The following is a 109758-nucleotide window of genomic DNA, read 5'->3' as shown; positions in this document are numbered from 1 at the left end:
GCCCGCCCGCACCCAGGCGTCCGAGTGCTGCATGGCCAGCACCCGCTGCTCGGCCGCCTCCCGGACGGTCTCGGCGGGCGCGTCGTACACGTAGGAGTAGAGCGCAACGAGCGACTCGACCAGTGGCGCGCCGTCGCCCGCCGCGTCGTACTGCTGCTGGCGGTGCCGGTGCCACCAGGCGACCTCGCGTCGTGACGCCTCCTCGGGATCCAGTCGGAGGTCACCGCTGTCGCGCAGCATGAGTGCGTAGAAGCGCCGCATGTAGGCACGTGCGGCATCGGGGTCGTTGCCGGGGTTCGGAGCCCACTTCTGGTTGGCCCGCAGGACGAGGTACGCGCCGCGCACCGAGCGTGGCCATCCCATCCCGAAGCCCTCGTGGACCATCGTGACCGCGGCCTCGAGGAACGACCACCACTCGCGCCGGTAGTACGACGCCCACGCCCGGGTCTCGGCGTTCCCGATCACGTCCGGGTCGAAGCTCCTCGGTCCCCTGGTGCTGCTCACCAGCCCACTATGGCCGCTCGAAGGAGCTCGTGGCTCTCGTTGCTCGCGAGTCATTCGCCCGCTGTTCTCCTCGCGGACCTCTCGGCGCAGCCGAGCCTCCCTAGCCTCGTCTCGGTCCCAGGGAAAGGAACTCTCATGCAGCGGACCCCGGCCGCTCGGGCGCACGGGATCACCAAGTACTACGGCGAGGTCGTCGCCCTCGACGGTGTCGACCTCGACGTCGAGCCGGGACAGGTCCACGGGCTGGTCGGTCCCAACGGAGCGGGGAAGACGACGCTCCTCGGCCTGCTGCTCGGGGTCGCGACCGCCGATGCGGGCACCCTGGAGATCTTCGGACGGCCGGTGGGCCGGTCGCTGGTCGTGGCCGACGGCGTCGCCGGCTTCGTCGACGGCCCCGGTCTCTACCCCTCGCTCACGGCGCGGCAGAACCTGGCTGCCCTCGCCGCGCTGCGCGGCGGACGCTCCGGGCGTGGCGCGGAGGTCGACGGTGCTCTCGGGAAGGCCGGTCTGGGCGAGGTCGCCGACGTCCGCGTTCGCGGCTTCTCGCTGGGAATGCGTCAGCGGCTCGGTCTTGCCGCAGCGCTGCTCACCCACCCGCGCCTGCTGATCCTCGACGAACCCGCCAACGGCCTCGATCCCGCGGGGAAGCGGCACGTGGAGCGGGTGATCGGCGACCTCGCCGACGACGGAGTCGCGGTCGTCCTCTCCAGCCACCGGATGGACGACCTGTCCTCCCTGTGCTCGGAGGTGACGCTCCTGGCCACCGGACGCGTGGTCTTCTCAGGTCCGCTCGACAAGCTCGCCGTCGAGAGCGGCGAGCTCGACCACCGGTTGCTCACCTCCGACCCTGCCCGGGCGCGCGCGATCGCCGCCGGCTTGCCGGACCTCCGTGTCGACCGATCCGCAAGCGGCAGGCGTTCGACCGAGGCGCTCGTCGTGAGCGGTTCCGTGGACACAATGGATGCCCTGGTGGCGCGCCTCGCCGGCGCCGGCGTCGCCGTGCGCGAGCTGGCCCCAGTCGTCACGCCCCTCGAGGCTGCCTTCCTCGCGCTGACCGGTGGCGACACCGAGGCGGGCGGCGCCGCGTGAGCACCGCACTCGCACCGGCGTACGACGAGGTCCGGCCCGCACCGCTCCTGCCCGGCTACCGCTTCGAGCTGGCCAAGCTGCTCACCCAGTGGCGGATCCGGCTCGTGCTCGTCGCCTGTGTCGTCGCACCCGCCGTGTTCGTCGCGGTCGTGAGTGCGCAGGCGTCTCTCCCGACCGACACGGTCTTCGGCCGCTGGATGCACGCGACCGGGTGGGCGGGTTCGCTGGTCGTGCTGGCCTTCGCGTGCAGCTGGGGGCTCCCCTTGCTGACCTCGCTCGTGGCGGGGGACGTCTTCGCGGCCGAGGACCGGCTGGGCACCTGGCGGCACCTCCTGGTCGCGGTCAGGTCTCCGCGCCGGATCTTCGTGGCGAAGGCGCTCGCCAGCCTCACCGTGATCGTGCTCATGGTCACTGCGCTGTGCGCCTCGAGCGTCGTCGGAGGACTGAGCGCCGTCGGGAGCCACCCCCTCGTCGGCCTCGACGGTCACCTGCTGGGACCCGGCGCCGCGGCTCGAGCGGTGCTCCTCGCCTGGCTGTCCGTGCTGCCGCCGACCCTCGCGTTCTCGGCCGTCGGCCTGCTCGGCTCGGTGGTGCTCGGCCGCTCGCCGATGGGGCTGCTCGTCCCGGCCGTGCTCGCACTCGTCATGGACCTGGTGCTCGTGCTGCCGGTCCCGGTCGCCGTCCGGCTGTCGTTGCCGAGCAACACCTTCCTCGCCTGGCGCGGCCTGTTCACGGAGCCCGCGCAGACCGGGCCGCTCCTCGCCGGGATCGCGGTCAGCCTCGCGTGGACAGCGGCGGCGACCGGGCTGGCGTACCTCCTCTTCGTCCGCCGCGACTTCACCGACCTCGCCTACGACGGCGCCGGCCGCCGTGCGCTGGCTGCGGCCGTGCTGCCGCTGGCGGCACTGACCGGTCTCACCGCGCTTCTCGTCGCGGCGCTCGTGCCGAACGCCGACTCCGGCATCGACAGGCGAAAGCTCGAGGCGTCGCTGTCGACGGCGTACGCACATCTCTACCGGCTGCAGACCGACGAGCTGCACCGGCCGGCCGTCACCGAGGCCGAGCTGCACGCCAGGGCCGACTGCGACAAGGGCGGAGACCGGGTCGCGGACCGGGGCCCGGGCAACGACTGGCGGTGCGTCGTCTCCTGGCGACTGCCCGGGTCGACCGCGGAGGGATCCGCCATCTACCAGCTCGACGTCGCCGCCGAAGGGCGCTACGTCGCGGACGGGGACGGGCCGAAGGAGGTGAACGGAAGCTTCCAGGTGCACACGCCGTCCGGTGACGCACCGAACCCGCTGTGGCAGTTCGACGGCTACGTCGACCTGCTCTGACCACCGTCTCCGATCCATCGTCTTCTGAGAAGGGAACCACCCACCATGCACGTCGTGCGCCAGCGCAAGCGCGTCGCGGGGGACCGATCCGGGCTCCTCGGGCAACGCAAGCTCAGACTCGTCATCGCCGGAACGGCCGCGCTCGCTGTCGTCGGCACCGGCACCGCCTACGGCACCACCACGATCTTCGGGCAGAACAAGGTCGGCACGGAGTACGCGAACGGACTGCAGGTCTCCTCGGACCAGATCCTCAAGCCGCTCGGCGACCGGCTGTCGACGCCGTACGGCAAGTTCATGGGGACCACCGTCAGTCCCGACGGCCGCTTCCTCGCCGCGACCTCCAGCGACCGCTCGATCTCGCTGCAGATCTTCGACCTCTCGACCTACCAGCTCGTCTTCCGGGCCGGCACCGCCGCCGGCGCCAACCTCAAGCCCTCCGACAACACCGTCGGCCAGGAGGGCCCGGTCTACTCACCGGACGGCAAGCTCCTCTTCATGCCGAACGCCACCGGCATCACCCGGTTCCCGGTCAATCCCGACGGCACGCTCGCAGCCGGCACCAAGATCGCGATCCCGACCGTCGACGGCAAGCAGGCGCTGACCGCCGGGATGAGCTTCTCCGCCGACGGCAAGACCCTGTACGCCGCGGTCAACGGGCAGAACACCGTCGTCGCGATCGACCCGGTCGCCGGCACCATCACCCGCACGTGGGACGTCGGCATCGCCCCGCGGCAGGTGAAGCTCGTCGATGGCAGGCTCTACGTCAGCAACGAGGGCGGCCGGCCGGCGAACCCGGGCGACACGACGATGGACTCCTACGGCACCGCGGTCCCGGCCGACCCCTACCTCGGCACGTCGACCAACGGTACGCTGAGCGTCATCGACCCAGCGGACGCGGGCACCGATGTCGGCACGGTGAAGGTCGGACTGCACCCCACCGCGATGTACGCCGACGGATCGGCGCTCTACGTGGCCAACTCCAACGACGACACGGTCTCGGTCGTGGACACCACTCACGACCACGTCGTCCAGACCATCGCGACCCAGCCCTGGCGCGGTTCGTCGATCGGCTACGCACCGGACGGGCTCACGGTGCAGGACGGCCGGCTCCTGGTCAGCCTGGGTCGCGCCAACGCGATCGCGGTCTACAGGCTCGGCAAGGGCGCGCTGGACCCGGTCAGCTACGTCGGCCTGGTCCCGACGGACTACTACCCCGAGGACGTCTTCTCCGTCGGCGGCAGGACGGTCGTGGCCAACCGCCGCGGCATCGACGCCCGCGGGCAGAAGATCACCTCGAACCAGGGCTTCGGCACGACGCCCGCCACCGCGTGGGGCACCCACGGGACGACCGCCTCGCTGACTCGGTTCACCCTGCCGTCGGACGGGGCCGTCCGGGACACCTACACACCACAGGTGTTCGCCCAGAACGGCTGGGGTCCCGCCGACACCGACGTGAAGCAGGCCAGCGGCAACCGGCACGTGCCGGCCGTGCCGGTTCCCACGCGCATCGGCGACCCGTCGACGATCAAGCACGTCTTCCTGCTCGTGAAGGAGAACCGCACCTACGACCAGGTCTACGGCGACATGCCCGAGGGCAACGGTGACGCGACCCTCGCGCAGTTCGGCCAGCAGGTCACGCCGAACCAGCACGCGCTCGCGCGGCAGTTCGGCCTGTACGACAACACCTACGACGTCGGCACCAACTCGGCCGAAGGTCACAACTGGCTGATGCAGGGCGACGACCCGGAGTACACCGAGTCGAGCGTCGGCGAGTACACCCGCTCCTACGACACCGAGGAGGACGTGCTCGGACACCAGCGCTCCGGGTTCCTGTGGACCGCGATCCAGTCCGCGCACCGCTCCGCCCGCAACTACGGCGAGTTCGAGTACACCGAGGGCAAGCCGTCGGGCAGCTGGCAGCAGTACTACTGCACGGTCAAGAGCGTCGAGGGTGGCGGCGATCCCGCCCAGCTCACGGCTCCGGAGCTGAAGGGTGACTACGGATCGGTGATCCCGTCGCTGAACGCGATCAGCGACCCGCTCTCGCCGCCGTTCGACCTGTCGATCCCGGACATGTACCGCTACCAGGTCTGGAAGCAGGACTTCGAGCAGAAGGGTCCGGCTGACTTCCAGATGCTGTGGCTCTCCAGCGACCACACCGGAGGGCCGTCGACACCGCGCGCGGCCGTGGCCGACGGCGACCTCGCCGTGGGCAAGGTCGTCGACGAGATCTCGCACAGCAAGTACTGGAAGGACTCGGCGATCTTCGTGGTCGAGGACGACAGCCAGGCCGGTGTCGACCACGTCGACGGCCACCGGGCGCCGATCCAGGTGATCAGCCCGTGGGCGGCGCACGGCAGGACGATCTCGACGTACTACTCGCAGATCTCGATGGTCCGCACGATCGAGCAGATCCTCGGCGCGGAGCCGTTGAACCAGAAGGTCGCCGCGGCGACCCCGATGTTCGACGCGTTCCAGTCCCGTGCCGACGACACACCGTTCAACGCGGTGGCGAACCAGATCCCCCTGACCGAGAACGTCAACCCGGTGCCCGCCTGCGGTCCGGACGCGCCTGCCGGCGCGCCTCCGGCTCCCGTGGTCGCGGCCCAGGACGCACCGACCGCGGCGGCGTGGGGCGCGTGGGCCCAGAAGCAGCACTTCACCGGGGCCCAGGCGAAGGCCGACTACGCCCACCCGGCACAGATGAACCGCTACACGTGGTACCAGACGCACGACTGGAAGGTCCCCTACCCGGGCGACTCGAAGGTCTACCTGCCCAACGAGGTGCCGGGCGCCTACATCCCGTCACCGGAGACCGACTGAGACAGGCGGCGACCAGCCGCGCATCGTCAGGAGCGAAGGCCCCGGGTCCGCCCGGGGCCTTCGTCCGCGCGTGGCGGGAGCGCGCGTGAGAGGTGAACTTTTCGGCCCGTGGTCGCCGTGAGGACCGAGGAGGGGGATACTGGAGGGGATGAGCACTCCAGCACGGCCACGGCGACACCTGGCCAGCAGTCCGTTCAAGCCCGATCCGGAGCCGACGATCGAGGTGTTCGAGGTGGGTGACCGGATCTCCCACGACTCCCACGGGATGGGCCGCGTCGTCCACGTGGAGGCGGCCGCGGTGACCGTCGAGTTCCGCGCGCAGACGCTGCGGATCACGAGCCCGTTCGCCAAGATGTCGAAGCTCTAGCCGGTCAGGGCAGCCGATGTCGGGAACGCAGTTCACGGTGCACACGACCATGTCGCCGGCCCAGGTGCTCGAGCTGTTCACCGACTTCGGCGCGGACCGGCCGAAGCGCTGGCCCAACATCGACGAGGCCCACTTCCAGGTCCACGACCAGGGCCCCGACTGGGCCGAGGTCACCGAGGGCACCGCGATGGGCTGGGAGCGTGAGCGCTACACCTGGGACGCGGCGGCCGGCACGGTCGCGATCGACACCCTGGAGTCGAACCTGTGGGCACCGGGCAGCGGCTGGCGCTACCAGCTGGTCCCGGCGGACGCCGGCACCGATGTGCACGTCTCCCTGACCCGGGTGGGCAAGGGTCTTCGCGGCAAGCTCATCGGCGCACTGATCCCGGTCGCCGGGGCGCGCGCGCTCGGCAAGCAGTTCCAGTCGGTCCTGCGGAAGGCAGAGGCTCACTGATCCGGGGCGGTTGACGGCCCGTCAGGTCGCAGCCGCTGACCGGCGATGCCCAGGGCGGTCCCGCAGACCGCGCCGACCAGGCCGAGCACGGCGAAGGGCGGCAGTCGCGACCCGAGCGGCTCGCTTCCGTCGTACCCGGTCGTCATGAAGGTGAAGGCGAGCGCGAAGCCGAAGACGCCCCCGCCCGCGGCGGCCAGACGCCGTGATCGGCAGAACCAGCCGAGCGCAAGGCCGGCGATCGCCCACGGCACCAGGCTCAGGCCCGAGCCCACGAGGACGACACGTGCCCCCAGGAAGCCGAGGAGGGCGCCGACGGCGGTGGCCGTCGGCAGGACGAGTTCCGGGTGCGCTGTCTCTTGTGTCACGCGCCGAACATACCTAGACTGCCTAGGTATGGGAAGAGAACGGGTGAAGGGGCACCTCGACCTGCTGATCCTCTCGGTGCTCCGGCACGGGGAGGCGCACGGCTACGAGGTGATCGCCGAGCTCCGGCGTCGCAGCGAAGGTGAGTTCGACCTGCCGGAAGGCACCGTCTACCCGGCCCTGCACCGTCTCGAGCGCGAGGGCCTGCTGAGCAGCGACTGGGCAACCCTCGACGGCCGCCGACGCCGCGTCTACCGGCTGACCGCGCCCGGCCTGGACGCCCTCACAGAGCAGTCCCGGCAGTGGCGACGCTTCTCGGCGAGCATGAGCACCGTCCTCGGGACGGCGTGATGGACGCCATCGACAGCTACCTCGACGAGCTGGCCGTGCGCCTGCGGGTCGGTCCGGCTCGCGCGCGCCGGCTGCTCGCGGAGGCGGAAGAGCACCTGCGGGAGACGACCGCGCGCGAGCCGGACGCGGGCGCCGACGACGCGCTCGCGCAGGAGCGGGCGATCCAGCGGTTCGGCACGGCGCGACAGGTCGCCGCGGCCGCGAACGACCCGGTCGTCTCCCGGCTCGCGCCGCTCGTCCTCGGGGCCGCCCACCTGACGGCCGTCGGCTCGGTGGCGGTCCTGGCCGGCACGCTGCTCGCACAGGTGGTCGCCGCAGCCTCCTCGAGGGCCACCGCGTTCGGGCTGCCGCACGGCTACCTGCCCTCCCACGCGCAGGTGGCGCACTGGGTCGCGGTGCAGCCCGGCGCGGCCGGCTGGCGGAGCGCTGCAGCGGCGGAGAACGCCGACGACACCCTCGTCCTGCGCGGCGTCCTCGCGCTCCTGGTCCTCCTCGCCAGCCTGCTCGTGCTGCGGGTGGGCCGTCGGCGCACGAGCCAGCCCGCCGACGGCGTCGTCCCGGCGATCGGCATGACCGCCTTCGGCGGCGCCGCGGTCGTGCTGCTGGCAGCCGCGGTCGCCGACACCTACACGCCCCTCGAGTGGGGGCGCGGGCTGTTGTTCTCCGACGGCGCGGTCGCGCTCGTCGCCGCGGCGGCGTACGGCGTCGTGCTGGTCCGCCGGGTCCAGACGGCCTGATCCGGCCGACGGGCCGGGTCAGCTCGACGGCGTGACCAGTCCGCGCTCCAGGGCGTAGAGGCTCGCCCCGACCCGGTTGGTCGCGCCGATCTTCGCGTAGGTCCGTTCGACATGGTTGCGGACGGTCTTCTCGCTGAGCACCAACCGGGTGGCGATCTCCCGGTTCGAGAGACCACGGGCGACGAGGCCGAGGACCTCCGTCTCGCGCGGCGTGAGCGTGTCGTCGCGACGCACCTTCGTCCTTGCGTGTCCGGCCACCGCCAGGACGGCCTCCACGCTGTCCGCGTCGAGGGCGCCGCGGGTCACACGGCTCTTCAGCCGAGCCGCGGCTTCTTCGGGTGTGCACGGCTCGCGGTAGGGCCGCGGCTCGAGCGCTGACTGGTAGGCGACGGTGGCGGCGAGGAGGCGCTCGGGCTGGCCGAGGGCCGTGCCGGAGAGGCCCAGGGGATAGCCCGATCCGTCGAGGTGCTCGTGGTGGGCACGGGCGATGACGGAGACCCGGGCGAGCCCCGGGATCCGGGTCAGCACGCGATCGGTCAGGTAGGGGTGCATCCGCACGCGCTCCCACTCCGAGCCGGTCAGCTCGCCGGGCTTCGACCAGACCTGGTTCGACACACCGATCCGACCGACGTCGTGCAGGTGGCCGGCCCGGCGTACGGCGGTCGCATCCTCGGGCGAGAGGCCCAGCTGCACCGCCGCCCGCTCCGCGAGGTCCGCCACGCTGCGGGAGTGGCCGAGCGCAAAGGGGCACTTGAGGTCGACGAAGTCGCCGATGGCGGTCAACAGGGCGTCCAGGCGGGTCTCGTCGAGCCGGGTCTCCGAGTCCGGGGCGATCGAGAGTGCCCTGACCCAGGGGTCATCCCCGGGAGCGGGAAACAGAGAGGCCGCGTCGGCGGTGAACGCGTCGACCACGGCCGGGTCCAGGTGGCCGCCGCGACGGCTCCGCGCCATGGCGACCGCTCCGGGTACGCCGTACATCCGCTCGTGCACCTCGGCCACGTCCGCGAGCTGGGCGATCCGCATCTCGATCGGGATCCGGTCACCGGAGGCGCCTGCGGGGAGCCCGCCGCCGTCGTACCGCTCGAAGGCGAAGGTGAGAGTCCGCTCGACCGCAGGGCCGAGGTCGATGTGCCGGGCGAGCGCGGCGGCCGAGCTGCAGTGGGAGTGGATCAGCTGGGCGAGCTGGCCGCGGGCGTCACGCATCAAGGTGGTCATCACGCGCAGGCGCTGGGCGAGCGGCTCTCCACGCGCGATGTTGCCGGCGAGGAAGCGGAGGTACGGCACGCCGGACCAGTCCACGAGGTACGCGTCGCGACGGACGGCGATGTCGTCGCCGAACCAGCGTGCGTACTCCTGCGAGTCCGCATGACAGCCGATCCACATCAGCAGCGTCGTGTAGTACGCGGTGGCCTTCTGCTCGCGGCTGAGTCCGAGCCGGTCCGCCAGTCCGCAGGCGACCACCGCCGACCGCAGCATGTGCTCGGCCGGTTGCCCGAGCCCCAGGTCGATCGCCACCGAGAGTCCGGCGAGCACCTCGACCCGGCGTGGCAGCGGATCAGGTGCGGTCATCGAGCCATTCTGGTGCCTGCGGGAGCTCCGACGGCCTCGATCGGGTCGACCGGGGGAGTGAACCGGGCCCGACCCGCGAAGAAGACGCCGCGTTGGGGGAGCCAGAAGTCACCGAGCCTGACCTGGTGGTCCAGAGGTGCGAGCGCCCCGAGGTCCTCGCCGCGCCAGGAGGCAGTGCCGCCGACCACGCGCCAGATCTTCAACGGCGCGGCCCTGAACCGCGGGCCGTTCGGGGTGGCGCCGCGCAGCTGGATCCGGCCGCTGCGGAGCATCGTGCGGGCCATCGGGCCCATGGCGCCCAGCACGGCGCCGCTGTTCCACCCCGCCTCGGGAAGCATGCCGCCCATGGCGGTCATGACCCGGGTCGCGGGCGTCCGGGCCAGCTCGATGCGCCAGCTCAGGTCGTCAGCCAGGGAGACCTCGAGGACCTGGTCGTCGCGCCACGACACGTCGAGGCTCGGTGCGTGCGCGGCCGCGGCGACCGAGCCGAAGTACCGCGGACAGGTCAGCGCGGGGTCTCCGGTCGTGTGGATCGTCCAGTGCCCGGCGGGGTCGCGGTGCCAGATCGCCCGGTACGCCGGACCTACGGAGCTGGCCACCATGTCCCGCAGCGCCAGGTAGTGGCCGCTGGCGAAGGGCAGCCCCATCACGCCGTACCCGGTGAAGCGCTCGTCGTGGCCCTCGACCAGCCGCGGGTCGGCAACCAGGGCCGCAACGGTCTCTCGTGGTGTCGTCGTCATGGGCCCAGCGTCCCCGTGGATCCGCGGTGGGTCGTGAGGCATCTGCCTCAACTCCCGGCCGGCGGTGGCCGGGCGCCGGATCCCCGTGTGCCACGCGGGAACTGGGATGCGAGGATGGGCACTGCCTGCGAGGCTGGGTCGAGCAGGCACGGGTGGGAGTGATCACGATGACCTTGGGTCCGTCAGGACAACCGGTCGCCGCGAGGCCCGACGAGGCCGTGTCGTCGAGCGCAGCGGCCGCCTTGCTGCGCCAGGCCGAGCTCGTCGCCGACCAGCTGCGCGCGGACGCGGAGGCGGAGGCGCGTGCCCTCACCGAGAGCCTGCGCACCGACGCCGCGGACACGCACCGCTTCCGCGAGGAAGCCGCCCGGGTCCTCCGGGTGGCCGAGCGACAGCTGGACGAGGCGTCCCAGGAGGCCAAGCAGGTCGTCGCCGACGCCGGTGAGCAGGCGTCGGTGCTCATCCGCACCGCTGGGCGTGAGGCCGACCGCCTGCGTGAGGAGTCCGAGCAGCGCGCGGCGGCGATGCTGGCGGAGGCCGAGCAGCGTCTGGTCGAGGCGCGCCGCGATGCCGAGCGGATCCAGCACGAGTCGAAGTCCACCGCCGAGGCCCTCCTCCACGACGCGCTTCGCAAGGTCGAGGAGCGAGAGTCAGCCAGCGCGGAGGCGATCGAGGAGCGCGAGCGGCTTGCCGCCCTCCGCGCCGAGGAGCTCGTCGCCGCAGCGTCCGCCGAGGCAGCCTCGCTGCGCACGGCGGCCGAGGGGGAGGCCGAGCGCACGCGTGCGGAGGCTTCCGCGGTGCTCGACGAGGCCCGGGCGCGGGCCCTCGAAGCCGTGCAGCTCGCGCAGGCCGAGGCCGAGGGAATCGGCCTGGCGGCCCAGGAGTCCGCCACTCGCGAGCTGGCAGCGGCAGCCGAGCAGATGAGCTGGGCGAAGTCGACCGTCGCCGAGCTGCTCGGCACGGCCGAGCTCGAGGTGGCCCGCATGGAGCAGCGCGCGCACCTGGGCGCGGCCAGCAGGCTCCGCGCCGGACGCCAGGCCATCGGGAGGGTTGCCGCCGGCGTGCGCACCCGCCTTGCCGAGCAGTCGGCCGAGGCGGAGAGGGCCGCCGCGCTGCTCGCCCAGGCTGCGCACGACCAGCGACGCACCGCGGACGAGGACGCCGCCAGGATCCGGGCCGGCGCCGAGGACGACGCCCAACGCCTGCGCAGCGAGGCAGAGGAGTACTACAACCAGGTCGAGGCGCGAGCCCAGCGGCGGCTGGAGCAGGCAGAGTCCGGCGCCAAGCTGCTGCGCGACCAGACGGCCGAGGAGGTCATGCGCACCCAGCGCGAGGCCAAGGACGAGGCGCGCGGACTGCGTGAGGAGGCTGCCGCCTTCCTCGCCTCTGCGCGGGCAGAGGCCGATGCCCTCCGCGCACAGGCCAAGGAGCGCCTCCACGACGCCCGCGACGAGGTCGCCGCACTCGCGCGCAGGCGCGATGCCATCGAGGAGGAGCTGCGACCGCTCTCCGGGGTGATCGAGGCCCTTGCCGTGCCGTCGTCGGCGCCCGATGCGAACCACCACGAGTCAGTACGTCGAGAAGAGGGACAGGGACAGTGACGATGAACGACCCCGGCAGCAGCACCTTCGAATTGGTCAGGCGCGGCTACGAGCCGGCCCAGGTCAACCGCCGCCTCGAGGAGCTCACCGCGGCCGTGGCGCAGGCCAACGCCCAGCGCGACGCCCTGGCTGCGCGCCTCGAGGCAGCCCAGGAGGCAGCTGAGCGCGACCGGCCCGAGCCGGCGCCCGCGGTCGTCGAGCCGGCCACGTTCGAGAACCTCGGTGCCCGGGTCGGACAGATCCTCACCCTGGCCAACGACGAGGCCGACGAGCTGCGGCGCACGGCGTACGCCGAGGTCTCTGAGGCGCGCCAGCAACTCGAGGAGGAGACGAAGCGAGTCCGCGAGGACGCCGATCGGTACGCCGCGGACACGCGCAGCACTGCAGAGACCGAGGCGACCCGCATCGTCGAGGACGCCCGTCGAGCGGCGGACGAGCGCCTCGACAACGCCGAGCGAGACGCGGCCGCGCGGATCCAGGAGGCCGAGGCGATCTACGAGGAGCAGCGCGCCAAGGCGGTCCAGTCGGCGGCCGACTTCGAGACCACGCTGGCGGAGCGCCGCAAGGTCGCCGAGGAGGAGTTCCAGCGGCAGATGGAGCAGGTCGAGCGGCGGCTCGACGAGGCCACCCAGACCCTCGAGACGGCTCGCACCGAGGCCCAGCAGACCGAGGCGGCGGCCAAGGTGGAGGCGGGCAACCTGGTCCGAGCGGCGGAGGAGCAGGCGACCTCGATCGTCGACGACGCCCGCACCCGGGCCACCCGCATGCGGGCCGAGTCCGACCGCGAGCTCTCGGCGGCGACCCAGCGGCGCGACGCCATCAACGCCCAGCTCGCCAACGTCCGGCAGATGCTGGCCACGCTCACCGGCTCGGTCACGGCGCCCGACCCGTTCGCCGCCGACGAGCGGGCCGCGACGCAGACCGGGGATCAGGACGGCGGCGAGCCGGTAGCTGACGACGCAGCGCCCGAGGTGGACGCAGAGCCTGCCGAGGAGGCCTCGCCGGTCGAGGCGCGCTAGAAGTCGGTCGTCGGCGCGACGAGAGGCGGTCACTTCACCGGTTCCGGCCCGCGATCGCCCGGTCGTCGTTAGATTCTCCGTGCGTGCTCGCGCACGGTGACTTCCACGACCGAGGACGACGTGATGAGCAACCAGGGACCCGGGCCCGAGCCGACGATCGAGCAGTTCGAGATCGTGGGACCCCCGCGCGCAGCCCGTCCCGGCCGCAGCCGCAGGTACGTCGCGGTCCTGGGCGTTGCCGCCGTGGTCGCGGCCGTGGTCGGCGGGGGTCTCTGGGCGTGGCAGTCCTGGACGGCCCAGGGGGACCAGCCGGCCAAGGCGCTGCCCGCCGACACCCTCGCGTACGCCGCACTCGACCTCGACCCGCCGGGTCAGCAGAAGGTGGCGGCCTTCCGCACGCTGCGGAAGTTCCCGACGCTGAAGAAGGCGCTCGGCCTCGACAGCGCCGACGACCTCTCCCAGTCGGTCGTGGAGAAGATCACCGCGCAGAGCAGCTGTGACCTGGACTTCTCCGACATCAAGCCCTGGATCGGCGACCGGGTCGCGTTCGCGGTGGTGGCCCAGGACAAGCCGGAGCCGGTGGTCGTCCTCCAGGTCAAGGACGCCGACCGGGCCCGCGCCGGGCTGAAGGCTGCCGGACGCGGATGCGACACGAAGGACTTCGGCTACGCGGTCGACGGTGACTGGGCCGTCCTCGCCAGGAACGACGCGGTCGCCGCTCGGGTCGGCCGCGACGCCGGGCGCCACAGCCTGGACCAGGACGGCGACTTCCGCACCCTCACGAAGGCCGCGGGCGACCCCGGGCTGGTCACCCTGTACGCCGCCCCGGCCGCCGGCAAGGCGCTTCTCGACGAGATCGACCGGAGTCCCTGGACCGGCTGGTCCGTCCTGGAGGCGCTCGACGGTGCGACCGACCCGATCCTGACGATCATCACCGGGTTCGCGGCGACGAGCGTGGTCCGCACGTCCTACGACGAGGGTGCCGACTCCGTCCCGGAGCCCCCCGACGTCTCCCCGCGGCTCATGAAGGCGGAGGAGAGGTTGCAGCGCCGGTTCCAGCACTTCGAGGAGCTCACCGAGCAGGAGCAGAACCGCCTGCTCGAGCAGCAGGCCCGGCTGATGCGGCAGATGTACGGCAACGAGTCGCCGGACGGGATGACCACGCAGAACGACGTACCGGACGGTGCGACTGCGGGCTACGACTCGGTCGGTGAGATCCCCGCCCCCCACATCGACCCGACGCTGCGGACCTCGTTGCAGGGCTTCACCGGGCTCGGCGGTGTCGCCCGCTTCACCGACGGTGCGTTGGAGCTCGTCGTCACCGGCGATGCCCTCGTGGGCACCTCCGCGGACGCGTACGCCGGCAGCGCGGGCGGCGAGCTGGTGTCCCGGCTGCCGGCCGACACGGCGGTCGCCTTCGGAGCCGGTCTCGCCGACGAGTGGGTGGACGCGCTGATCAGCCGCCTCGCGGACGCGTACCCCTTCTCCGACGGCTCGAAGGACAAGACGATCGCCGCCTTCGAGAAGGCAACCGGGCTCGACGTGCCCGGTGACGTCCAGGCGCTGGGCGGCGACGGCATCAGCATCGTCGCCGGCAACGGGTTCTCGCCCGACGACATCACCGGCGATGACTTCGCGCACCTGCCGGTCGCCGCGCGGATCAGGGGCGACGCCGCCCGGATCGAGTCGGCCCTCGACAAGCTGCGCGATGGCGTCGGCACCGATGCGGCGTCGCGGCTGCTCTCCCGGCGTGCGGGCGACGACGTCGTCGTCGGCCCCGACGCCGACTACCTGGACCAGCTCGCCAAGGGTGGTGCCGGCCTCGGGGACTCGGACCGGTTCAAGGAGGTCGCACCCCAGGCGGGTGACGCGACCTCGGTGTTCTACCTCGACTTCGACTCGGGCGACTGGCTGGCGAAGACTGCGGCGACCGGCGATCGCGCGGACGCCGAGCCGCTCGACGCCTTCGGCATGACGGTCACGAAGCACGACGGTCACCAGCGGATCGTGCTCCGCGTCAGCTTCGACGACTGAACCGGTCAGGAATCGAGAAGCACCGCGGCGGCTGCCGCCCTAGCGTCTTCGGCATGACCTCCATCGAATCCGTGACCCTCGAGGTGGCCGACCTGACGGCCGCCCAGCACTTCTACTCCGCCGCGTTCGGCCTCGGCCCGCAGCTGAGGCTGCGGGCCTCGGACGCGCCGACAAGTGGCTTCCGCGGCGTCACCCTCTCCCTCGTCGTCTCCCAGCCCGCGACCGTGAGGCGCCTCGTGGCCGCAGCGCTGGACGCCGGTGCGACGTCGCTGAAGCCCGTCTCCAGGTCCCTGTGGGGCGTGGGCGGCGTCATCCAGGCTCCCGACGGGACCATCTGGAAGATGGCGACCTCGAACAAGAAGGACTCCGGCCCCGACACGGGCGAGATCGACTCGTTCGTCGTGCTCATCGGCGTCGAGGACGTCGCCGCGACCAAGCGCTTCTACGTGGAGCGGGGCCTCACCGTGGGGAAGAGCTACGGCAGCAAGTACGTCGAGTTCGAGAGCGGCTCCGAGCCGGTGAGGCTCGCGCTCTACAAGCGGCGCGCGCTGGCCAAGGACGCCGGCGTCGCGCCCGAGGGCAGCGGTTCCCACCGGCTGGTCATCGGCAGTGACCTGGAGCCGTTCACCGACCCGGACGGCTTCGCCTGGGAGAAGGTCACCCAGGAGGCCCGCTCGGCGGAGGCCTGACCCCGCGGGCCCAGGGGGTTTGCCCGAGGCCAGGTCGGGGTACGGGGGTGGATGACCTCTGACCTCCACGACGACCTCACCGTCCAGATCGCGCAGGAGCTGCAGCGCGAGGGCACCTGCGTCCGGGTGGTCAGGTCGATCCCTCGACAGCGGGTCGTCGACGTGAGCTGGGCGGCGAGGCGCGCGGGCCGGCTGATCGGTGAGCGCGTGCACACGTCGGTCACCCCGCTCTCCCCGCGATCCGACGGTGAGGTGGCGATCGTGGTGGTCGTGGACACCGACCCGGTCCCGGCCCCGCACCACGCCCCTCCGCGGGTGCCGCAGCAACGGTCCTGATCAGTCCAGCAGCGCGCTGACCTCGGGCGAGACGTAGAAGGGCTCGAGCCGCGCCCGGACCACGCGCTCCAGGTCCCCGCTCTCGCGCAGGGCGTCGACGAGCGGTGGCGCCATCCGCACCAGGTCGGCGACGAGCTCGTCGCGGCCCAGCTCGAGCGCGTCGACCAGCTCGGTGGGGGTGTAGCCGCCGAACCGGTCGAAGAACGCGTCGACGACAGCCTTCCCGAGGCGCGCGACCTGTTCGGTGGACAGCGCACCGACCGCCAGCTCGTGGATCGCGTCGACCACGCCGGCGAGCTCCTCGCGGCTCGCAAACCGGTCGAGGCCTTCGACCCGCTCCTCGGCGAGGAGGTCCCAGGCCTGCAGGACGGCCTCGCGGGTCGTCGGGTCGCGCAGTGTCTCCACGACGATCCGGTTGAGGCGGCGTACGGCGAACGCGCTGCCCTTGCCGACGGTGTCGCCGATCAACCCCTCGAACTGCCGGTCTGCCGCACCCATCACCTTCGACGCGGCACTGGTCCCGAACGACATCAGTGATCCGAGGCCCGGCACCCGATCGGCCACTGCCTTGTTGGCCTGGAGCACCTCGCCCACGATGCGGCCCATGAACCGGGAGGCCGCGGTGCCGACGAGCGGGCTGGCGACGAGCCGCTCCAGGACGCGCTCGACCACCGGGACGAGCGCCAGCAGCGAGTCCAGCAGCGCCTCGACCCGCTCGCGGTCGATCAGCTCGCCGACGGGGAACGGTTCCTCGGGTCCGTCGTACGCGACGGAGGCGGCCATCTCGACGATGCCGCCGACGGCCGCACTGCCAGGGACGGTCCCGAGCACCCGGACCACGATCGCCTTCACCTGCTCACGGTCGACGAGGTCCTCGATCGGGTGCTTCCCTGTCGCCGCGAGCAGGTCGTCGGCCAACCCGGAGACCGTCGCCGCGAGCGCGTCGCCGGTCAGCTGGTCGAGGTGGTGGCGCACCTGTGCGTCGAGCAGACGCTGGGCGAGGGACTCGGTCGGCGCGCTGTTCGGAGACACGAGGGAAGGATGGCACGATGCGTGCCATGACGATCATCGCGGCCGCCGACGGCTCGGCTCTCGGGAACCCGGGTCCCGCCGGCTGGGGCTGGTACGTCGACGAGGACTGCTGGGCCGCGGGCGGCTGGGCCCACGGGACCAACAACATGGCCGAGCTGACCGCCGTCCTCGACCTGCTGCAGCAGACGGCACACCTCGACGAGGACCTGCTGGTGATCTGCGACAGCACCTACGTCATCAAGTCGGTCACCACGTGGATGGCCGGCTGGAAGCGACGTGGCTGGCGCAAGGGTGACGGGAAGCCCGTCCTCAACCTCGAGATCATGAAGGCGCTCGACCTGGCGATGGTCGATCGGCGGGTCGCGTTCGAGTGGGTCAAGGGGCACACCGGCCACCCGCTGAACGAGGCCGCCGACCGGCTGGCCAACGGCGCCGCCCTGTCGTGGAAGGGCCAGGTCGCGCCGCTCCCCGGCCCCGGCTTCGCCGGCTCTGTCGTGCACCCCGTCGTGGTCTCCACCCCGGTCGTCCACGAGGAGCCCGCGCTCTTCTCCCTCCCCGAGGGCTGACGAGGCGCGCTCCCGGCGCAGGTTCAGCGGCCGGTCGTCCCGTCGAGCAGCTCGCGCAGGATGTCGGCGTGCCCGGCGTGCCGGGCCGTCTCGCTGGTGACGTGCGCCAACACCCAGCCGAGCGTCTTCGGCCGGTCGTCCACCGGATTCCTGGTGAGTGCCTCCAGACCACCGGCCGTCGCGATGTGTGCGTCGCTCTCGGCGATCGCAGCGCGGTAGTCGGCGATGACGGCGGTGGCACTTCGGTCGGGCGGCACGACCATGCTGAAGTCGACATCGGCGTACGCCGGGTCGCCGGCGAGCGTGTGCCCGAACCAGTAGCGCTCCCCGTCGGCCAGGTGCTGGACCAGGCCGAGCAGGGTCGTGTCGGAGACCACGAAGCGCCGCCGCAGCTGCTCGTCGCCGAGACCGTCGACCTTCTTCAGCACGCAGGAGCGCGCGAAGGACAGGAAGGCGAGCGCGGTGTCGAGCGGGCCGTCGTCGTTGCGGGGCACTGCTTCACGCTGGGACTCGAGCATGTCCCGAGACTAGGACGAGCGACCTTCGAGGACTCACGTCTTATGAGCGGGCATCAGTTGCCATATACCCATGGGGGGTATAGTATCGAGACATGAGCGAGCACCAGCACTCCTACATCGCCAACAACACCAAGGCCGACTACCTCAAGCGGCTCCGTCGCATCGAGGGTCAGGCCCGTGGACTGCAGCGGATGGTCGAGGAGGAGCAGTACTGCATCGACATCCTCACCCAGGTCTCGGCGATGACGAAGGCGCTCCAGGCCGTCTCGCTCAGCCTGCTCGACGAGCACATGAGCCACTGCGTGCTCGACGCGGCCAGGTCCGGCGGACCGGAGGCCGAGATCAAGCTGAAGGAAGCCTCGGACGCCATCGCGCGGCTCGTGCGCTCCTGACCACCCACTCACCGGAAGGAAGTCCAGCCATGTCTGACACCTACACGTTCTCCGGCACCGTGACCGGGATGACCTGCGGCCACTGCGTCTCCTCGGTGACCGAGGAGGTCCAGGAGATCCCCGGTGTTGAGAAGGTCGACGTGACCCTCGAGACCGGAGCGCTCACCGTCACCAGCGCCGAGCCCCTCGACGATGCGACCGTGCGGTCTGCCGTCGAGGAGGCCGGCTACCAGCTCGCATGAGCACGCCGGTGAAGGTCGCCGCGTTCGTCGCGGGCCTGGCCGCAGTCTTCGCCGCGGCGTTCGGCCTCGGCGCGCTCACCGACCCGGACACCGAGCCGGCGGCGGACCACGGTGCGTCCGGGCACGACTCCGCTCATGACTCCGGTCACGACGCGGCCGCCGCTGTCTCCGTGCACCTGGCGCTGTCGGAGCGGAGCTATGCCGCCGGGCGGGACGTTCCGGTCTCCTTCCAGCTCCAGACGGCCGACGGCACGCCCGTCACGGCGTACGACGTCGAGCACGAGAAGCAGCTGCACCTCATCGTGCTCGGCACCCGTGAGCTGACCGACTTCCAGCACGTGCACCCCACGCTGGCGCCCGACGGCACCTGGAGCGTGGCGCTGCGCCTGGAGCCCGGCTCGGCGTACCGGATGTACGCCGACGGCAGCACCGGAGGCGAAGGCTTCCTGGCGACCGCCGACTTCTCCACGACGGGTGGCCACCCGGCTCCGGGACCGGTGCCCGAGCCGGCCACGACGGACCGGGTCGACGGGTTCACCGTGCAGCTCGACCAGGCTGACGGTGCGGCGACCCTGCGCGTCACCAGGGCAGGGCAACCCGTCGCGCTCGAGCCCTACCTCGGCGCCCTCGGCCACCTCGTGGTGATCCGCGTAGACGACCTGGCGTACCTGCACGCACACCCTGCCGAAGGCCCGACGCCGGTGTTCGCCGTGTCCGGGCTGGCGCCCGGGCGGTACCGCTACTTCTTCGACTTCCAGGTCGGCGGCGTCGTCCGCACGGCCGCGTTCACCGTCGATGTCGACAAGATGCCCTCGTCCGGCATGTCGATGGGCTCGGAGGACTCCCACGACGGAGGGGACCATGGCTGAGCTGCAGGACGTGGAGCTGGCGATCACCGGGATGACCTGCGCCTCGTGCGCCAACCGGATCGAGCGCAAGCTGAACAAGCTCGACGGCGTCACCGCCACGGTGAACTTCGCCACCGAGAAGGCGAAGGTCACCTTCCCCGGCACGATCACACCCGACCAGCTGCTCGAGACCGTCGGCCAGGCGGGGTACGCCGCCGCGCTGCCCGCCGGGCCCGCGTCGCCGGACGACACCGCCGGGCCCGACGAGGACGACCCGAGCCGGCCGTGGCGCGACCGGCTCGTCGTCTCGGCCGTGCTCACGGTCCCGGTGATCCTCCTCGCGATGGTGTCTCCCTGGCAGTTCGACAACTGGCAGTGGCTGTCGCTGACGCTCGCCTCACCGGTGGTCGTCTGGGGCGCCTGGCCGTTCCACAAGGCCGCGTGGACCAACCTCCGCCACGGCGCCTCGACGATGGACACGCTGATCTCGCTGGGTACGCTCGCGGCCTTCGGCTGGTCGGTCTACGCGCTCTTCTGGGGCACCGCGGGGATGACCGGCATGAAGCACCCGTTCGAGCTGACCGTCGAGCGCGGCAGCGGCGAGGGCAACATCTACCTCGAGGCGGCCGCCGGGGTGACGACGTTCATCCTGGCGGGGCGCTACTTCGAGGTGCGCGCCAAGCGGCGGGCCGGTGCGGCGCTGCGCGCGCTGCTCCACCTCGGCGCGAAGGACGTGGCGGTGGTGCGTGACGGGGCAGAGGTGCGCATCCCCGTGTCCCAGCTCGCCGTGGGCGACAGCTTCGTCGTCCGTCCCGGGGAGAAGATCGCCACCGACGGCGTGATCGAGGAGGGCAGCTCGGCGGTCGACGCCTCGATGCTCACCGGCGAGTCCGTGCCGGTGGAGGTCGGTGTCGGTGACGCGGTCGTCGGCGCCACCGTCAACGCGGGCGGACGGCTCGTGGTCCGGGCAACCCGGGTCGGCGCGGACACGCAGCTCGCCCAGATGGCCCGGCTCGTCGAGGACGCCCAGAACGGCAAGGCACAGGCCCAGCGGCTGGCCGACCGGATCTCCGGGATCTTCGTGCCGATCGTGATCGCGCTCTCCGTGGGGACGCTCGGCTTCTGGCTGGGAGCGGCGGAGGGAGGCTCTGCCGCGTTCACCGCTGCCGTGGCGGTGCTGATCATCGCCTGCCCGTGCGCGCTCGGCCTGGCCACGCCGACGGCGCTCATGGTCGGCACCGGCCGCGGTGCCCAGCTCGGGATCCTGATCAAGGGACCCGAGGTGCTCGAGTCGACGCGCGACGTCGACACCATCGTCCTGGACAAGACCGGCACCGTGACGACCGGCCGGATGGCGCTCGTGGAGGTGATCGCCGCGACCGGCGAGGACCGCGACGAGGTCCTCCGCCTGGCCGGCGCGCTCGAGGACGCGTCCGAGCACCCGATCGCCCAGGCGATCGCCTCCGGAGCACGCGAACGCGGTGCCCTGCCCGCGGTCGAGGACTTCGCGAACCTCGAGGGCCTCGGTGTCCAGGGCATCGTCGACGGCCACGCCGTGCTCGTCGGCCGGCCCCGGTTGCTGGCCGAGTGGTCGCAGCACCTGCCCGCGGATCTCGAGGGCGCACTCGCACGGGCGCAGGCCGATGGCGGCACGGCCGTGGCGGTCGGCTGGGACGGCGCGGCACGCGGCGTCGTGGTCGTCGCCGACGCGCCGAAGCCGACCTCGGCGGCGGCGATCGCCGGCCTGCGTGGCCTCGGGCTGCGGCCGATCCTGCTCACCGGCGACAATGCCACCGTCGCGCGTGCGGTAGCCGCTCGGGTGGGCATCGACGATGACGACGTGATCGCCGACGTGCTGCCCGCCGACAAGGTCGACGTGGTCAAGCGGCTGCAGTCGGAGGGCCGGGTCGTCGCGATGGTGGGCGACGGCGTCAACGACGCCGCGGCGCTCGCGCAGGCCGACCTCGGCCTGGCGATGGGCACCGGCACCGACGTCGCGATCGAGGCCAGCGACCTCACCCTGGTCCGGGGCGACCTGCGGGTCGCGGTCGACGCGATCCGGTTGAGCCGGCGTACCCTCGCCACGATCAAGGGCAACCTCTTCTGGGCGTTCGCCTACAACGTCGCAGCCCTGCCGCTCGCTGCCGCGGGCCTGCTCAACCCGATGCTCGCCGGAGCAGCGATGGCGTTCAGCTCGGTGTTCGTGGTGAGCAACAGCCTGCGGCTGCGGAGGTTCAGGGCCGCCTGAACGATGGCTGCCGCCGTGCCAGGACGAGACCCGCAGTCCATCCGGGCGCACGGCCCCCTCGGGGTGGGGCGATCGCGTCCAGGTCGTGACCCGTGCTCGCCAGCGCCCAGGCGACCACGGAGTTCGAGTTCCACATCTGGCCGGTGCCCAGCTCGTCCCTTCCCCAGGTGAGCACGGGAATCTCGCCGAACATCTCGAGCAGGGCGGCAACCCTCGCGGGGTCGGAGGTGGTCCGCACCGGGCTCTCGACGGCCTCGGCAACATCGGGAATGCGACCCCCAGGCCAGCAACGAACCTCATAGCGAAAGGCGCGGAACCGGCCGAGCCGCTTCGACCCGACCGGGCCTTCGGCGACCACGCCACGGTCCGGATCACGCACGTTCCACACGGGTCCCATCTCGACCGCGTAGGTGACGCCATCGCTGCACACCATCAGTCCGGAGTGGTAGAGGTCTGCGGGAGGCCGATGCTCTCGCCGCGAGGACCACCACTCGTACAGGCGACCGTTCCACCGGACCACGTGGCCGCCTGCCCCGAGCGGCAGCCAGTACAGGTCGACCCACGCCGCGCCGGGCTCGTCCTTCATCGCCGTCACCCCTCTTCCACCAAACAACCAGCGCGTCGACGTGATCAGGGCCGAAGGTCACCCTCTGCCTCGCGCCTCAGGTCGGAACGTCACCCGCAGCGGCTCCGGATGGTGCACGATCGCAGCATGCATGTGGGGCTGAAGGCCGTCACGACGCTGCACACCCTGGCGCTGGTCTGGCTGGCGAACGTCCTCGGTGCAGCGGTGCTGCTCGTCGAGTACCTGGTGGTGCTGCCCTTCCCCGATCGCTACTCCACGTCGGCGATCGTGCGCGACAACGTGGTCGTCGGCCTCGTCTGCATCGCGCTGAGCTGGGTCGTGCTCGGCGCGGTCGGTGCTCCGCGGACCCGGCGGACGCTGGCCTGGACCGTCCACGGGACGGTGCCGACGGCGGCCGAGCGCGACCTCACGCTCAACCTGCCGTGGTGGCTGTTCTGGTTGCAGGCGCTCACCTGGCTCGCGTCGTGCGCAGTCTTCTTCGTGGCGAACCTCGATGTCAGCACCACCTTCGCCGTGCAGATGGCCGCAGCGGTGTTCGTCGGCGGGAGCGCCACCGTCGCCACGTCGTACCTGCTGACGATGCGGCTCTTCCGGCCGGCGACCGCCCGAGTGCTGGAGGTGGCACCGCCGGAGCGCGGCTGGGCCGCAGGTGTGGGGGAGAAGGCCGTGTTCACGTGGCTGCTCACCACCGGGGTGCCGATGCTCGGGCTGATCCTGATGGTCGCGTTCGCGGGTGAGAAGGGTGTGCCGCTGGACAAGCTGGTCCTGAGCGGCATCGTGGTCGGCGGCGGGGCGCTCGTGACCGGGTTCTTCGCGACCGTGCTGTTCGCGAAGTCGGTCGGGGAGCCGCTCTGCGAGCTCACCGACGCCCTGGCCGACGTCGAGGGCGGTGACCTCTCGGTCGCGGTCACCGTCGACGACGCCGGCGAGATCGGGCAGCTCCAGGTCGGGCTCAACAGCATGGTCCAGGGACTGCGCGAGCGGGAGCAGCTGCGCGACCTCTTCGGCCGCCACGTCGGGCAGGACGTCGCCCGGCTCGCGGTCTCGCAGGGGGTCGCGCTCGGTGGCGAGGAGCGCGAGGCGGCAGCCCTGTTCGTCGATGTCATCGGCAGCACCCGGATGGCCGTCGAACGGACGCCGCGCGAGGTCGTCGACGCGCTGAACCGCTTCTTCGAGGTCGTCGTCTCGGTCGTGAGCGAGTACGGCGGCCTGGTGAACAAGTTCGAGGGCGATGCCGCGCTCTGCATCTTCGGTGCGCCCCTGGGACTCCCCGATCCTGCGGGCGCCGGGCTGGCGGCGGCCCGCACGATGGCCGCGCGCCTCCGCGCAGAGGTGCCGGACCTCGACGCCGGCATCGGCGTCTCCCACGGTCTCGTGATCGCCGGCAACATCGGGTCCACGGAGCGGCTCGAGTACACCGTGATCGGCGACCCGGTCAACGAGGCCGCTCGGCTGACCGAGCAGGCGAAGGAGCGCCCCGAGCGCGTGGTCGCGTCCCAGCGGATCGTGGACCGGGCTGACTCCGAGGAGGGCGCCCGGTGGCGGCTGCTCGAGCCGCTGCTGCTCCGCGGCCGGGCAGACGTGACGGTCCTCGCGGTCCCGGCCTAGCCCTTCAGCGCCGTTGCCAGCGCCCCGATCTGGTCGAGCGGCGCGTCGTAGCCGGGGAAGTAGGCGCACACCCGCTCGGCGACGTCGCCGAAGCGGCGCCGGATCTCGGCCGCGCACTCCTCGGGCGTGCCGACGACTGCCAGGGTGCGCACCATCCGGTCGTCGACCAGGTCGACCATCGCCGCGACGTGGCCCGTCTTCGAGAGCGCGTTGAGCTCCGGCTGGAGGTCGGCCCAGCCCTCGACCTCGAGCACCGGCCGGTACGCCGGCGTGGAGCCGTAGAAGGCGAGCAGCGTGCGGACCCCGTGGACGGCTCGCTCGAGCTCGTCGGCGGTCCGGCCCATCGCGACGATCACCTGCGGGTGGATCGGCAGGGAGTCGCGCCCGGCGCGAGCCAGCCCCTCCGACACCGCAGGCAGCGTGCGCTCGCGGAAGTGCCGGTCGCTGTGGAAAGGCATCACCAGCAGGCCGTCGGCCACCTCCGCGGCCGTGCGGGTCATCTGCGGCCCGAGCGCGCCGAGGAGCACCGGTGGCACGCCGTACGGGTTGGGGCCGGGCACGAACGTCGGCGGCATCAGGGTGTGCCGGGTGAACTCGCCGCGGAAGTCGAGCGGCGTGCCCTCCTGCCACGACGCGAGGATCGCCCTGACCGCGAGGACGATCTCGCGCATGTGCGCGACCGGTCGGTGCCAGGTCGCGCCGTACCGGTGCTCGATGTGCGGTCGGATCTGCGAGCCCAGTCCGAGCCGGAAGCGGCCCCGGCTCAGCAGCTGCAAGTCGTACGCCGCGTGCGCCAGGTGCATCGGGCTGCGCGGCAGGGCGATCGCCACGTTCGTCATCAGGTCGGTCTCGACCACCCCGGCCGCGGCGATCAGCGGCACGAAGACGTCGTGCGGGCCCTCGAAGGTGAACAGGCCGTCGACGCCCGCGCCGACCAGGTCACGCGCTCTCGCGGGCGCCCGGTCCGGGCGGGCATCGAGCTGGACGTCGAGGAGCACGGGCCGAGTATGGCCGACCCGTGCCCGCTCACAGGTGAACCAACCCGCGCCGGGTCCCGTAGTCAGGAACGACAGAGATCTCCTCGGAAGCCGGATCGGAGGCAACCGTGTCAACTCGATGGATCGGCGCCCTGGCAGTCGTGGTGTCCGCGGCAGTCCACCTGTACCTGTGGTTCGACGGCGTCAAGGACCAGGGCACGGTGGGCGCGCTCTTCGTCGTCAACGTCTTCGCCGGCGTGGCGATCGCCGTCCTGCTGGTGCGCTGGAAGCACTGGATCCCGCTGTTCCTGCTCGCCGGCTTCGGTGCCACCACCCTGGCCTGCTTCCTCATCGCAGTGAACGGCAGCCTGTTCGGCATCCACACCGGCTGGAGCTGGTACGCCTGGGTGGCGGCCGTTGCCGAGATCGGCGCGGTGCTCTGCGCGGCCGTCGCTGCGGCCCACGAGGGCTACCTCGCGCGGTCGAGGACGCCTTCGCCGGTGTAGCTGCGGGTGCGCTCACCGCGGGTCCAGAGCCGGTCGGTCGTGTCGAGCCCCTGACGGACCAGCTCACGCTTGAGGACCTTGTTCGTGGCGGTGCTGGGCAGGCTCGCGGCGATCCGCACGTAGCGCGGCCACGCCTTCGGCGAGAGGTCGGGCTGCTCTCCGAGGAAGCGCTCGAGCTCGTCGGGACCGAGCGCCGCGTCGTCACGGAGGACGAGCGCAGCCATCAGCTGGTCACCCACGTCCGGGTCGGGTACGCCGTACACGACGGCCTGGCTGACTGCGGGGTGCCGCAGCAGGATCGACTCGATCGGCGCCGCGGCGAGGTTCTCCCCGTCGACGCGGAGCCAGTCGGCGGTGCGCCCGGCGAGGTAGACGAATCCGGCCTCGTCGCGGTAGCCGAGGTCGCCCGACCAGAACATCCCGCCGGCCATCCGCTCGGCGGTCGCCGCGTCGTCGTTGTAGTAGCCGCCGAAGAAGCCGGCGCCCTGGGTGTTGACCAGCTCGCCGACTGCCTCGTCGAGGTTCGTGACCCTCCCGCGGTCGTCGATGACCGCCCGCGGGCACTCGGCGCGGGTCTCGCGGTCGTACACGGCGACGCCGTCCCACGGCACGCCGATCGAGCCGCGGGGAGTGTCCTCGGTGCGGGTGATGATGATCGCGGTCTCGGTCGACCCGAACGCGTCGGTGACGTGGCAGTCGAAGCGCCGGGCGAACTCCTCGATGTCGCGCTCGGACGCCTCGTTGCCGAAGGCGTGCCGCAAGGGGTTGTCCGCGTCGTCCGGACGCGGCTCGGTGGCGAGCACGTAGGCGAGCGGCTTGCCGACGTAGTTCAGGTACGTCGCGCCGAAGGCCCGGATGTCGGTGAGGAAGCGGCTCGCGCTGAACCGCCTGGCGAGCGCAAGTGTCGCCCCGGCGCAGAGGGCCGGGGCGACACCGGCGAGCACGGCGTTCGAGTGGAACAGCGGCATCGCCGCGTAGCAGACGTCCTCGTCGGTCAGCGCGAAGCGCTCGACGAGGTTTGCGCCGGACAGCACCACCATGAAGTGGGCGACCTTGACCGCCTTCGGGTCGCCGCTGGTGCCCGAGGTGAAGATCAGCATGAACGTGTCCATCGCCTCGACCGCGCGGAAGCCGTCCGCACTCCGGGGCTGGCCGGCGAGCCGTTCGGCCCACTCGGGCGAGTCGGTGTCGATCACGCTCGCACCGCCGAGGTCCAGCCCGTCGAGGAGCGGCAGGTGCTCGGCGTCGGTGAGCAGCACCTGGCAGTCGGCCCGGCGTACGTCGGCCGCGAGACCCTCACCGCGCCGGGTCGTGTTGATCCCGGCGGTCACGTGGCCGCCTACGGCCCCGGCCATGAGCGCCATCACCATCTCGGGGGTGTTCTCCATCAGCACGCCGACGTGCAGGGGCCTGCGTGCGTCGGCCATCGCGGCGAGCGCGTGGGCGCGGGCCGCGCTCTCCTGGACCAGCTCGTGCCAGGTCCAGCGGCGGTCCTCGAACGCGAGGCCGGGCCGGTCGGAGCCGGCGAGGGCGAGGAGCGCCTGCTGGACCGTGTCAGCCACGGGTCACCTTGCGGACGAGGAACCGGGTGGCATGGTCCACCGCCGACTGGTGCCACGCCTTGCCGGGGAAGAGGTCGAAGTGGTCGCAGGGGTAGTGGCGGACCTCGGCTCGTGCGCGGAACGCCGCCTTCGCGGCCGCCTGCGGGGGTGCGCTCAGGTCGAAGTCGGCGATCTGCACGAGCACGGGGCAGCGGAGGTCCGCGGCGTCCTTGTGGGGCTGCCGGCTCCCCAGCTCGAGGGTGACGTCGGCGGCGATCTCGTTGCGCCAGGTCGGTCCGGCGATCGCGAGGTAGTCGTCGTAGGCACCCGCGAGGGTGAACGCACCCACCTCGCCCGGCTGGGCGACGATCGGCATCAGCCGTGGTCCGCGACCGCCGAGGCGGCCGACGCGGCTGCGGACGCCGAGGACGGTCGACCGGGCGATCTGGCGCGCCGGATAGCTCGCGAAGGCGTGCCGGGCGGCTGCGAGCCCGTCGACCAGCGGTACGGCGGACACGACTGCGGCGACGTCGTCACGGCCCGCCGCTGCCGAGAGCACGTGCCCGCCTGCGAGCGAGATGCCCCAGAGCACCAGCCGCTGCGGGTCGACCCCCGGCAGGGCCGCGGCCGCCCGCATCGCAGCCCGGTAGTCGTCGACCTGGCCGGCCAATGAGACCAGCTGGCGCGGCGTACCGGCACTGGTGCCGAAGCCCCGGTAGTCGAAGATGAAGGCGTCCATCCCGGCGGCGGCGAACGCCTCCGCGAACGGCAGCAGGCCGGAGTCCTTCGTGCCGCCGAGCCCGTGGGCCATCACGACCACCGGGCGGCCCGCCGCGGTCGCGAGGTCGTCGCCGGCAGCCGGGAGGTGCCAGGCCTCGCAGGGCGTGCCGTGCGAGTCGAAGGTGATGGTCTCCGGAGTCATGCGTCGCTCCTGTGCGGGTCGGTCCCGTAGATCGCACTCACCCAGATGTGCGTGAGTGCCTCGATGTGCCGGTCGCGCCTCGGGCTCGCGCCGAGCGAGTGCCGCTCGAGCGCGTGGTCGTTGAGGTCGAGCAGCACCTTGGCGAGCGCGTCCTCGTCCGGTCCTGACATCGCCCGCCCCGCCGCGCGCTCGGTGCCGATCATCCCGGCGATGACGCCGGCGAAGTCGGCGCGCCCGGAGTCCCACATGTCGCGGACGGCCGGGCTGGACGCGCGCGCCTCCAGGAGCGCGCGGTAGGTGTGCGCCGCGCTGTCGACGGACTCGAAGAGCATCGTGATCGCCCGCCGGACCCGGTCCTCGGGTTCACCCTCGGCCTTCACCAGCAGCTCGTTGGCGTCCGCCGCGGCGTCGTACAGCCCCTGCATCAGCGCCAGCACCGCGACTGCCTTGCTCTCGAAGTAGAAGTAGAACGCCGACCGGGTGACGCCGGCGCGCCGGGAGATCTCGGCGACGTTGACCTCCTCCAGCGTCTGCTCGCGGAGCAGCTCCTCGAGGGCGGCGAGCAGCGCGTCGCGGCGGGCGTCGCCGCGGTTGGAGGCACGCCGGTCGACGAGCCGGTTCCACGCCCCGGTGTCGCTCACGACGCTCGCACGCGTCCGGCCGGGATCTCCCGGGCGCGCAGGTCGTGCTCGTAGAGGAAGTAGTCGACCTGCTGCGTGTGCCGCGGAGTGTCGAGCATGTGGCCCAGGTAGAGCTTCTCGTCGGCGGTGATCGCTGCCTCCATCGCGTCGATGTCCGGCAGTGCGTAGTGCCCGGTCAGGTACGCCGCGACCAGGCGGGTCTGGCTCTCCACGAACGGGAACAGCGTCGGCACCGCCTGGGCGAAGCCGACGAACGCGAGGTCGTCGACGCCCGGCTTGAAGATCCGCTTGAAGAGCCGGATGTGGTTGCCCGGCGCGCTGATGAAGCCGGGGTCGAAGAACGGGAAGGTGATGTTGTAGCCGGTCGCGTGGATGATCACGTCGACCTCGGTGCTGGTGCCGTCCTCGAAGTGGACGGTCCTGCCGTCCAGCAAGGTGACGTTCGGCTTCGCGACCACGTCGCCGGACCCGAGCCGCAGCGGAAGCTCGACCGACTGGGTCGGGTGCGCCTCGAAGAACCCGTGGTTGGGCTTGGGCAGGCCGTACTCCTCGGGCCGGCCGGCCGTGAACGGCTGGAGAGCGGCGGCGGCCTTGCGCTGCCAGGACAGCGGGATGTAGGGCGAGGTCCGGAAGAACTTGTCGGCGGGCTTGCCGGCGAAGTACTTCGGCACGATCCAGGCGCCCGACCGGGTCGAGAGGGTGACCTCGTTGTCCAGGGCCTTGCTCGACAGCTCGACCGTGATGTCCGCGGCGCTGTTGCCCAGTCCCACCACGAGGATCCGGGTGCCGGTGAGGTCGAGGGGCGTGCGCGGGTCGATGTAGTGGTGCGAGTGCATCGTGGTCCCGGTGAACTCGCCCGGGAAGTCCGGGTGCCGGGGGTCCCAGTGGTGGCCGTTGGCGACCACCAGGAAGTCGAATTGCCGCGTCGAGCCGTCCTGGAGGGCCAGCTCCCAGCCGCCTCCCGAGAACCGCTCGGCGTGCTGGACGCCGTTCTCGAACTCGATCCGGGACTTCAGGTCGAAGGCCTCGGCGTACCCCTCGAGGTAGGCCTTGATCTGGGTGTGGTGCGGGAAGTCCGGGTAGTCCTCGGGCATCGGGTAGTCCCGGAACGACAGCTGGTACTTCGAGGTGTCGATGTGCAGCGACCGGTAGGCGCTGCTGTGTCCGTTGGGGTTGCCGAACGCCCAGTTGCCGCCGATCCGGTCGGAGGCCTCGAAGCAGGTGTACGGCACGCCGTAGTCGCCGAGCATCTTGGCGGTCGTCAGGCCGCTGATGCCGGCTCCGATGATCGCGGTGGTGGGTGCGGCCACGGGTGCTCCTCGGACGGGCGGGTCTTGACGGGCGCGGGGACTGGCGTCACCGTAGGCCTCGTATTTGACGTGTGTCAATCAGTCTCGACGAGTGTCAGGAGCCCGGATGGCGGAGCAGCGAGTCGTGGTCGTGGTCGGAGCGGCGTCCGGGATCGGCGAGGCCACGGCGGCCGTGCTGGAGCAGGCGGGCACCACGGTCGTGGCCGCGGACCTCGCCGCACGGGACGGGATCGCCGGCGTCGACGTGACCGACGAGGACTCGGTGGCAGCGCTGTTCGACGGCGTCGTCGAGCGGTACGGCGGCTTCCACGGTGCGGTCAACTGCGCCGGAGTGAGCACGCTCGGTGCGATCACCGAGCACGACGCGGGCGAGTTCCGAAGGGTCGTCGACGTCTGCCTCACCGGCGCCTTCCTGGTGCTCAAGCACGCCGGCCGTCGCGTGGCCGACGGCGGCTCGCTGGTCTCGCTGACCTCGCTCAACGCCCGCCAGCCCGGCACCGGCCTGGCTGCCTACTGCGCCGCGAAGGCCGGCCTGGTCTCGCTGACCGAGGTCGCGGCGCTCGAGCTGGCGCCTCGCAGGGTGCGCGTCAACGCGGTCGCCCCGGGGCTGGTCGTGACCCCGCTGACGGCTCCCGCGATGGACATCGCCGGCATCCGGGAGAGCTACCTGGAGAACACGCCGCTCGGACGCAGCGGCGAGCCCGCGGAGATCGGTGGGGTGATCCGGTTCCTGCTCTCCGACGACGCCGCCTGGATCACCGGCGAGACCGTGGAGGTCAACGGCGGCGCCCACCTGCAGCGCTACCCCGACCTCCTGGGGCTCGTCAGCAAGGCGTTCGGATGAGCACCCGGAAGGCCGACCACGTCTCCGGCCGTTTCTCCGGCCGGACCGCCGTCGTGACCGGCGCCGGCGGTGGCGTCGGGGGCGCGCTCTCCCGCGCACTGGTCGCGGCCGGGGCGACCGTGGTCTGCGCGGATCTCGACCCCGCCGCGGCGGAGCGGACCGCGGCCTCCGTCGCGGGACCCGGTACGGCCCGAGCGGCCCGCCTCGACGTCACGGACGCCGCGGCCGTGCAGGCGCTGGTGGACGAGGTGGTCGAGGAGCAGGGGCGGCTCGACCTGATCTTCAACAACGCCGGCATCACGCTGCTCGGTGAGACCCAGGACCTCACGCTCGCCCACTGGAACACGATCATCGACGTGAACCTCCGCGGTGTCGTGCACGGTGTCGTCGCGGCGTACCCGCAGATGATCCGCCAGGGCGGCGGGCACATCGTGAACACCGCCTCGATGGGCGGCCTGATGGCGGCCGGGCTGCTCACCAGCTACGTCACCACCAAGCACGCGGTCGTCGGGTTGTCGCTCGCACTGCGCTCCGAGGCCGCGGCGTACGGCGTCGGCGTGACCGTGATCTGCCCGGCAGCGGTCGAGACACCGATGCTCGACCAGGGCGAGATCGGCCGGATCAAGGGACGCGACTTCTACCTCAAGGGACAGGGAATCCGCCGGCCGCTGGAGCCGGACCGGCTCGCGGGCCAGGTGCTGGCGGGCGTTGCCGCCGGCAAGGCGATGGTGGTCACCCCGCGGCAGGCGCGGGTCGCGTGGCGGGTCGGGCGGTATGCACCCGGCCTCACCCTCCGGATGGCGACCCGGTTCGTGGAGCGACAACGGGCGGGGACCTGACCAGCGTGTCGCCCACAGCCGCGCCGGCCGGCCCGCGGTGAGGCTGCGCCGGCGTGGACCGAATCTAGAACTTGTTACAACTTTGAGTGTAACCTCCGCCACATCCGCCCGTTATGTGATGTGGGTCCCGCTTGCCGGGGTCACAAACCGGAGTCAGGAGCTCGGCTGTGCGCAGCAAGTTGGTCGCCGTGTGCCTCGTCGCGATGGCACTCCTTCTCACCGCCGCCTGCGGCGGCTCCCAGGTGAGCCCCAAGGTCGCCCTCAAGGCCAACCAGGACATCCTGGGCCAAGGGGCCGCCGCCGGCCCGGGAACGACCGGCACGACGGGGGACACCGCGACCGGTGACACCGGCACGCCCAGCGACACCGCCACGACCGGCGCGGGCACGACCGGGACCGGGACCACCGGCACGGCCGGCACGACAGGCACCGCGGGGACCGGCGGCAAGCCCGGAAAGGGTCACACTGCTGCAGCCGGCCCGGTCGGGGTGAAGGTCGGGTCCTGCGACGGCTTCAAGAACCAGACCGGCATCACCGACAAGACCATCACGATCGGCAACTCCTCCGACATCAGTGGCCCCGTGCCCGGTCTCTTCACTGGCGCGCAGCAGGCCACCAAGGCGTATGTCGCCTACTTCAACGCGACCACGAGCATCTGCGGCCGGAAGCTCAACCTCGTCACCTACGACTCGCGGACCGACGCCGGCGCCGACCAGCAGGGCTACCAGAAGATCTGCGAGAGCAGCTTCGCCGGCGTCGGCTCGATGTCGGCCTTCGACTCCGGGGGTGCCGCGACGGCGCAGGCCTGTGGGCTGCCCGACATCCGCACCGCCTCGGTGACCGGAGCCCGCAACGACTGCACCACCTGCTTCGGCGTGCAGTCGACCGGGAAGGGCGAGTACCAGAACGAGGTCTACGACTACTGGATCCGCACGCACAAGGATGCGACCCAGAAGGCAGCGTTCCTCTACCTCAACGCCGGCGCCGCTGCCGAGAACGCCAAGACCCAGATCGCGGTCGGCACCAAGCGCGGGATGAACTGGGTCTACACCGCGCCGATCGACGTGGCGGCGTTCGACTACGGGTCCTACGTCCAGCAGATGAAGAGCAAGGGCGTCCAGTTCGTGCAGTTCCTCGGCGCCTACCAGCAGTCCGCGCGCCTCGCGAAGGCGATGCAGTCGGCCGGCTTCAAGCCCGAGGTGCTGATGTACGACCCCTCGGTGTACGAGCCCGGCTTCCTGACCCAGGGCGGTAGCGCAGTCGAGGGTGCGAACTTCTTCGTGAACTTCACGCCTCTCAACGAGAGCCAGCCCGAGCTGAACCTCTACAAGAAGTGGCTCCAGCAGGTGGCTCCGGGCGCGCAGCCGACCTTCTTCGGGCTGTTCGCCTGGTCCGCGACGAAGCTCTTCGTGGAGAAGTCCCTGGAGCTGGGCGGCAAGCTCACTCGCCCCTCGCTGGTCGCTGCCATCAAGTCGGTCGACGGCTGGACCGGCGGTGGCGCGCACTCGCCGATGTCGGTCGGGTCGAAGCACCCGCCGGTGTGCGTGCGCTGGATGCAGGTCAGGGGCGGCGCCTTCGTGCCCGCCGGTGACTCCAAGTACACCTGCGGCGGATACACGGCGGGCTGACGCGTGAGCGAGTTCATCTCCTACACGCTGATCGGTGTCTTCACCGGTGCGGCGTACGCGATCGCGGCCAGCGGGCTGGTGCTGACCTACAGCACCACCCGGGTGTTCAACATCGCCCACGGTGCGGTCGGGATGTTCTTCGCCTTCGTCTACTGGGACTTCAGCCAGAAGCAGGGCATGCCGGCCTGGCTGGCCCTGATCGTCGTCCTCCTCCTGGTCGCGCCCGCCTTCGGCGTGTTCGTGCAGCGGGTGCTGGTCCGCGACCTCGGCAACGCCCCGGTGGGCGTGTCCCTGGTCGTCACGGTCGGAATCCTGATCGGGCTGATCGGGGCCGCAACGCAGATCTGGCCGGCGGAAGGTCGCCAGGTGCCGCAGTTCTTCGACGGACACCTGATCAAGATCGGCAGCGACGTCGTGATCACGTGGCACGAGGTGATCACGGTGGTGCTCTCCGCCCTCGTGGCGTTCGGCCTCTTCGTGCTGCTCACCCGGACCAGGATCGGGACCGCGATGCGCGCCAGCGTCGACAACCCCGACCTCCTCCGCCTCTACGGCGGGCGGCCCCAGCTCGTCGCGGCGCTCGCCTGGGCGGTCGGCACGTCGCTGGCGGCGCTGGCCGGCATCCTGCTCACTCCGGTGATCGGGCTGCAGTACTACGACCTGACGCTGCTCGTCATCTCGGCGTACGCCGCGGCGATGCTCGGCAAGCTGACCAGCCTGCCGATGACCTATGTCGGCGCGATGGCGCTCGGGCTCGCCCAGTCCTACGTCGTGGGCTACCTGCAGTACATCCCCTTCGGGAACGACATCACTGGACTCCCCGCGGTGATCCCGACGGTCTTCCTCGTCGTCGTCCTGGTGCTGCTTCCCCAGGCACCGCTGCGGATCGGTCAGGTCAAGGGACTCGTGTCGGCGCCGGTGCCGGGCTTCGGGAAGGCCGGCGTCTGGGGCGGAGCACTCGTGCTGCTCTCGATGGCACTGGCCTTCGGGCTGGCCGACTCCGACCTGCTGCTGGTCGGCACCGCGGCGACGTACGGCATCGTGATGCTCTCGCTGGTGCTGCTGACCGGCTATGGCGGGCACGTGTCTCTCGCCCAGTTCACCTTCGCGGGCGTCGGTGCCGTCGCCTACTCGCGGCTCGACCAGCCCAACCTGTTCGGTCTGCTGCTCGCCACGCTCATCGCTGCCGCCGTCGGCGCGATCGTCGCCATCCCAGTGCTGCGGCTCACCGGTCTGTACCTGGCGCTGGCGACACTGGCGTTCGCGCAGCTGATGGACAAGCTGGTCTTCCAGACCTCGATCGCCTACAACATCGGCAACCCGCTCTCCGCCGAGCGGCTCTCCGTCCTGGGGCTGAAGTTCTCCGGCACGGGGGAGTACACCGTGCTGATGACCGTCTTCCTGGTGCTGATCGCCGTGGCCGTGATCGCGGTGCGGCGCGGCCGGCTCGGCCGGATGCTCGTCGCGGCGCGTGACAGCCAGGCCGCCTGCGGCACCCTCGGCCTGGACCTGCGGTGGATGCGGATCGGGCTGTTCGCCGCGTCGGCGGGCATCGCCGGGCTCGGTGGGGCGCTGTACGCCGGCTTGCGCGGCACCACCGTCTCGGCGGACTTCATGTACTTCCAGAGCCTGCTGCTGCTCGCGATGGCGGTCATCTGGGGCGTCACGTCGGTGACCGGCGCCGTCCTCGGCGGCGTGTTCATGATGTACCTGCCGGTGGCCCAGTCCGACCACCCGTCGATCGCGGGCCTGCTGTTCGTGCTCCTCGGCGTCGGCGCCGTGATCGTCGGGCGCGACCCCAACGGCCTGGCCAACAAGCTGTTCGGGTTCAACGCCTGGGTGATCGAACGGCTCTACCCGATGCTCGCCGAGCGGTATCCGGGGATGGCGCTCAGGGTGCGCGGCGACGACCCCGACGCCGTGTCGGCCTCCGGCTCGATCGCCGAGCTCGACGACCGGGGCCAGGAGGTGGAGCGCGATGTCGCTGTTGCACGTTGACGACGTCGTCGTCCGGTTCGGTGGCGTGACCGCCGTCAACCACGCGAGCTTCGAGGTCGAGCCCGGCAGCGTGACCGGGCTGATCGGGCCCAACGGCGCCGGCAAGACCACCTGCTTCAACGTGATCACGGGGCTCCAGGCGCCGACCTCGGGTCGGGTCAGCCTCGACGGTCACGACATCACCCGGATGCCGGTGCACCGCCGCGCACGACGTGGCATCGGACGCACGTTCCAGCGCCTCGAGGCGTTCGGTTCTCTGACGGTGTGGGACAACGTCCGCACCGCCCTGGACATCCACGACGGGCTGGGTGGGCTGTTCCGCAGCGTCGACGGGTCCGCCGAGCGTGACGTCGAGGAGCTGCTGGTCCGCGTGGGGATCGCCGAGTACGCCGACGAGCGTGCCGACTCGGTGCCGACCGGTGTCGCCAGGCTGCTCGAGCTGGCCCGCGCGCTGGCGTGCGACCCCCGGCTGCTGCTGCTCGACGAGCCGTCCTCCGGGCTCGACGAGGCGGAGACCGAGGCCTTCGGCCGGCTGCTGGTCGAGCTCGCCGGCGAGGGATGCACGGTGCTGATGGTCGAGCACGACATGGACCTGGTGATGACGGTGTGCGACACCATCCACGTGCTCGACTTCGGCTCGATCATCGCGCAGGGCACACCGGCCCAGATCCGCAAGGACCCGGTGGTCCAGCGGGCGTACCTCGGCTTCGCCGAGGACCCGCACGAGACCGGCGGCGCCCATGCAGCCACGGACGTCGAGGAGACCAAGGTGCTGCTGCCATGACTGTCCCGATCCTGGATGTCATCGACCTGCACGCGGCCTACGGCCGCATCGAGGTGCTGCGTGGGGTGAACCTGCGGGTGCCGAAGGGCGCGGTGGTCGCGCTGCTCGGTCCCAATGGTGCCGGCAAGTCCACGCTGCTCAAGGTGGTCAGCGGGCAGATGCAGCAGACCTCGGGCGACATCCACATGGCCGGCGTCCACGTGACGAACGCCAAGCCCGACGACCTCGCCCAGATGGGGCTGACCACGATCCCCGAGGGTCGCAGCGTCTTCCCGAACCTGACCGTCGAGGAGAACCTCCTCCTGATGTCGTACGCCGGGGTCAGGGCCGACCAGGTCTTCGAGACGGCGTACGCCTACTTCCCCCGGCTCCACGAGCGCCGCTACCAGCTGGCCGGCACGCTGTCGGGCGGCGAGCAGCAGATGCTCGCACTGGCCCGGGCGCTGACCTCCGACCCGGCGCTGCTCCTCCTCGACGAGCTGTCCATGGGCCTGGCGCCGCTGATCGTCGAGGAGCTCTACGACACCGTCGGACGGATCGCCGCCAGCGGCGTCTCGATCCTGGTCGTCGAGCAGTTCGCCCAGACCGCACTGAGGATCGCCGACCACGCCGCGGTGATGACCGGTGGCCGCATCGTCGCGACCGGCGAGCCGAACGAGATCGAGGCGATCATGGCCGACATCGTCCTGGGAGGTGCGGCATGACCGAGTCGGGTTGCCGAGCGTGTCGAGACAGCGAGCAGACGCTCTACGACAAGACCGTCGCGCGGCGGCTCCGGGCGGCGGGCCGGTCCCGTGGCCGGCGCTCGACCCGCGTCGCCGCGGCGGTCGCCGCCCTCGGCCTGGTGGCCGCGTCCGGTTCCGCCGCGCTGGTGCCGGCGCAGGCGATCGCTCCGGCCGCGGCGTACGGCGGGTTCAGCGTCACCGCCACGGCGTCCCCGCTGAAGCTCGAGGTCTTCGAGCCGGCGATCCCGATCCCGACCGAGCCGCAGTTCGAGATGGACTTCTCCTACACCCGCGTTCTCGGCGACTCGGGGCCGGCCACGACAGCGCGCGCGTCGGCGATGTGGCCAGGCCCGGCGATCGGCGAGGGCCTCAAGACGTTCGGCGAGCAGCTCGGCCTGCCCGGTGCCCTCACCGACAACGGCTATCCCGTCCAGGTGAACTCCGGCTTCCCGGGCGACACCACGCAGGCCGCCTCGGAGCCGTTCCCGGGCATGGTCCAGCGGGTCAACGCCGGCGAGAAGCGCACGACCGCCAAGGCCGGCTACACCGGCTCCGGCGACCTGCCCGAGGGCGACCCGGGAGACGGCAGCACCACCGCCGCACCGAGCCTCCTGGACTCGCTGACCAAGGGCGACCTCGGCGCGCTCGGCAGCATCCTGACCGGCAGCACCACCGGCAACGCCGACAACCCGGTCCCGACCAACCCGATGGGTGCGCTCAGCCTGCTGGTCGACTTCGACGGGATGACGAGCGTCTCGAGCGCCGACTACGACGGCGACAAGGTCGTCTCGACCGCGACCAGCCGGATCGGCGAGCTGCGCCTGCTGGGCGGGCTGGTCAAGCTGACCGGCATCAACGTCGTGACCCGGGTCGCCAGCACGCTGGACGGCGGAGCGAAGACCAGCCAGACCGTCGACGTCGGCGGGATGACGATCGCCGGCCAGAAGTTCTCCTACGGCCCCGCCGGCTTCACCGCGGCCGGCTCGACCACGCCGGTGCCGGGTCTCCCGACGACGCTGACGGACCTGCTCAAGATGTTCGGGCTCCAGATCGAGGTGCCCGCGCCCGTGGTCACCACTGACGGTGCTTCCGGCTCGGTCGACGCCGAGGCTCTGCGGATCACCCTGGACACCCACTGGCTGCGCGACAAGCTGCCGCAGCTGCCGCTGGACGACCTGGTCTCCCAGCTCCCCGACCTGCAGCAGGCCAACGTCCTCAAGGGCCTGATCCTGTCCCTGAACACGCTCGCCCCGAAGCTGGTGCTGCACCTGGGCTCGGCGGAGGCCAAGGCCACCACGGTGCCCGACATCGACTTCGGCAGCGACACGTCGGCACCGACCGGCACGGACACGTCGACCGGCGCGGGGACGCCGGGCACGGCAGGCACCCCAGGCACCGCCGGGGCTCCGGTGACCGGCGAGGTGCCGCCGGCGGCGACACCTGCGGCGGTCACGACGCCGGTGCAGCAGGTCGCGGCCGTGCACGGCCTGCCGCCGCTCGGCAGCATCCCCATGCTGCTCACCTTGGTCGGCCTCGCCCTGGCCGGCGGGGTGGGCTGGTACCTGCGCCAGGCAGGCGTGCTCCTGTTCGGCGGCGCGGCCGCCTGCGCCCACGGCCTCAAGGCCGGCATCCCAGACCTGAGGAAGGTGTGAGTCGATGACAACCCAAACCCAGGGGCTGGCCCAGCCAGTGCCGCCGCTCCCGTCCACTGCTGCCCCCGCGCCGCACGTGATGCCGCGCGCGGGCAGCCGCGACGGGGTGGCGCCGCTGCGGAGCAACCCTGCCCAGCTGCTGCACCTCGTGCTGTTCGTCGCCGGCGCCGTGCTGCTGCCGGCCGGCCTGGTCGTGATCGGCCTGGGCTGGTACGGCGTCGCGCACACGCCGTACGTCTACAACCAGAACGCCTACATCGTGTCCGGCGGCCTGCTCGGGCTCGGGATCACGTTCGTGGGCGGGTTCCTCTACTTCGGGTCGTGGCTCGCGCGAGTGGCAGCGGACCAGAAGGAGTCACAGCGCCAGCTCTCCGACACGCTGCTGCTCCTCGCCGACGCCGTGTCCCAGAACAGCGCGATGGCCTCGGGAGCGCGGCCCGCCGCGCGCCCGCGTGACGCCGGCTCGGTCCTCGTGGTCGCCGGCAACGGCACCACCGTGCACCGCGCCGACTGCGACCTCGTCGCCGGGCGGGACGACCTCCGCCCGGCCGGGGCCGACGCTCCGAACCTCACCCGCTGCCGGCTGTGCCAGAAGTAGGAGCACCCGAGAGGATCCACCGATCAGGCCTCGTCCGTGAACCGCACCTCGGTCCGGCCGGTCGAGCTGATCACCGAGCGCACCAGGGTGCGCTGGCGGTCGACGCCGTCCGGGCACCCGACCAGCACGTGCTGGTGGGTGTGGTGGGGATCGACGCTCGCGGTGAAGCCGGCGAGCTCGAGCGCGGCCAGGATCTGCACCGGGTCCTGCCCGGTCGGGACGGCGTACTCCAGGGTCGGTGTTGCCGGGTCGTGCAGCTGGCGGTCGACACGGTCACGTTCGATCGACTGGTCGCGCAGCAGGTAGAGCACCAGCGCGCCGAGCGCCACCAGCGAGACCAGGATCAGCATCCAGAAGGCCATCGCTCCTCCTCGTGGTCGTGACGCGCCTCGCGCTCGTCACGACGAGCGAAGCACGCCGCGAACCGGCGAGGGAGGAGGCTTTCGGCCCCTGTCGGAGGGACCCGCGACCGTCGTCGGGCTCAGGCCTCGTCGGAGAAGCGGACCCCGAGATCCAGACGTGCGCCCTCCTGCTGCGTGGAGCGGTTGGCGGACTCGATGATCGACCGCACGTCTCCCCGCTGGTGCTCCACGCCCTCAGGGCACTCGATCAGCACTCGCTGGCCCGACGGTGCCGGATCGGTGGCCGCGGTGAAGCCCGCCTTGTGGAGCGCGGCGATGACCACCGCGGGGTCCTGACCGGTCGGGACGAGGTACTCGAGCGTCGCGGTCCGGTCCGAGAGCAGCGCGTCCTGCACCTCCTTGTGCCTGCGCAAGGATCCGCCGAGGCGGCCGGTGGCCACTGCCAGCACCACTCCGGCAACGATCACGACGGCGAGGAGGGCGAATGCGTAGTACATCGGCTGCCTCTCTGTGTGTTCCGACTCTGCGCGGGTACCCGGCCCGCGTCGCGCGCATGCGCACCACCCACCCGGGTATCCCATGGGTCGAGCAGCGAACGTGTCGACTCGTTCATCGCGGGGAATCCGTCTCCGTCCCGGGGCGTTCCCCTTGTAGGTTGCGGCCTGGCCGCGCCCGATCCGGAAAGGTGACCGATGAGCACGTCGGAGGCACGCTCACGACTGTCCGTCGTGGTCTCGCCAGAGGCCGAGCGGGCGATCGAGAGGCGCGCGGAGCCGACCATGTTCGGGGGTGGCAGCCGTAGGTCGGCGCTGCTGTCGGCGGCGTTGCGCAACACCGTCCGGCCGTTCATCTCGGTGTGGTCGCGGGTGCCGCTGCTGCCCTGGCCGTACTTCGTCGTGGACTACGCGGGCCTGTTGCTCAAGCCGGTGCCCGGTACGACGTACGAGCGACTGAGCCTGCCGCGGTGCAAGGCGGAGGTGCTGCGCACCCCGCAGACCGAGGACCGGGTCGTGATCTACCTGCACGGCGGTGCGTTCGTCGTCGGTGGCCGGTTCCTGCACCGCAGCCTGATGTCGCGGATCGCCGACGGCACGCGTTCGGCACTGATCGCGGTCGGCTACCGCCAGCTGCCGCACCATCCGGTCAGCGCTTCCGTCGCCGATGCCCTCGACGCCTACCGGCACGTTCTCGACTCGGGTGTGCCGGCGTCGAAGGTGATGATCATGGGCGACTCGGCCGGTGGCTACCTCACCTTCCAGGTCGCGCTCGCCGCGCAGGAGGCGGGCCTGCCGTTGCCGGCGGGACTCGTGGCGATGTCGCCGTTGATCGACTTCGACGGCACCACCAAGCTCGAGGCGGCATCGGCCGCCGAGTGTGCGGTCTTCCCGCCGAACTGCTTCGACGGGCTGTCCCGGGTGGTCCTGCGCGCTGCCCGCCGGGCCGGCGAGGAGCACGCTCTTCCCGACGCGCCGTCACGCGCGCAGCTGCGCGGACTCCCGCCGTCGCTCATCCAGGTGAGCTCGGCCGAGATCGTCCATCCCGACGCCGAGTCGATGGCCGCGGCACTGGTCACGGCCGGTGTGGACTGCGAGCTGCAGGTGTGGGACCACCAGGTGCACGTCTTCCAGGCGGCGGCCGGCTTCCTCCCCGAGGCCGACCAGGCACTGGAGGAGATCAGCGCCTTCGCAGACCGGGTCGTCCCGGACGGTCCCTGGGCTCTGGAGGCCTAGCAACCTGCCAGACTCGAGGACATGCGGATCCTGGTCGTCGAGGACGAGAAGCGGCTCGCCGCCTCGTTGCGCACCGGGCTCGAGGCGGAGGGGTTCGCCGTCGACACGGCGTACGACGGCCAGGAGGGCCTCTGGTACGCCCGCGAGCACGACTACGACGCGATCCTGCTCGACATCATGCTGCCGGAGCTCAACGGCTACCGGGTGTGCGAGACGCTGCGCGCGGAGCAGAACTGGACCCCGATCCTCATGCTCACCGCGAAGGACGGCGACTGGGACCAGATCGAGGCCCTCGACACGGGTGCGGACGACTACGTCACCAAGCCGTTCTCGTTCCAGGTGCTGCTCGCCCGGCTCCGGTCGTTGCTGCGCCGCGGCGGACCCGAGCGACCGACGAGGCTCGTGGTCGGAGACCTCGAGCTCGATCCCGCCACCCACCGGGTGACGCGCGCCGGCACCGAGCTCTCGCTGACGAGCCGCGAGCTCTCGCTGCTCGAGTTCCTGATGCGGCGCCCGGGCCAGGTGCTGACCAAGAGGGACATCCTCGCGCACGTCTGGGACTACGCGTTCGAGGGCGACCCCAACATCGTCGAGGTGTACGTCGGGCGGCTGCGCCGCAAGGTCGACCGCCCGTTCGGCCGCAGCGACATCCAGACGCTGCGCGGCAGCGGCTACCGGCTCGCGGCATCGGACTCGTGAGGGCGGCGGCCGTGCTGGAGCGGATGCAGTCCTCGGTGCGACTCCGGGTGACCGTGGTCGCGTCGGTCTTCGTGCTGCTGGTGACGGCCGTCGGCTCGGTGGTGATCGTCGCGATGATCTCGCACTCGATCAGCCACAGCCTCATCGAGTCAGCGCGCGTGGACGCGGCCGCGATCCACGCACAGCTGCGCAGCGGAGTGACGCCCGCCGAGGCGGCGACCACCGGACGCAACGACGTGGTCCTGCAGCTGCTAGACGCGCACGGGAACGTTGTCGCGAGCGACCGTCCCGAGCGGCTCAAGGTGCCGCTGCGCACGAGTCCTGGAGTGACCGAGTCGGCCACGGTGCCGGGCCTCCACGACTCGTTCACGATCGTCGCCAGGTCCTCGACCGGCACCGGCGACGTCGCGCTGATCATCGTCGGCCGGTCGACCGAGCAGCGTGACGAGACCAGGGCCGAGGCCGCGGGTGTCCTCGCCGTCACGGTCCCGCTGGTCGCCCTCGTGCTCGCGCTCGTCGTCTGGCTCAGCGTCGGTCGTGCCCTCAAGCCGGTGGAGGTGATGCGCGAGGAGACCGCGGCGATCACCTCGGCGCACGCGCGCCGCCGCCTCGCCGTCCCGCCGGGGGGCGACGAGATCCCGAGGCTCGCGCGGACGCTCAACGAGATGCTCGACCGGATGGACGAGGGACAGCGACTTCAGCGGCAGTTCGTCTCCGACGCGTCCCACGAGCTGCGATCACCCCTCGCCGTGATCCGCCAGTCCGCCGAGGTGGCCCGGATGCACCCCGACCAGGTGCGGATCGCCTCGCTCGCCGACGACGTGCTCGCCGAGAGCGGGCGGCTCGAGCAGCTGGTCAGCGCGCTCCTGCTGCTTGCCCGCCTCGAGGCCGCCGAGGACGTCGCGAGCGAGGTGGTCGACCTCGACGACGTCGTGCTCACCGAGATCGGACGCGCCCGCGAGCTGTCGGCGACCCACATCGATGCGCACGGCGTGGGTGCCGGACGGACGTCCGGCAGTGTCGTGCTGCTCGGCCAGGTGGTTCGCAACCTGCTCGACAACGCCCGCCGGCACGCGCGCTCGACCGTCACGGTCGCGCTCGCCGAGCACGACGACGTCGTCGAGCTCCGCATCTCCGACGACGGCTCGGGCATCGCGGCCGACGACCGCGGCCGGGTGTTCGAGCGGTTCGTGCGCCTCGACGAGGCGCGGGCCCGGGACGCGGGTGGCAGTGGCCTCGGCCTGGCCATCGTCCGCAAGATCGTCGAGACCTGCGGCGGCTCGATCGAGGTCACCGAGTCCGATGCCGGCGGCGCGCTCTTCATCCTGCGGCTGCCCAGGGTTGCCGACTGAGACGACACCCGTTCAGGGTCGGTTCAGCATGACCGCGGCACGCTGGACACATGAGCGTGGATCAGGCCCTCGGGCGCGTCGGTCGGCGCCTCCGGGTGGCCGGCTCGCCCGTCGTGGTGGCCGCAGCGCTGGTCACGGTTGCGGCGCGACTGCCGCTCGCCGGCCGCCCTGCGACGCCCGACGAGGGCGGCTTCCTCGTGGTCGCGTCCCAGTGGCACGTCGGCGGCTCCTCGCTCTACGGCAACTACTGGGTCGACCGGCCACCGCTGCTCATCGGCATCTTCCGGCTCGCTGACCTCGCCGGCGGCCTGGTCGCGCTGCGGGTGATCGGCGCCCTGCTCGCGGCGGTGACCGTCGTCCTGCTCGCCGACACCGCGCGGCGGGCCTTCGGGGCGTCGGCGGCGCCCTGGACGGCGGTCGCCGCTGCGGCGCTCCTCGTCTCGCCCCTGGCCGGTTCGCAGGCGGTCAACGGCGAGCTGCTCACGCTGCCGTTCCTGGCGCTGGGTCTCCGTCTCGCCGTCGAGGCCGTCATGTCGACCGACCCGCTGTCCGCGCGCGGGGCTGCCCTCGGGACCGGCGTCGCGGCAGTCCTCGCGCTCCTGGTCAAGCAGAACATGGCCGACGTCGTGGTCTTCGCGCTGGTCTGCTGGCTGGTCGCCTGGCGGACCGGGCGGGTGACCGGTCGCACCTGCCTCGACCTGTTCGCGCTCGCTGCCGTCGGTGGCGGCCTGGGCTACGCCGTCGTGATGCTCTGGGCGATGGCGCACGGCACGTCGCCGCTGGGCGTGTACGAGGCGACGTACCCCTTCCGGCTGCATGCCGGCAAGGTCCTGCTCGCGACGGCGAGCGACCGCACCGGCATGCGGCTCAACCGTCTCGGCGCGTCCGCCGTGCTCAGTGGCGCCGTGCCGCTGCTGCTCGGCTTCGCGGCGCTCGGGCTGCGTGCCAGGCCGCGCGCGATCGTGTGGGCGATCGCCGTCGCCGCCGCGTTCGCCGCGGCCTCGATCATCTCGGGCGGCAGCTACTGGGTGCACTACCTCGTGCAGGCCATTCCGGTGGTCGCGCTGGGGACCGGCGCGCTGGCATCGGTACGCCGACCCGCGACCCGACTGGGCACGCCCGTCCTCGTGTCCGCCACGGTCCTCTCGGCGGTGGTGTCGCTGGTCGCGGTGGTGCTCCACGAGCAGCCTGCGCCCGGAGCCGTGGTCGCCCGTTCGCTGTCGACTGCGCTGCGGCCCGGCGACACGATGCTCTCGACCTTCGGCGACGGCGACATCGTCGAGGAGACCGGGATGTCCTCGCCGTACCCGTACCTGTGGAGCCTGCCTTCCCGCACGCTCGACCCGGAGCTGACCCTGCTGCGTGGAATCCTCGTGGGCCCGGAGGCGCCGACCTGGGTCGTCGTCCGCGGCCGCCACACGTGGAGCCTGCTCGGCGAGCGCGGCGTGCAGCCCCTGATCACCCAGCGCTACCGCCTGATGGGCAGCGTCTGCGCGCGCTACGTCTACCTGCTCCGTGGAGTCGACCGGCCTCCGCTGGGCACCGCCGGCCACTGCGGAGGGCTGATGCTGCCATGAGCGAGCAGGTCGCGGACCGGTGCGTCGTGGTCGTCCCGACCTACGACGAGGCCGACAACATCGCCCGCCTCCTGGCCGAGGTGCACAGCGCGGCGCCGTTCGCCGACGTCTTGGTCGTCGACGACGGCAGCCCGGACGGGACCGCGGCGGTGGTCGCCGCCCAGGCCGGGTTCGGCGACTGGATCCGGTTGCTCGAGCGGCCCGGCAAGAGCGGTCTCGGTGCGGCGTACCGGGCCGGCTTCGCGTGGGCGCTCGAGAACGGCTACGACCGGGTCGCCCAGATGGACGCCGACCTCTCGCACCCACCCGAGCGGGTGCCCGCGTTGTTCGCGGCACTCGACCAAGCGGACGTGGCCGTCGGCTCGCGCTACGTCGCGGGCGGCGGGGTGCGGGACTGGTCGTGGAAGCGCCGGCTGCTGTCGTGGGGTGGCAACCGCTACGTGCGGGCCGTGCTGGGCACGGGTGTCCACGACAACACGGCGGGCTTCAAGGCGTTCCGCAGCAGCGCGCTCGAGCAGATCGGCGCCCTCGACTCGTCGTCGACGGGCTACTCGTTCCAGATCGAGAACACCTGGCGCGCCAGTCAGCGCGGGCTCCGCGTCGTGGAGGTGCCGATCACCTTCACCGATCGCACCGCCGGCGCCTCGAAGATGTCGGGCGCGATCGCGATCGAGGCGCTCACCCGGGTCCTCGTGTGGCGGTACGCCGAGCTGATGTCCTTCCTGGCCGTCGGGGCGGTCGGCTACGTCGTCGACGTCGTGGCGTTCAACGTCTTCCGCTCGATGGAGCCGTTCGCGAGCGGCGACCCGGCGTACGCACGCACGCTGGCGGTGCTGCTCGCGATCGTCGTGAACTACGTCGGCAACAGCGCCTTCACCTGGCGCGACGTGCCGGCCACCGCTCGCCGGCGCGAGGTCGGGCTGTTCGGCCTGTTCAGCGTGATCGGGTACCTCTTCTCCGTGGTGACGCTGGTCGTCTCCCACGACGTGCTGGGCCTGACCAGCCGGCTGGACGACAACATCTCCGCCAACGTGGTCGGCATGGCGCTGGGCACCGTCTTCCGGTTCTGGACCTACCGGCGGTTCGTCTTCACCGGGACGCCTCCGGGTGATCCCCGTCCCGAGCGCGTCAAGGTCCCGTCAGCACCTGCCTGACCGGTGATGCCCGGATCCGGTCGCCCGATAGCCTCGGGACGTGTCCACTGCCCGTGCTCTCGACGTCGACGGATGGTTCGAGACGCACACCAGCGCGTGGCGCGACCGGACGCTCCCGGAGCTGCTCGCGGCCAAGTCCACGAGCGGCCTGACGGTCAGCCTGGTCGTGCCGGCGCGCAACGAGGCGGCCACGGTCGGCGACGTCGTGTCGCGCGTCCGGGAGGCGCTGATGGGGACGACCGACCTGCTCGACGAGATCGTCGTCATCGACTCCGACTCCACCGACGACACCTATGCCGTCGCCTCCGACGCGGGAGCCGTCGTGCACCGCTCCGCCGAGATCCGGCCCGACCTGGGCTCGGTGCCGGGCAAGGGCGAGGCGATGTGGAAGTCGCTGTTCGTCACGAAGGGCGACCTGCTCGTGTTCATGGACGCCGACCTCCTCGACTGGGACACCCACTTCGTGCCCGGCCTGCTCGGCCCGCTGCTGGTCCGGCCGGAGATCGCACTGGTGAAGGGCTTCTACGAGCGGCCGCTGGTGAGCGGGGACGACGTGTCTGCCTTCGAGGGCGGCCGGGTCACCGAGCTCGTCGCGCGGCCGCTGCTCAACCTGCTCTTCCCCGAGCTGTCGGGGCTGATCCAGCCGCTCGCCGGCGAGTGGGCGGTACGCCGGGCGCACTTCGCCTCGCTGTCGGTGCCCACCGGCTACGCCGTGGAGACGACCGCCCTCATCGACACCGCGCGCACCCTGGGCGTCGACGCGATCGCCCAGGTCGACCTCGGCCGGCGGGCACACCGGCACCAGGCACTGCGGGACCTGGGCGGGATGGCGACCCAGATCATCGCCGCGGTGCTCGACCGCGCCGGCGTCGCGCCGAGGCACGGCGACGGCAGCACCCTGCGGCAGTTCCACCCGGTCGGCGGCCGTCCTGAGCCGGTCGACCGCTTCGTCCCTGAGAGCGAGCGCCCGCCGGCCAAGGAGCTCCTCGGATGACCCTTCGGCTCGGGCGCCAGGAGTTCGCCGACGATGCCACGCTGATGATGGCGATCGTGAACCGCACGCCCGACTCGTTCTACGACAAGGGCGCGACCTGGGCCGAGGACAAGGCGTTCGACCGGGTCGCCGAGGTCGTCGACCAGGGGGCGGAGATCGTCGACATCGGTGGCATCAAGGCGGCGCCGGGGGAGTTCATCGACGAGGACGAGGAGAAGCGGCGGGTCGTCTCGTTCGTCGCGCGGGTGCGGTCGGCGTACCCGGGCCTGGTGATCTCGGTCGACACGTGGCGCGCGCCGGTGGGCCGCGCCGTCTGCGAGGCCGGGGCCGACCTGCTCAACGACGCCTGGGGCGGCGCGGATCCGGCACTCGTGGACGTCGCCGCCGAGTTCGACGCCGCGATCGTCTGCACCCACACGGGCGGCGCGACCCCGCGGACCCGGCCGTTCCGGGTCGAGTACGACGACGTGGTGGCCGCGGCGATCGCGGACACCACCGCCTACGCCGAGCGCGCCGTCGCGGCGGGGGTCGACCGCCGCAGCGTGCTGATCGACCCGGCGCACGACTTCGGCAAGAACACCTTCCACTCCCTCGAGCTCACCCGGCGACTCGACGAGATGGTCGCGACCGGCTGGCCCGTCCTGGTGTCACTGTCCAACAAGGACTTCGTCGGTGAGAGCCTCGACCTGCCCGTCGGCGAGCGGCTCACCGGGACGCTGGCGGCCACCGCGATCTCGGCGCTCGCCGGCGCTCGCGTCTACCGGGTGCACGAGGTCGTTGAGACGCGACAGGTGGTCGACATGGTCAGCACGATCGCCGGCCGGCGGCCGCCGCAGCGGGCGATCAGGGGGCTCGCATGAGCCGAGTTGTCGTCCTACCCGGTGTCCTGGCGCTCCTCGACCGATACGCCTCGGTCGACGATCCGGTTGCCGACCTGCGCACAGCGTGCCTCGAGGCGATCGGCTGGCTCGTCGAGCCCCGGGTGCCGGTCGCCGTGTACTGCGAGGCACAACACCTGCGGCTGGCCCGACAGCTGGTCGGCGGTGCCGGAGGCACTCTCCTGGGCGACACCGATGATGCGATCCTGGTCATCGGCAACGGCTCGGCGAAGCGCACCGAGAAGGCGCCGGGTCACTTCGACGAGCGCGCCGAGGGCTTCGACAAGGCAGTCGGACAGGCGCTGCGCGACGGTGACTCCGCTGCTCTGGCGAGCATCGACACCGATCTGGCGGAGGAACTCTGGGCGGACGTCGAAGCCTTCCGGTCGCTCGGCTCTGAGATCGCTCCCTCCGACGCAGAGGCTGAGGTCGACTACGACGACGCGCCCTACGGCGTGCAGTACTGGGTGGTGAGGTGGCAGTGTCGCTAGCAAGCATGCGGATCCTCCTCGACGAGAACGGTGCGACCGGTGAGGCGACCGACCTCGCGGGGCTCTACCGGCCGCCGTCACTTCCGTGGCTGCGCGTGAACATGGTGAGCACGCTGGACGGCGCCGCCAACGGCGCGTCGGGCAAGAGCGGGTCGATCAACAACGAGGCCGACAAGCGCGTCTTCCACGCGCTGCGCGACCAGGCGGACGCGATCGTCGTGGGTGCGGGCACGGCGCGCACGGAGCGCTACCGGGTGGCCGCCGTGCCGATCGTGGTCGTGTCCCACCGCGGGCTCGTCCCCGAGCAGCTGCAGGACGCTCCGCCGGGCAAGGTCCTGCTCGCCACGTGCTCCGGCTCGCTGGGCCTCGACGGAGCCCGCGACAAGCTCGGTGACGAGCACGTCATCGTGGTGGGGGAGTCGCAGGTCGACCTCGCCGCGCTGAAGGCCGCGTTGGTCGAGCGCGGGTTCCGCAACCTGCTCAGCGAGGGCGGCCCGCACCTGCTCCGCGACCTGCTCGACGCAGGGGCGGTCGACGAGCTGTGCCTGACCTGGGTGCCGCGCGCGATCGGCGGAGTGCACCCCCGCATCCTCGAGGGCGGTCCGGTGGACACGCCGATGCGGCTGGCGCTCCTGCTCGAGGAGGCGGGCACGCTGATCGGCCGCTGGCTCGTGGAGCCGAGCTAGGCCCAGGGGTCCTCGCGGCGCCACACCGTCGGGAACGACAGGGAGACAGCGTCCCGGTCGGCCAACCGAGTCAGCACCCGCATCGTCACGTCGAGGTCATCGCCTGCGAACGGCAGCGCGCGCAATGGCCGGTCCAGGGGGCGGAAGAAGTCGTCCCAATGGGTCAGCACGGCGCGGCGCGCTCCGACCCTGCGCACGGTCTCCCGCCAGTAGGTCTCGATGTACTCCTCGGACTGGAGACCGAGCTGCCCGACGCCGAGGTAGACGACCTCGGCGGACCGTCCGGCGAGCGCGCCCTCGACGTAGCCCGCGCTGCCCTGGACGAGCGCGGTTCGGCCACTCGTGTGCTCGACGAGGATCGACCATGCCTCGCCGCATCGGTAGGCGCGCGCCCTCGCCGGCGGACGGACGGGCTCGGTGATCGGGCCGGGGTAGCGGTCGGGTGGGCAGTGGTGGGATTCGACGAGGGTCGTCGTGAACGCGCCCAGCACGAGTGGCTCGCCCGGGATCGCCACGACGATGCGGTCGTCGCTGAGGCCGTGGCCCCGGCCGAGGTTCGCCGTCGACTCCCCACCGACCAGGGCCGCGCCGGTGCGCTCGGCCACGACGGGGGAGTCGAGCCCGTGGTCGAAGTGGCTGTGCACCGGCAGCACCCCGTCGAGCCGCGTGATGCCGGCGCGCGCCAGGCACGCGGTGATGCGGGCGTCGTCAGGCTCGATTCGTCCGAGCAGCACCTTCCGCATCCCGGGCCTGCTGAAGAAGCCATCGGTGAGGATCGCCGACCCGCCGTCGCTGATGAGCAGCGTGCTCACGCCGAGGAACGTCACCCCGAGGCCGTCACCCGCAGCCGGTACGTCGAACCGGTCGGCGTACGGGCCGAGGTCGGGACGCCCCGGACGCAGCCTCATCCGAGCCGTTCGGCGTGCCAGAGCTGGTGCAGGCCCTCGAAGCCCTTCAGCTCCGTCGAGCCGGCAGCGGTGAAGGAGAACTCGTCCGCGCAGGCCTCCGCCACCTCGCCGGTCACGAGCACCTCGCCACCCACGGCCTGGGCCGCCACCCTCGCCGCGAGCGCCACGTTCTGCCCGAGGTAGTCGCCGTCACGCTCGACCGCGGTGCCGGTGTGCAGGCCGATCCGCACCCTGACCGGCGTACGCCGAAGCTCGCGACTGTGGTTCCACTTCGCGCCGAACGCGCGCTGGATGTCCAGGGCCGCGCAGAGGCCCAGGCTCGGTGTCGTGAACACCACCATGTGGCCGTCGCCCTGGGTCTTCACGATCAGCCCGCGGTACTTCTCGACGTAGGTCTCCACCAGCTCGTCGTGCGCGGCGAGCACCCGCACCCAGCGCGCGTCGCCCAGGCTCGCGTTGAGGGCCGTGGAGCCCTCGATGTCGGAGAACATCACCGTCACGGTCCCGTCGTCGCCCGCGATCCGGCCGATCGCCGAGCGCTGCTCCGCGGCCCATCGGGTGAAGTCCTCGAGCGAGGCCACGACCATCCGCCCGACGCCCTGGTCGCGCACGCGCGTCGCGGCCTCGACCATCTTGCCGACGACGCGGCCCGCGGTCTGCACCGCCCGCGGACTCCGGGTCTCCTGCAGCTGCGCCTCGACCGTCTGCTGGAGCCGGCCGGCCTCGTCGCGCACGTCCCGCAGCAACCGGAGCGCCACGACCAGTGCGGCGAGGCACACCGCGAGTGCGCCGCCCAGGATCCACGCCACCAGCACCCGGCCACTGTGACACAGGCGACTGACCGGTCGGTCCTGCACGTGAGATAGTGAGAACCTGTTCTAGTTCTGACAGGGGTTTGACCATGACCGCTCCGGCCATCGAGGGCTGGTTCACGACCGGGCCGGAGCCTGCGCTGATGGGCTCCCGGTGCACCACGTGCGCCAGCACCTACTTCCCGCCGACCGCTGGTTTCTGCCGCAACCCCCGCTGCGCGGGTGCGGAGTTCGAGGCCGTGGAGCTGTCGCGGCGCGGGCGTGTGTGGTCCTACACCGACGCGCAGTACCAGCCGCCGCCGCCCTACATCCCCGCGACCGATCCCTACGAGCCGTTCGCCCTGGCCGCGGTCGAGCTCCCGGAGGGGATCGTGGTGCTCGGCCAGGTCGCGTCGGGGTACGGCGTGGCCGACCTCGAGGTCGGCCGGGAGGTCGAGCTGGTCGTCGAGCCGCTGTACACCGACGAGTCCGGAGAGCGGTCGATCTGGCGCTGGAAGCCGGTCTCCGAGCTCGGCGAGGAGGCCGACGGATGAGCGCAGAGGTGGCAGTCGCCGGGGTCGGGATGCACCCCTGGGGCAAGTGGGGCCGCAACTTCGTCGAGTACGGGGTGCACGCGGCCCGGGCTGCCCTCGCCGACGCCGGCGTGGAGTGGACGGACGTCGACCTGGTCGTCGGCGGGGAGACGGTCCGCAACGGCTACGGCGGCTACGTCGCCGGTACGACCTTCGCGCAGGCGCTCGGGTGGAACGGCGCCCGCGTCGCCACGTCGTACGCCGCGTGCGCCACGGGCGCGCAGGCGATGGACACCGCCAGGGCGCGGATCCTGGCCGGCCTGTCGGACGTCGCGCTCGTGGTCGGCGCGGACACCACCCCGAAGGGCTTCCTGGCGCCCAACGCGGGCGAGCGCTGGGACGACCCGGACTGGCTCCGCTTCCGGTTGCTGGGGATGACCAACCCGGCGTACTTCGCCCTCTACGCCCGCCGCCGGATGGACCTGTACGGCGCGACGGCGGACGACTTCGCCGCGGTGAAGGTGAAGAACGCCCGTCACGGCCTGGCGAACCCGAATGCCCGCTACCGCAAGGAGGTCACCGCGCAGGAGGTCCTGTCCTCGGCAGTGGTGGCCGATCCGCTGCACCTGCTGGACATCTGTGCGACCTCGGACGGCGGCGCCGCGGTGCTGCTCACGTCCCTGGACTACGCCCGCGCCCACGGACTGGCCGACCCTGTGCGGGTCAAGGCGATCTCGACCGTGACGCCGACGTTCCCGAACACCGTGCTGGACATGCCGAACCTCTCGACGGACCCGGCCGGTGGGCGGCTGGAGTCGTCGAGCCCGGTCGAGGCCCACACGTTCAAGGAGTCGATCGGGCTGGCGGCGTACGAGGAGGCCGGGATCGATCCCGGCGACATCGACGTCGCCGAGGTCTACGACCTCTCGACGGCCCTGGAGCTGGACTGGATCGAGGACCTGGGGCTGTGCAAGGCCGGGGAGGCCGAGCAGCTGCTCCGCGCGGGCGAGACCACGATCGGTGGCCGGATCCCGGTCAACCCCTCGGGTGGACTCGCCTGCTTCGGCGAGGCGGTCCCGGCACAGGCGCTCGCCCAGGTCTGCGAGCTCACCTGGCAGCTCCGCGGACAGGCGACCGGCCGCCAGGTCGAGGGTGCCCGGATCGGGATCACCGCCAACCAGGGCCTCTTCGGACACGGATCATCGGTGATCCTGGGCCGCTGATGCGTGACGCCGCCCGGTTCGTGTCGTTGTGCCCTTCATGGGACGCGACCTCGGGACCGCGGCGCTGATGCGTCGCCAGGCCCGGCCGTTCGGCGTGCTGCTCGGCGGTGCGCTGCTGGTCGCGGCGTTCGCCGGCATCGGCGCCGGCCCCGCGTGGGGTGACCCGACTCCGCAGCCCGCGCCCACACCGGTGGTGTCGCCTCCAAGCCAGCAGCAGATCGACGACGCCAAGGCAGCCCTGGACCGGGTGCGCCACCCGGGCAGGACCGCGCCCAAGCAGCTGACCCAGGTCGCCGGGCCGACGGATCCCGCGGGGCGCGACGGCGTCACGTCGCGGATCAGCGACCAGGCCTGGTGGACGATCGGCGCCGGGGTGCTGGTGCTGATGGTGGCGAGCGAGACGACACGGGTCAGCGTGCGCCGCGCCAAGCACCGCAAGAGGGTCTAGCGTCGCACCGGCCCAGCGGCACGCTGTGCCGCGAAGGTGGCCCGAGTGGGCCATTCCCGGGCGGCCGGCTCGACCCCTAGCCTCGGGCTACGCAACGACAGTGGGGGACGCCGTGAGTCCAGCTCGTGCCTGGTGTGCCGTCGTGCTCGCGGCGGTCCTGGTCGGATCCGGTGCGCCCGCCGGCGCCGTCGCGACGCTCGAGCCGACATCCGTGGTGACGCTGCTGGTCGTCGGCGGACCGCCGCTCACGGCAGGGCAGTCCACGTTCGTCCGGGGTCTGATCACGGACTCGGGCGCGGAGGTCCCCGGCGCGTCCGTCCACCTGATGATGCAGCCGTACGGATCCACGACCTTCACCGATGTCGGCACCGCGGTCTCCGCCCCGGACGGCGTCTTCAGCCTGTCCACGCCGCCGCTCTGGCAGAACACCGCCTTCAGGTGGGACTACGCCGGCGACTCGACTCGAGCGGCCAGCTCATCGGCCGTGTGGGAGGTGCCGGTCAGTCCCCGGACGACGATCCGGGTGTCCGACCGCACGCCCCGCGTGGGCCAGCGTGTCGTTGTCCGTGGGCAGACCCTCCCGAACAGAGCCGGCCGCCGGATCTCCGTCTGGACCGGGATCCGCCCGTGCTGGTGCGACATCGCCTACCCGTCCGGCACGCCGGCGCCGAAGCGGCTGGCGCGTGGGGTCGTCCTGGCCGACGGCAGCTACCGGCTGGTGATCCGGTTGTCCTCGACCGGACGGAAGCGGATCTACGCGCTGGTCGGAAGAGGCGCCGGCCTCCTCGCCGGTACGTCGCGCTACCGGCACCTTCGCGTCGGCTAGGGCCTACGGTCGACCCATGGGTCTTCGTGAGGCGTTCCGCGCCGGGCTGGCACGCCAGCTGAGCCGTCCGGAAGGCTTTCGCGGGCGGATCGTCGCCCGCGGACTGAACCGCGGCAACAGCACGGCGATCGCCGCGGCGGTCGAGGCAACCGGGCTGCGCCCCGGACAGGTCGGCGCCGACATCGGCTTCGGTGGCGGCCTCGGGCTCCAGCTCCTGCTCGACCGGGTCGGGCCCGACGGGCGGGTGCACGGCGTCGAGCTGTCCGACACGATGCTCGCTGCGGCCCGTCGCCGTCACGAGGCCGAGCTCGCGGCCGGACGACTCTCACTGTCGAAGGGCACGCTGGGCGGGCTGCCGCTCGAGGCCGGCCAGGTCGACGGCCTGATCACGCTCAACACGCTGTACTTCGTCGACGAGCTGGACACGGCGTTCGCCGAGATCGCGCGAGTCCTCAGGCCGGCCGGCCGTGCGGTCGTCGGCGTCGGCGACCCCGAGTCGATGGCCCGCGACGCGGTCGTCTCGACGCCCGTCTTCCGGCTCCGCCCCGTCGCGGACCTGGTGGCCGGCCTGGAGGCGGCGGGGCTCGACGTCAGGGAGCAGCAGCTCGATGACCATCGAGGCTTCCGGCTGCTGATCGCGAGCAGAAAGCCGATTGAGGACGCCGAGTAGCCTCGAGCTGTGAGTCGAACCTCTCCTCCCGCCCCCACCACCGTCGGAGGGCTGCGTGCCTCCGGCCACGTCCAGAAGTCCCTGCGCGAGGAGCTGCGGGGCAACCTCCTCGCCGCGCTTCGCGAGGGTCGTGATCCCTGGCCCGGCCTGCACGGCTTCGAGGCGACCGTGATCCCGCAGCTCGAGCGCGCGCTCCTCGCCGGGCACGACGTCGTCCTGCTCGGCGAGCGTGGCCAGGGCAAGACCCGGCTGCTGCGCACCCTGGTCGGCCTCCTCGACGAGTGGACCCCGGTCATCGCGGGCTCGGCGCTCGGCGAGCATCCCTTCGAGCCGGTCACCCATGTCTCGCAGAGGCGGGCGGCCGAGGAGGGCGACGACCTCCCGGTCGCGTGGCGGCACCGCGACGAGCGGTACGCCGAGAAGCTGGCGACCCCGGACACCAGCGTGGCCGACCTGATCGGCGACGTCGACCCGATGAAGGTCGCCGAGGGCCGCTCGCTGGGCGACCCGGAGACCATCCACTTCGGGCTGATCCCGCGCAGCCACCGCGGCATCGTCGCGATCAACGAGCTGCCCGACCTCGCCGAGCGGATCCAGGTCGCGATGCTCAACGTGATGGAGGAGCGCGACATCCAGATCCGCGGCTATGTCCTGCGGCTGCCGCTCGACGTGCTGGTCGTGGCGAGCGCCAACCCCGAGGACTACACCAACCGCGGCCGGATCATCACCCCGCTCAAGGACCGCTTCGGCGCGGAGATCCGCACCCACTACCCGATCGAGATCGACGACGAGATCGCGGTGATCCGCCAGGAGGCCCAGCTCGTCGCCGACGTACCGGACCACCTCGTGGAGGTCCTGGCCCGCTTCACCCGGGGCCTGCGGCAGAGCCAGTCGGTCGACCAGCGCTCGGGCGTCAGCGCGCGCTTCGCCATCGCCGGCGCCGAGACGATCGCGGCCGCGGCTCTGCACCGCGCGACGGCCCAGGGCGAGGACGAGGCGGTCGCGCGCGTCGTCGACCTGCAGACGGCCGTGGACGTGCTCGGCGGCAAGATCGAGTTCGAGACCGGTGAGGAGGGACGCGAGGAGGAGATCCTCACCCACCTGCTCCGGCTCGCGACCGCGGAGGTCGTGCGAGCGCGGCTGGCCGGGCTCGACATGGGTCTCCTGGTCGAGGCGCTGGAGTCGGGCGCGATGGTGACGACCGGCGAGCAGGTCAGTGCGCGGGACTTCCTCGCCGGCCTGCCCGTGCTGGGGGAGTCCGAGCTGTACGACGACATCTGCGACCGGCTCGACGCCACCAACGACGGAGAGCGCGCCGGCGCGATCGAGCTCGCCCTCGAAGGTCTCTACCTCGCCCGGAAGGTCGCCAAGGAGACCGACGGAGGAGAAGCGGTCTACGGTGGCTGACCGCGATCGGCACCGGTCGACGTACCGCCGTTACGCCGGTGGGCCGGATCCGCTCGCCCCGCCGGTGGACCTCGCCGAGGCGCTCGAGCACATCGGCGAGGACGTGATGGCGGGATACTCCCCGGAGCGTGCGATGCAGGAGTTCCTGCGCCGCGGCGGCCGCGACCAGGACGGCCTCGACGAGCTCGCCCGGCGGGTCGCGCGCAAGCGCCAGGAGCTGCTGCAGCGCCACCAGCTCGACGGCACCCTGCAGGAGGTGCGCGAGCTGCTCGACCGGGCCGTCCTCGAGGAGCGCAAGCAGCTGGCACGCGACGTCGACCTGGACGACGCCGACCGCACGTTCCGCGAGGTCCAGCTCGACAACCTGCCCTCCTCGACAGCCGCCGCGGTGAGCGAGCTCGCCTCCTACGACTGGCAGAGCGACGAGGCGCGCGCGACGTACGAGCAGATCAAGGACCTCCTCGGCCGTGAGCTGCTCGACCAGCGGTTCGCGGGCATGAAGCAGGCGATGGAGAACGCCACCGACGAGGACCGCGCCGCCATCAACGAGATGCTCGGCGACCTCAACGGGCTGCTCGAGAAGCACCGGCTGGGTGAGGACACGCAGCAGGACTTCGAAGACTTCATGGACCAGCACGGCGAGTTCTTCCCGGAGAACCCCCAGAACATCGACGAGCTCCTCGATGCGCTCGCGCAGCGTTCGGCGGCGGCGCAGCGGATGCTGAACTCGATGACGCCCGAGCAGCGCGAGGAGCTGATGGCCCTGTCCGCGCAGGCCTTCGGCAGCCCCGAGCTGATGGACTCGCTGAGTCGTCTGGACTCCAACCTGCAGGCGCTGCGACCGGGCGAGGACTGGGGCAGCTCGGAGGAGTTCGGCGGCGAGCAGGGTCTCGGTCTCGGCGACGCCACCGGCGTCTTCCAGGACCTGGCCGAGCTCGACGCGCTCTCCGACCAGCTCTCGCAGTCCTACCAGGGCGCGCGGATGGACGACGTCGACCTCGACGCGCTGACCCGGCAGCTCGGGGACGACGCGGCGGTCAGCGCACGCACGCTGCAGCAGTTGGAGCGTGCGCTGCGCGACTCCGGCTACCTCAAGCGCACCTCGGACGGACAGCTGCGGCTGTCGCCGAAGGCGATGCGCCAGCTCGGCAAGGCGCTGCTCCGCGACGTCGCCAACCGGCTGTCGGGCCGGCAGGGCCAGCGCGACCTGCGGACGGCAGGCGCGGCGGGCGAGCGGTCAGGTGCCACCCGCGAGTGGGCGTTCGGCGACACCGAGCCGTGGGACGTGCCGCGGACGATCATGAACGCCGTCGTGAGGGAGGCCTCCGCCCCGGGGTGGTCGAGCAGCGAGCTTGCGAGCGATCAGTCGAGACCTGTGGTGCGGCTCCAGATCGACGACGTCGAGGTCCAGGAGACCGAGGCCCGCACCCAGGCTGCCGTCGCGCTGCTGGTGGACACCTCGTTCTCGATGGCGATGGACGGGCGCTGGGTGCCGATGAAGCGCACCGCCCTCGCGCTGCACCAGCTGATCAGCACGCGCTTCCGCGGGGATCACCTCCAGCTGATCGGCTTCGGCCGGTACGCCGAGGTGATGGAGATCGAGCAGCTCACCGCTCTCGACGCGATGTGGGCGAAGGGCACCAACCTGCACCACGCGCTGCTCCTGGCGAACCGGCACTTTCGCAAGCACCCGAACGCGCAGCCGGTGCTGCTGGTCGTCACCGACGGTGAGCCGACGTCGCACCTCGAGCCCGACGGTGAGGTGTACTTCTCCTACCCGCCGCATCCGCTGACGATCGCCTACAGCGTCAAGGAGCTCGACAACGCGGGCCGGCTCGGTGCCCAGACCACTTTCTTCCGGCTCGGCGACGACCCCGGGCTGGCGCGGTTCGTCGACTCGATGGCGCGCCGCGTGGACGGCCGGGTCGTGGCGCCCGAGCTCGACGACCTCGGGGCCGCGGTGGTGGGCAGCTACCTGGGCTCGCGAGGCGGCGGCACCGGGTCGTCGTACGCGGACGAGTTCGGTGGCTGGTTCGGCGGCGATCGCGGCTTCTGGGTCGGTTAGCCGGCGAGCTTCTCGAGCTCCTCGCGCATGCGTGCCATCACCGCTTCGAGCGCCCTGATCGGCCTGATCATCACCGTGAACTCGACGATCAGGCCGTCGTCGTCCCAGCGGATCAGGTCGATGCCTTCGACCTCTCGCCCGTCGACGGTGCTCGTGAAGCGCAGGACCGCGTCGCGATCGCGCGCCCACTCGTCGTGGTAGATCACCTCGGGCCCGAGCACCGCGAGCGCGCCGGTGAGGTACGCCGCGACCATGTCACGGCCCTCCTGCGGCTTGTGCACCGCCGGCGAGTGGAAGACCGCGTCCGCGGCGATACAGCCGGGGAGCAGGCCCGGGTCGCGCGTCTCGACGACTTCGTGCCAGCGCTTGAGGCCGATCTCGGCCGGAGTGTCCATGGACGCAAGGCTAGGGCCGCTGTCGCATGCCTGTGGCCCCGCCGGGTCCCGGCGGGGTGTGGGTCAGCTGGTTCGTCGTGGGGGTGGGTCGACCGGGGCCGGGGTGAGGTCTTGGGTGCCGGTGGTGTCGCGGAGGTAGGTGTATCCGTAGGGGGAGCGCCACAGGTAGGCACCGAGCTCGAGCATGGTGTAGGTCCAGTTGCCGTGGGTCTTCATCCGGTGGTGGCGTCGGCACAACGGGGCGAGGTTCTCGGTGCTGGTCTGGCCCGGTGGCCCGTCGGGGTCGTAGGCGATGACGTGGTCCTTGTCGCAGGACCGGGCGGATCGTTGGCACCACGGGAACACACACGTGTTGTCGCGTAGCTCGACGTGTTCGGCGATCCGGTCAGGGACCCGGTAGGCGTCGGTTTCGAGGTGCTGGTTGAGGTCGATGACGGGTTTGACGACGATCCGGGACGTCTCGGGGCGCCCGCACCAGTCAGCGACCTGCCCGGCGGTGAGGACCTGTCCGCCGGCGTTGTCCAGCAGCACCGGGGTATTGGGGTCACCGGTGGCCAGGGCGTCGGCGGAGAGGTGCACGAACAGCACCACCTCCCGGCCACCGCGACGCCGGGGCCGGATCACCCGCCCGGTCTCGGACCGCACCACGTCAGCTGGCCCGCCGGGCTCCAGCGGCAGCGTGTGTTCCCCGCGGGCGATCATCCCGACCGCGGCCGCTCTTCGGGCGTCCAGGGGTTCGGTGGAGCCGAGGTCGGCGAGCTGTTGGGCACCAGCGGTGACGGCGTCGGCGAGGTCCAGGGCGTCGGCGAGGTCCAGCTCTCCGTGGACCCGGGAGGTGCCGGCGAAGGAGACCTGGTCGTGCTCGATGCTGAAGTACCGCTGGTCCGCAGCCCGGGCACGTTCTTCGGCGGCGAACTCGGGCATGAACCGGGCGATGGCCTGGTCGACCAACCGTTGGGTCTGGACCGGTCCGGTCTTGTGCGCGAACGGCGCCAGCTGGGCATCCACGAACTGGGCGGCCTCGAAACTCAGGTGCAGGGTGGCTTCGGCGATCCGCTTGGCCCGCCAGGCCACCAGGGTGCCTTCCTGGACCCGGAACCAGGTCTTCGGCAACCGGTGGGCCAGCTCGAGGGCACAGGCGATCAGGTCGCGTCCGGACCGGTCGGTCAGACCCAGGGCGGTGGCGAACTCCCCGACCGCGAACTCCGAGACCCACGGGCACCCTTCCCCGCCGATCGGGATCCCGGTGTCGCGGCCCTCGGCGACCACCCAGGTCGCCGCCATATCCAGGTCGTCGACGACATGGAGGTGGGCCCACTCCAACGCGGCGGCCAGCACCCCGGCTTCGGCAGTGTTGGCCTGGGTGCGGAACGCTCGGGCAGCACCCAGCACGGCGGCTGCGTCCAGAGTGGTGGTGCCCGAGTCCATGTGATGAATCTAGGGGTGGCCACCGACAGAACCGGCCCGGTTTCGCCTTGCCGGGATGGGAATCGGAGAACTTTCTCGAAGAATCTTGGTGGGGTCTCTGCCGCATCTCACCGGGTCTCGACCGGCCGCTCGCAGGCTCGCTGCTCGACCACCAGTGGTCGGGTCCCTGCCCGACCTCACCGGGTCTCGACTGATCGCTCGCAGGCTCGCTGCTCGACCACCTGGTTGCGACCGCACCCGACCGCCAGGCCCAGCCCCGCGGCGTACTGCGTCGTCGTTGCCAAGAACCCGACCACCCATGGACTCGAGGTCTCGGCTGGTCGCTCGCAGCCTCGCTGCTCGACCACCCGGGATTCGGTCCCTGCCCGCCGTCACCAGGTCTCGTCTGATCGCTCGCAGGCTCGCTGCTCGACCACCCGTGGTCGGGTACCTGCCCGACCTCACCAGGTCTCGACTGGCCGCTCGCGAGCTCGCTGCTCGACCACCTGTGCTCGGGTCCCTGCCCCAGTTCACCGGGTTTCGAGACGGTCGCTGCGCGACCTCCTCAACCACCCACGCAGCCGAACCGCACCCGACCACCCAGCCCAGCCCCGCGGCGTACTGCGTCGTCGCTGCCAAGAACCCGACCACCCACGGACTCGAGGTCTCGACTGGTCGCTCGCGAGCTCGCTGCTCGACCACCCGGGGTTGCGATCCCGCCCCGACCACCCAGCCCAGCCCCGCGGCGTACTGCGTCGTCGTTGCCAAGAACCCAACCACCCACGGACTCGAGGTCTCGACTCCTCAACCACCCGCGTTCGGTCCCTGCCTGAGCCCCCTCAGGACACCGGGAGCCGGACCTTCGCGCTCACGCTGAACCGGAGGCCGTCGTCGGTGCTGTGGCCGCCACAGGAGTACAGGTAGCCGGGGTCGGTGCCGCAACCGGTCATGCGCGTGCTGGCATTCGTCAGGGTCACGACGACCGAGCTGACCGTGCGGCGGTCGAACCTGACTCGCACGACGCCGTCGCCGGCGGCGTCCAGGGGCACCTCGACGACCCGTACGGTGCCGTTGCGGCGACGCACCTGCACGCTCGCCTGTGGTACGCCGGAGAGTGCCGGGCCATCCACCCTGACGCGCAGCTTCGTGTGCCGGGGGAGCCGTCCGGAGGGCTGGATGAGCATGTCGGCGTTCGCGAGGTGATCGAGTACGACGGACTGGGTGCCGGTCGTGCGGTGCCGCCGGCTCAACCCCTGGACCTCCCACCACGCGGGTGGCGGGTAGAGCGCCCGGTCGTCGTAGGAGGTCGCCGGCAACGTGTTCCAGACGCCGAACCGCGCGAAGGCGCGCCCGAACGACCAGCCGCGCTCGGCGAGGGCGGCCGCGACCGCTTGCAGCGAGTAGTAGTCGCCGTCGGCGTACTCCCACACCCGCCGAACGATCGCCGGACCGCCGAGCTGGCCGGACAGGAACTTCCAGAACAGCACGGCCCCGTAGCGGTAGAAGAGGTCGGAGGAGTTGGCTCCGGCGTAGTCCTCGGACGTCTCGGGGTGGGTGATCGCGCTGAGCCGCACGTACTGCAGGTAGTCGTTGATCTGCGGGTACACCTGCTCCTCGGCCCACACCGCCGAGCCCTCCATGAGCCAGGTGTCCTCGTCGGTGTCGTAGCCGAACTGCACGGCGTGGAAGAACTCGTGTGCCGCGGTCACGCTGAGGGAGTTGATCGCCGCTGCGCCGCCGAACTCAGCGGGGTCGAAGTCGTCGTCGAGCACGCACGAGGACGTGGAGTGCCGGGAGCTCTGGGCCGGTGCGCATGCCCCGTAGTAGCCCTGGTTGCCGATCTCCTGGAGGTAGACGTCGAAGAGCCCGTCGGCGTCGGGGAGAGGTGCGCGGAAACCCAGTCCGTCCACCTCGACGATCCAGACGTGCTCGAGCGTGTCCGAGGTCGTCTGCGCCCAGGCCGTGTTGCCGTTCGAGTAGTGCACGCAGAAGTGCGCGGACGTGATCACTGCGGGGCCGAGGAGTACGCCGGCACAGCTCCCGCTCGGGCCCGGCACCGTCATGCCGATCAGCCCGAGGGCCAGGGTCCGCTCGGCGCTGTCGAGCGCCGGCAGCGCCCGGCGCAGGTCCCGCAGCTGGAGCGTGAGATCGGTTGCGGGAGCCGGCCGGGCGGCGGGCTTCCGGGTCACCGCCCTCTGGACCCGCTCGAGGACTGCGCGGGCCTGGGCGTGCGTGTAGCCGGTCGATCGGCCCCGGTCCGGCGTACGCGGGCGCGCAGCAGCCACTGTCGGGAGGGAGAGGACGAGCGCGACCGCCACCCCTGCGATCGAGGCTGTCCGCAGCGGACTGCGCACAGCCAGAGGGTAGGCCGCCACCGGACCGGCGGGAAGGTGTCTCACGAATCGTCGCGCGAGGTCCGGTAGCGTCGCTGAGCGATGTCCCTGTCGATGATGCTGCCCGAGGGTGAGGCCGACGCCGAGCGCCGTCGCCGGCTGCGCCGGATGCGGTCGCTGGCGGTCTCGCTCCTGGTCTTCGCCGCCGTGGTGTACCTGCTCACGCTCCACGACGGTGGGTTCTGGGGCTACGTCAACGCCGGCGCGGAGGCCAGCATGGTCGGCGCGATCGCGGACTGGTTCGCGGTCACCGCGCTCTTCAAGCACCCGCTCGGCCTGCCGATCCCGCACACGGCTCTGATCCCGAAGCGCAAGGACGAGTTCGGCAAGAGCCTCGAGGACTTCGTGCAGGAGAACTTCCTCCAGGAAGCGGTCATCCGCGACCGGCTCGTGGAGGCGCAGATCTCGGCACGGATCGCGGAGTGGCTGCGTGAGCCGGTGAACGCAGGTCGTGTGGTCGCGGAAGGCTCCTCGCTGGTCACGCTCGGGCTCAACCGGCTGCGCGACAGCGACGTCGAGGCGCTCGTCTCCGAGGTGCTGCTCCCGCGACTCGTGCTCGAGCCGATCTCGCCGATCGCGGGCAACCTGCTCCGCGAGATCCTCCGCGACGACGCCCACCACGGCCTGATCGACCTCGCGCTCGAGGAGGGTCACCACTGGCTGGTGCACAACCAGGAGACGTTCTCCCAGGTCGTCGGGGAGCGAGCGCCCTGGTGGGCTCCCGACCGCCTCAACGACATGGTGACCGAGCGGCTGCACCTCGAGGCGGTCCGCTGGCTAGGCGACATCCGCGCAGATCCCCAGCACCGCGCCCGCAAGGCCCTCGACAGCATGCTCGAGCAGCTGGCCGACGACCTTCTCTCCGCGCCGCACACCCAGGAGCGCGCGGAACGGCTCAAGGCCCGGATGCTCGAGCACCCGCAGTTCCTGGCGAGCGGCATGGCGGTGTTCGACGCGACCAAGCGGGCTCTCCTCGACGCGCTGGCCGACGGCGAAGGACCGTTGCGTGCGCGTGCGACCGGTGAGCTGGTGGCGTTCGCCGATCGTCTCGCGGCCGACCAGGCGATGCGGCAGCGGCTGGACACCTGGGCCGCGGACGCCGCGGTGTTCGCCGTACGACGGTACGGCGGTGAGCTGACCGCCGTGATCACCCACACCGTCGAGCGCTGGGACGGCAAGGAGGCGGCGCAGCGGATCGAGCTGCACGTCGGTCGCGACCTCCAGTTCATCCGGATCAACGGCACCATCGTCGGCGGACTGGTCGGCGTCGCCATCCACGCGATCTCGACGGCGGTCGGCTGATGGCCGGCGACGTGCGGCTCGTGCCGATCCGGGATGCGTCCATCCGGCTCGGGCAGCTCCTCAAGCTGGCGGACCTGGCCGACGACGGCGGTGAGGCCAAGGAGCTCCTGCTCCGCGGGCTCGTGGAGGTCAACGGCGCGGTCGAGACACGACGGGGCCGTCAGCTCGTCCCGGGCGACACCGTGACCGTGGGTGGGCAGACCGTTGGCATCGAATCGTCCGGACACTAGATTCGAACCATGAAGATCAGGGAAGTCATCGCGGGCAAGGCCATCCAGGACGTCGTCACGATCCGCCCCGAGGCCACCGTTCGCGACCTGCTGGCCCTGCTCGCCGAGCACAACATCGGCGCGGCCGTGGTCAGCGCCGACGGCTCGAGCGTCGACGGCATCGTGAGCGAGCGCGACATCGTCCGCCGGTTCCACGACAACGAGGGCGCGCTCGGTGACACGGTCGCCCAGATCATGACTGCCGAGGTGAAGACCTGCGAGGCGTCCGCCAGCCTCGACGAGGTGCGCAAGACGATGACCGACGGTCGCTTCCGCCACCTGCCGGTCTGCGACGACGGCCGGCTCGTCGGCGTGATCAGCATCGGCGACGTGGTCAAGGCCTACATCGACCAGGTCGAGTTCGAGCGCGATCAGCTCGACTCCTACGTCCACCAGACCTGAGGCGCCGCGACACGCGGCACCTGCCGTCGCTCGACGGCCGCTTCGCACCCAGGCCGCCTTCGCTCCTCCGCCTTGGATGCACCACGTCTCGCGACGCCTCCCTGGCCGGGCTAAGGTCTGTCGACATGACTGACAAGCCCGAGATCGACCCGCCCGACGGCCCCCCGCCCGCCGACCTCGAGATCACGGACCTCACCGAGGGCACCGGTGAAGCCGCGACCAGCGGCAGCACCGTCTCCGTGCACTACGTGGGCGTCGCGCACTCGACCGGCGAGGAGTTCGACGCGTCGTACAACCGCGGCGCCCCGCTGGACTTCCGCCTCGGCGTCGGCCAGGTGATCTCCGGCTGGGACCAGGGCGTCGAGGGCATGAAGGTGGGCGGGACGACGCCGGCTGGTGATCCCGCCGCACCTCGGGTACGGCGACCGCGGTGCCGGCGGCGTGATCAAGCCCGGCGAGACGCTGATCTTCGTGGTCGACCTGCTCGCAGTGCGCTGAGGCTCACTCGTCGGTGAGCACGCCGTCGTCGAGCAGACGCCGGCGCTCGGACAGGTCGTGCACCGACCCTCCGCCGCGCTGGGCGTGCCGCGAGGCGTCGTCGACCGAGCCCAGGAAGGCCAGCGCCTGGTCGTGCAGCTTGCCGTTGCTGGCCAGGGCGTTGCCGCCGGACGGTCCGGGCTCGCCGTCGAGCGAGGTGAAGACGCCACCCGCCTCGCGGACGATGATGTCGAGGGCCGCCATGTCGTGTACCGCCAGCTCGGGCTCGGCGGCCAGGTCGACGGCCCCCTCCGCCACCAGCATGTAGGACCAGAAGTCGCCGTACGCGCGGGTCCGCCAGCAGCGCCGCGAGAGCGCCAGGAAGTCGTCGAGGCGGCCGTGCTCGTCCCAGCCGCCGAGCGAGGAGTAGGACAGGGACGCGTCCTCGATGCGGGACACGTCCGAGACCTGGCACTGGCTGGCGCGCAGCAGTGACTTGCCGGTCCACGCACCGCCGTCGCGCATCGCCCACCACCGGCGGTTGAGCTGGGGTGCGGAGACGACGCCGACAACGACCTCGCCGTCGACCATGAGCCCGATCAGCGTCGCCCAGACCGGTACGCCGCGGACGAAGTTCTTGGTGCCGTCGATCGGGTCGACCACCCAGCACCTGCTGCCGTGGCCCGTGATGCCCTGCTCCTCGCCCAGCACGGCGTCGCGCGGCCGTGCGCGCGACAGGGTGCGCCGGATGCCCTCCTCGACCGTCTGGTCCGCGTCGGTCACCGGGGTCAGGTCAGGCTTCGTCATCACGTGCAGGTCGAGTGCCTTGAACCGCGCCGTGCTCAGCGCATCCGCGTCATCGGCGAGCACGTGCGCGAGCCGGAGGTCGTCGGTGAAGTCAAGGGCCATGGCCACAGGGTATGCGGACAGAGGATCGTGGCCGCGGACCGTGCGCTGAACCCGACGGGGGGCGCGACCGTAGGGCAGGGTGGTGCCCGCCTCGGGCGACCCCGGAAAGGGTGAGACATGGACTTCCACGGCGTTCCGCTGCATCCGCTGGTGGTGCACACGGCAGTGGTGTTCACGCCGCTCGCTGCGCTGTCGGCGATCGCGTTCGTCGTGGTCGGACGATGGCGCGAACTCCTCCGCTGGCCGACCGCCGTGCTCGCGGTGATCGCCACCGGCGCGTGCTGGGCGGCCCGCATCACCGGTCGCAACCTGTTCAGCAAGCTCACGGCCCAGGGCTTCCACAACAAGTGGCTCGACATCCACCAGCAGCGCGCCAACGTGCTGGTCTGGCTCGTGCTCGCACTGGCGGTCCTCGTCGTGCTGGCGACGCTGGTGGTCCCCGCGACCACCCGGGCCGCACGCCTGTCGGCGAGTCCGGCCCTCGTGCTCGGCCTGCGAGTGGCCGTCGTCGGGGTCGCCGTTGCCGCCCTGGTCTACGTCTACCTCACCGGTGACGCAGGAGCGCGCTCGCTCTGGGCTCCGGCGAGCTGATCGCCCGACGGGATCCGCCGGCGATGACTCAGTAGTCCGTCGCCTCGCGGCTGTCGAGCAGGCGCCGGAACGACTCCACGCGCTCCCGCTCGGCGCCGACCGCCTCGTCGAGCCCGCACTCCGGCTCGCCGCTGCCGTGGGTGCACCCGCGCGGGCAGTCGGCCGTGAGGTCGAGCAGGTCCGGGAAGGCCTCGATCAGTCGGTTGGGGTCGACATGGGCCAGCCCGAAGGACCGGATGCCGGGCGTGTCGACGATCCAGCCGTCCGGCACACCGTCGGCGCCGGGCAGGGGAAGCATCAGCACGTTGGTCGACGTGTGCCGGCCGCGGCCGGTCACCGCGTTCACGACGCCGGTCGAGCGGTCCGCATCCGGCACCAGGGCGTTGACCAGGGTGGACTTGCCGACGCCGCTGTGCCCGACGAGCACGCTGGTGCGACCGACCAGCCGCTCGCGCACCTGCGAGACGTCGGCACCGCGCTGGGTCACGACGTGGTCGACGCCGAGGGGGCGGTAGATGCCGACCAGCGTCTCGGGGTCCGCAAGGTCGGCCTTGGTCAGGCACAGCAGCGGATGCATCCGGGCGTCGTACGCCGCGACGAGTGCACGGTCGATCAACCGCGGCCGTGGCTCGGGGTCGGCGAGCGCCGCCACGATCACGAGCTGGTCGGCGTTGGCCACGATCACCCGCTCGATCGGGTCGTTGTCGTCGGCGGTCCGGCGGAGCACGTTCGCACGCTCGTCGACCAGCACGATCCGGGCGAGCGTGTCGAGCGTGCCGGTGGTGTCGCCCACGAGCCGGACCCGGTCACCGACCACGACGGCCTTGCGGCCGAGCTGGCGTGCCTTCATCGCCGTCACGACGGTGCCGTCCTCGAGCAGGCAGGTGAGCCGGCCGCGGTCGACCGTCACGACCAGTGCGGGCACCGCCTCGTCGTAGGCCGGCCGCTCCTTGGTTCGCGGCCGGGTGTGCCGGCGCGGGCGTTCGTAGGACTCGGGGTCGTGCTCGTCGTACCGGCCGGTCACGCCGGGAACAGCCCCGCCCAGACCCGGGCGAAGCCCGGGAACGTCTTCGAGGTGGTCTCGATGTCCTCGACCACGACGTCCGGCACCGCGGACCCGATGACGACGGCAGCCTGGGCCATCCGGTGGTCCGCGTAGGTGTGGAACGTGCCGCCGTGCAGGGGAGCGGGACGCAGCGAGAGACCGTCCGGTCGCTCGACGACCTGCCCGCCCAGGGCGGTCAGCTCCGCGGCAAGGGCGGCCAGCCGATCGGTCTCGTGGCCGCGGATGTGGGCGATCCCGCGCAGGTGCGAGGGCGAGTCGGCCAGAGCGGCCAGGGCCGCGACGGCCGGGGCGAGCTCACCGGCGTCGTGCAGGTCCACGTCGATGCCGTGGATCGCGCGCGCTGCCGCGGACGGTGAGGCCGCTCTCGTCGAGAGTGACCTCCGCGCCCATCCGCTCGAGGATGTCGCGCAGTGCGTCGCCGGCCTGGGTGGTCTCGGTGGGCCAGTCCGGGACCGTCACGGAGCCGCCGCTGGTGAGCGCGAGCATCAGGAACGGAGCGGCGTTCGAGAGATCGGGCTCGATGGTCACGTCGTGGGCGGCGATCGGGCCGGGCTTGACGCTCCAGCGGTTCGGCACGCTGTCGTCGACCTCGACTCCCCGCGCGCGCAGGCACGCCACGGTCATCTCGATGTGCGGCAGCGACGGCACCGGCTTGCCGTCGTGACGGACGTCGATGCCCTCCTCGAAGCGTGGCCCGGCGAGGAGCAGCGCGGAGACGAACTGGCTCGACGTCGAGGCGTCGATGACGACGCGTCCTCCGCGCACCCGCCCGGAACCCGCGATCACGAACGGCAACTGGTTGGTCGGGCTCTCCACGGTGACCCAGAGCGAGCGCAGCGCCCCCAGGACCTCGGCCATCGGCCGGGTGCGCGCGTGCGGGTCGCCGTCGAAGGCGGTGTCACCCGCACGCAGCGCGGCGACGGGCGGCAGGAACCGCATCACCGTGCCGGCGAGGCCGCAGTCGACCGCCACCGGACGGCCGTCGTCACTCGAGATGCCGGGTGCCACGGACCAGTCGTCGCGCCGGGTGTCCACGCGCGAGCCCAGCGCAGTGAGGGCGGTCGCCATCAGCTGGGTGTCGCGCGACCGCAGCGCCCGGCGTACGACGCCCGGGCCGTCTGCCAGCGCGGCGAGCACCAGCTCGCGGTTGGTCAACGACTTGGAGCCCGGTAGCGCGACGCGTGCGTCGACGGGCCGGGTTGCGCGCGGCGCGGCCCACGGCGCGTCGGTGGAGTTCAACGTCACTGGCTGAGGCTACCGAGCCTGAGCAGGCCGAGCAGGACCGTGTCAGAGTTGTTGGCGCTCACCGGGTCGGTGTAGCCGGTGGGACCGCTGACCGTGGCGGTCGCGCTCACCGGGATCCCGATGACGTTGAACTCCAGCGGCGCAGCGCCGGGGCCGAGGTCGCACGTCGCGACCGACCCGGATGCATGGCAGTCGTTGCCGCGGCTCACGAGTGTGCCGCCGAGCACTCGCACCGTGAGGGTGGCCCGCTGACCACTGGGTACGCCGGTCACGCCGGCGTTGAGGTAGCCGAGCAGGCCGTCGCGCTCGGGACTCAGGAGCCCGATGCGCAGCGAGAAGGTGAGCCGCACGGCGACGTCCGACACGAGCGAGGGCGGCGCCACCGTGACCGTGGGGGCGATCGAGTGCGGCTTGGCCGGCTGGCTGCTCTTCGGCTTGTGCTCGGCCTGCGGGCTCGACGGTGCCTCGGTCGGCACCGCGGTGGTGGGCACCACGGCCGGTGCCGTGCTCGTGCGGACTGCCGCCGGGTGGGCCTTGTGCTTCTTGCGGTGCGGCAGCGCGCTCGGCGCCGGCGCCTCGGACAGCGGCCCGGTGACCGCCGGCCTGGGCGGCGACGCGGTCGGGCTGTGGCTGCCACCGTTGGCGAGCACCACCGCAACGGTGGTGACGCCCGCGACGCCCGCGGCCGCTCCGACGGCCGCGGCGGCCTGCGCGTTGGCGAGCACGAGGTCCTTGGCGCGGTCGAGGAAGGCGAGCACGCCACCCACTGCCACCCCGCCCGTGCCGGACGCGGCGAGGTAGCCGCTCGCGGCCCCGCCGAGCACCAGGGGACCGAGCAGCGCAGCGAGCGAGGAGTTCACCTCGTTGAGCTCCAGGTACATCGCCGTGCACCTGCGACATCCGTCGAGGTGGTCCTCGACCTTCTGCACGTCGCGCCGCGCCAGCCCCTTGCGGACGTAGGCGCCCAGCTTGGCGTGGGTCCACCGGCAGTCCGGCTCGACCAGGTCAGCGGTGTGGGTCTGCAGGTAGGCCTGGCGCAGCCCTTCACGGGCCCGGTAGGCGAGCGCCGAGACGGAGTTCGGGCTCATCCCCAGCAACGGCGCGATCTCGGCAGGCTTCTGCCCCTCGACCTCGAGGTGCCACAGCACCAGCTGCCAGCGCTCCGGCAGGCTGGCGAAGGCCTTCGCCGCCGCCCCGCTCTCGAAGCCCGCGATCACGGTGTCGGGTTCCGGCTCGACCGTCTCGTACGGCGTCAGGTCGTCGGTCGGGGTCGCCCGGGAGGTCGCCCTGACCTTGTCGATGTGCAGCCGGCGTACGGCGGTCAGCAGGTAGGCGCGGAAGGCGACGTCAGGCCCCCCGCCCGCGAGCAGCACGTTGAGGACCTTCGCGAACGCCTCGGAGACCAGGTCGTCGGCGTCGGGACCGGGGACGAGCTGGCGCGCGAGCCGGGTCGCGGAGTCGCGGTGCCGGGCGAAGAGATCGCCGTACGCGGACACGTCACCGCCGCGCACGCTCGAGATCAGCTCGGCGTCGCTCAGCTCCCGGCGAGTCATCTGGTCGATAACGGTCATTTGTCTCAATAACGGAAAGATCGGCGATAGGTAACGCCATCTTCACACCAAATCGGGCCGAGCGATCCGACTCTGTCCAGAAATCTTCCGCTGATTCCCTCCCGGTTTCGCGTCATGAAGGCCCTGGACGGGCGTTTCTCCTGCGAACTCGGTCACGACGGGGGTCGGACCGAGCCGGAAGAACCGGACGTGCAGCCGGAAAGGAGTGGTGATGGGACTGTTCACGACCTCGTCGCGCAGGACCGTCATCGCCGACGACGTGAGCCAGGAGATGCCCGAACGCCTGCGGGACGCAGTACCCGCACGCTTCGAGGCAATTGGGGAGGCTCTCGTCGCCGGGTCCAGGCCGCACGCCGCCTGTGCAGTGGTGGGCCGGGAGCTGGCCCGGGACGGGGTCGACCTTCGGGAGGCGCTCGACGGCCTCCGGTCCACCTTTGCACAGGTACTCGGGCGCGATCCGGACTTCGGCTCGACCGAGGCGCTGAGCGTGGCCTGGAGCGACGAGACGCTGGGGTACCTGCACCAGGTCTCCTGCGAGAACCCGCTCACGGGGCTGGCGACCTTGGCGCACCTCCGGGCGCGGCTGGCCGAGCTCCAGCGCGCGGCGGAGGCGAGCGGCACGCCCGTCACGACCGGGCACGCCCTGGTCGTCGTCGACCTGCCCACGCGGGCGTCGACGTCGCTGGACGACCACTTCGGGCACGCCCTGCTGATGGCGCGGATCGCCGACCGGGCGCGGCTGGTGTTCTCCGGGGAGGAGAGCATCGGCGAGGCCACCGCGAGCCGCTTGCTCGTGCTGGCGCCCCGCACCGACGACCTCGGCCTGCGGGTCGTGGTCCTTCGAGACCTGATCTCGGACTCGAACCCGCTGGGAGGAGCGGTTCGGGTCTGGATCGAGGGGCTGCCGTCGTCGCACGCCGCCATGGCGGCGCTGCTCGACGAGCTGGCCCGCACGTAGGGGCCCGCAAGGGACACCGCCCTGCACAGGGCCGGACCACGTGGCTTGGGGGCTCGTGGTCCGGCTCTCGGTGCGTGCGGCGGAGGCCCGCAGGTCGACCGGTCGTGTCCGACCGGTCCCGTACGCTGGCAGCGTGTGCGGCCGTTACGCCTCGAGCCGGGAGCCCGAGGAGATCGTCGAGGAGTTCGAGATCCACACTGCGCTGCCGCCGCGGATCGAGCCGGACTACAACGTGGCACCGACCAAGCAGGTGTACGCCGTGGTCGAGCGCCCGCCCCGCAAGGAGTCGTCCGGACCGGCCGTCGCCGATGCCCCCGAGGAGCCGGCCGAGCGTCAGCTGCGGGTGGTCACCTGGGGCCTGGTGCCCTCGTGGGCCAAGGACCCGAAGATCGGCAGCCGGATGATCAACGCCCGGATGGAGACGGTCGCCGAGAAGCCGGCGTACCGTCGCGCGTTCGAGCGCCGGCGGGCCATCCTGCCGGCCGACGGCTACTACGAGTGGTACGAACCCACCGGTGACTCGCCGCTGGGCCGCACCAAGGCCGGCAAGCCGCGCAAGCAGCCCTTCTTCATCCGTCCGCGTGACGGTTCGATGCTGGCCATGGCGGGTCTCTACGAGCTCTGGCGCGACCCCTCCAAGGACGACGACGACCCGGCGCGCTGGCTGTGGACCTGCACCGTCATCACCACCGACGCCGAGGACGACCTCGGCCGGATCCACGACCGGATGCCGCTGATGCTCACCCCGGACAAGTACGCCGCCTGGCTGGACCCCGACAACCGGGACCACGACGCCCTCCTCGGCCTGTTGCAGCCTGCAGCGCCGGGGCTGCTCGAGGCCTACCCGGTGTCCACGCTCGTCTCCCACGTGGACAACAACGGTCCCGAGCTCGTCCAGCCACTGCCCCTCGAGGAGCTCGCTGCCGGGGACGGCTCCTGATGCCGCCCGAGAGGCTGGTGCCGACGCCGCAGGGAGATGCCCGCCTGGTGGTGCGCCGCGCGAAGCGACCGATCGCGACGCTGGTGCTGACCCACGGCGCGGGTGCGGGCATCGACACCCCGGACCTGGTCCGGCTGGCGCGCACCCTGCCGCAGCAGGAGGTCTCGGTGACGCTCGTCGAGATGCCGTGGCGGGTCCGCGGGAAGAAGCTCGCCCCGCGTCCCGAGGCCATCGACGAGGCCTACCTGGCCGTCATGAACTCCATGCGGATGCGCAGCCCCCTGATCATCGGCGGCCGCAGCGCGGGCGCCCGCTCGGCCAGCCGGATCGCCCGCACGGTGGGTGCCAAGGGGCTGCTCGCACTGTCGTTCCCGCTGCACGCGCCCGGGAGGCCGGAGGCCTCGCGGCTGCCCGAGCTCCTCGGCGCCCGGGTGCCCACGCTGGTGATCCAGGGGGAGAACGACCCGTTCGGGACGCCTCAGGAGTTCCCCGACCACATCGACCTGGCCGTCGTACCGGCGGCAGACCACTCGCTGCGGGTGCCGAAGTCGGCCGGCATCGGCCAGGAGGACGCACTCGCGGTCGTGCTCGAGGCGACGCTCGAGTGGATCGTGCGCGACATCGTGGGGAATCCTCCGGCCTGAGCGGTTGTTCTCACACCGTGACCGCGACCGCTCTGCTCGAACGCTCGGTAGTCTGGGGGACGATGACAGACCCCACAGATCCCGAGATCGACCCCGCGACCGAGACCGAGGCCGAGCGCCAGCTCCGGTTCGAGCGCGACGCGCTGCCGTTCCTCGACCAGCTCTACTCGGCCGCGATGCGGATGACCCGCAACCCGCAGGACGCCGAGGACCTCGTCCAGGAGACGTTCGCCAAGGCGTTCGCCGCCTTCCACCAGTTCCGGCCCGGCACGAACCTCAAGGCCTGGCTGTACCGCATCCTGACCAACACGTTCATCAACACCTACCGCAAGAAGCAGCGGCAACCGCAGCAGTCGATGGCCGAGGACGTCGAGGACTGGCAGCTTCACCGCGCCGAGTCGCACTCCTCCTCCGGCCTCAGGTCCGCCGAGATGGAGGCGCTCGAGCACCTGCCGGACTCGGACGTCAAGGACGCGCTGCAGCGCCTGCCCGAGGACTTCCGACTCGCGGTCTACCTCGCCGACGTCGAGGGCTTCCCCTACAAGGAGATCGCGGAGATCATGGACACGCCCATCGGCACGGTGATGTCCCGGCTCCACCGTGGCCGGCGGCAGCTGCGCGAGATGCTCTCGGGCTACGTCCGCGACAACGACCTGCTTCCCTCCGACACCGTCGGGAGCACGAAATGACGACCAAGGACTGCTCGGAGGTCATCCACCAGATCCTGGTGTTCATCGACAACGAGCTGGACCAGGCGAGCTGCGGGGAGATCCAACAGCACCTCGACGAGTGCGGGCCGTGCCTGCGGGAGTACAACCTCGAGCGCACCGTGAAGGCCCTGGTGGCGCGGTCCTGCAAGGAGGCGGCGCCCGACGACCTGCGCGACAAGGTCCTGATGCGGATCCGCGCGGTCCAGGTGAGCTTCACCGAGGTGGTCGACGAGGCTCGATTCGACCGACCGGGCCCCACCTGAGAGACTGTGGGCCGCTTCACCACCGAACGTAGGAGAACTCTCATGGGCAAGACCGGCCGCAAGCGTCGCGCACGCAAGAAGAAGGGCGCGAACCACGGGAAGCGCCCCAACGCCTGACCGCACGGTCAGGTGAGCGAACCTTCCGAGCTCCTGGGTCGCAGTGCGACCCGGGAGCTCGTCGTGTCCGGGACCGACACGGCGGTGGCGGTCGGTTCGGGCAACCTTCCGGTGCTCGGCACCCCGGTTCTCCTCGCCTGGGCGGAGGCGGCCACCTGTGCGGCCCTGGACCTTCCAGGCGGCCAGACCTCGGTCGGCACGCGCGTGTCCCTGGAGCACCTGGCCGCATCGCCGGTCGGCGCGGCCGTCTCGATCACGGCGACGGTCGCGTACGTCGACGGCCGCCTCGTGCGGTTCACCGTCGAGGCCCGGATGGGCGAGGCACTCGTCGGCTCGGGGGAGATCACCCGGGTCGTCGTCGATGCCGAGAGGTTCATGTCCCGGCTGTAGCGCCCTTGGGAGTCACTCCCAGGTCGAGATCTGCAGTGGTCGGGGAAAGCGCAGCGGCGAGGGCGTTCGGGTGCGGATGGTGATGGCGGTGATCTCGAGCCACCTGATGGCACCGAATCACCGCCATCTCCCTGATCCCGAACAGACGCCGAGCGGGCACAAAGGCTGCCGGAACCGACGCCGAGCGGGCACAAAGGCTGCCGGAACCGACGCCGAGCGGGCACAAAGGCTGCCCCGCTCGGCGCGCCTCCGGGCAGCTTTTCAGCCCGCTCGGCGTACGTTCGCGCAGCTTTTCTGCCCGCTCGGCGGTCCTTCAGATCCCGAACGTCGCCCGGGGGTACGCCGCGTTCACGTCGGTGATCACGTTGACCAGGTACGGCACGTTCGCGGCGAAGGCGCGGTCCAGCGCCGGGCCGATCTGGGCCGGGTCGGTGACGGTCTCGCCGGCGCCGCCGAGGGCCTTGACGACCTCGTCGTACTTCGTCTGCGGCGCCAGGTCTGCGGCGACGTCGTAGCCGTAGAGCATCTGCATCGGGCCCTTCTCCAGGCCCCAGGCGGAGTTGTTGCCGCACACCATCACCACCGGCAGGTCGTGCCGGACGAGGGTGTCGACGTCCATCAGCGACATGCCCGCGGCGCCGTCGCCGTAGAGGAGCACCACCTGGGCCGACGGGCGGACCAGGCGGGCCGCGATCGCCGCGCCGAGACCGGCTCCGAGGCAGCCGTACGGGCCGGGGTCGAGCCAGCCGCCGGGACGCCTGGGCTCGACGAACTTGCCGGCGAACGAGACGAAGTCGCCACCGTCGCCGATCACGATCGCGTCGTCCTCGAGCCTCGGGACCAGCTCGCCGTAGATGCGCGCCGGATGGATCGGGTCGGCGGTCGCGCCGAGGAGCTCCGCGTCGCGCGCGGTCGCCGCGGCCACCGTCTGCTGCAGCCCGGAGACCCAGTCGGCCCAGTCCGGCTTCCGCTGCAGCCGGGTCACGGCGTCACGTATGCCGTCGAGGACCAGGCTCAGGTCGCCGTACGCCGCACCGGCGAGCTCGGCGTGCCCGGACACCTGTCCCGCCGAGTCGGCCAGGTGCACCACCTTGGCCGGCGGGGCGTCGTCCTTGCCGCCGAAGACGCCGTAGCCGAGGCGGAAGTCCAGGGCGGTGCCGGCGACGATCGCCAGGTCGCAGGTGCCGAAGGCCTGGCCGCGCGCCTTGGTCACCAGCAGGGGGTGCCCGCCGGGGATGACGCCACGGCCCATGCCGTTGGTGATCACCGGGATGCCGAGCTCGTCGACCAGCCGCAGGCCCGCCTCCTCGGCGCCGTCGGCCCACACGTCGGTGCCGAGCACGAGCACGGGGCGACGTGACTCCCCGAGCAGCCGCGCCGTCGCGACGATCGCCTCGCCGTCCGGTTCGGCGGGCACGGCAGCAGTGACCACAGGTCGCACCGACGATGCGGTGTTGAAGAACTCGTCCATCGGCACGTCGACGAAGACCGGGCCCCGGTGCGAGGACCCCGCGACCGTGAAGGCGTCGTGGATGCCGTCGGCGACATCGGCCGCGGTGTGCAGGGTGCGGGCCTGCTTGGCGACCGGCGCCAGGATCGGCGGCTGGTCCAGCTCCTGCAGGGAGCCGGAGCCCCAGCGGTTGGCGGGTGCGCGACCACCGACGACCACCAGCGGCGAGCCCGCGAACTGTGCCTGCGCGACGGCACTGACGCCGTTGGTCACGCCCGGACCGGCGGTCAGGACGGCGAGCCCCGGCTTGCGGGTGAGCTTGCCGGTCGCCTCGGCGGCGAAGGCGGCCGTCTGCTCGTGGCGCACGTCGAGGATCCGCATCGGCGGATCGGCGGTGACCGCGCCGTCGTACATCGGGAAGACGTGGGCGCCGGAGAGGGTGAACATCGTCTCCACCCCATGGGCACGCGCGACCGCGACCGCGTGCTGGCCGGCATGCGCCTCGACGGCGTCGCTCGTGCTGTCTGCTGCCTGTGCTCCGGTGGCCTCTGCCTGCGTCATGCGGCGAGGCTACAAGGCGTCAGGCGGGGCCGTCCCTCAGTGGGCGCCGGGGGAGCTGAAGTACGCCGGGTTGGTCGACCGCAGCGTGTCGGCGAGCACCAGCAGCAGGTCGGAGCGCACGGCCGGGTGGCCCGCGGACGCGGTGCTCAGCGAGAGCTGCAGGTGCAGGCTGCGCAGGTAGGACTGCACGTTGCCGGAGACCAGGTAGGGGTTGCGCTGGATCGAGCCGCGCCCGACCGCACCGGTGGCCAGGCGGGCCACCCACGGCTCCAGGACGTCGATGCCGAGGACGTCGCGGCGCAGCAGGTGCATGGTCGCGTAGGCGAGCCGGTCGCCCTCGCCGCAGACGAAGAAGGCGTCGGTCGGCATGAGCAGCCGGTCGGCGACCACGTCGAGGATGACCGTCAGCTCGAGGCGTCCCATGACGGGGGAGCGGGCGAGCGCGCCGAGTGCGTCGGCGCCGTGCGCGACGGCGTGTGCCCATCCCTTGCCGGGGACGAAGCCGCGCAGGTCGCGCTCGCGGGCGTACCAGCTCATGATCCGGTCGCCCCAGCGGAGCACGACGTTCGGACCACCGAGCGCCGCCTTCGTGGTGCGGTCGATGCACTCGGTCAGGATCAGCGCGGAGAAGCTGCGCCGGAACACCGTGTCGCTCTCGACCTCGCCGAGCCCGATGTCCAGGCCGTGGCACATCCCGTCGCCGAGGCCGACCAGCAGGTCGTCGTAGACACCCTCGTCGATCCAGGTCGCCATCGTCGGGAAGGCGATGCCGTCGCGGATCTCGGGGTCCGGGTCGCCGAGCATCCGGGTGAGGTCCTCGGTCATCTCCACGAGCGATCGTTCCTGAGGCACCTTGAGGCCGTCAGCGACCACCTGTTCCCAGAATCCCGAGGGCATGGCGAGCATTCTTGCACCCGTACCCTTGCATCGTGCCGTCGCTCCCCGAGCTCGTCCGGGACCACACCGACCTCGGTCCCGACGACATCGCCTGGCTCGGTCTGCTTCAGGCGGACTGGCAGATCATCGCCGACCTCTCGTTCGCCGATCTGGTGCTCTGGCTGCCCGATCGGGAGGGCACGGGCTACTGGGCAGTGGGCCAGATGCGCCCGACCACGGGACCGACCGCGCTTGTCGACGACGTCGTCGGCAGCTTCGTCGCGAGGGGTCGCCGGCCGCTGCTGGACGCCGCCCTGGGCGAGGGGCGGATCGCGCGGGAGGGAGACCCCGAGTGGCGCGACGACGTGCCGGTCCGGGTCGAGGCGATCCCGGTACGCCGCGGTGAACGGATCATCGCGCTGGTCGCCCGCAACACCAACCTGCACGGCGTACGCACTCCGAGCCGGCTGGAGCTGTCCTACCTGCAGACCGCCAGTGAGCTGACCCAGATGATCGCCCGCGGCGCCTTCCCGTACGCCGGCCAGCGCTCGGACCACGCCGACTCACCGCGCGTCGGCGACGGCTTCATCCGGGTGGACGCGTCCGGCACGGTCACCTACGCCAGCCCGAACGCCATGTCGGTCTACCGCAAGCTCGGGCTCACCACCGACCTGGCCGGCGAGGACCTGGCGGTGGTGACCCGGCAGCTCGTGCCGCCCGAGCTGCGTCCGGACGAGGAGTCCATCAGTGCGGTGCTCAGCGGCCGGACGCCCCGCGACACCGAGCTCGGCAACCGGCAGGGCACGGTGATCGTCCGGTCGATCCCGCTGCGGCCGACGGGCGACCACACCGGCGCCCTGATCCTGCTGCGCGACGTCACCGACCTGCGCCGGCGCGATCGCGAGCTCGTGACCAAGGACGCGACCATCCGCGAGATCCACCACCGCGTGAAGAACAACCTGCAGACCGTCGCCGCCCTGCTGCGGCTGCAGGCCCGGCGCATCGGGTCGGCGAGCGGGCGCGAGGCCCTCGAGGAGGCGGTCCGCCGGGTCGGGGCGATCGCGGTCGTCCACGAGACGCTCAGCCAGACCTACGAGGAGGAGGTCGAGTTCGACGCGGTGGCCGACCAGCTGCTCGGCCTGGTCCGGGAGGTGGGCGGCGAGACCGCCGCGTCGGCCGGCGGGGTCCGGCTTCGACGTACCGGCTCGTTCGGCACGGTCGGCTCGGACGTGGCCACGCCGCTGGCGATGGTGCTCACCGAGGTGCTCCAGAACGCGATGGAGCACGGCTTCCCCGACGGCCGGGCCGGCACGATCGAGGTGGCGGCCGGCCGGACCCCGACAGGGCTCTCGGTGTGCGTCACCGACGACGGCGTAGGGCTGCCGGCCGACTTCGACCCGGAGACGTCGAGCAGCCTGGGCCTCTCGATCGTGCGCACGCTGATCGGCGAGCTGGGGGGCTCGCTGCAGATCACCCGTCGCCAGGACGGGAGCGGCACGCTCGTGGAGCTGGCGCTGCCGTAGCTCAGGCGGTGCGCACCCGCGCGCGGGCGTTGCGCCGCTTGAGCGCCCGGCGCTCGTCCTCGCTGAGTCCTCCCCAGACGCCATGGTCCTGCCCGACCTCGAGCGCCCACGCGAGGCACTGCTCGCGGACGTCGCAGCGGCGGCAGACCTGCTTGGCCTCCTCGATCTGCAGGATGGCCGGGCCGGTGTTGCCGATGGGGAAGAACAGCTCCGGGTCTTCGTCGAGACACGCGGAGCGGTGGCGCCAATCCATGGCGAGGAACTCCTGTTTCTAGAGGTGTGTGAACGCGTTCACTAGTTCGCTCCTGGCGCAGGGCCGTTCAGGTCCGGACGCAGGAATGTCACTACGTCAAGGATGATCAGGCGCAGCTACCCAGTGATGCTGTCAACAACCGGCCCCGGAAACAACCCCTCGGGCAGGTCGGGTTCATCACAGCACCTAGGCTCGCGCCATGGAGACCGGATCGCCGTACTCGCGCCACGGGGCCCCGGCGCCCCTCGTGACCGCGGCCGGCCTCACCCTCGTCGAGGGCCTCCTCACGGCGATGTACGGGATCAGCGAGGCCGTGCACATCACCTCCGAGCGCCTGGTGATGGGGCTGACCACCTCGGTCTTCTTCCTCGTGTACGGCGCTGCCCTGATCGTCTGCGCCTGGGCGATCAACCGCCTCCACACCTGGGCCCGCGGGCCGGTGCTGCTCACCCAGCTGATCTGGCTCGGCCTCGCCTGGAACTTCCGCGAGGGCGACACGCTGCCGCTCGCCGTCGGGCTCGCCGTGCCCGCGGTGGTGGCGCTCGTCGGGATGCTCCTGCCCAGCTCCGTCGACGCCCTCGAGGGCGGCCCCCGCGAGGGGTGATCAGCTGATCGAGTCGCGCAGCTCCGCGAGGGTGCGCGCCAGGAGCCGGGACACGTGCATCTGGGAGATGCCGACCTCCTCGGCGATCTGGGACTGGGTCATCTGCCGGAAGAAGCGCAGCACCAGGATCTGCCGCTCGCGCGCCGGGAGGCTCTCGATCAGCGGCCGGATCGACTCACGGATCTCGACGTGGTCCAGGGCGTCGTCGGTGGCGCCCATCTGCTCCAGCATCGACCCGATGCCGTCCTCGTGTCCCGAGCCGGCGTCGAGCGACAGGGTGGCATAGGCATTCGACGACTCGAGCCCCTCCAGGACGTCCTCGAGCGCCACGCCGAGCCGCTCCGCGATCTCCTGCGACGTCGGGGTGCGTCCCAGCTGCTGGGACAGGTCGCTGGTGGCGCCGGCGATCGACATCCGCAGCTCCTGCAACCGCCGCGGCACCCGGATCACCCACCCCTTGTCCCGGAAGTGCCGCTTGATCTCGCCGAGGATCGTCGGTACGGCGTACGTCGAGAACTCCACGCCCCGGTCGGAGTCGAACCGGTCGACGGCCTTGATCAGCCCGATCGTGCCGACCTGCGCGAGGTCCTCGAGCGGCTCACCGCGGTTGAGGAACCTGCGGGCACAGTGCTCGACGAGCGGCAGGTGCAGCTCGACCAGCTCACCACGGGCGCGGGAGCGGTCGATGGCAGAGCTGTGCGCAGCAGCCAGCTGTGCGAACAGCGCGTGACTGCGTTCCCGAGAGGTGGAGGACCCGTCCTCCTGGTGCTGCGTCATCGTTCAGGCCGGCGCACTCGATGTCGTCGAATTGACTGCCAGGGAGATGCTCAGGACGTCCTCGCCCGCGGTGGCCTTGACGTCGGCAGCGGTGCTCGTGAGCACCTGCCAGGCGAAGCTGCTCTGGTCCGGCGGGGACGGGTGGACCGCGTCGACGGAGACCTCCACCTCGATGCGGCCCTCGCTGAGTCCGAAGCGGGCGACCAGCCGGCCACCGGGCCGGGCCCGCTCGAGCAGGATCGCGCTCGCCTCGCCCACGGCCATCCGCAGGTCCTCGATGTCGTCGAGGGTGAAGTCGAGGCGCGCGGCGAGACCAGCGGTCGCCATCCGGAGCACCGCGACGTAGGCACCGTCCGCCGGGAGGCGGAGCTCTGCGTCGGACTGCATGCGGGAAGCCTAAGCGAAACCGACTGGTACCGAAGCGGCAATCGCCGCTGCGCACGTGCTCGGACCCGTGGGGGGAGTCCGGCTCCGCCGCCTATCCCGCAAGCTTCGCGGAGGTCAACAGGTCGCGACGGCGGCTGTCCAGCGGCGAGGGCCGCCTCTCCAGGCGGTCGTCGATCATCCGCCGGGCAGCCTCGATCTGCCCGTCGTGGATGAGGCAGTCGATCAGCGTCTCCTCGAGCACCTCGCGTTGAGCGGCTGAGCCGCCGAGCGCGACGATCCGCGGCATGGTCTCCTGGAGCTGGGCTGCGGCGCCGCCGTGGTCCTGGTCGAGCGCACGGGTCAGGGCCTCGCAGATCGTGGCGGCTGTGCCACGCATGGCGGGGTCGTGGGAGTCCCGGCAGTGTCGCGAGAGCGACTCCAACGCCTTCGCGTCGCCGTTCCCCGCGTGTGCGAGTGCGGCGTGCAGGGCGATGAAGGGTGTCGTGGGCGCGGTCAGGAGCTCCGGGTCGACCTGCTCGAGCACCGGCGCCACCGGTGGCGTCTCGGCCGGCTGCAGCTGCGACATCGTCACCTTCCACCGCCACAGCAGCGAGGCGGAGTCGACGAGTGCGCGTACTCCTGAGACGCCCGGAGGGGCGAGCTGGGAGTAGTAGCGGTGGCGAACCGCCTCGAGGTCGCCGAGTGCGAGCTCGTGCAGCGCCGCGTGCCAGGAGAAGTGCGCGCGGTGGCTCGCCGACTGTCCGCTGGAGCCGACCCAGTGGTCGAGCCATGTCCGGCCGACGTCGTGCTGTCCGGTCTCGTAGAGCACGTGGGTCAGGGCATGGACGGCGTGCCCGGAGGACGGCTCGCACGACAGTGCGCTCTCGGCCAGGAGCCCGGCCTCGTCGAAGCGCGACTGGTCCTGGCGGGTGAACGCCAGCAACGAGATGTACCACCAGTGGTCGCCGTAGGCCGGAGCAAGGCCCTCGACGAGCTCCCAGGCCTCCTGCTGCACGTCGGTCACGCCCGAGAACGCGATCGTCGGCACCGCCGCCGAGACCGCGAGCGCATCGCGCGGATGCTGGGCGATGTGCGCCATCAGCGCTCGCGCGCCGGCACGACGAGCGTCCTTGACGCGGACGCCGACGACGTCCACGAAGCTGCGCTCACGCTCGTCGGCTCGACGCCGCGCCGAGCTCCGTGCAGCCCGCAGCGACGCCTGCACGTCGGTGGTCGCGCCGGCCTCGTGGCCGAGGAGCGCGAGCGCCGCATGGGCGATGGCGAAGTCCGGATCCACCTGGGTGGCGTCGCGCAGCAGGTCCTCACCACCGTCCTGCAGGCGCATCACCCGCTCCAGTCCGGCGTTGTAGAGCGCGGCGGCCTCGGCGGTCGTCGAGAGCGGAAGGCCCAGCGGGTCACGGGGGCGGGCAGCCGGGTGGTGCCCGCCGACCAGTCGTCCGTCGGCGAGTCGACGGGGTGCGGGAGCGATCGCGTCGAGGACGCTGGTGGCGACAGCCAGCGCCTGGGTCCGGATCTCGGGCACCGCCGTCGACTCCCACAGCTCGCCACGGCGCAGCGCTCCGAGCGCCCAGATCGGAGCACGGCTCGAGCCGTCGGTGTCGACCAGGCGCCCGTTCTCGGTCCGGACGCCCATGCCTGCCGTGGCAGGGGTTGCGAGCGCGGAACCGGCACGCGGTCGCAGCAGGTCGTCGATCAGCGGGTCTCCGAGGACACGCACGTCGGTCTGCGGCCCGGTGCAGTTGACCACCCACCCGACATCGCGGCTCGACCCGTCGGAGAGCCCGACCCGGAGCCCCCCGAGTGGCAGGGGCTGCGCATCGAGCACCTCAGCGGCGTGAACCGCGAGACGCTCCTGCAGGCGAAGCTCGTCGAGCCGACCGGCGCTCGACGGAGGAAGCCGGTGACGCAGGACGTTCCACTCGCCGGCGTCGTGGCTGAGGAACTCGAGCCGGTCCTGCTCGCTGAGCCGATCCCAGAGCGCCGTGACCTGGAAGCGGATGCCGTCCATGCCGGGCCGCCAGTCGCCCGTCGTCAGCGCAACGGCAGCCAGGTGGTCACGCGTCGCGCACCGCAGCTCGTCCAGCGTGTGGCCCCAGGTGGAGATGTCCGGGATGACTGCGGGCCGCAGCTCCGGGGCGTGGACCTTCGGCAGCCGTGCGCTGCGCGAGACTGCGTGGATCACCCGGTCGCCGGGATTGCGCTCGCCGGTCAACGAAAGGACCACGTCGACCATCGTGAGGCCGGTCCCCACCACGAGCACGTCGGCGGGTCCGGTCCGGTCACGGCGTACGACGTCCAGGGCGCCGGGCGCCCACGGGTCGTCGACGAAGAATGCCGAGTCGCGCACGGACCGGGGCGCCCACGACGACCCGGCGGCCGGAAGGCCGCAGCCCAGGACCACGGCGTCCGCGGACAGCTCCTCGCCATTGTCGGCCGAGACCCTCACGCCCGACGTCGCCTGACGGATGCCCGTCGCACGCGCGCGCACGTGGTGCACGGTCGTGTTCACCAGACTGCCGGCGAGTGAGGTGGTGAGGAGTTCCTCGAGGTAGCGCCCGTAGTCGCGTCGCGGCGCGAACTCGTACGCCTCACCACCGCGCCACTGCACGAAGTGCGACGGGTCCTCTGGCAGGGCGCTCATGCCGGCCGCGGGCACGTTGAGGAGGTGCTGGTCGTCGACCGTGCCGAACGCCGTGCCGCGACCCCAATGGTCCGCCGGGTCGAGCAAGGTGATGTCGACCCCGACCGCTCGCCGGCCGGACTCTCGCACGAGATGGATCGCGGCGAGGGTGCCGGACGCGCCGGCCCCGATGATCACGACGTGTGGACGGCTCACAGGTCGGCCGCCGCAGTGACGACCTGCTCGACCGGAGTCGGGCCGGCGGTCGTCGGCAGCCCGTCTGCGCGCCACGCGTGGATGCCGCCGACCACGTCCGTCGCGTCCAGGCCGAGGGAGACCAGGGAAGCGGCGGCGAGCGAGGACGTGTAGCCCTCGGTGCAGTAGACGATCCAGCGCGTGTCCGCCGAGGCCAGCGGCAGTCGGCTCTCGGAGGCGGGGTGCAGCCGCCACTCGAGGTGGTTGCGCTCGACCACGACCGCACCAGGGATCTCGCCGTCGGCGCGACGCTGCCACTCCGGTCTGATGTCGACCAGCTGGGCACCGGCCCGCACCGCCTGCTCCGCCTCCTGCGGTGACAGGCGGACGAGGTTCGCGCGCGCAGCAGCCAGCATGTCCTCGACGCTTGCGAACGTCACGACGCCTCGCTCCTGGGCGCAGGCGTCTCCGGGTCCTCGGTCCAGTTCCAGCCGGCGTCGACGAGGCTGCTCGCCGCCGTGTCGTAGTACCGCATGAGACGAATGGGCGGGGAGTAGGCGTGAACGCTCACGGCCGGTGACTCGAGGTGATTGCGCACGTCGTGGACGTAGTCCGGTCCGAACGCGACGACGTCACGCTCCTCACGCAGGTTGTTGACCAGCACGCCGCGCCCGTCGACCTCGCTCCACACGTACTCGTTCAGCACGCCGTCGACCACGGTGAACGCGCCTGACGAGCCGCCGTGGTCGTGCAGCTCGGTGCCCTGCTCCGTGGTCCAGCTGATCAGCCAGACGTCGACGTCGTCGTCGGTGTGGATGCGGACGTGCCAGCGCTCCTCGGTCTGGAACTCGGCGACGTAGCTGCCGGTGCGCACGTCCTCGGCGTATCCCTCCACCAGGGCACGGAGCTCCGCCGGGGAAAGCCGGGACGCACGGTCGGGGTGAGGGGGAACGGCGGCCATGCGCCGATGGTAGCAAAAGTCGAGTTTGTTGGTGGACATTGGTGACTTGCGTGGCATGTCGGGGCTGCGACCGGACCCCGAACGTGGTCGACGCCGCGCTCGGTCCGCTCGGAGCCCGTGCGGACTCCCTGCGGACCGAGGCGGCGTCGGTCACCTTCGGCGGTGACGCCTTCGCGAGCTCAGGCGCACTCAGACCATCCGGCATGAGCAAAGCAACGACTTGCCTGTGGTCACCTTCGGACGGTGACGCCTTCGCGAGCTCAGTCGTCCTGACGACCAGAAAGGCCTGAGGAAGCAACGACTTGCCTGTGGGTCACCTTCGGACGGTGACGCCTTCGCGAGCTCAGTCGTCCTGACGACCAGAAAGGTCTGAGGAAGCAACGACTCCGTCGTTGCTTCGTTCAGGCCTTCTTGGTCTCCCAGAAGATCTCGGCGATCTCGTCGATCTTGGCGAGCAGCTGGTCGGCCACGGCCGCGTCCAGGGTGCCCTTGGTGCCGGTTGCACCGGCGAGCTTGGTGGCCTCGTTGACCAGGCCGTGCAGCTGCGGGTACTTCTCGAAGTGCGGCGGCTTGAAGTAGTCGGTCCACAGCACCCACAGGTGGTGCTTGACCAGCTCGGAGCGCTGCTCCTTGATGATCACCGCACGGGTGCGGAAGTCGGGGTCGTCGTTGTCGGCGACCTTGGCGATGATCGCCTTGATCGACTCGGCCTCGATGCGTGCCTGGGCGGGGTCGTAGACACCGCAGGGCAGATCGCAGTGGGCGGAAACCTCGACGGGGGGTGCAAACAGTCGCGCGAACATCCTCAGGTCCTCTTCTGTTGGCTGACTCCGGTGGGTGCTGCTCAGGGGGGCCCGGACCACGAGATCGACTCCGGGCGTGACCACGAAGGGTCGCTTGCGACACTACTCCGCATGGGACAACGCGCACGCTGGGGTCTCGCCCGGGTGCGCGGGCGCTCGATGGAGCCGACGCTCGCCGAGGGTGACCGCCTGCTGGTTCGGTACGACGCTCCTGTCCGCGCGGGCGATGTCGTCGTCGCGCGGTTCCCCGACGGCGTGGTCGCGGTCAAGCGGGTCCTCGGCGCGGAGGCGCACTTCTCGGGCGACGAGGCGTGGCTGCTCGGCAGTGACAACGCGGGCGCGCCGGGGGCGCGACGGGCGCCCGTGCGCAAGACCGAGGTGCTCGCCGTCGTGCGCCTGCGCGTCTGGCCACGGCCCGGTCGCGTCCGGCGTACGGGTGCCTGATCGGCCGTGCCTGCACTGGTTGCCCTGTGGTGTGCCTGGGGGCTGTGAGACGATGAGCGCTGGGTGACCCCCCTGTTCCGGCACTCCGCGGACTCACGCAAGGTCCGCGTCGAGCAGCCTCAGCACGCTACGCACCTGCGTTCCCAGTCACGAGAGAGCCAACCTGATGGTTGCATTTGACCCGATCCCCGACCTCGAGCCCGTCGCCGACGTCGAGGACTCGCACGCGCACGACCCGGTCTTCGAGCTGCACGCCGGCGGCAAGATGGAGATCGCCTCGACCGTCGCGCTGAACGGCCCCGCCGAGCTGTCGATGGCCTACACCCCCGGTGTCGCCCGCGTGTGCGAGGCGATCGCGGAGGACCCGGCGCTGTACGCCGACTACACCTGGACGGCCAACACCGTCGCGGTGGTGACCGACGGCACCGCGGTGCTCGGACTCGGCGACATCGGACCGCGCGCCGCGATGCCGGTGATGGAGGGCAAGGCGGTGCTGTTCAAGCAGTTCGGCGGGGTCGACGCGATCCCGATCTGCCTGGACACGACCGACGCCGACGAGATCGTCGAGACCGTGGTGCGGCTGGCTCCGAGCTTCGGCGGCATCAACCTCGAGGACATCTCCGCTCCCCGCTGCTTCGACATCGAGGAGCGGCTCAAGCAGCGGCTGGACATCCCGGTCTTCCACGACGACCAGCACGGTACGGCGGTCGTGGTGCTCGCCGCGCTCGAGAACGCGATGCGGCTGACCGGGAAGTACCACGACACCGTGCGGATCGTGGTCTCGGGCGCGGGTGCCGCAGGGGTCGCGGTCACCCGGATCCTGCTCGCGGCGGGCTACCGCGACATCGCGGTGGTCGACCGCGCCGGGGTCCTGCACCGGGACCGGTCCGACCTCAACCCGGTCAAGCGCGCCCTCGCGGCGGACACCGCCGACACGACCGGTCGCTGGGGGTCGCTGGGCGGCGTGATGGAGGACGCGGACGTCTACATCGGGGTCTCCGGCGGGACCGTCCCCGAGGAGGTCGTCGCCTCGATGGCGGACGACGCGATCATCTTCGGCCTGGCGAACCCGAACCCCGAGGTGCACCCGACGGTCGCGCACAAGTACGCACGGATCGTGGCGACCGGGCGCTCGGACTTCCCCAACCAGATCAACAACGTGCTGGCCTTCCCGGGCATCTTCCGGGGCGCGTTCGACGCGCGGGCGAGCGCGATCACCGAGGGCATGAAGCTCGCGGCGTCCCAGGCCATCGCAGCGATCGTCGCCGACGAGGCCCGTGACGACATGATCATCCCCTCGCCGTTCGACCCGCGGGTGGGTCCGACGGTCGCCGCCGCGGTGGCGGAGGCCGCCCGGCGCGACGGTGTCGCGCGGCGATAGCCTCGAGAGATGTTCGCCGTCTACGCCGAGAAGTTCTCGACCGACACTGGTAACACTCAAGACGTGCTCTCCGGCCTGGTGCTGGGGGAGCGGCCCGACCCGGACGTGCCCGACGGCTGGGCGAAGGTCACCGTGAAGGCGGCCTCGCTCAACCACCACGACCTCTGGTCGTTGCGCGGCGTGGGGCTCCGTGAGGAGCAGCTGCCGATGATCCTCGGCTGCGATGCGTCCGGGTACGACGAGGACGGCAACGAGGTCGTCGTGCACGCCGTGATCAACGACCCGGCCTGGTCCGGCGACCAGACGCTCGACCCGAAGCGCTCGTTGCTCAGCGAGCGACACCAGGGCACCTTCGCGGAGTTCGTGGTCGTGCCCCGGCAGAACATCATCGCCAAGCCGTCATCGCTGTCGTTCGCGGAGGCGGCCTGCCTGCCGACCGCGTGGCTCACGGCGTACCGGATGCTGTTCACCCAGGGCGGCCTCAAGGCCGGCGACACCGTGCTCGTGCAGGGCGCCGGCGGTGGCGTCGCGACGGCGCTGATCACGCTCGCGCGGGCGGGCGGCCTCAAGGTGCTCGCGACCAGCCGCGACGAGGCCAAGCGGCAGCGCGCGCTGGAGATCGGCGCGCACGAGGTCTTCGAGTCCGGTGCGCGGCTCCCCGTGAAGGTCGACGCGGTGATGGAGACGGTCGGCCGGGCGACCTGGTCGCACTCCATCCGTGCGCTGCGGCCCGGCGGCGCGATCGTCATCTCCGGTACGACGTCGGGCCCGAACCTCGACGACGCCGAGCTGACCCGGATCTTCTTCCTGCAGCTCAAGGTGGTCGGCTCGACGATGGGCACCACGTCCGAGCTGGCGAGCCTGGTGAACCTCCTGGACGCGACCGGCACGAGACCGCTGATCGACCGGGAGCTGCCGATGGAGCAGGCGCGCGACGGGTTCGCCGCGATGGCCGAGGGTGACGTGTTCGGGAAGATCGTCTTCACTCGCTAGCGCAGCGGTCAGGAGGCCACGGTGGAGCTCTACGAGGTCATGCGGACCACGGCCGCGGTCCGGGAGTTCACCGATGACCCGCTCCCCGACGAGGTGCTGCACCGGATCCTGGACAACGCCCGGTTCGCGCCGAGCGGCGGCAACCGGCAGGGCACCCGGATCGTCCTCGTCCGCGACCAGCGCACCCGCGAGGCCCTGGTCGGGCTGACCCAGCCCGGTGTCCGCCGGTACGTCGCCCAGCGGAAGGCGGGCGAGGGCCCATGGAACCCGGTCGAGCCGACCGCGCTGTCCGATGCCGAGATCGCGGCGACCGAGGTGCCAGACAGCTTCACGGTGCCGTTGAGGGAGGCCGCCGTCGTGCTCGTGGTGTGCGTCGACCTGCGGCTGGTCGCCGCGATCGACCAGGACCTCGACCGGGTCGGGCTCGTCGCCGGAGCGTCGGTCTACCCGCTGGTCTGGAACATCCTGCTGGCGGCTCGCAACGAGGGGTTCGGGGGCACGATCACCACGATGGCGGTCGCGGAGGAGCCGGGCGTCAAGGAGCTGCTCGGCATCCCGGGGGAGTTCGCCGTTGCGTGCGTCGTACCGATGGGCAAGCCTGTGAAGCAGCTGACCAAGCTGACCCGAGCCGAGGTGCCCGACCTCGTCCGGCTGGAGACCTGGGACGGGGGCGCCTTCGATGGCTGAGCTGGACCTGGACGCGATCGGCGTCGAGCGCGAGCGGATCCGGTCCACCTACCTGGCCGACGAGGGACAACGCCCGGCATCGACGGCACGCGGGCTGCACCACTTCGCGATCGTGTGCCGTGACGTCGAGGAGACGGTGCGCTTCTACTCGGGCCTGCTCGGCTTCCCGCTGACCGACATCTTCGAGAACCGCGACTACCCGGGCTCGAACCACTTCTTCTTCGACATCGGCAACGACAACCTGATCGCCTTCTTCGACTTCCCGGGGCTCGACGTCGGGCCCTACGCCGAGGTCCTGGGCGGGCTGCACCACGTCGCGATCTCGGTCGAGCCGGAGAAGTGGGCGATGCTGCGCGACCGGCTCGACGAGGCCGGAGTCGAGTACCAGAGCGAGAGCGGCACCTCGATCTACTTCCGCGACCCCAACGGCGCCCGGCTCGAGCTCATCGCCGACCCGCTCGGCGAGATGTACGGCACCCGTGTCCTCTGAGACCCGCACTCACCTGGTCACGGGCGCGGGCTCCGGCATCGGCCTGGAGATCGCGGACCGTCTCGCCGCGCGTGGCGACCGCGTCGTGCGGCTGACCCGCGCCGTCGTCGACCTCACCGACGTCGTCGCGGTCACCCGGTGGGCGACGGACCTGGCCGAGGACCTCGAGCGGCTGGACTCCCTCGTGCACAGTGCCGGGACCGTCGACCTCGGGTCGGTCGCGGAGCTCGATGTCGACGCCTGGCAGCGCCACCTCGCCGTGAACCTGACCGCACCAGCTGTGCTGACCGCGCCGCTCCTGCCCGCGCTGCGCGCCGCGGGCGGCACCGTGGTGTTCGTCAACTCCTCAGCGGGCCTGACCGCCCACCCGCTCTGGTCGGCGTACTCCGCCTCGAAGTACGGCCTCCGCGCGCTCGCGGACTCGCTGCGCGCCGAGGAGGCGGAGAGCGGCGTCCGGGTCACCACGGTGTTCCCCAGTCGCACGGCGACGCCCATGCAGGAGAAGGTGCACGAGCAGGAGGGCCGCACGTACGACGCCTCGCGGTGGCTGCGACCCGGGACCGTCGCCGACTCGGTGCTGCACGTGCTCGACCTGCCTGCGGACGCCACGATCCCCGAGCTGGTGGTCCGCCCGCGCTGACCGGCACTCACCGGACCCGAAAATCGGTCGAGGATGTCGGCGGGGTCCCGTAGGTTTCTGACGTCGCCGATGTCGGATTCGCCCGCGGCTGTTCGTCGTACTGGTGACCGCGTTTCTCCGGGCGGGCCAGAGCCCGGCCGCCCCGCACTGCAAAGGACCCTCGCATGTCACACGACTCAGCCGCTCCGACCGCGGGAGCCAGGACCAGCACCGGCGACATCGCCGTGCTCCGCTGGCTGGTCGCGGCGACCTTCATCGTGATCCTCAACGAGACGATCATGGTCAACGCGCTGCCCCGGCTCCAGGTGGAGTTCGGGGTCACCGAGCGGGCGTCCCAGTGGCTGACCACCGCGTTCCTGCTCACGATGGCGGTGGTCATCCCGGTGACCGGCTGGTTCCTGCAGCGGGTCACGACCCGGCAGGCGTTCGGCCTCTCGATGGTCGTCTTCTGCTCCGGCACGCTCCTGGCGGCGCTCGCGCCCGCGTCGATGTTCTGGGTGCTGATCGTGGCCCGCGTCGTCCAGGCGTCCGGCACCGCGGTGATGATGCCGCTGCTGATGACGACACTCATGTCCGTGGTCCCGCAGAGCGATCGCGGCAGGGTGATGGGCAACGTGACCCTGGCGATGTCCGTCGCTCCGGCGATGGGTCCCGCCGTGTCCGGCCTGATCCTGGAGTACCTCTCCTGGCGCTGGATGTTCGGCCTGGTGCTGCCGGTCGCGGCGCTGATCGCGCTCGCGGGGCTCTCGCGGCTGAAGAACGTCGGTGAGCCGACGGCCGGCTCGATCGACATCCCGAGCGTGGTCGGCGCAGCCCTCGGCTTCGGGAGCCTGGTCTACGGCCTGAGCCTGATCGGGCGCGAAGGACCAGCCGGTGGCTCCGCAGCTCCTGATCCCCGGCGCACTGGTCGTGGTCGCCCTGTTCGTGCTCCGCCAGATCCGCCTCCAGCGCACGGACTCCCCGCTGCTCGACCTGCGCACGCTGCGGCACCGCACCTTCACGCTGTCGCTGGCGCTGATGGTCGTCGCGTTCATGGGCTTCCTCGGCTCGCTGGTGCTGCTGCCCTTCTACCTGCAGAGCGCGCGCGAGCTGAGCACCCTGAAGACCGGCCTGCTGATGATGCCGGGCGGCCTGGCGATGGGCCTGCTCGGTCCGCAGGTCGGCAAGGTGTTCGACCGGGTGGGCGGGCGTCCGCTCGTGATCCCGGGTGCGGTCGGCATCCTGGTCGGCCTGACGCTGTTCACGCAGGTCGGCCTGGACACGCCGTTCTGGCAGATCGTCGCGACCCACGTGCTGATGATGACCAGCCTGGCGTGCGTGTTCACGCCCGTGTTCACGCTGGGGCTGGGAGCCGTGCCGCCGCAGCTGTACTCCCACGCGAGCTCGCTGCTCGGGTCGCTCCAGCAGATCGCCGGCGCAGTCGGCAGTGCGATCTCGCTGACCATCCTGGCGTCGTTCACGGCCGGCATCGCGGTGACCTCAGCGGCCTTCAAGCCGGCGCTGATCGACGGGATCGACCGCGCGTTCATGGTCAGCGCGGGGCTGGGCGTGGTCGTGCTCGTGCTGGCGACAGTGATCCCCGGCCGGCTGCCGGCCCAGGAGGGCGAGATCCCCGAGATGGCCGAGGGCGACCTCGGCGACGGCCTGGCGGAGCGGGTGCCCGCGGTCTGATCAGTCCGGCGTGCGCGAGCGCCAGTTCTGCGCGCCGACGATCACGATCAGCAGCTGGGTGCGGGCGCGTCGGGTGATCGCAGCCCGCTCGCGCTCGGTGGACTCCAGGATCTCCTCGGCCACCCCCACCATCGCCACCACGATCAGCCGGGAGAGCACCTGCAGGTCCTCGCCGGACCAATCGTCCATCGGCAGCCGGGCCAGGTCGGTGGCGAGCTCGCGCTCGAACAGCGCGAACTGCTGGAGCACCGCTGCTCGGACCACGGCGGAGCCGCCGGAGCGCTCCCGCGCGATGAACGTGAAGTGCGCGCGCCGGGCCCGGACGTGCTCGTCGAGCACCTCGACCGAGCGGTCGACGATCTCCTCGAGCGGCGGGTTGCCCCGTCGTACGTCGCGGATCATCGCGCGCAGGGAGACGAACGACTCCTCGACCAGCTCCAGGCCGAGCTCGTCGATCGAGGCGAAGTGGCGGTAGAACGCGGTCGGCACGATCCCGACCTCCCTGGCCACCTGGCGCAGGGAGAGCCCGACGAGACCGGTCTCCTCGCTGAGTCGCAGCGCCGCGTCGAGGATCGCCCGGCGGGTCCGCTCCTTCTTCTCCCCGCGCGTCTGCGCCGGGCCCTCGGCCGTCGTCTCGGTCACCGGGCCAGCGTAGTGACTTCCGCAACCTGATCATCGGTGCACAGCCGTGCACCGTGGTGGGCGTCACGCCGGATCCGCTTGACCGCGGTTCTGACACCCCGTCATAGTTTCAGTGAACGCACGTACACCGAAACTTCCGGAGCTGTCATGACCCTCGCCGAGCGGATCCTGGGCTCGAAGACCCTCGCGGCGCTCACGTCGCCGCACGGGGTCGACCGCTACCTCGAGATGGTCAACCCGATGTGGGCGGCCACCGAGGTGCGTGCCCGCGTCGTCGACATCCACCGCGAGAACCCCCGAAGCGACTCTGCCGAGGTGGCCACGCTCACCCTCCAGCCCACCAGCACCTGGCGCGGACACCGGGCCGGTCAGTACGTGCAGGTCGGCGTCGAGCTGCCCGGCAGCGCGCGACGCCTGACCCGCTGCTTCTCCATCTCCTCCCCGGCGTCCCTGCCGGGTGAGCGGATCGCCCTGACCATTCGTGCGCACGACGAGGGTCAGGTGAGCAAGTTCCTGGTCCGTGAGGCGAAGGTCGGCCAGATGCTGCACCTGAGCCAGGCCGACGGTGACTTCACCCTCCACGAGAGTGCGGCGACCCCGACCAACAACCACCTGCTCTTCATCACCGGCGGGTCCGGGATCACCCCCGCGATGTCGATCGTCCGCACGCTGCTGCGTGATGCCCCTCGACGTGGGCACAGCGACGGGCGAGCCAACCGCAAGGTCACCTTCCTGCACTACGCACGCTCGCCGCAGGACCAGATCTTCGCCGAGGAGCTGGCCCGGATCGCGGCGGACGACAACCACGTCGAGGTGCACCTGCGCCACGGCGACCACCGGTTCAGCGAGTTCGAGCTGCGCCGGCTCGTCCCCGACTTCGCGAACACCGACACCTGGGCCTGCGGCCCGGCCGGCCTCGTCGAGCTGGTGCGCGAGGCGTACGACGGGAGCGACCGGGTCCGCGTCGAGTTCTTCAAGCCGCCCGCGGTCGCGAGCGGCACGGCCGACGGAGACGTCACCTTCGCGAAGGCCGGTCGGTCGTCAGCGAACACCGGCGCCAGCCTCCTGGAGCAGGCCGAGGCGCTCGGGCTGAAGCCGGAGTTCGGCTGCCGGATGGGCATCTGCTTCTCCTGCGTCACCACCAAGACCGAAGGCACCGTCAAGAACATCCTCACTGGCGAGGAGAGCTCGCTGCCTGATGAGGACATCCGGATCTGCGTCTCGTCGCCCGTGGGCGACTGCGCCGTCAACCTCTGAGGAGACACCATGGTTTCGACAGGCTCAACCACCGAGGATCGCACCCTCACACTCACCCCCGAGCAGCTCGACGAGTTCGGCAAGGAGATGGACGCGATCCGCCAGCGGGTGATCGCCGATCTCGGCGAGACCGATGCGGCGTACATCCGCAACGTCGTCAAGCGCCAGCAGCAGTTCGAGGTGGCCGGCCGGGCGCTGTTCTACCTGCCCCCGGCCTGGCCGCTGGCCGTGGCGGCCCTCTCGATCTCGAAGATCCTCGAGAACATGGAGATCGGCCACAACGTGATGCACGGCCAGTACGACTGGATGGGCGATCCCAAGCTGAACTCGCGGATGTACGACTGGGACAACGTCTGCCCGGGCGAGCAGTGGAAGTACTCCCACAACTACATCCACCACACGTTCACGAACATCCTCGGCAAGGACCGCGACATCGGCTACGGCATCCTGCGGATGGACGAGGACCAGAAGTGGCACCCGTACTACCTCGGGAACCCGGTCTACGCGTTCCTGCTGATGGTGTTCTTCGAGTGGGGCGTCGCGATGCACGACCTCGAGGTCGAGAACATCGTCAAGGGCAAGCGGACCTTCGCCGACAACAAGGCACTGCACAGCGGGATCATGCGCAAGGTCCGCCGCCAGGCGCTCAAGGACTACCTGCTGTTCCCGGCGCTCACCGGCCCGCTCTTCCCGCTGACCTTCGCGGGCAACGCGACGGCCAACCTGGTCCGCAACATCTGGGCGTTCAACATCATCTTCTGCGGCCACTTCCCGGCCGGCGTGGCCACGTTCTCCGAGGAGGAGTGCGAGGACGAGTCGCGCGGGCACTGGTACTACCGCCAGCTGCTCGGGTCGGCGAACATCAGCGGCGGCAAGCTGCTGCACCTGATGAGCGGCAACCTCTCGCACCAGATCGAGCACCACCTGTTCCCCGACATCCCGGCCCGGCGCTACCCCGAGCTCGCGGTCGAGGTTCGCGCGCTGTGCGAGAAGTACGGGCTGGAGTACAACACCGGTGGGCTCGGCAAGCAGCTGGGCAGCGTGGCCCGGAAGATCTTCCGGCTCTCGCTGCCGAACCGGAAGCCGGCCGGGAGGCCGGAGCCACGACGGGCGCAGACCGCAGATCGAGCGGCTGCGTGATGGGCCGCCGCGGGATGACCTCCACCGGCCCGGCGCCGCGTGCGGACGTGGCTGGGGCGGTCGAGCTGCTCAGCTCGCTCGGCACCTTCGCCGGCGCCACCGAGGAGCAGCTGCAGCGGCTGGTCGAGGCCGGGTACGTGGTGACCGTGCCGCAGGGCTGGTCACTGATCTGGGACCGCACCCCGGCGGACAAGGCCTACGTCGTGCTGCGCGGAGAGGTGGAGGTGCGCCGCGACGGCCAGGCGATCGCCCGCCTGGGAGCCGGAGACGTCATCGGGGAGCTCGCCATCCTGCGTCGTCAGCTGCGGTCGGCAACCGTGGTCGCGGCGACGCCGCTCACCGTGCTGCACTTCGGCCGGGAGGCCGTCGAACGCCTGTACGCCGAGGTACCGGTGTTCCGCGACGCGCTCGACCGTGCGGCGGGCGAGCACACCGTCGCACCAGGCTGAGATCGGCGCCACGTTGCCCGCGACGCCGTGTGGACGACAGACTGGTGACATGAACGAGCGACTGAGCAAGGCCGAGATCCGCAAGGATGCCGTCCAGGACACCGTCCAGGCCGCCGCGGGCGCGGTGGGCCAGGTCGCCACGATCCTCACGAGCGCCGTCAAGGACGTCGCCGGCACGGTCGGCGGGTTCGCCACCGAGCTCTTCGAGATCCGCGACAGCGCGCGGCGCGCAGCCGCCGATCACGCCGAGGGACCGGCAGCGCCGCACGCCGACCTGCACATCGACCCCGATTCCCTGACCGGCGGCGTGGCGGCGCCGGGCGTGCACCCGGACCCGGACGCCCCGGTGTCCTGAGCCGGCTCAGCCGAAGGACATCCGGAAGTCCGCCTGCCGGAACGAGGCAAGGGTGTGCTTCCCGTGGAGCCAGCCGAGCGGCCCGGCGCGGTCGAAGTCCCAGTGCGCCCGGCACGGCGCGGCCTTCGACGACCCGGTCAGAGAGGCGGTGACCTCCTCGCCGTCGTCCCGGCGCTGCCAGGTGTCGCCCTTGAAGGGCACCCGGGGAACGAAGCGCGACGCGTCCACGAACCTGGCGGAGACGATCGGCTGGTCGCCCAGCGAAGCGCTCCAGGCCGTATGCGTGAGCAGTCCGTGACGCTCGGTGCGGTGGCTGAAGTCGCACAGGTCCTTGGGGATCGCCCAGAGCGCACGACCGCCGGCCACCGACGCCGGTGAGTCGACCCAGATGTCGGTGATGCTCACCGCCTTCGCGGCCTTGCCGGGCGCTCCCGTCGCGACGAGGTGGGCGACCAGCAGCTCGCCGTAGGTCAGCGGGCTCGGCTCGTCGTACCGGACCAGAGCGACCCCGTAGACGCCGGGAGCGCGGTCGGGATGGTCGCCCTCGCGCACCCGGAACAGCGACAGCCACAGCTGGCCGTGCATGTGCCAGGGCGCCGGCGGATAGGTGGTGTCGACGCCCGCGGGCAGGGGCATGTGGCCGGTGCTCATGGGGGCCAGCCTAGAACACGTTCCAGTTCGCTGGTCGATGTTCCGATTCGGCAGCCGCTGGGGACGATCCCTCCCATACTGGGCGTCCCCAGGCCCGCGCGACCGAAAGCTCTGCCCTCTCGTGACCTCACCGAAGACCGTCCTGACCGTCACCCTCACCTCCCTCCTGCTGATCCTGACCGTCGTGGCCGAGCCGGTGCTCGCGGCGGGCCGGCCCGACCGGTTCCACGCCGGGCACGTCTACCGCGGCTCCTTCCCCGATCCCGACGTCTTCCGGACCAAGCGGCTGTGGATCGCCTCGAGCACGACGATCGCCCGCCGCTCGCTGCCGATGCTCACCTCGGTCGACGGTCGGGTCTGGCGGGCCCGCCGCGCGCACGGAACCGGACCTCGGCGTACCAACGACGCCATGGTCGGCGCACCGCGCTGGGCCGCCCGCCACCCGGTGGGACGACGTCAGTTCCTGCCCATCTGGGCGCCGGCGATCGGTCGGGCGCCCAACGGCCGGTGGCTCGCGGCGTACGCCGTGCCGCTGCGCCGCCACCCCGGCAGGCGCTGCATCGGGATCGCCTCCTCCGCCAGGCCACTCGGCCCGTTCCGGCACCACCGGTCGCGGCCGCTCGTGTGCCTGCGTCACCAGAGCGCGATCGACCCGGACGTGTTCAGCTCGGGCCGGCACAGCTACCTGTTGTGGAAGACCGAGGGGATCCCCGGCCGGGTGAGCACGACCCTCCGGATCAGGCAGCTGGGCCGGAACGGTCTGTCGTTCAAGCGCGGGTCTCACGCCCACACGCTGCTGCGCACCGCACGGGGCTGGGAGGGGGCGGTGATCGAGAACCCGTCGATGATCAGGTACCGCGGCCGGCTCTTCCTCTTCTACTCCGGCAACCGCTGGTACAGCCGGCACTACGCGATCGGCTACGCGAGGTGCCGGTCCGTCCTCGGTCCTTGCCGCCGCACCCAGCGGCGCCCGCTGCTGTCCAGCGGCCGCGGCGTCGCCGGCCCGGGCGGCGAGTCGGCCTTCCGCGGACCGCGCGGGCGGCTCATGCTCGCCTACGCGGCCTGGCCCGCGGGACGGGTCGGCGACGAGCGCCGACTGCACGTCGCGACGCTGAGGCTGCGTCCGCACGGCCGGCTCGCCGTCGCGAGACGGTCTCGGCACTGACGAGGCCGCGACGTCCTCAGCCGGTGTAGGGCGTGCCCCACCAGAACACGTTGTCGGGGAAGCTCACCTTCCCGCAGCTCAGCTCGGCCACGTCGCAGGCCACTGCCTCCCGGCCGTCTTCGGAGTCGGCGTCGAGCCGGGCGATCACGACGTCGCCCGCCCACGTCCCCGGGTCGCCCACGACGACCGTGCGACCCGCACCCGCGTCGGCCTGCAGGACCACCCGGCCGGTCCTCGCCTCGACGACCTGCAGCAGCGAGCCGTCGTCGGAGGGACGGGCGTCGCCGGTCCGGAGCGCGTACCGGCCGTCCGGGCTGGCGTAGTCGACCACCTGGCCGGCGCAACCTTGCCAGAGCACCTTGTACGACGCCTCGTCGTGCAGGTCCCAGCACTCCCCGGAGACCTGCACCCAGACAGCGCGCGAGGCGTAGAGCGCCGACATCGAGTCGCCGGGCCCCAGGTCGTTCCAACCCGCCGCGACGTCGGCCGGGTCCAGCCGCCAGATCCGGTGGTTCCAGACGGCCCAGTAGTAGCCCGCGGTGGCCTCGATGTCGTCGACCCTGCTCGCCGGCAGGGGCACGTGCGCGGTGTGTCCGTCCGGCTGCACGACCACCAGCTGGCCCGGTGCGCCGGGCAGGTACACGGCGCCACCCGGCCCGGACGCGAGCGCCCGGTAGTCCTCACCTGGGCCCGCGGTCACGACCTGCTGCGGCTGGCCGCCATCGATCGCGAAGGAGAAGCCCGTGCTGGTCCGGTGCAGGGTGACCAGGCCGGCGGCACCCTCCACCTTGTTCGGCTCGACGTCGGCGAGGGTGTCGGGACTTGCAAGCTCGAAGCTCCGTCCGTCGGCACCGTGGAAGACGAAGTCCGTGTCGAGCCGGTCCAGCGGCGGCAGCGGCAGGCCGGGCAGGCTCGAGAGCGAGATCGTCGCGGTGTGCTTCGGGCTGGGAGTCGGGGCGATCGGCTGCGGCCGGTCCGACGGCGAGCTGAGGCGGGAGACGAGCACGATCGCTGCCAGCACGGCGACGACGGAGGCGATCACCGACGCGCCTCGACGGCGTGCGCGGATCCGCCGGGCGGCCCGCAGGCTGGGTCCGAGGGCGTCGTACGACGGCTCGACGTTCGCCCCTCGCCGGAGGGTCTCCTGCAGCTCGTTCTCGTTCATCGCTCCTCCTCGAGGACGACCCGCAGCCGCGCGAGGGCTCGCGCGCACTGGCTCTTCACGGTGCCCTCGCTCGACCCCATCGCGGCCGCAGTCTCGGCCACGCTCAAGCCTTCGTAGAAGCGAAGTGCGACGACCTGGCGCTGGCGTTCGGGGAGCTGGAGCACCCGAGCCCACAGGTCCAGGTCATCGCCTGCTCCGGTGGCCGGCGGTTCGGGCAGCTCCGCAGTGGGCTGCTCACGGCGCCGGAAGGCGCGGCGCCACAGGCTGTGGTTGGCGTTGACGAGCGCAGCCCGCACGTAGGCGTCGACGTCGCCGCGGCCGGCGACCAGCCGGTCCCACTTCAGGCTGACCCGCCCCAGCACGCTCTGCAGCAGGTCCTCGGCGTCGGCGCGGTTGCCGCAGAGCAGGATGGCGAACCCGAGCAGCGCCTGCTGGCGCGCCTGGACGTAGGCAGCGAAGTCATGCGGCTCGGTGCGTTGGCGCACTCCCGCTGCTTCCGTCATTCCCGTACCTCCGCCGGCCCGGTCCGTCGGCCCCCTGTCGGGGCTCTCGAGGGTGAAACGCCGTTGCCCCGCCCACGGTTGCACGGCCGCTGAGGATTTCTTCGGCTGATCGGGCCGTCAGCGGTGCTCAGTCGTCGTCCGGGTCGTCTCCGCGCGCCAGCCAGGTGGCCAGCCGCTCGACGGCGACCTCGAACTCGGGATGGATGTCGACGAAAGCCTGCAGCTGGTCGGCCACCCACGCCAGGGTGACCTCGTCGTCACCGCGACGCTTCTGGAGCTCCTCGATGCCGCGATCGGTGAAGTACATGGCTCAGGCGAACGCCTGGTCGAGCAGCGCCTTCTGCTCCTCGACGTGCCGCGAGTGCTGGCCGACCGCCGGCGAGGACGACTCGGGCCGGGAGATCAGGGCGACCTCCTGCTCGAGCTCGGGGAAGAGGTTCAGCCGGAAGTGCGGCGCGGGGCCCATGTTCTGCGGCTCGTCCTGGATCCAGCGGACCGAACGCAGGTTCGGGAACCGTCCCAGCTCGCCCTTGAGCTCTTCGACGGGTCGCGGGTAGAGCTGCTCGATCCGCACGATGGCGGTGGTCGGCTCGTCCCCCTGGCGCTTGCCACGCTCGACCATCAGGTCCCAGGTGATCCGGCCGCTGCACAGCAGGACGGTGGTGACCTTGTCGGGGTCGACCACCGAGTCGCCGATCACCGGCGCGAACGAGCCCTGGGTGAAGGCCTCCGGCTGCGAGGCGGCCTCCTTGCGCTTGAGCATCGACTTCGGCGTGAAGATGATCAGCGGCTTGTGCTCCTCGCCGAGCGCGTGCCGCCGGAGCAGGTGGAAGTGGCTGGCCGGCGAGGAAGGCTGCGCCACCACGAAGGCGTCGTCCGCCGCCATCGTCAGGAACCGCTCGATCCGTGCGGACGAGTGGTCCGGCCCCTGGCCCTCGTACCCGTGGGGGAGCAGCAGGACGACGCCGGACTGCTGGCCCCACTTGGTCTGGCTGGCGGTGATGTACTCGTCGGTGATGATCTGGGCGCCGTTGACGAAGTCGCCGAACTGGGCCTCCCAGCACACCAGCGCGTCGGGTCGGGCGACCGAGTAGCCGTACTCGAAGCCGAGTGCGGCGTACTCGCTGAGCAGCGAGTCGTAGATGTGGAACGGCGCCTGGTCCTCGGTGAGGTTGGCCAGCGGCGTCCACTCGTTGGCGTTCTTGCGGTCGATGATCGTCGCGAACCTCTGCACGAACGTGCCGCGACGGGAGTCCTGGCCGGCCAGCCGCACCGGCCGTCCCTCCATCAGCAGCGAGCCCATCGCGAGGATCTCGCCGGTGCCCCAGTCGATCGGGCCCTCGTTGATCGCCGCAGCCCGGCGCTGCAGCTGCGGGAGCACCTTCGGGTGCACGGTGAAGCCCTCGGGCGGCGTGACGTAGGCGTCGGAGATGCGCTTCATCGCCTCGGCCGAGATCGCAGTCGTGCTCGTCGAGCCCAGCTTCTTCTCCGGGTACGTCGGCACGGTGGTCCACTCGTCGGGCCGGGTGTCGGCCTCGCGGACCTCGGTGAAGACACGCTCCAGCTGCAGCTGGTAGTCCTTGAGGACCTGCTCGGCCTCCTCGACGGTGATGTCGCCACGACCGATCAGTGACTCGGTGTAGAGCTTGCGCACCGACCGCTTCTGCTCGATCAGGTCGTACATCAGCGGCTGCGTGTACGACGGGTCGTCGCCCTCGTTGTGTCCACGCCGGCGGTAGCAGACGAGATCGATCACGACGTCCTTGTTGAACGCCTGGCGGTACTCGAACGCGAGCCGGGCCACTCGGATGCACGCCTCGGGGTCGTCGCCGTTGACGTGGAAGATCGGCGCCTGCACCATCCGGGCGACGTCGGTCGCGTACAACGACGACCGCGACGACGCGGGCGAGGTGGTGAAGCCGACCTGGTTGTTCACCACGACGTGGATCGTGCCGCCGGTGCGGTATCCGCGCAGCTGGGAGAGGTTCAACGTCTCCGCGACCACGCCCTGGCCTGCGAAGGCAGCGTCGCCGTGGACCAGCAGCGGCAGCACCGGATAGGCCGCGCCCTTGTTGAGCACGTCCTGCTTGGCGCGCGCGATGCCCTCCAGCACGGGGTCGACGGTCTCGAGGTGGGACGGGTTCGCCGCGATGGACACCTTGATCTTGTCGCCGGTGCCGGCGAGGAACTGGCCCTCGGCGCCGAGGTGGTACTTGACGTCCCCGGAGCCCTGGACGGTGCGCGGGTCGATGTTGCCCTCGAACTCGCGGAAGATCTGGTTGTAGGACTTGCCCACGATGTTGGCGAGCATGTTGAGGCGGCCGCGGTGCGCCATACCGATGCACACCTCGTCGAGGTCCGCCTCGGCCGCCGCCTCGCAGATCTCGTCGACCACCGGGATCGTGGTCTCGCCGCCCTCGAGGCTGAACCGCTTCTGGCCGACGAACTTGGTCTGCAGGAACGTCTCGAACGCCTCGGCCTGGTTGAGCTTCAGCAGGATCCGGAGCTGCTCCTCACGGGGCGGCTTCTGGTGGGGCTGCTCGACGCGCTGCTGGATCCAGCGGCGCTGCTCGGGGTCCTGGATGTGCATGTACTCGATGCCGACGGTCCGGCAGTAGGAGTCGCGCAGGATGCCGAGGATGTCGCGCATCCGCATGAACCGGCGCTCACCGCCGAACGAGCCGGTGGCGAACTCCCGGTCGAGGTCCCAGAGCGTGAGGCCGTGCGACTCGACCTCCAGGTCGGGGTGGCTGCGCTGCTTGTACTCCAGGGGGTCGGTGTCGGCCATCATGTGGCCGCGCACGCGGTAGGCGTGGATCAACTCCAGGACGCGGGCCTGCTTGCTGACCTCGTCGTCGTGGTTGGCGGAGATGTCCTTGCTCCACCGGATCGGCTCGTAGGGGATCCGCAGCGACCGGAAGATCTCGTCGTAGAAGCCCTCCTCGCCGAGGAGCAGGCCATGGACCCGCTTGAGGAAGTCGCCACTCTGCGCGCCCTGGATCACCCGGTGGTCGTAGGTCGAGGTCAGCGTCATCACCTTGCTGACCGCGTTGCGGGTGAGGGTCTCGTCCGAGGCGCCCTGGAACTCCGGCGGGTAGTCCATCGAGCCGACGCCGATGATCGCGCCCTGGCCCTTCATCAGGCGCGGCACCGAGTGGTTGGTGCCGATGGTGCCCGGGTTGGTCAGGCTGATCGTGGTGCCCTGGAAGTCGGAGACCTCGAGCTTGTTGTTGCGCGCCTTCTTGACGATCTCCTCGTACGCCGTCCAGAAGTGCGCGAAGCTCATCGCCTCGGCCGCCTTGATGCTCGGCACGAGCAGCTGGCGGGTCCCGTCGGGCTTGGCCAGGTCGATCGCGAGCCCGAGGTTGATGTGCGCGGGCTGGATCAGCGTCGGCTTGCCGTCGACGACGTCGAACCCGACGTTCATCTCCGGCATCGACTTGAGCGCCTTGACCAGCGCGAACCCGATGATGTGGGTGAACGACACCTTGCCGCCGCGGGCGCGGGCGAGGTGGTTGTTGATGACGATCCGGTTGTCCCAGAGCAGCTTGACCGGGACCTGCCGCACGCTGGTGGCGGTCGGGACCGTCAGGCTGATGTCCATGTTCTGCACGGTGCGGGCGGGCGCCCCACGCAGCACGGTGTAGGTCGGCTCGTCGGAGGCCTCTGCGGCCTTCGGCTGCGACGGCTCCTTGGGCACCGGCTTCGATGCGGCGGGGGCGGGTGCCGAAGAGCGGGCCGGGTCGGTGGCCGCCGACGGGGTCGGTGCGACGGACGGCTTCGCGACCGGGGTCGGTGCGGCCTTGGCTGCCGGCTGCGCGGTCGGCGTCTGGCTCGGCGTCTGGGTCGTCATCTGGGCCGGCTTCTGGCCGTTGTTCACCGGCGGTGCGTCGGGGGTGGCGCTCTGGGCCGTCACTGTCTGCGCGGGCGACTTCGCGGCGGCGTTCGCGGGCGGTGCGCCGTTGGTGTAGCTCTTGAAGAAGTCCCACCAGGCCGGGTCCACGCTGTCGGGATCCTTCTGGTACTGCTCGTACATCTCGTCGACGAGCCATTCATTGGCTCCGAACGCCGCGAGGGGGTTGCCTTCAGTGGGCTCTGGCACGGCCGCGATTCGCCTCTTCCGATGGATTGGCCGGGTAGGTCGCTGACAAGGCTAGTCCGCGGCGTGTCGCCACGCAGCCCGCGCAGTGAGATGTTGCGCACGCTGGGTGACCGCGGTCATGGTGCGCAGCCACCCACGCCGGCGACGTCGCCGTTGGCGTGCCGGTCGGCCCCCGATCCGAACGCGTAGGCCGAGCAGTAGTAGAAGCTCAGCAGCGACGGCCGGTCGAGGACCACCGGTGCCCACACGCCGCCCCCGCGCGGCTCGAGGTACCGGGCGGAGGACGACAGCAGCTCGGCGTCGTTGCCGCGGTGCTTCAGGTAGCGGTCGAGCCACTCCTGCACGTAGCCGCTGGCGAGTGCCTGCCCCCACCTGCTCGCCGGCAGGACGTAGGGGATGTCGGCGTACTCGAGATGGGTGGAGGCGCGTGGCACGACGAGCATGCTGTCGACCCCGGCGGCGCGCCAGTCGTCGAAGCCGGTACGACGCTCGCGCATCGGGTCCGGGTTGCCGGCGCTCGGCACCAGGGAGCTCTCGCCGCTGAGGAAGTACGGCGCCACGGTGAAGCCGTACTCGGACTGGACGGCGAGCGCCGGGACGACCGGGCGGTTGTCGGCGTTGCTGCCTGCGCCCGGCAGGGCCGGATCGCTCGGCCCGGCGAGCTTGTCGAGCGCGACGACCGTCTCGATGCGCGGGTCCGTGGCCTGGAGCTTCGAGACCGCGAAGGCACCCATGGAGTGGCCGATCACGGCGATGCGGGTGGTCCGGCCGGGCGTGACGGTCGACAGGTCGGGGGAGTGGTCCAGCAGGGCGTCGTACGGGTTGGCGCCCGAGAGGAACCAGTCCAGGGCGTCCTCGGTGCCGGTGGTGAAGTTGGCGAGCTGCTGGAACGGCACACCGGGACAGCCGGTCAGGTTGCCGTCGACCGGGGCGGCGAACGGGTTGCAGAACGGCAGTGCTTCCGGGATGGGGACTGCGCCGGTCGTGTGCGGAAGGGTCTCGCTGGTGCCCTCGCCCTGCACGTCGTAGGTCAGCACCACGTAGCCGCGCTCGGCGAGGTCCTCCGCGAGCCAGACGTACATGCCCTCCGAGCCCTGGACCGAGCCCGGCGTGATCACGACGCCGGGGTACGGGCCGGTCAGCGGCGCACCGCTGTAGGGATCGGTGGCGCCGGGAAGGGGCGCGTAGACCGTGCCGCGCAGCAGCGCGCCGTACCGGCTGACGAACGAGACCTGCCGTGACTGCCCTCGGGTGCCGCTCCAGCCGGCGCGGAGCGGGTTGCCGACGTTCCAGCCCGGCACCAGGTTGGCCGGCGTCAGCGCAAGCCTCGTCGGGTTCGCCGCCTGGACGAGCAGCTGGGCGGCTGTGAGCAGGGTGGACTGCTGGATCAGAGCCGGCAGGTAGCTCGGGTTCGCGAGCTGCCCTCCCGGACCGGTGATCCGGCCGTAGGCGTCGGCGATGTTGCGCAGGTCGCGAGCGACGTACGCCGGGCTGTCCGGCTGGGGCGGGTCGGAGGCCTGTGCGGGTGCGATCGCGAGGGCGGCGAGGAGGCCGGTCAGGAGGACGGCGAGCGGGAGGGCGAGGCTGCGGGTCCGGGACACGCCGTGTCCAACGAAGGACCCCTCGATCGGGCACGACTCACGTCGCGGAAGGCCCCCGGCGCGCCGGATCGGGACAAGCCGGACTGACCCGCATGCGCTATTGCGTGCCGGGTCCGCAGGGGCGGACAGTCACAAGGATCCGACCGACCACGGGGGTCACCATGGAAACAGTGTTCGAGCTCGCGGGATTCAAGGGCACCGTGATCAATCCTGGTGACGCCGCCTACGACGCCGCCCGCACCGTCTTCAACGGGTTGATCGACCGCAAGCCCGAGCTGATCATGCGCTGCGTCGACGCCGAGGACGTGGCCGTCGCGATCCGCCAGGCGCGGGCTGCCGGTCGGCCGATCTCGATCTACGGGGGCGGCCACGGCGTGACCGGTTCTGCGGTGGTCGACGCCGGCGTCTGCGTCGACCTGCGTGGCATCGACCACGTGGTCGTCGATGCGGAGGCACGCACGGCTCGGGTCGGTGGTGGTGCCACCTGGGGCGCGGTCGACGCGGCCACCCAGGAGCACGGTCTCGCCGTGACGGGCGGCCGGGTCTCGACCACCGGGGTCGGAGGCCTTTCGCTGGGCAGCGGGAGCGGCTGGCTCGAGCGCACGCTCGGGTTCGCCTGCGACAGCCTGCTGTCCGCCGAGGTGGTGACCGCGGGGTCCGAGGTCGTCACCGCGTCAGAGGACTCGCACCCGGACCTCTTCTGGGCGTTGCGTGGCGGCGGGGGCAACTTCGGCGTGGTTACGGAGTTCACGTTCGCGCTCCATCCTGTCGGCCCGGTCGTCCTCGGCGGCATGCTGCTGTACCCCGGCTTCATGGCCAAGGAGGTGCTCCGCAACTGGCGCGACTTCATGCTCGACGCGCCGCGGGAGGTGGGGAGCGGCGTCGCCCTGATCACCGCGCCGCCCGAGGAGTTCGTGCCGGAGGCGGCTCGCGGGATGCCCGCCGTCGGCGTGATCCTGCTGTACGCCGGTGACGTCGACGAGGGCCGCCGGGTGCTGGAGCCGCTCACGTCGTTCGGCCCGCCGGCCGTCGACCTGGTGCAGCCGATGCCGTACGTCGCCGTGCAGCAGCTGCTCGACCCGCCGAACCCGAAGGGGATGCACAACTACTGGAGCGGCGACTTCCTCGCCGAGTTCCCGGACGAGGCCATCGACGCCTTCGTCGACAACGTCCAGCCACCGGTCTCACCGCTCACCCAGATGATCGTGATCGCCGGCGGCGGGGCGATCGCGGACGTGTCCGACGAGGCGATGGCGTTCGGCAACCGGTCGGCACCCTTCAACATGCACTACCTGTCGATGTGGCCGCCGGACCCGGCGCAGGACCAGGTCAACATCGACAAGACCCGGCAGATCACCTCGGCGCTGAAGCCGTGGACGACCGGTCACGTGTACCTCAACTTCATCGGCAACGAAGGTCAGGCACGGGTCGAGTCGGCGTACGGGCCGGAGAAGTACGGCCGGCTGCGCAAGATCAAGAAGGTCTGGGACCCGGAGAACGTGTTCCGGCACAACCAGAACATCCCGCCGGCCGACTGAGTCGCGCTCAGGCAGCTGTTGCGGTCGTCGCACGCACGTGGGCCACGAGTGCGTTGGCATGCCCGTGGCCCAGCCCGTAGTCGCCCTTGAGCCAGGTCACCAACTCCATGTGGCCGGCGGGTGCATGTGCGCGGATCAGCTCGAACCAGTGCTCGACCGGCTCGCCGTACTTCTTCTCGATCGAGGTGAAGTAGGACGCGGGTCCGGCGGGCTTCCTCTGCTCGTTCATGACAGGTCCTCTCGGTGGGTCTCTGCCAGTACGACGAACGGGATGAGTCGTTCTCGACATGAGCCCGGAGCCGGCCTTCGGCGGGGACCCAGCCGAAGGTGGCCGAGCAGCGAGGAACGAGCGTCCAGTCGAGACCAGGGTGGGGGTTTCGACAGGCTCAACCACCGGGTGGTCGAGCAGCGAGGAACGAGCGTCCAGTCGAGACCCTGGTGACGTAGGCAGGGACCGACCCGAAGGGTGGTCGAGCAGCGAGGAACCAGCGTCCAGTCGAGACCCTGGTGACGTGGGGCAGCGACCCGCCCGAAGGGTGGTCGGGGTTTCGACAGCTCAACCACCGGGTGGTCGAGCAGCGAGCTTGCGAGCGTCCAGTCGAGACCTGGTGACGTAGGCAGGGACCTGACCGATGGGTGGTCGAGCAGCGAGGAACGAGCGTCCAGTCGAGACCCTGGTGACGTAGGCCAGGGACCGACCCGCCCGAACGGTGGTCGGGGTTTCGACAGGCTCAACCACCGGGTGGTCGAGCAGCGAGCTTGCGAGCGTCCAGTCGAGACCTGGTGACGTAGGCAGGGACCTGACCTGAAGGGTGGTCGAGCAGGGAGGAACGAGCGTCCAGTCGAGACCTTGGTGACCCTGGGCGTGCTGGTGGCCCCGCCGGTGCTCGGCGGGGTGTGGGTCAGCTGGTTCGTCGTGGTGGTGGGTCGACTGGTGGTGGGGTGAGGTCGGTGGTGCCGGCTGGGTCGCGGAGGTAGGTGTGGCCCAGGGGGCTGCGCCACAGGTATGTGCCGGGTTCGAGGATCGTGTAGGTCCAGCCGCCGTGGGTCTTCATCCGGTGGTGGCGCCGACACAGGCAGGCGAGGTTCGAGGTGGAGGTCTGGCCGGGTGGACCGTCGGGGTCGTAGGCGATGACGTGGTCCTTGTCGCAGCCCTTGGCGGGTCGGTGGCACCAGGGGAAGACACAGGTGCGGTCCCTGAGCTCGACCTGTTCGGCGATCCGGGCCGGGACCGGGTAGGTGTCGGTGTGCTGGTGCTGGTTGAGGTCGATGACGGGTTTGATGATCACCCGACCGGTCTCGGGGCGACCGCACCACTGGGCGACCTGGGCGGCGGTGAGGAGCTGTCCGCCGGCGTTCTCGACCCACACCGGGGCATCGGGGTCGCTGGTGCGCAGCGTCTCGGCCGAGAGGTGGACGTACAAGACGATGTCGCGGGCCCGGTGTCGGCGGGTGACCCGCCCGGTCTCGGTGCGCTCGGGCTCACCGGGTGACCCAGCCGCGGTGGAGTCGGTCGGGACTGTATCCGGGGTGGAGGGGGAGTGGTTGTTGTCCGCGGGCGAGGATCCCCAGGGCTGCGGCCCGGCGGGCGTCCAACGGGTCGGTGCAGCCGAGGTCGGCGAGCTGTTGGGCGCCGGTGGTGATGGCGTCCTCGAGGCCCAGGGCGTCGGCCAGGTCGAGCTCGCCGTGGACCCGGGAGGTGCCGGCGAAGGAGACCTGCTGGTGGTCGATGGTGAAGTAGCGCTGGTCGGCTGCCCGGTCGCGCAGCTCGCGGGCGTACTCGGGCATGAACTGCGCGATCGCGGTCGCGACCAGCCGTTGGGTCTGGGCCAGCCCGGTGCGGTGCGCGTACGGCGCCACCTGGGCATCGAGGAACCCTGCGGCCTCCAAGGACAGGCACAGGGTCTCCTCGGCGACCCGCCTGGCTCGCCACGGTGCCAGGGATCCGTCTTGGACCCGGGCCCAGAGCTTCGGGAGGCGGTGGGCCAGCTCGAGGGCCTGGGCGATCAGGTTGCGGCCGGACCCGTCGGTCAACCCCAGGGCGGTGGCGAACTGCCCGATCGCGAACTCGCTGACCAGTGGGCAGCCTTCGCCGGCGATCGGGATCGCGGTGTCGCGGCCCTCGGGCACCCACCAGGTCGCGGCATCGTCGGGGTCGGTCACCGTGTGCAGGTGCGCCCAGGTGACGGCGTCGGTGAGCAGCTGTGCTTCCGCGGCGTTCGCGGTCGCTCGGGCCCGACGAGCCGAGGCCAGCACGGCCGCTGCGTCCAGGGTGGTGGTGCCCGAGTCCATGGTTTGAATCTAGGGCTGACCACCGACAGTCCTTGGCCCGAAAGCCCGTGGGGGTAAGGGAATCCGCGAACTTTCTTGTGAGATTTTCCGGCCGACCTCCTCGACCACCGAACCAGCCGGGTTGCGACCCTGCCCGACCTCACCAAGTCTCGACTGATCGCTCGCAGGCTCGCTGCTCGACCACCGGTAGTTGGGTCGGTGCCCCGCGTCACCGGGTCTCGACTGATCGCTCGCAGGCTCGCTGCTCGACCACCTGGGGTCGGGCTCGCGACGCGGCGTCACCGGGTCTCGACTGGTCGCTCGCAGGCTCGCTGCTCGACCACCTGGGGTCGGGCTCGCGACGCGGCGTCACCAGGTCTCGACTGGTCGCTCGCAGGCTCGCTGCTCGACCACCTGGGGTCGGGCTCGCGACGCGGCGTCACCAGGTTTCGACTGATCGCTCGCAGGCTCGCTGATCGACCACCTGGGGTTGGGCTCGCGACGCGGCGTCACCGGGTTTCGACTGATCGCTCGCAGGCTCGCTGCTCGACCACCTGTGGTTGGGCGCCCGCCCAAACTCGTCCGGCCTCGACCACCTGGGGTCCGGTCGCTGCCCGGCGTCCACGGGTCAGACACCGCGCTGGTCAGTCCGGGCGGACCGCTACTACGGCCTTGTGGTCCGACGGGGTGGTGAGCAGCGTGACCCGCGACGCGGGGCCGGGGCCCTGCACGTCGTCGAGCTTGCGGGTGCCGGTGCCGATCGTGCCGGGCCGGTGCTCCCGGCCGTCCCACGCGGAGGTGAGTCCGGTGAGGCGCAGCCTGTCGAAGTTCGAGTCGCCGACGGCGTACACGACGTGGCCGGCCTGCTGGTGCTCGGCGATGAGCTTCTCCAGGCGCCGTACGTCGCTGCGGTGCCGGGCCTGCAGCCGCGGGCGGCCGGGGTGGTACGCCGCGTCCACCTCGACGCCGGGCGTGAGGTGGTAGCTCAGCATCGCGACGGTCCGGTCCACCTGTCGGTCCCGGAAGACGCCGACCGTGACCACCCGCGGCGGCTCGAGCCCCAGAGCCCGGTCGGGCCGGTCGGAGCGGCCGAAGCCGCTGACGAAGACGACGCGGGACGAGACCGGCTCGAACCGGTCGGCGCGCGCCCCGACGACGTTGCCGCCGGCCACCGCCGAGACCCAGTGGTACGCCGGGTTGTGCGGTCGACCGAGCAGCCCGGTGCCCAGCGCGGGGATCACGCGCACGTCGCCGAACTGCCGCAGCAGCCGGAGGCGGCTGACGTACCACTCCTGCAACCCGACGAGGTCCGGCTCGTGGGCGAGCACCTGGGTGAGCGCCGTGCGGGCCTCACGCTCCGGGAGCTTGTAGAGGATGTTGGCGCTCGCCACCACGGTCGTGCTCATGGGCAGGAGTCTGCCGCCTGCGTGCCCTGTGGTGTTCCCCACGTGGCGGCATGCCTGTCGCGTGACGGGGAACCCCCATGGGGAGGGTGCCCGCAGGGCCGGGCGAAGGGCAGGCGACCAGGAGGGGTTCGTGGCGAGATCCACGGTCATCGCGTCGCTGACGGGCGTCCGTCTGGTGGCTGCGGTGTGGGTGGTGCTCTTCCACATCTACCTGGTCAACGGCGACGACCTCGCCGCCGCGCACCCGCTGGTGGACTCCATGGTCGGCCCGGTGGTGAGCCAGGGAGACCTGGGTGTCGACCTCTTCTTCCTGCTCTCCGGGTTCGTGCTCGCCCACAA

Annotated in this window: 112 protein-coding genes and 3 pseudogenes (2 of these 115 only partly in view); 72 read left to right on the top strand and 43 right to left on the bottom strand. The window is 71.4% G+C overall.

Annotated elements, in window-relative coordinates; translation table 11 throughout:
- Window positions 1-504, bottom strand: the 5' portion of a protein-coding gene (locus ACVW00_RS15230; RefSeq protein ID WP_457111745.1) for a hypothetical protein. 87 nt of this gene lie to the left of the window's left edge; the window shows 504 of its 591 coding nt (coding positions 1-504); its start codon is at window positions 502-504; its stop codon lies beyond the left edge, outside the window.
- 135 nt (window positions 505-639) lie between these two features.
- Here ACVW00_RS15230 and ACVW00_RS15225 point away from each other — a divergent pair, with 135 nt between their 5' ends.
- From ACVW00_RS15225 to ACVW00_RS15205, 5 genes are all read left to right on the top strand, one after another.
- On the top strand, window positions 640-1593 hold the full coding sequence (locus tag ACVW00_RS15225; RefSeq protein ID WP_457111744.1) for an ABC transporter ATP-binding protein: 954 nt from the start codon (window positions 640-642) through the stop codon (window positions 1591-1593).
- Window positions 1590-2927: an ABC transporter permease gene (locus ACVW00_RS15220; protein ID WP_457111743.1), complete on the top strand. Its 1338-nt coding sequence runs from the start codon at window positions 1590-1592 to the stop codon at window positions 2925-2927. The genes ACVW00_RS15225 and ACVW00_RS15220 overlap by 4 nt, the downstream gene beginning before the upstream one ends.
- Before the next feature lie 45 nt (window positions 2928-2972).
- A complete protein-coding gene (locus ACVW00_RS15215) occupies window positions 2973-5750 on the top strand; it encodes an alkaline phosphatase family protein (protein WP_457111742.1) in 2778 nt (925 codons plus the stop codon).
- A 148-nt stretch (window positions 5751-5898) separates the two neighbouring features.
- A complete protein-coding gene (locus ACVW00_RS15210) occupies window positions 5899-6117 on the top strand; it encodes a hypothetical protein (RefSeq protein WP_457111741.1) in 219 nt (72 codons plus the stop codon).
- A gap of 16 nt (window positions 6118-6133) precedes the next feature.
- Window positions 6134-6571 carry a hypothetical protein gene (locus ACVW00_RS15205; protein ID WP_457111740.1) on the top strand — a complete coding sequence of 146 codons (438 nt, stop codon included), beginning with the start codon at window positions 6134-6136 and terminating at the stop codon, window positions 6569-6571.
- On the opposite strand, the gene ACVW00_RS15200 is transcribed toward ACVW00_RS15205, so the two are convergent.
- Window positions 6565-6936, bottom strand: a complete 372-nt coding sequence (locus ACVW00_RS15200) for a hypothetical protein (RefSeq protein ID WP_457111739.1) — start codon at window positions 6934-6936, stop codon at window positions 6565-6567. The genes ACVW00_RS15205 and ACVW00_RS15200 overlap by 7 nt on opposite strands.
- Before the next feature lie 28 nt (window positions 6937-6964).
- Here ACVW00_RS15200 and ACVW00_RS15195 point away from each other — a divergent pair, with 28 nt between their 5' ends.
- Window positions 6965-7285 carry a PadR family transcriptional regulator gene (locus ACVW00_RS15195; protein ID WP_457111738.1) on the top strand — a complete coding sequence of 107 codons (321 nt, stop codon included), beginning with the start codon at window positions 6965-6967 and terminating at the stop codon, window positions 7283-7285.
- Window positions 7285-8022, top strand: coding sequence for an HAAS signaling domain-containing protein (locus ACVW00_RS15190; protein ID WP_457111737.1), 738 nt, complete (start codon window positions 7285-7287; stop codon window positions 8020-8022). Before ACVW00_RS15195 ends, ACVW00_RS15190 begins: the two co-directional genes overlap by 1 nt.
- Window positions 8023-8040: 18 nt before the next feature.
- On the opposite strand, the gene ACVW00_RS15185 is transcribed toward ACVW00_RS15190, so the two are convergent.
- Together ACVW00_RS15185 and ACVW00_RS15180 are read right to left on the bottom strand one after the other, a co-directional pair.
- Window positions 8041-9591 carry an HD domain-containing phosphohydrolase gene (locus ACVW00_RS15185; RefSeq protein ID WP_457111736.1) on the bottom strand — a complete coding sequence of 517 codons (1551 nt, stop codon included), beginning with the start codon at window positions 9589-9591 and terminating at the stop codon, window positions 8041-8043.
- Window positions 9588-10331 carry a hypothetical protein gene (locus ACVW00_RS15180; protein WP_457111735.1) on the bottom strand — a complete coding sequence of 248 codons (744 nt, stop codon included), beginning with the start codon at window positions 10329-10331 and terminating at the stop codon, window positions 9588-9590. The genes ACVW00_RS15185 and ACVW00_RS15180 overlap by 4 nt, the downstream gene beginning before the upstream one ends.
- Window positions 10332-10483: 152 nt before the next feature.
- Between ACVW00_RS15180 and ACVW00_RS15175 the strand changes: the two genes are divergently transcribed.
- From ACVW00_RS15175 to ACVW00_RS15155, 5 genes are all read left to right on the top strand, one after another.
- Window positions 10484-11932, top strand: coding sequence for a hypothetical protein (locus ACVW00_RS15175; RefSeq protein WP_457111734.1), 1449 nt, complete (start codon window positions 10484-10486; stop codon window positions 11930-11932).
- Window positions 11933-11934: 2 nt separating this feature from the next.
- A complete protein-coding gene (locus tag ACVW00_RS15170) occupies window positions 11935-12951 on the top strand; it encodes a DivIVA domain-containing protein (RefSeq protein WP_457111733.1) in 1017 nt (338 codons plus the stop codon).
- Window positions 12952-13074: 123 nt separating this feature from the next.
- Window positions 13075-14985 carry a DUF3352 domain-containing protein gene (locus tag ACVW00_RS15165; RefSeq protein ID WP_457111732.1) on the top strand — a complete coding sequence of 637 codons (1911 nt, stop codon included), beginning with the start codon at window positions 13075-13077 and terminating at the stop codon, window positions 14983-14985.
- 53 nt (window positions 14986-15038) lie between these two features.
- Window positions 15039-15674: a glyoxalase gene (locus ACVW00_RS15160; protein ID WP_457111731.1), complete on the top strand. Its 636-nt coding sequence runs from the start codon at window positions 15039-15041 to the stop codon at window positions 15672-15674.
- 51 nt (window positions 15675-15725) lie between these two features.
- Window positions 15726-16010, top strand: coding sequence for a hypothetical protein (locus ACVW00_RS15155; protein WP_457111730.1), 285 nt, complete (start codon window positions 15726-15728; stop codon window positions 16008-16010).
- Here ACVW00_RS15155 and ACVW00_RS15150 read toward each other — a convergent pair whose 3' ends face one another.
- Complete coding sequence (locus ACVW00_RS15150) at window positions 16011-17042, bottom strand: hypothetical protein (RefSeq protein WP_457111729.1); 1032 nt, start codon at window positions 17040-17042, stop codon at window positions 16011-16013.
- Between the two features lie 17 nt (window positions 17043-17059).
- Here ACVW00_RS15150 and ACVW00_RS15145 point away from each other — a divergent pair, with 17 nt between their 5' ends.
- Window positions 17060-17608, top strand: a complete 549-nt coding sequence (locus tag ACVW00_RS15145) for an RNase H family protein (RefSeq protein WP_457111728.1) — start codon at window positions 17060-17062, stop codon at window positions 17606-17608.
- A gap of 23 nt (window positions 17609-17631) precedes the next feature.
- Here ACVW00_RS15145 and ACVW00_RS15140 read toward each other — a convergent pair whose 3' ends face one another.
- On the bottom strand, window positions 17632-18126 hold the full coding sequence (locus ACVW00_RS15140) for a DinB family protein (protein ID WP_457111727.1): 495 nt from the start codon (window positions 18124-18126) through the stop codon (window positions 17632-17634).
- A gap of 92 nt (window positions 18127-18218) precedes the next feature.
- On the opposite strand from ACVW00_RS15140, the gene ACVW00_RS15135 reads away from it, so the two are divergent.
- From ACVW00_RS15135 to ACVW00_RS15120, 4 genes are read left to right on the top strand one after another with little or no spacing between them, the layout of a single operon-like run.
- Window positions 18219-18518: a metal-sensitive transcriptional regulator gene (locus tag ACVW00_RS15135; protein ID WP_457111726.1), complete on the top strand. Its 300-nt coding sequence runs from the start codon at window positions 18219-18221 to the stop codon at window positions 18516-18518.
- A gap of 29 nt (window positions 18519-18547) precedes the next feature.
- Window positions 18548-18760 (top strand): heavy-metal-associated domain-containing protein, encoded by a 213-nt coding sequence (locus ACVW00_RS15130; RefSeq protein WP_457111725.1) that lies wholly within the window; start codon window positions 18548-18550, stop codon window positions 18758-18760.
- Window positions 18757-19629, top strand: coding sequence for a hypothetical protein (locus ACVW00_RS15125; RefSeq protein ID WP_457111724.1), 873 nt, complete (start codon window positions 18757-18759; stop codon window positions 19627-19629). The genes ACVW00_RS15130 and ACVW00_RS15125 overlap by 4 nt, the downstream gene beginning before the upstream one ends.
- Complete coding sequence (locus ACVW00_RS15120; protein ID WP_457111723.1) at window positions 19622-21856, top strand: heavy metal translocating P-type ATPase; 2235 nt, start codon at window positions 19622-19624, stop codon at window positions 21854-21856. Before ACVW00_RS15125 ends, ACVW00_RS15120 begins: the two co-directional genes overlap by 8 nt.
- Here ACVW00_RS15120 and ACVW00_RS15115 read toward each other — a convergent pair.
- The gene (locus tag ACVW00_RS15115; protein ID WP_457111722.1) at window positions 21843-22442 is read right to left on the bottom strand and encodes a hypothetical protein; all 600 of its coding nucleotides are present in this window, start codon (window positions 22440-22442) and stop codon (window positions 21843-21845) included. The two genes, ACVW00_RS15120 and ACVW00_RS15115, sit on opposite strands and share 14 nt — an antisense overlap.
- A gap of 126 nt (window positions 22443-22568) precedes the next feature.
- Between ACVW00_RS15115 and ACVW00_RS15110 the strand changes: the two genes are divergently transcribed.
- Window positions 22569-24050: an adenylate/guanylate cyclase domain-containing protein gene (locus tag ACVW00_RS15110; RefSeq protein WP_457111721.1), complete on the top strand. Its 1482-nt coding sequence runs from the start codon at window positions 22569-22571 to the stop codon at window positions 24048-24050.
- Here ACVW00_RS15110 and ACVW00_RS15105 read toward each other — a convergent pair.
- Entirely contained in the window at window positions 24047-25153 is a 1107-nt protein-coding gene (locus ACVW00_RS15105; RefSeq protein ID WP_457111720.1) for a TIGR03617 family F420-dependent LLM class oxidoreductase, read from the bottom strand. The genes ACVW00_RS15110 and ACVW00_RS15105 overlap by 4 nt on opposite strands.
- A 2-nt stretch (window positions 25154-25155) precedes the next feature.
- On the opposite strand from ACVW00_RS15105, the gene ACVW00_RS15100 reads away from it, so the two are divergent.
- On the top strand, window positions 25156-25533 hold the full coding sequence (locus ACVW00_RS15100) for a hypothetical protein (protein WP_457111719.1): 378 nt from the start codon (window positions 25156-25158) through the stop codon (window positions 25531-25533).
- Here the strand turns inward: ACVW00_RS15100 and fadD1 are convergent.
- From fadD1 to ACVW00_RS15080, 4 genes are read right to left on the bottom strand one after another with little or no spacing between them, the layout of a single operon-like run.
- A complete protein-coding gene (gene fadD1, locus ACVW00_RS15095; RefSeq protein WP_457111718.1) occupies window positions 25497-27095 on the bottom strand; it encodes a fatty-acid--CoA ligase FadD1 in 1599 nt (532 codons plus the stop codon). The two genes, ACVW00_RS15100 and fadD1, sit on opposite strands and share 37 nt — an antisense overlap.
- Window positions 27088-27996: an alpha/beta hydrolase gene (locus tag ACVW00_RS15090; protein WP_457111717.1), complete on the bottom strand. Its 909-nt coding sequence runs from the start codon at window positions 27994-27996 to the stop codon at window positions 27088-27090. Before ACVW00_RS15090 ends, fadD1 begins: the two co-directional genes overlap by 8 nt.
- Entirely contained in the window at window positions 27993-28637 is a 645-nt protein-coding gene (locus ACVW00_RS15085; RefSeq protein ID WP_457111716.1) for a TetR/AcrR family transcriptional regulator, read from the bottom strand. The genes ACVW00_RS15090 and ACVW00_RS15085 overlap by 4 nt, the downstream gene beginning before the upstream one ends.
- Entirely contained in the window at window positions 28634-29947 is a 1314-nt protein-coding gene (locus ACVW00_RS15080) for a flavin-containing monooxygenase (protein ID WP_457111715.1), read from the bottom strand. The genes ACVW00_RS15085 and ACVW00_RS15080 overlap by 4 nt, the downstream gene beginning before the upstream one ends.
- Window positions 29948-30053: 106 nt before the next feature.
- Here ACVW00_RS15080 and ACVW00_RS15075 point away from each other — a divergent pair, with 106 nt between their 5' ends.
- The 8 genes from ACVW00_RS15075 (at window position 30054) to ACVW00_RS15040 (ending at window position 39015) form a co-directional block, all read left to right on the top strand.
- Window positions 30054-30791 (top strand): SDR family NAD(P)-dependent oxidoreductase, encoded by a 738-nt coding sequence (locus tag ACVW00_RS15075; protein ID WP_457111714.1) that lies wholly within the window; start codon window positions 30054-30056, stop codon window positions 30789-30791.
- Window positions 30788-31630 (top strand): SDR family NAD(P)-dependent oxidoreductase, encoded by an 843-nt coding sequence (locus ACVW00_RS15070; protein ID WP_457111713.1) that lies wholly within the window; start codon window positions 30788-30790, stop codon window positions 31628-31630. The genes ACVW00_RS15075 and ACVW00_RS15070 overlap by 4 nt, the downstream gene beginning before the upstream one ends.
- Window positions 31631-31797: 167 nt before the next feature.
- A complete protein-coding gene (locus ACVW00_RS15065; RefSeq protein ID WP_457111712.1) occupies window positions 31798-33258 on the top strand; it encodes an ABC transporter substrate-binding protein in 1461 nt (486 codons plus the stop codon).
- A 3-nt stretch (window positions 33259-33261) separates the two neighbouring features.
- Window positions 33262-35256, top strand: a complete 1995-nt coding sequence (locus tag ACVW00_RS15060) for an ABC transporter permease (protein WP_457111711.1) — start codon at window positions 33262-33264, stop codon at window positions 35254-35256.
- Window positions 35237-36040, top strand: coding sequence for an ABC transporter ATP-binding protein (locus ACVW00_RS15055; protein ID WP_457111710.1), 804 nt, complete (start codon window positions 35237-35239; stop codon window positions 36038-36040). Before ACVW00_RS15060 ends, ACVW00_RS15055 begins: the two co-directional genes overlap by 20 nt.
- A complete protein-coding gene (locus ACVW00_RS15050) occupies window positions 36037-36744 on the top strand; it encodes an ABC transporter ATP-binding protein (RefSeq protein WP_457111709.1) in 708 nt (235 codons plus the stop codon). The genes ACVW00_RS15055 and ACVW00_RS15050 overlap by 4 nt, the downstream gene beginning before the upstream one ends.
- Complete coding sequence (locus ACVW00_RS15045) at window positions 36741-38417, top strand: choice-of-anchor P family protein (protein ID WP_457111708.1); 1677 nt, start codon at window positions 36741-36743, stop codon at window positions 38415-38417. The genes ACVW00_RS15050 and ACVW00_RS15045 overlap by 4 nt, the downstream gene beginning before the upstream one ends.
- Window positions 38418-38421: 4 nt before the next feature.
- A complete protein-coding gene (locus ACVW00_RS15040; RefSeq protein WP_457111707.1) occupies window positions 38422-39015 on the top strand; it encodes a hypothetical protein in 594 nt (197 codons plus the stop codon).
- A gap of 23 nt (window positions 39016-39038) precedes the next feature.
- On the opposite strand, the gene ACVW00_RS15035 is transcribed toward ACVW00_RS15040, so the two are convergent.
- Window positions 39039-39377, bottom strand: a complete 339-nt coding sequence (locus ACVW00_RS15035) for a hypothetical protein (RefSeq protein WP_457111706.1) — start codon at window positions 39375-39377, stop codon at window positions 39039-39041.
- Window positions 39378-39496: 119 nt separating this feature from the next.
- Window positions 39497-39874 (bottom strand): hypothetical protein, encoded by a 378-nt coding sequence (locus ACVW00_RS15030; RefSeq protein WP_457111705.1) that lies wholly within the window; start codon window positions 39872-39874, stop codon window positions 39497-39499.
- A 195-nt stretch (window positions 39875-40069) separates the two neighbouring features.
- Between ACVW00_RS15030 and ACVW00_RS15025 the strand changes: the two genes are divergently transcribed.
- From ACVW00_RS15025 to ACVW00_RS14985, 9 genes are read left to right on the top strand one after another with little or no spacing between them, the layout of a single operon-like run.
- Entirely contained in the window at window positions 40070-41107 is a 1038-nt protein-coding gene (locus ACVW00_RS15025; RefSeq protein WP_457111704.1) for an alpha/beta hydrolase, read from the top strand.
- A 21-nt stretch (window positions 41108-41128) separates the two neighbouring features.
- The gene (locus ACVW00_RS15020; protein ID WP_457111703.1) at window positions 41129-41806 is read left to right on the top strand and encodes a response regulator transcription factor; all 678 of its coding nucleotides are present in this window, start codon (window positions 41129-41131) and stop codon (window positions 41804-41806) included.
- A complete protein-coding gene (locus ACVW00_RS15015; protein ID WP_457111702.1) occupies window positions 41803-43158 on the top strand; it encodes a HAMP domain-containing sensor histidine kinase in 1356 nt (451 codons plus the stop codon). Before ACVW00_RS15020 ends, ACVW00_RS15015 begins: the two co-directional genes overlap by 4 nt.
- 50 nt (window positions 43159-43208) lie before the next feature.
- Entirely contained in the window at window positions 43209-44735 is a 1527-nt protein-coding gene (locus ACVW00_RS15010; RefSeq protein ID WP_457111701.1) for a glycosyltransferase family 39 protein, read from the top strand.
- Window positions 44732-45889: a glycosyltransferase gene (locus tag ACVW00_RS15005; RefSeq protein WP_457111700.1), complete on the top strand. Its 1158-nt coding sequence runs from the start codon at window positions 44732-44734 to the stop codon at window positions 45887-45889. The genes ACVW00_RS15010 and ACVW00_RS15005 overlap by 4 nt, the downstream gene beginning before the upstream one ends.
- A 40-nt stretch (window positions 45890-45929) precedes the next feature.
- Window positions 45930-46883, top strand: a complete 954-nt coding sequence (locus ACVW00_RS15000; RefSeq protein ID WP_457111699.1) for a glucosyl-3-phosphoglycerate synthase — start codon at window positions 45930-45932, stop codon at window positions 46881-46883.
- On the top strand, window positions 46880-47743 hold the full coding sequence (gene folP, locus ACVW00_RS14995) for a dihydropteroate synthase (protein WP_457111698.1): 864 nt from the start codon (window positions 46880-46882) through the stop codon (window positions 47741-47743). The genes ACVW00_RS15000 and folP overlap by 4 nt, the downstream gene beginning before the upstream one ends.
- On the top strand, window positions 47740-48252 hold the full coding sequence (locus tag ACVW00_RS14990; RefSeq protein ID WP_457111697.1) for a hypothetical protein: 513 nt from the start codon (window positions 47740-47742) through the stop codon (window positions 48250-48252). The genes folP and ACVW00_RS14990 overlap by 4 nt, the downstream gene beginning before the upstream one ends.
- Before the next feature lie 5 nt (window positions 48253-48257).
- On the top strand, window positions 48258-48938 hold the full coding sequence (locus tag ACVW00_RS14985) for a dihydrofolate reductase family protein (protein ID WP_457111696.1): 681 nt from the start codon (window positions 48258-48260) through the stop codon (window positions 48936-48938).
- On the opposite strand, the gene ACVW00_RS14980 is transcribed toward ACVW00_RS14985, so the two are convergent.
- Window positions 48935-49846, bottom strand: coding sequence for an MBL fold metallo-hydrolase (locus tag ACVW00_RS14980; protein ID WP_457111695.1), 912 nt, complete (start codon window positions 49844-49846; stop codon window positions 48935-48937). The genes ACVW00_RS14985 and ACVW00_RS14980 overlap by 4 nt on opposite strands.
- Window positions 49843-50661 carry an adenylate/guanylate cyclase domain-containing protein gene (locus ACVW00_RS14975; protein ID WP_457111694.1) on the bottom strand — a complete coding sequence of 273 codons (819 nt, stop codon included), beginning with the start codon at window positions 50659-50661 and terminating at the stop codon, window positions 49843-49845. The genes ACVW00_RS14980 and ACVW00_RS14975 overlap by 4 nt, the downstream gene beginning before the upstream one ends.
- 86 nt (window positions 50662-50747) lie before the next feature.
- Here ACVW00_RS14975 and ACVW00_RS14970 point away from each other — a divergent pair, with 86 nt between their 5' ends.
- The 7 genes from ACVW00_RS14970 to ACVW00_RS14940 all read left to right on the top strand — a co-directional run bounded on the left by ACVW00_RS14970 (window position 50748) and on the right by ACVW00_RS14940 (window position 57809).
- Window positions 50748-51191, top strand: a complete 444-nt coding sequence (locus ACVW00_RS14970) for a Zn-ribbon domain-containing OB-fold protein (RefSeq protein WP_457111693.1) — start codon at window positions 50748-50750, stop codon at window positions 51189-51191.
- A complete protein-coding gene (locus ACVW00_RS14965) occupies window positions 51188-52393 on the top strand; it encodes a lipid-transfer protein (protein ID WP_457111692.1) in 1206 nt (401 codons plus the stop codon). Before ACVW00_RS14970 ends, ACVW00_RS14965 begins: the two co-directional genes overlap by 4 nt.
- A gap of 37 nt (window positions 52394-52430) precedes the next feature.
- Window positions 52431-52841 (top strand): hypothetical protein, encoded by a 411-nt coding sequence (locus ACVW00_RS14960; protein ID WP_457111691.1) that lies wholly within the window; start codon window positions 52431-52433, stop codon window positions 52839-52841.
- A 112-nt stretch (window positions 52842-52953) separates the two neighbouring features.
- Window positions 52954-53667 carry a hypothetical protein gene (locus ACVW00_RS14955; protein WP_457111690.1) on the top strand — a complete coding sequence of 238 codons (714 nt, stop codon included), beginning with the start codon at window positions 52954-52956 and terminating at the stop codon, window positions 53665-53667.
- 16 nt (window positions 53668-53683) lie between these two features.
- A complete protein-coding gene (locus ACVW00_RS14950) occupies window positions 53684-54337 on the top strand; it encodes a methyltransferase domain-containing protein (RefSeq protein WP_457111689.1) in 654 nt (217 codons plus the stop codon).
- A gap of 9 nt (window positions 54338-54346) precedes the next feature.
- A complete protein-coding gene (locus ACVW00_RS14945) occupies window positions 54347-55744 on the top strand; it encodes a magnesium chelatase (protein WP_457111688.1) in 1398 nt (465 codons plus the stop codon).
- Window positions 55737-57809, top strand: a complete 2073-nt coding sequence (locus tag ACVW00_RS14940) for a VWA domain-containing protein (RefSeq protein WP_457111687.1) — start codon at window positions 55737-55739, stop codon at window positions 57807-57809. The genes ACVW00_RS14945 and ACVW00_RS14940 overlap by 8 nt, the downstream gene beginning before the upstream one ends.
- Here the strand turns inward: ACVW00_RS14940 and ACVW00_RS14935 are convergent.
- The 3 genes from ACVW00_RS14935 to ACVW00_RS14925 form a co-directional block, all read right to left on the bottom strand.
- Window positions 57806-58204 carry a nuclear transport factor 2 family protein gene (locus ACVW00_RS14935; RefSeq protein ID WP_457111686.1) on the bottom strand — a complete coding sequence of 133 codons (399 nt, stop codon included), beginning with the start codon at window positions 58202-58204 and terminating at the stop codon, window positions 57806-57808. The two genes, ACVW00_RS14940 and ACVW00_RS14935, sit on opposite strands and share 4 nt — an antisense overlap.
- A gap of 63 nt (window positions 58205-58267) precedes the next feature.
- The gene (locus ACVW00_RS14930) at window positions 58268-59632 is read right to left on the bottom strand and encodes an HNH endonuclease signature motif containing protein (protein ID WP_457111685.1); all 1365 of its coding nucleotides are present in this window, start codon (window positions 59630-59632) and stop codon (window positions 58268-58270) included.
- An 818-nt stretch (window positions 59633-60450) separates the two neighbouring features.
- The gene (locus tag ACVW00_RS14925) at window positions 60451-61965 is read right to left on the bottom strand and encodes an MXAN_6640 family putative metalloprotease (RefSeq protein WP_457111684.1); all 1515 of its coding nucleotides are present in this window, start codon (window positions 61963-61965) and stop codon (window positions 60451-60453) included.
- 81 nt (window positions 61966-62046) lie between these two features.
- Between ACVW00_RS14925 and ACVW00_RS14920 the strand changes: the two genes are divergently transcribed.
- The 4 genes and pseudogenes from ACVW00_RS14920 to ACVW00_RS14905 all read left to right on the top strand — a co-directional run bounded on the left by ACVW00_RS14920 (window position 62047) and on the right by ACVW00_RS14905 (window position 64475).
- The gene (locus ACVW00_RS14920; RefSeq protein WP_457111683.1) at window positions 62047-63306 is read left to right on the top strand and encodes a DUF445 domain-containing protein; all 1260 of its coding nucleotides are present in this window, start codon (window positions 62047-62049) and stop codon (window positions 63304-63306) included.
- Window positions 63306-63536, top strand: coding sequence for an RNA-binding S4 domain-containing protein (locus tag ACVW00_RS14915; RefSeq protein ID WP_457111682.1), 231 nt, complete (start codon window positions 63306-63308; stop codon window positions 63534-63536). The genes ACVW00_RS14920 and ACVW00_RS14915 overlap by 1 nt, the downstream gene beginning before the upstream one ends.
- Before the next feature lie 9 nt (window positions 63537-63545).
- The gene (locus ACVW00_RS14910; protein WP_457111681.1) at window positions 63546-63977 is read left to right on the top strand and encodes a CBS domain-containing protein; all 432 of its coding nucleotides are present in this window, start codon (window positions 63546-63548) and stop codon (window positions 63975-63977) included.
- 125 nt (window positions 63978-64102) lie between these two features.
- Window positions 64103-64475, top strand: a pseudogene (locus ACVW00_RS14905) (FKBP-type peptidyl-prolyl cis-trans isomerase).
- Between the two features lie 3 nt (window positions 64476-64478).
- Here ACVW00_RS14905 and hisN read toward each other — a convergent pair.
- Window positions 64479-65363: a histidinol-phosphatase gene (gene hisN / locus ACVW00_RS14900; RefSeq protein WP_457111680.1), complete on the bottom strand. Its 885-nt coding sequence runs from the start codon at window positions 65361-65363 to the stop codon at window positions 64479-64481.
- Window positions 65364-65480: 117 nt separating this feature from the next.
- Here hisN and ACVW00_RS14895 point away from each other — a divergent pair, with 117 nt between their 5' ends.
- Entirely contained in the window at window positions 65481-65954 is a 474-nt protein-coding gene (locus tag ACVW00_RS14895) for a DUF2231 domain-containing protein (protein ID WP_457111679.1), read from the top strand.
- A gap of 28 nt (window positions 65955-65982) precedes the next feature.
- Here the strand turns inward: ACVW00_RS14895 and rsgA are convergent, their stop codons facing one another.
- The 3 genes and pseudogenes from rsgA to ACVW00_RS14880 all read right to left on the bottom strand — a co-directional run bounded on the left by rsgA (window position 65983) and on the right by ACVW00_RS14880 (window position 69836).
- Window positions 65983-66978, bottom strand: coding sequence for a ribosome small subunit-dependent GTPase A (gene rsgA, locus ACVW00_RS14890; protein ID WP_457111678.1), 996 nt, complete (start codon window positions 66976-66978; stop codon window positions 65983-65985).
- Window positions 66975-68259 (bottom strand): annotated as a pseudogene (gene aroA / locus ACVW00_RS14885) (3-phosphoshikimate 1-carboxyvinyltransferase). Before aroA ends, rsgA begins: the two are co-directional and overlap by 4 nt.
- 2 nt (window positions 68260-68261) lie before the next feature.
- Entirely contained in the window at window positions 68262-69836 is a 1575-nt protein-coding gene (locus tag ACVW00_RS14880) for a sigma-70 family RNA polymerase sigma factor (RefSeq protein ID WP_457111677.1), read from the bottom strand.
- A gap of 211 nt (window positions 69837-70047) precedes the next feature.
- Here ACVW00_RS14880 and ACVW00_RS14875 point away from each other — a divergent pair, with 211 nt between their 5' ends.
- The 7 genes from ACVW00_RS14875 (at window position 70048) to ACVW00_RS14845 (ending at window position 73858) form a co-directional block, all read left to right on the top strand.
- Window positions 70048-70794 carry a hypothetical protein gene (locus ACVW00_RS14875; protein ID WP_457111676.1) on the top strand — a complete coding sequence of 249 codons (747 nt, stop codon included), beginning with the start codon at window positions 70048-70050 and terminating at the stop codon, window positions 70792-70794.
- Between the two features lie 133 nt (window positions 70795-70927).
- Window positions 70928-71734: an SOS response-associated peptidase gene (locus tag ACVW00_RS14870; RefSeq protein ID WP_457111675.1), complete on the top strand. Its 807-nt coding sequence runs from the start codon at window positions 70928-70930 to the stop codon at window positions 71732-71734.
- Entirely contained in the window at window positions 71734-72378 is a 645-nt protein-coding gene (locus ACVW00_RS14865; protein WP_457111674.1) for an alpha/beta hydrolase family protein, read from the top strand. The genes ACVW00_RS14870 and ACVW00_RS14865 overlap by 1 nt, the downstream gene beginning before the upstream one ends.
- A gap of 62 nt (window positions 72379-72440) precedes the next feature.
- Complete coding sequence (locus tag ACVW00_RS14860) at window positions 72441-73067, top strand: sigma-70 family RNA polymerase sigma factor (protein WP_457111673.1); 627 nt, start codon at window positions 72441-72443, stop codon at window positions 73065-73067.
- On the top strand, window positions 73064-73351 hold the full coding sequence (rsrA, locus tag ACVW00_RS14855) for a mycothiol system anti-sigma-R factor (protein WP_457111672.1): 288 nt from the start codon (window positions 73064-73066) through the stop codon (window positions 73349-73351). Before ACVW00_RS14860 ends, rsrA begins: the two co-directional genes overlap by 4 nt.
- 42 nt (window positions 73352-73393) lie before the next feature.
- Window positions 73394-73468 (top strand): 50S ribosomal protein bL37, encoded by a 75-nt coding sequence (locus tag ACVW00_RS14850; protein WP_369759046.1) that lies wholly within the window; start codon window positions 73394-73396, stop codon window positions 73466-73468.
- 12 nt (window positions 73469-73480) lie between these two features.
- A complete protein-coding gene (locus tag ACVW00_RS14845; RefSeq protein WP_457111671.1) occupies window positions 73481-73858 on the top strand; it encodes a thioesterase family protein in 378 nt (125 codons plus the stop codon).
- 313 nt (window positions 73859-74171) lie between these two features.
- Here ACVW00_RS14845 and ACVW00_RS14840 read toward each other — a convergent pair whose 3' ends face one another.
- Window positions 74172-75869, bottom strand: a complete 1698-nt coding sequence (locus tag ACVW00_RS14840; RefSeq protein ID WP_457111670.1) for an acetolactate synthase — start codon at window positions 75867-75869, stop codon at window positions 74172-74174.
- A gap of 36 nt (window positions 75870-75905) precedes the next feature.
- Window positions 75906-76766, bottom strand: a complete 861-nt coding sequence (locus ACVW00_RS14835) for a DUF2785 domain-containing protein (protein WP_457111669.1) — start codon at window positions 76764-76766, stop codon at window positions 75906-75908.
- A gap of 32 nt (window positions 76767-76798) precedes the next feature.
- Here ACVW00_RS14835 and ACVW00_RS14830 point away from each other — a divergent pair, with 32 nt between their 5' ends.
- Complete coding sequence (locus ACVW00_RS14830) at window positions 76799-78268, top strand: sensor histidine kinase (RefSeq protein ID WP_457111668.1); 1470 nt, start codon at window positions 76799-76801, stop codon at window positions 78266-78268.
- A gap of 1 nt (window position 78269) precedes the next feature.
- Here ACVW00_RS14830 and ACVW00_RS14825 read toward each other — a convergent pair whose 3' ends face one another.
- Window positions 78270-78521, bottom strand: coding sequence for a WhiB family transcriptional regulator (locus tag ACVW00_RS14825; RefSeq protein WP_457111667.1), 252 nt, complete (start codon window positions 78519-78521; stop codon window positions 78270-78272).
- Window positions 78522-78720: 199 nt separating this feature from the next.
- Between ACVW00_RS14825 and ACVW00_RS14820 the strand changes: the two genes are divergently transcribed.
- Window positions 78721-79125, top strand: a complete 405-nt coding sequence (locus ACVW00_RS14820) for a hypothetical protein (RefSeq protein ID WP_457111666.1) — start codon at window positions 78721-78723, stop codon at window positions 79123-79125.
- Here ACVW00_RS14820 and ACVW00_RS14815 read toward each other — a convergent pair whose 3' ends face one another.
- The 6 genes from ACVW00_RS14815 to sodN form a co-directional block, all read right to left on the bottom strand.
- Complete coding sequence (locus ACVW00_RS14815) at window positions 79126-79902, bottom strand: RNA polymerase sigma factor SigF (RefSeq protein ID WP_457111665.1); 777 nt, start codon at window positions 79900-79902, stop codon at window positions 79126-79128.
- Between the two features lie 3 nt (window positions 79903-79905).
- On the bottom strand, window positions 79906-80289 hold the full coding sequence (locus ACVW00_RS14810) for an anti-sigma factor (RefSeq protein ID WP_457111664.1): 384 nt from the start codon (window positions 80287-80289) through the stop codon (window positions 79906-79908).
- A gap of 91 nt (window positions 80290-80380) precedes the next feature.
- A complete protein-coding gene (locus ACVW00_RS14805) occupies window positions 80381-83125 on the bottom strand; it encodes an FAD/NAD(P)-binding protein (RefSeq protein WP_457111663.1) in 2745 nt (914 codons plus the stop codon).
- Window positions 83122-83544 (bottom strand): rhodanese-like domain-containing protein, encoded by a 423-nt coding sequence (locus ACVW00_RS14800; RefSeq protein ID WP_457111662.1) that lies wholly within the window; start codon window positions 83542-83544, stop codon window positions 83122-83124. The genes ACVW00_RS14805 and ACVW00_RS14800 overlap by 4 nt, the downstream gene beginning before the upstream one ends.
- On the bottom strand, window positions 83541-84065 hold the full coding sequence (locus tag ACVW00_RS14795) for a cysteine dioxygenase (RefSeq protein ID WP_457111661.1): 525 nt from the start codon (window positions 84063-84065) through the stop codon (window positions 83541-83543). The genes ACVW00_RS14800 and ACVW00_RS14795 overlap by 4 nt, the downstream gene beginning before the upstream one ends.
- A gap of 401 nt (window positions 84066-84466) precedes the next feature.
- Window positions 84467-84868 (bottom strand): superoxide dismutase, Ni, encoded by a 402-nt coding sequence (gene sodN / locus ACVW00_RS14790; protein WP_457111660.1) that lies wholly within the window; start codon window positions 84866-84868, stop codon window positions 84467-84469.
- A gap of 111 nt (window positions 84869-84979) precedes the next feature.
- Here sodN and ACVW00_RS14785 point away from each other — a divergent pair, with 111 nt between their 5' ends.
- The 8 genes and pseudogenes from ACVW00_RS14785 (at window position 84980) to ACVW00_RS14750 (ending at window position 91174) form a co-directional block, all read left to right on the top strand.
- Window positions 84980-85312 carry a S24/S26 family peptidase gene (locus ACVW00_RS14785; RefSeq protein WP_457111659.1) on the top strand — a complete coding sequence of 111 codons (333 nt, stop codon included), beginning with the start codon at window positions 84980-84982 and terminating at the stop codon, window positions 85310-85312.
- 166 nt (window positions 85313-85478) lie between these two features.
- Window positions 85479-86693, top strand: a complete 1215-nt coding sequence (locus ACVW00_RS14780) for an NAD(P)-dependent malic enzyme (protein ID WP_457111658.1) — start codon at window positions 85479-85481, stop codon at window positions 86691-86693.
- A gap of 9 nt (window positions 86694-86702) precedes the next feature.
- A complete protein-coding gene (locus ACVW00_RS14775) occupies window positions 86703-87686 on the top strand; it encodes a zinc-binding dehydrogenase (RefSeq protein ID WP_457111657.1) in 984 nt (327 codons plus the stop codon).
- Window positions 87687-87707: 21 nt separating this feature from the next.
- On the top strand, window positions 87708-88373 hold the full coding sequence (locus ACVW00_RS14770; RefSeq protein ID WP_457111656.1) for a nitroreductase family protein: 666 nt from the start codon (window positions 87708-87710) through the stop codon (window positions 88371-88373).
- Window positions 88366-88863: a VOC family protein gene (locus ACVW00_RS14765; RefSeq protein WP_457111655.1), complete on the top strand. Its 498-nt coding sequence runs from the start codon at window positions 88366-88368 to the stop codon at window positions 88861-88863. Before ACVW00_RS14770 ends, ACVW00_RS14765 begins: the two co-directional genes overlap by 8 nt.
- On the top strand, window positions 88853-89503 hold the full coding sequence (locus ACVW00_RS14760) for an SDR family oxidoreductase (protein WP_457111654.1): 651 nt from the start codon (window positions 88853-88855) through the stop codon (window positions 89501-89503). Before ACVW00_RS14765 ends, ACVW00_RS14760 begins: the two co-directional genes overlap by 11 nt.
- Before the next feature lie 164 nt (window positions 89504-89667).
- Window positions 89668-90189 (top strand): annotated as a pseudogene (locus tag ACVW00_RS14755) (MFS transporter); the annotation flags it as partial.
- A gap of 187 nt (window positions 90190-90376) precedes the next feature.
- A complete protein-coding gene (locus tag ACVW00_RS14750) occupies window positions 90377-91174 on the top strand; it encodes an MFS transporter (RefSeq protein WP_457111653.1) in 798 nt (265 codons plus the stop codon).
- Here the strand turns inward: ACVW00_RS14750 and ACVW00_RS14745 are convergent, their stop codons facing one another.
- Window positions 91175-91816, bottom strand: a complete 642-nt coding sequence (locus ACVW00_RS14745; RefSeq protein WP_457111652.1) for a TetR family transcriptional regulator — start codon at window positions 91814-91816, stop codon at window positions 91175-91177.
- Window positions 91817-91963: 147 nt separating this feature from the next.
- Here ACVW00_RS14745 and ACVW00_RS14740 point away from each other — a divergent pair, with 147 nt between their 5' ends.
- Genes ACVW00_RS14740 through ACVW00_RS14725 form a run of 4 tightly spaced genes read left to right on the top strand, consistent with a single transcriptional unit; the run spans window position 91964 to window position 95017 of the window.
- On the top strand, window positions 91964-93073 hold the full coding sequence (locus tag ACVW00_RS14740; RefSeq protein WP_457111651.1) for a ferredoxin reductase: 1110 nt from the start codon (window positions 91964-91966) through the stop codon (window positions 93071-93073).
- A gap of 9 nt (window positions 93074-93082) precedes the next feature.
- Window positions 93083-94213, top strand: a complete 1131-nt coding sequence (locus ACVW00_RS14735) for a fatty acid desaturase family protein (RefSeq protein WP_457111650.1) — start codon at window positions 93083-93085, stop codon at window positions 94211-94213.
- Window positions 94214-94227: 14 nt separating this feature from the next.
- The gene (locus tag ACVW00_RS14730; RefSeq protein WP_457111649.1) at window positions 94228-94662 is read left to right on the top strand and encodes a cyclic nucleotide-binding domain-containing protein; all 435 of its coding nucleotides are present in this window, start codon (window positions 94228-94230) and stop codon (window positions 94660-94662) included.
- Window positions 94663-94711: 49 nt separating this feature from the next.
- Window positions 94712-95017: a hypothetical protein gene (locus tag ACVW00_RS14725; protein WP_457111648.1), complete on the top strand. Its 306-nt coding sequence runs from the start codon at window positions 94712-94714 to the stop codon at window positions 95015-95017.
- Between the two features lie 6 nt (window positions 95018-95023).
- On the opposite strand, the gene ACVW00_RS14720 is transcribed toward ACVW00_RS14725, so the two are convergent.
- Complete coding sequence (locus ACVW00_RS14720; RefSeq protein ID WP_457111647.1) at window positions 95024-95668, bottom strand: hypothetical protein; 645 nt, start codon at window positions 95666-95668, stop codon at window positions 95024-95026.
- A 121-nt stretch (window positions 95669-95789) separates the two neighbouring features.
- Here ACVW00_RS14720 and ACVW00_RS14715 point away from each other — a divergent pair, with 121 nt between their 5' ends.
- Window positions 95790-96833 (top strand): glycoside hydrolase family 43 protein, encoded by a 1044-nt coding sequence (locus ACVW00_RS14715; protein ID WP_457111646.1) that lies wholly within the window; start codon window positions 95790-95792, stop codon window positions 96831-96833.
- A gap of 16 nt (window positions 96834-96849) precedes the next feature.
- Here ACVW00_RS14715 and ACVW00_RS14710 read toward each other — a convergent pair whose 3' ends face one another.
- The 5 genes from ACVW00_RS14710 to ACVW00_RS14690 form a co-directional block, all read right to left on the bottom strand.
- A complete protein-coding gene (locus ACVW00_RS14710) occupies window positions 96850-97998 on the bottom strand; it encodes a hypothetical protein (RefSeq protein ID WP_457111645.1) in 1149 nt (382 codons plus the stop codon).
- Complete coding sequence (locus ACVW00_RS14705) at window positions 97995-98501, bottom strand: SigE family RNA polymerase sigma factor (protein ID WP_457111644.1); 507 nt, start codon at window positions 98499-98501, stop codon at window positions 97995-97997. Before ACVW00_RS14705 ends, ACVW00_RS14710 begins: the two co-directional genes overlap by 4 nt.
- Window positions 98502-98628: 127 nt before the next feature.
- Entirely contained in the window at window positions 98629-98808 is a 180-nt protein-coding gene (locus ACVW00_RS14700; RefSeq protein ID WP_457111643.1) for a DUF6104 family protein, read from the bottom strand.
- A gap of 3 nt (window positions 98809-98811) precedes the next feature.
- Window positions 98812-102603 carry a multifunctional oxoglutarate decarboxylase/oxoglutarate dehydrogenase thiamine pyrophosphate-binding subunit/dihydrolipoyllysine-residue succinyltransferase subunit gene (locus ACVW00_RS14695; protein WP_457111642.1) on the bottom strand — a complete coding sequence of 1264 codons (3792 nt, stop codon included), beginning with the start codon at window positions 102601-102603 and terminating at the stop codon, window positions 98812-98814.
- Between the two features lie 116 nt (window positions 102604-102719).
- Complete coding sequence (locus ACVW00_RS14690) at window positions 102720-104204, bottom strand: alpha/beta hydrolase family protein (RefSeq protein ID WP_457111641.1); 1485 nt, start codon at window positions 104202-104204, stop codon at window positions 102720-102722.
- Between the two features lie 161 nt (window positions 104205-104365).
- On the opposite strand from ACVW00_RS14690, the gene ACVW00_RS14685 reads away from it, so the two are divergent.
- Complete coding sequence (locus ACVW00_RS14685; protein ID WP_457111640.1) at window positions 104366-105742, top strand: FAD-binding oxidoreductase; 1377 nt, start codon at window positions 104366-104368, stop codon at window positions 105740-105742.
- Window positions 105743-105749: 7 nt separating this feature from the next.
- On the opposite strand, the gene ACVW00_RS14680 is transcribed toward ACVW00_RS14685, so the two are convergent.
- From ACVW00_RS14680 to ACVW00_RS14665, 4 genes are all read right to left on the bottom strand, one after another.
- Entirely contained in the window at window positions 105750-105971 is a 222-nt protein-coding gene (locus tag ACVW00_RS14680) for a DUF4287 domain-containing protein (RefSeq protein WP_457111639.1), read from the bottom strand.
- Window positions 105972-106644: 673 nt separating this feature from the next.
- The gene (locus ACVW00_RS14675; RefSeq protein ID WP_457111638.1) at window positions 106645-107166 is read right to left on the bottom strand and encodes an HNH endonuclease signature motif containing protein; all 522 of its coding nucleotides are present in this window, start codon (window positions 107164-107166) and stop codon (window positions 106645-106647) included.
- A 58-nt stretch (window positions 107167-107224) separates the two neighbouring features.
- Entirely contained in the window at window positions 107225-108034 is an 810-nt protein-coding gene (locus ACVW00_RS14670) for a DUF222 domain-containing protein (RefSeq protein ID WP_457111637.1), read from the bottom strand.
- Window positions 108035-108657: 623 nt separating this feature from the next.
- The gene (locus ACVW00_RS14665; protein WP_457111636.1) at window positions 108658-109419 is read right to left on the bottom strand and encodes a hypothetical protein; all 762 of its coding nucleotides are present in this window, start codon (window positions 109417-109419) and stop codon (window positions 108658-108660) included.
- A 130-nt stretch (window positions 109420-109549) separates the two neighbouring features.
- On the opposite strand from ACVW00_RS14665, the gene ACVW00_RS14660 reads away from it, so the two are divergent.
- Window positions 109550-109758 carry the 5' end (the start) of an acyltransferase family protein gene (locus ACVW00_RS14660; protein WP_457111635.1) on the top strand. The gene runs 1018 nt beyond the window's last position, so only the first 209 of its 1227 coding nucleotides appear in the window; it begins with the start codon at window positions 109550-109552; its stop codon lies beyond the right edge, outside the window.

This window comes from Marmoricola sp. URHA0025 HA25, assembly GCF_054059435.1.
This window is presented reverse-complemented; position numbering and strand designations above follow the sequence as displayed.

Excerpts from the sequence above, each read along its gene's own strand:
- ACVW00_RS15225 (WP_457111744.1), top strand. The coding sequence starts at position 640 with ATGCAGCGGACCCCGGCCGCTCGGGCGCACGGGATCACCAAGTACTAC.
- ACVW00_RS15215 (WP_457111742.1), top strand. The coding sequence starts at position 2,973 with ATGCACGTCGTGCGCCAGCGCAAGCGCGTCGCGGGGGACCGATCCGGG.
- ACVW00_RS15210 (WP_457111741.1), top strand. The coding sequence starts at position 5,899 with ATGAGCACTCCAGCACGGCCACGGCGACACCTGGCCAGCAGTCCGTTC.
- ACVW00_RS15205 (WP_457111740.1), top strand. The coding sequence starts at position 6,134 with ATGTCGGGAACGCAGTTCACGGTGCACACGACCATGTCGCCGGCCCAG.
- ACVW00_RS15195 (WP_457111738.1), top strand. The coding sequence starts at position 6,965 with ATGGGAAGAGAACGGGTGAAGGGGCACCTCGACCTGCTGATCCTCTCG.
- ACVW00_RS15190 (WP_457111737.1), top strand. The coding sequence starts at position 7,285 with ATGGACGCCATCGACAGCTACCTCGACGAGCTGGCCGTGCGCCTGCGG.
- ACVW00_RS15185 (WP_457111736.1), bottom strand. The coding sequence starts at position 9,591 with ATGACCGCACCTGATCCGCTGCCACGCCGGGTCGAGGTGCTCGCCGGA.
- ACVW00_RS15180 (WP_457111735.1), bottom strand. The coding sequence starts at position 10,331 with ATGACGACGACACCACGAGAGACCGTTGCGGCCCTGGTTGCCGACCCG.
- ACVW00_RS15170 (WP_457111733.1), top strand. The coding sequence starts at position 11,935 with ATGAACGACCCCGGCAGCAGCACCTTCGAATTGGTCAGGCGCGGCTAC.
- ACVW00_RS15165 (WP_457111732.1), top strand. The coding sequence starts at position 13,075 with ATGAGCAACCAGGGACCCGGGCCCGAGCCGACGATCGAGCAGTTCGAG.
- ACVW00_RS15160 (WP_457111731.1), top strand. The coding sequence starts at position 15,039 with ATGACCTCCATCGAATCCGTGACCCTCGAGGTGGCCGACCTGACGGCC.
- ACVW00_RS15155 (WP_457111730.1), top strand. The coding sequence starts at position 15,726 with ATGACCTCTGACCTCCACGACGACCTCACCGTCCAGATCGCGCAGGAG.
- ACVW00_RS15145 (WP_457111728.1), top strand. The coding sequence starts at position 17,060 with ATGCGTGCCATGACGATCATCGCGGCCGCCGACGGCTCGGCTCTCGGG.
- ACVW00_RS15140 (WP_457111727.1), bottom strand. The coding sequence starts at position 18,126 with ATGCTCGAGTCCCAGCGTGAAGCAGTGCCCCGCAACGACGACGGCCCG.
- ACVW00_RS15135 (WP_457111726.1), top strand. The coding sequence starts at position 18,219 with ATGAGCGAGCACCAGCACTCCTACATCGCCAACAACACCAAGGCCGAC.
- ACVW00_RS15130 (WP_457111725.1), top strand. The coding sequence starts at position 18,548 with ATGTCTGACACCTACACGTTCTCCGGCACCGTGACCGGGATGACCTGC.
- ACVW00_RS15125 (WP_457111724.1), top strand. The coding sequence starts at position 18,757 with ATGAGCACGCCGGTGAAGGTCGCCGCGTTCGTCGCGGGCCTGGCCGCA.
- ACVW00_RS15120 (WP_457111723.1), top strand. The coding sequence starts at position 19,622 with ATGGCTGAGCTGCAGGACGTGGAGCTGGCGATCACCGGGATGACCTGC.
- ACVW00_RS15115 (WP_457111722.1), bottom strand. The coding sequence starts at position 22,442 with ATGAAGGACGAGCCCGGCGCGGCGTGGGTCGACCTGTACTGGCTGCCG.
- ACVW00_RS15110 (WP_457111721.1), top strand. The coding sequence starts at position 22,569 with ATGCATGTGGGGCTGAAGGCCGTCACGACGCTGCACACCCTGGCGCTG.
- ACVW00_RS15090 (WP_457111717.1), bottom strand. The coding sequence starts at position 27,996 with ATGACTCCGGAGACCATCACCTTCGACTCGCACGGCACGCCCTGCGAG.
- ACVW00_RS15075 (WP_457111714.1), top strand. The coding sequence starts at position 30,054 with ATGGCGGAGCAGCGAGTCGTGGTCGTGGTCGGAGCGGCGTCCGGGATC.
- ACVW00_RS15070 (WP_457111713.1), top strand. The coding sequence starts at position 30,788 with ATGAGCACCCGGAAGGCCGACCACGTCTCCGGCCGTTTCTCCGGCCGG.
- ACVW00_RS15055 (WP_457111710.1), top strand. The coding sequence starts at position 35,237 with ATGTCGCTGTTGCACGTTGACGACGTCGTCGTCCGGTTCGGTGGCGTG.
- ACVW00_RS15050 (WP_457111709.1), top strand. The coding sequence starts at position 36,037 with ATGACTGTCCCGATCCTGGATGTCATCGACCTGCACGCGGCCTACGGC.
- ACVW00_RS15045 (WP_457111708.1), top strand. The coding sequence starts at position 36,741 with ATGACCGAGTCGGGTTGCCGAGCGTGTCGAGACAGCGAGCAGACGCTC.
- ACVW00_RS15040 (WP_457111707.1), top strand. The coding sequence starts at position 38,422 with ATGACAACCCAAACCCAGGGGCTGGCCCAGCCAGTGCCGCCGCTCCCG.
- ACVW00_RS15035 (WP_457111706.1), bottom strand. The coding sequence starts at position 39,377 with ATGGCCTTCTGGATGCTGATCCTGGTCTCGCTGGTGGCGCTCGGCGCG.
- ACVW00_RS15030 (WP_457111705.1), bottom strand. The coding sequence starts at position 39,874 with ATGTACTACGCATTCGCCCTCCTCGCCGTCGTGATCGTTGCCGGAGTG.
- ACVW00_RS15025 (WP_457111704.1), top strand. The coding sequence starts at position 40,070 with ATGAGCACGTCGGAGGCACGCTCACGACTGTCCGTCGTGGTCTCGCCA.
- ACVW00_RS15020 (WP_457111703.1), top strand. The coding sequence starts at position 41,129 with ATGCGGATCCTGGTCGTCGAGGACGAGAAGCGGCTCGCCGCCTCGTTG.
- ACVW00_RS15010 (WP_457111701.1), top strand. The coding sequence starts at position 43,209 with ATGAGCGTGGATCAGGCCCTCGGGCGCGTCGGTCGGCGCCTCCGGGTG.
- ACVW00_RS15005 (WP_457111700.1), top strand. The coding sequence starts at position 44,732 with ATGAGCGAGCAGGTCGCGGACCGGTGCGTCGTGGTCGTCCCGACCTAC.
- folP (WP_457111698.1), top strand. The coding sequence starts at position 46,880 with ATGACCCTTCGGCTCGGGCGCCAGGAGTTCGCCGACGATGCCACGCTG.
- ACVW00_RS14990 (WP_457111697.1), top strand. The coding sequence starts at position 47,740 with ATGAGCCGAGTTGTCGTCCTACCCGGTGTCCTGGCGCTCCTCGACCGA.
- ACVW00_RS14985 (WP_457111696.1), top strand. The coding sequence starts at position 48,258 with ATGCGGATCCTCCTCGACGAGAACGGTGCGACCGGTGAGGCGACCGAC.
- ACVW00_RS14980 (WP_457111695.1), bottom strand. The coding sequence starts at position 49,846 with ATGAGGCTGCGTCCGGGGCGTCCCGACCTCGGCCCGTACGCCGACCGG.
- ACVW00_RS14970 (WP_457111693.1), top strand. The coding sequence starts at position 50,748 with ATGACCGCTCCGGCCATCGAGGGCTGGTTCACGACCGGGCCGGAGCCT.
- ACVW00_RS14965 (WP_457111692.1), top strand. The coding sequence starts at position 51,188 with ATGAGCGCAGAGGTGGCAGTCGCCGGGGTCGGGATGCACCCCTGGGGC.
- ACVW00_RS14960 (WP_457111691.1), top strand. The coding sequence starts at position 52,431 with ATGGGACGCGACCTCGGGACCGCGGCGCTGATGCGTCGCCAGGCCCGG.
- ACVW00_RS14950 (WP_457111689.1), top strand. The coding sequence starts at position 53,684 with ATGGGTCTTCGTGAGGCGTTCCGCGCCGGGCTGGCACGCCAGCTGAGC.
- ACVW00_RS14935 (WP_457111686.1), bottom strand. The coding sequence starts at position 58,204 with ATGGACACTCCGGCCGAGATCGGCCTCAAGCGCTGGCACGAAGTCGTC.
- ACVW00_RS14930 (WP_457111685.1), bottom strand. The coding sequence starts at position 59,632 with ATGGACTCGGGCACCACCACTCTGGACGCAGCCGCCGTGCTGGGTGCT.
- ACVW00_RS14920 (WP_457111683.1), top strand. The coding sequence starts at position 62,047 with ATGTCCCTGTCGATGATGCTGCCCGAGGGTGAGGCCGACGCCGAGCGC.
- ACVW00_RS14915 (WP_457111682.1), top strand. The coding sequence starts at position 63,306 with ATGGCCGGCGACGTGCGGCTCGTGCCGATCCGGGATGCGTCCATCCGG.
- ACVW00_RS14910 (WP_457111681.1), top strand. The coding sequence starts at position 63,546 with ATGAAGATCAGGGAAGTCATCGCGGGCAAGGCCATCCAGGACGTCGTC.
- hisN (WP_457111680.1), bottom strand. The coding sequence starts at position 65,363 with ATGGCCCTTGACTTCACCGACGACCTCCGGCTCGCGCACGTGCTCGCC.
- ACVW00_RS14895 (WP_457111679.1), top strand. The coding sequence starts at position 65,481 with ATGGACTTCCACGGCGTTCCGCTGCATCCGCTGGTGGTGCACACGGCA.
- ACVW00_RS14880 (WP_457111677.1), bottom strand. The coding sequence starts at position 69,836 with ATGACCGTTATCGACCAGATGACTCGCCGGGAGCTGAGCGACGCCGAG.
- ACVW00_RS14875 (WP_457111676.1), top strand. The coding sequence starts at position 70,048 with ATGGGACTGTTCACGACCTCGTCGCGCAGGACCGTCATCGCCGACGAC.
- ACVW00_RS14865 (WP_457111674.1), top strand. The coding sequence starts at position 71,734 with ATGCCGCCCGAGAGGCTGGTGCCGACGCCGCAGGGAGATGCCCGCCTG.
- ACVW00_RS14860 (WP_457111673.1), top strand. The coding sequence starts at position 72,441 with ATGACAGACCCCACAGATCCCGAGATCGACCCCGCGACCGAGACCGAG.
- rsrA (WP_457111672.1), top strand. The coding sequence starts at position 73,064 with ATGACGACCAAGGACTGCTCGGAGGTCATCCACCAGATCCTGGTGTTC.
- ACVW00_RS14840 (WP_457111670.1), bottom strand. The coding sequence starts at position 75,869 with ATGACGCAGGCAGAGGCCACCGGAGCACAGGCAGCAGACAGCACGAGC.
- ACVW00_RS14835 (WP_457111669.1), bottom strand. The coding sequence starts at position 76,766 with ATGCCCTCGGGATTCTGGGAACAGGTGGTCGCTGACGGCCTCAAGGTG.
- ACVW00_RS14825 (WP_457111667.1), bottom strand. The coding sequence starts at position 78,521 with ATGGATTGGCGCCACCGCTCCGCGTGTCTCGACGAAGACCCGGAGCTG.
- ACVW00_RS14820 (WP_457111666.1), top strand. The coding sequence starts at position 78,721 with ATGGAGACCGGATCGCCGTACTCGCGCCACGGGGCCCCGGCGCCCCTC.
- ACVW00_RS14815 (WP_457111665.1), bottom strand. The coding sequence starts at position 79,902 with ATGACGCAGCACCAGGAGGACGGGTCCTCCACCTCTCGGGAACGCAGT.
- ACVW00_RS14810 (WP_457111664.1), bottom strand. The coding sequence starts at position 80,289 with ATGCAGTCCGACGCAGAGCTCCGCCTCCCGGCGGACGGTGCCTACGTC.
- ACVW00_RS14795 (WP_457111661.1), bottom strand. The coding sequence starts at position 84,065 with ATGGCCGCCGTTCCCCCTCACCCCGACCGTGCGTCCCGGCTTTCCCCG.
- sodN (WP_457111660.1), bottom strand. The coding sequence starts at position 84,868 with ATGTTCGCGCGACTGTTTGCACCCCCCGTCGAGGTTTCCGCCCACTGC.
- ACVW00_RS14785 (WP_457111659.1), top strand. The coding sequence starts at position 84,980 with ATGGGACAACGCGCACGCTGGGGTCTCGCCCGGGTGCGCGGGCGCTCG.
- ACVW00_RS14780 (WP_457111658.1), top strand. The coding sequence starts at position 85,479 with ATGGTTGCATTTGACCCGATCCCCGACCTCGAGCCCGTCGCCGACGTC.
- ACVW00_RS14775 (WP_457111657.1), top strand. The coding sequence starts at position 86,703 with ATGTTCGCCGTCTACGCCGAGAAGTTCTCGACCGACACTGGTAACACT.
- ACVW00_RS14765 (WP_457111655.1), top strand. The coding sequence starts at position 88,366 with ATGGCTGAGCTGGACCTGGACGCGATCGGCGTCGAGCGCGAGCGGATC.
- ACVW00_RS14740 (WP_457111651.1), top strand. The coding sequence starts at position 91,964 with ATGACCCTCGCCGAGCGGATCCTGGGCTCGAAGACCCTCGCGGCGCTC.
- ACVW00_RS14735 (WP_457111650.1), top strand. The coding sequence starts at position 93,083 with ATGGTTTCGACAGGCTCAACCACCGAGGATCGCACCCTCACACTCACC.
- ACVW00_RS14730 (WP_457111649.1), top strand. The coding sequence starts at position 94,228 with ATGACCTCCACCGGCCCGGCGCCGCGTGCGGACGTGGCTGGGGCGGTC.
- ACVW00_RS14725 (WP_457111648.1), top strand. The coding sequence starts at position 94,712 with ATGAACGAGCGACTGAGCAAGGCCGAGATCCGCAAGGATGCCGTCCAG.
- ACVW00_RS14720 (WP_457111647.1), bottom strand. The coding sequence starts at position 95,668 with ATGAGCACCGGCCACATGCCCCTGCCCGCGGGCGTCGACACCACCTAT.
- ACVW00_RS14710 (WP_457111645.1), bottom strand. The coding sequence starts at position 97,998 with ATGAACGAGAACGAGCTGCAGGAGACCCTCCGGCGAGGGGCGAACGTC.
- ACVW00_RS14705 (WP_457111644.1), bottom strand. The coding sequence starts at position 98,501 with ATGACGGAAGCAGCGGGAGTGCGCCAACGCACCGAGCCGCATGACTTC.
- ACVW00_RS14700 (WP_457111643.1), bottom strand. The coding sequence starts at position 98,808 with ATGTACTTCACCGATCGCGGCATCGAGGAGCTCCAGAAGCGTCGCGGT.
- ACVW00_RS14685 (WP_457111640.1), top strand. The coding sequence starts at position 104,366 with ATGGAAACAGTGTTCGAGCTCGCGGGATTCAAGGGCACCGTGATCAAT.
- ACVW00_RS14680 (WP_457111639.1), bottom strand. The coding sequence starts at position 105,971 with ATGAACGAGCAGAGGAAGCCCGCCGGACCCGCGTCCTACTTCACCTCG.
- ACVW00_RS14670 (WP_457111637.1), bottom strand. The coding sequence starts at position 108,034 with ATGGACTCGGGCACCACCACCCTGGACGCAGCGGCCGTGCTGGCCTCG.
- ACVW00_RS14665 (WP_457111636.1), bottom strand. The coding sequence starts at position 109,419 with ATGAGCACGACCGTGGTGGCGAGCGCCAACATCCTCTACAAGCTCCCG.